Origin of the sequence: Vibrio sp. 10N.261.55.F4 (genome assembly GCF_041470465.1) — a bacterium.
GTDB classification, from domain to species: Bacteria; Pseudomonadota; Gammaproteobacteria; order Enterobacterales; family Vibrionaceae; genus Vibrio; species Vibrio crassostreae_C.
The window spans coordinates 57,554-141,711 of sequence record NZ_JBFRMM010000036.1 but is presented as its reverse complement, the minus strand read 5'-3'; the positions used below and the strand labels follow the sequence as shown (position 1 = coordinate 141,711).

The following is an 84,158-nucleotide window of genomic DNA, read 5'->3' as shown; positions in this document are numbered from 1 at the left end:
TAATCTGTTGATGACAATTTGTTGGAGGGATGGCTGAGTGGTCGAAAGCACCGGTCTTGAAAACCGGCAACCGTTAATAGCGGTTCTAGGGTTCAAATCCCTATCCCTCCACCACCATTGAAAAGCCCGCTGAGAAATCAGCGGGCTTTTTTCTTATCTGCGATATACATAAATAAAAGGGGAAGGGCACTGACGTGCTCTTCCCTTTTTTGTATTTAAAACAATGACGACTAGTCCGCTAAATATTTCCCTTCTGCAACTTGCCAGAACGCTCGAATTAGAGGGTTATCTAGCTGTGCTCGCTTACAACATACGCCTAACTCAAATGGCTTGATAGGTTCTATCTTTAAGCGGCTAACTTTATCTCTTACTGGACTGTTGTTTATGACCACATCAGGTGCGATGCCAACTCCACATCCTAGTGCCACCATACTTACAATCGCCTCATGGCCAGAAACTTGCGCGTATATGTTGGGTTTTATCTTCATCTTTTTAAACCATGCATTGGCTCGTTCACGCGCTGTTCCTGCTTCTGGGATGATAAAGGGCACTTCATTCCAGTTTGGTTTATCTGATTGCAGCTGCTGGCTAAAACTACTCACACCGGATGGGATGATGACTGACAGTGGTATATCGCTGATGGTTTCGAACTCTAATCTTGAGGGAAGAATGTCTGGCTTCGCTGAGATAGCAATATCTGCTTCATCATTTAAAATCTTGTCGATGGATTGAGCCGGATCGCCTGTAGAGAGCTTAAATTCAATGTACGGATGAATAGCCCTAAATTCGGTTATGAGTTCAGGTAGGTGACTGTAGCTAGCCGTTACTGAACAAAATATACGGATCTCACCTTTAAGTTCTTGCTCTCCGCCCTTCAGGTGAAGGTTATATTGCTGCCACTCTCCCACGATGCTCAATGCTACAGGCAATAGGTGTTTTCCTGCTGGGGTAAGATCAACACTGCGGTTGTCTCTGATTAGCAGTTCTTGTCCTGTTTCCTCTTCAAGCTTTTGTATCTGACGGCTCAGCGCTGAAGGACTGACGTGCATAGCAGCAGCGGTTTTGCTGAAACTCTTGCTGTCGCATAAATGTATAAATAATTGTAGAGATTTTATGTTCATGTTCTGCGATCGTTTCCATGTTGCATTTATTGCAATAACTAATTGTGAATATATCACTTTCAGCAACGGAGTGTCTGTTTTAGTATGAAGTCATTCGATAGAGAGATATCGACCTTACGGACTTATTTTTAAAGGAGTGCCCTAGAATGGCTAACTATTTCAATACATTAAACCTTCGTGAACAACTAGACCAATTAGGTCGTTGCCGCTTTATGGATCGTGAAGAATTCGCGACAGAAGCTGAATACCTTGAAGGTAAGAAAATCGTAATTGTTGGTTGTGGTGCTCAAGGCCTAAACCAAGGTCTAAATATGCGTGATTCTGGTCTAGACGTATCTTACGCTCTACGCCAAGCGGCAATTGATGAAAAGCGTCAATCATTCAAAAATGCTGATGAAAACGGCTTTGTTGTGGGTAGCTACGAAACGCTAATCCCTCAAGCAGACCTAGTAATCAACCTTACTCCTGATAAGCAACACACAAACGTTGTTGAAACAGTAATGCCTCTAATGAAGCAAGGCGCTGCTCTTGGTTACTCTCACGGCTTCAACGTTGTGGAAGAAGGCATGCAATTACGTGCTGACCTTACTGTAGTAATGGTTGCACCTAAGTGTCCAGGCTCTGAAGTTCGCGAAGAGTACAAACGTGGCTTCGGTGTACCAACACTTATCGCTGTTCACCCAGAAAACGACCCTAAAGGCGAAGGTTGGGATATCGCTAAAGCTTGGGCTGCAGGTACTGGTGGTCATCGTGCAGGTTGCCTAGAGTCTTCTTTCGTAGCAGAAGTTAAATCTGACCTGATGGGTGAGCAAACTATCCTTTGTGGCATGCTACAAGCGGGTTCTATCGTATCTTACGAGAAGATGATTGCTGATGGCATCGAACCTGGCTACGCAGGCAAGCTTCTACAATACGGTTGGGAAACGATTACTGAAGCACTTAAGTTTGGTGGCGTAACTCACATGATGGATCGCCTATCTAACCCGGCTAAAGTTAAAGCGTTTGAGCTTTCTGAAGAGCTTAAAGACCTAATGCGTCCGCTTTACAACAAGCACATGGATGACATCATCTCTGGTCACTTCTCTAGCACAATGATGGCTGACTGGGCGAACGATGACGTGAACCTACTAGGCTGGCGTGAAGAGACAGGCGAAACGGCATTCGAAAACTACCCAGCTTCTGACGTAGAAATCTCAGAGCAAGAGTACTTCGACAACGGTATCCTAATGGTTGCTATGGTTCGTGCAGGTGTTGAGCTAGCATTCGAAGCTATGACTGCATCAGGTATCATCGACGAGTCTGCTTACTACGAATCTCTACATGAGCTTCCACTAATCGCAAACACAGTTGCTCGTAAGCGTCTTTACGAAATGAACGTTGTAATCTCAGATACTGCTGAGTACGGTAACTACCTATTCGCTAACGTAGCAACACCGTTACTACGTGAGAAGTTCATGCCTTCAGTAGCAACTGACGTAATCGGCCGCGGTCTAGGTGAAGCATCTAACCAAGTTGATAACGCTAAGCTAATTGAAGTAAACGAAGCTATCCGTAACCACCCTGTAGAGTACATTGGTGAAGAGCTACGTAGCTACATGAGCGACATGAAGCGTATCGCTGTAGGCGGTTAATTAGTCGCTTAGATACTGATAAATTTGCAGAAAAAGCGAAGCAGTATCACTAACTCCTTACAGGTTTGAGTTATAAATAAGCAACACAACATCTAATAAAAAGGCTTGGTCGCCGTTGACCAAGCCTTTTTGCTTTTAGTAACAAAGTCTTAAAAATCAATCAAATGAACATTGTTTGATCAGTCTTCGTCGACTTTCAGGTCTTGATTGATCCTCAGAAATACAAAAGGGTTGGCGTTTTCACACCAACCCTTTCAGTTTTCTTGCTTTGCGCTTACTTATCGGCAATCTTTGCTTCTAAGTCAGCTAGCTTTTGTTCCATTTCAGTTAGCTTTTGGCGAGTGCGAAGCAGTACTTGTGTTTGAACATCAAACTCTTCACGGCTCACAACGTCTAGCTTGTTTAGTTGGCCTTGGATAACTTGGCGAACTTTTTGATCTACGTCTGAACCAAGCTCTTTTACTGGTTGAGGCATAGAATCGTGGATCTGCTTAGCAATCTGCTCTAGTTTTTTTGGATCAAACATATCAATTAAAACTCCTGAATATTTACCACTATTCTATTTAATCACACTTGAGATGTCGCCTATGGCGTATAAAAAAAGGCCACCGAAGTAGCCTTTTTATTGTTAATACGACTTAGCGATTACTTATTATCAGCTAATTCTCTGTGTGCCGCTTTTGCTTCATCGACGCGAGCTAGCTTTTCTAGGTCTTTGTCTTCTACAAATACAGGTAGAGGTTTGTGTTTTTCAGCCAAGTAGCTGTAAATCACTGGCAGTACAAATAGCGTGAAGATAGTACCAATCGCTAGACCAGCAACGATTACGATACCAATACTAAAGCGCTGAGCTGCACCCGCACCACTTGCGTACATCAGTGGGATTAGACCCGCGATCATCGCAGCTGTTGTCATCAGGATTGGACGAAGACGAACTTTTGCTGCTTCCATCACCGCTTCAATACGAGTCTTGTGGTGATGCAGTTGTTCTTCTTTTGCAACCTCACAGATTAATATACCGTGCTTGGTAATCAGGCCGACCAGCGTGATTAAACCTACTTGTGAGTAGATGTTCATCGTTGCCGCACCCCAAGCTAGAGCAATTAGGGCACCACAGATCGCCAGTGGAACAGATACCATGATAACCAATGGATCTTTCAGAGATTCGAATTGAATCGCTAGTACCAAGAAGATGATAGCCAGTGCTAGACCAAAGGTCGCGTAAAGTGCGCTACCTTCTGTTACGTATTGACGAGCTTCACCCATGTAATCGTGGTTGTAGCCACTTGGAAGCTTATTCGCCGCCGTGTCTTCAAACCATGCAATTGCATCACCCATTGCAGCGCCTGGAGCAGGTACTGCACCAATCGTAGCTGAGTTCAATTGGTTGAAGTGAGGAAGAGAGCGAGGCTCTGCCACAACATCAATCGTAATCAAACTGCCTAGTGGTACAGCATTACCGTCCGCAGCACGTACGTAGTAGTTATTCATCGATTCTGGGTTCAAACGGAATTTACGTTCAACCTGAGGGATAACCTCGTAAGAACGACCATTCAAGTCGATACGGTTTACGTAGCCATCTGACATCATGGTACCTAGCGTGATACCGATATCTTGCATGGTTACGCCGTATGCGCCCGCTTTATCCTTGTCGATGTGTACTTTCATCGTTGCTGAGTCGTAGTTTAGATCGAGATCCGAGTATACGAATAGTGGATTTGTCGCTACATCAGTCAAGATGTCAGTGGTAATTTGGAACAAGCTCTCAAAACTGTTTGGCGTTGTAATAACAAACTGAATTGGAAGACCTGAACCCGCACCTGGTAGTTCTGGCATTTGGAAGGCTGTTACTGCCATTCCAGGTACATCTTTCACCAAACCACCAACCCGGTTTGCTACCTCAGATTGGCTTGCTTCACGCTCACTCCAAGGAACCATAGATGCAATACCAAACGCTTGGTTTGCATTAGGAACACCTGTGAACACCTGCGCGTAAGCTACTTCTGGCTGATCAGACAGAATCTTGTTTACGTCGTTCATGGTATTTTGCATGAAGTCTAAGTTCGCATTAGATGGTGCCGTACCCATCAGCATGATTACACCTTTATCTTCTGAAGGTGCTAATTCACTAGGGATGAACTTAAACAGCATCGGCAAGCTTGCAAATACGATGATCGCAAAACCAATGAATACTGGGCGGTGGTTCATTACCGCACCAAGCATACGCTCGTAACGGTTAGTCATGCCATCCAAAACGCTATGAACTTTCTGCTCAAATTTGCTCGGCTCAGCGTGAGCTTTTAGCATTTTTGAACACATCATTGGCGACAGCGTAAGTGCCACGATACCCGATACAAATACAGAACCGGCTAGGGTTAATGCGAACTCTTTAAATAGCGAGCCCGTGATACCGCCCATCATCGCGATTGGAGCGTATACCGCACCTAGCGTGAGTGTCATTGCGATAACAGGGACCGCAATTTCACGAGTACCGATGATCGCAGCGCGGAAAGGGGACTCCCCGAGCTTGATATGCCTGTCGACGTTCTCAAGTACTACGATCGCATCATCAACCACCAGACCGATGGCGAGTACCATTGCCAGTAGCGTCATCAGGTTCCAAGAGAAGCCCATTGCCTGCATTACCATTGCTACACCAATCAACGACAGTGGGATAGTAACTATAGGGATCAGTACCGCTCGGAATGAACCTAAGAACAATGTGATTACGATTAATACGATTAATGCCGCTTCAAGAATTGTCTTGATAACTTCTTGAATTGACTCGTTAATCGCAATGGTTGAATCGTACATTACGTTCATTGAGATGTTGCTTGGAAGGTTCTTCTCTAGCTGAGGAAGAAGCTCAAGTACATCTGCAGCGATGTTGATTGGGTTCGCACTTGGTGCCGCATTAATTGCTGCAACAACCGCCTCCTGACCGTTCGCACTTGCACGATAAACGTCGTGGCTTTTCTCTAGAGAAACCTTAGCGATGTCAGACAGACGGATAATCTCACCTTCACCACTTCTAACGACTAAGTTCTCTAACTCTTCAGTGTTTGATACTTGTGTATCGGCACTGCCGTTATAAAGAACGAATTCGCCAGTAGCTTGACCTGTCGCTGACTGGTAGTTGTTGGCATTCAATACCGACATAACATCAGTAGCAGTTAGGTTAACAGCTGCCATTTTTGATGGATCTAGCCATACGCGCAGTGCGTATTTCATACCACCATAAAGGTCGACTTTAGATACACCATTTACCGTGAATAGTTGCGGGTTGATTACACGCTCTAGGTAGTCGGTAATTTGGCTCGACACCAACTCATCACTGGTAAAACCAATGTAGAGTACAGCTGTCGTTGAACCGGTAGACATGGTTACGGTTGGATCTTCGGCTTCTTTAGGAAGCTGAGAACGCACCGAGTTAGTCTTGGCCAGTATGTCAGACAGCGCCGCATTCGGGTCGGTGTTCAACTTCATGTTCACGGTAATAGTAGAACTACCGAGCACAGAAGAAGAAGTCATATAGTCGATGTTATCCGCTTGAGCCACAGCCTGTTCGAGGGGCTGGGTGATAAAGCCTTGGATAAGATCGGCACTTGCACCGTAGTAACTCGTGGTTACGGTTACGACGGTATTCGTCATTTCAGGGTATTCACGCACCTGCATTTTGAAGATTGCTTGTAAGCCAAGCAGCGCAATCAAAAAGCTGATGGATACCGCTAGAACTGGACGTTTAATAAAAACATCAGTAAAGCGCATTGTGCCTCCAGTTACAGCTTAGGTGTTTCAGATGGTGGAGTGATTGCATCACTTTCAACAACCTTAACTTTGGCACCGTTACTTAGACGTACTTGGCCAGAAGTTACAACCGTATCGCCGGCTTTAACGCCTTCAAGGATGTGTGCAATATCAGCTGTACGTTCACCTACTTTTACAACATGTTGAGTAACGCGTTGAACGCCGTCTTCTTCAGTTAGGATATAAACATTGTCGCCGTATAGAGTGAAAGTAATCGCTGTTTGAGGCAGAGTTACTTGGTTCTCTAATTTAGGCAGAATGATGTTAGCGCGAGCGAACATACCGCTACGAAGCTTGCCATCATTGTTTGGAATGTCTGCTTGAACTTGAATAAGACCACTTTGCACGCTTACTGCAGGTTCAATTGCGCTGATAGAGCCCTCAAATGGGATTTCAGGGTAAGCGTCAACGAAGATATCAACTGCTTGACCCACACTGATGCGAGAGATGTCAGTCTGAGAAACCGTGAAGCGTAGGCGCATAACACTGGTGTCTTCCAGGCGAACAATATCAGTACCTGATTGTAGGTATTGGCCTAGGTAAACATTGCGGATACCAACGGTACCATCGAATGGTGCGCGAATTTCGCGACGATCGATAGACGCTTTTAGACTTTCAATATCAGCTGAAAGAGAGAAGTAGTTAGCTTCTGCTTCATCGTACGCTTCTTTAGAAATAGAGCCTTTCTTGAATAGACCTTGGTAACGCTTGTATTTTGCTTTCGCAGCAGGCAAACGAGCTTCAGAACTCTTAAGGTTGGCTTTCTCTACGTCAGAATCAAGACGTACCAGTTGCTGACCACTCTTAACATCAGTACCCGATTCGAAAGAAATTTGGTCAATAACACCGCTGGTTTCGTTCGCTAGTGTCACACCTTGATTTGGTTCGATGAAGCCGATAGCTTCAATTACGGGAACCCAGTCGATCGGCTGAACTTCAGTTACCGTTACTGGAAACTCGGGTTCAGGGCGGTTGGCCATATACTCAGCAATTTTTTGTTGTTTGAACATGTTAAACCCAATAACGCTGCCGAAAAGTAGTACAGCGATGAGTAACATGAAGAAAGTCCACTTTTTCATTATGGTCAAAACTCCGATCTAGTGTTTAATTATTGCGTCCCAACTGGCTTCGATTGCAGATTCTAGTTCTGCCTCATCAAGTTGGTAAAATCCTAAAGAATGCTTGCGTGCTAGAGAAACACTAGCCGCCAAGCTCAATCCACCTAATACTTCATTGTTAAGTGGTTTAAACAATCCTTGTTCTTTCCCCTCATTAAATAGCAGCTCAACTTGGGCAAACATCTTACGTTCTAGTTCCCTGAAGTTTAGGCTATTTGTGATGGGTAGAGAGTCATACTGAACCCGATTTTTTATTGCGGCTAAATTCGTTCCTGCTAAGTTCCATATGTTCAACCACATAGTACGGTAGCGTTGTTTAATTGGATCCGAATCATTAACCCCTTGTTGAACAGCATCAGCTACTCTTTGAGTCACGAGCATTCGAACATCTTCTATCAAATGCTCTTTATCATCGAAGTAGCGATAGATAGTGCCTGCAGCCACTCCCGCTTCTTTGGCTAATTTTTGCATTGAAAGGCCTTGGAAACCGACCTCTGCAATTAGCTTTTCAGCTGCAGAAAGTATTTGCTGGCGTTTATCCCGAGGTGCATGAGTTGTCATATTTCAACCACCAATGAATGAACGTTCATTCATTATAGCCTAATAACCACACACATGTGCAACAAAGTTTTACATAATCAGCGTAAAAATCTTGTATAAGAGAACGTAGCATTCGTGCTGTTGCAGCATTATTATAGGCGCGCAATTGAATTCGCCCCTCTAGACCAAACTGAGAATCAAATGAAACTGAACCCAAGACAAGATGAAGCCGTGAAATATGTTTCGGGCCCCTGCTTAGTATTAGCGGGCGCTGGATCCGGTAAAACACGTGTTATCACCAATAAAATTGCTTATCTGGTTCAGGAATGTGGCTATAAGGCGCGTAATATTGCGGCGGTGACCTTTACTAATAAAGCGGCACGCGAGATGAAAGAGCGTGTTGGGCAAACTCTAGGTAAGGGCGAATCGAAAGGGCTGATTGTTTCGACTTTTCATACCATGGGCTTAACCATCATTCGCCGTGAATACAAAGCGCTGGGTTTGAAAGCGGGTTTCTCTTTGTTTGATGACCAAGACCAGTTAGCTTTGTTAAAAGAGTTAACAGAGAGACAGATCGATGGTGATAAGGATTTGCTACGCGCTTTAATGAGCACCATTTCGAATTGGAAAAATGACATGCTGACGCCAGATCAGGCGAAAGCACGTGCTCAAGGCGAACAAGAGCAGTTGTTTGCATTCTGTTTTGAGATGTACCAGAAACAGATGAAGGCATACAACGCACTCGATTTTGATGATCTGATCGCGATGCCTGTATTACTACTGAAAACCAATCAAGAGGTGCGTGAGCGCTGGCAGTCGCGTATCCGCTATTTACTGGTCGATGAATACCAAGATACCAACACCAGCCAATATGAGTTGGTTCGTTTACTGGTGGGAGAGCGTGGTCGCTTGACAGTAGTAGGTGACGATGACCAATCTATCTATTCATGGCGTGGTGCAAAACCGCAAAACTTGGTGTTGCTGGGTGAGGACTATCCGAATCTTCGTTTGATCAAACTCGAGCAAAACTATCGTTCAACCAGTCGAATCTTACGTGCGGCGAACATCTTGATCGCCAACAACCCACACGTTTATGAAAAGTCACTGTTCTCAGAGATCCCAGACGGTGAAAAGCTCAAGGTACTGAATGCTAAGAATGAAGAGCATGAAGCAGAGCGTATTACCGGCGAGATCATCGCCCACAAGTTTTTGAACCGTACTGAGTACAAAGATTACGCGGTGCTTTACCGTGGTAACCACCAATCGCGCTTAATTGAAAAAGCGCTGATGCAGAACCGCGTGCCCTACAAGATCTCTGGCGGAACCTCTTTCTTCGCTAGAGCCGAAATTAAAGACATCATGGCTTACCTACGAGTGTTGGTGAACCCTGATGATGACAACGCCTTCCTGCGTATTGTAAACACGCCTCGCCGAGAGATTGGTCCGGTGACGCTTGAGAAGTTAGGCAGCTACGCCAATATGCGTGGCAAGAGCTTGTTTGAAGCCAGCTTTGAGATGGGCTTAGAGCAGACACTGACGGGGCGTGGTTTAGAAAATTTGCGCCGCTTCGGTGACTGGATTGTTCGTATCTCAGACAATGCCGAGCGTGGTAATACGGTTGAAGCCGTTCGTTCTTTGGTTCGTGACATCAACTACGAAGATTGGTTGTACGAAACCTCAGCGAGCCCGAAAGCCGCTGAAATGCGAATGAAGAACGTCTCTGATCTGTATAGCTGGATTGTGGCCGATCTTGAGGGTGACAACTACGATAAAGAAGAGAAAACCCTGCGCGAGGTGGTTCAACGTTTAACGCTGCGCGATATGATGGAGCGTGGTGAGGATGATGACGATGCAGATCAAGTCCAATTAATGACATTGCATGCATCGAAAGGTCTAGAGTTCCCATATGTATTCCTGATGGGTGCAGAAGAGGGCATCTTGCCGCACCAAACCAGTGTCGATGAAGGCAACGTAGAAGAAGAACGTCGTCTTATGTATGTGGGGATTACTCGAGCGCAGAAAGAGCTGACTTTTACTAAGTGTCGTGAACGTCGTCAATATGGTGAATTAATAAAGCCAACACAAAGCCGCTTCCTCGATGAGCTGCCGCACGATGATGTGGAGTGGGAAAGCGTTAAGAAGCCTCAATCCGCTGAAGAAAGAATGGAAAAAGGGCAGGCGCACATTGCGAATATTCGAGCGATGTTCAACAAGAAGTAATGCCCTACTTTAATCGCACTATATAGAAGCCAATAAAAAAGGTGACCATGAGGTCACCTTTTCTGAATCTGGCATTTTTAATTACAGACCGGCAATCATGTGCTCGATAGCATCTTTGATTTCGTCGTCTGAACAATCCATACATGAACCTTTCGCTGGCATCGCATTGAAGCCGTTGATTGCGTGGTCAGCTAGAATGTCGCGACCTTGAGCAATGCGAGGACCCCAGTCACCAGCATCACCTGTTTTAGGTGCGCCACTTACGCCAGATGCGTGACAAGCGATACAAAAGGTACCGTAAACTGCTGCGCCATCACGAGGGCCTGTTGGTTCTGCGGCTACTGGCTCGCTGCCGACTAGGTAAACTTGGCCAACTGGTTTGATGCGTTCAGCAATTGCATCGTGCTCCGCTTCGCTTAGGCCTGCAGCCATTGCGCCAGTTGAAAAGGTTAAAACTGCGATGACAACGCTTAAAATTCGACGAGACATATCCATTAAACTCACTTTACATTCCCAAGGTAAGTACATGCTTACCAATTTATAGTGTTGGAAGGGTGTTTTGGCTTTAACCAGCAAAGAGCAACTGTTAAACCAATGTAAATAATGGGTGATTATATCCCGATAAGTTGTTGCAATAAACAACAACTTATAAGCTGTGGCGGGTTGTAGTACTCAAATAAGGGGTTTATCACATATTAACTGTCGAAAAAGAGACCAAACAGAAAAAAAAGTTAAAAAAGTACTAGACGGCATTGGGTGATATACGTATTATTCCACTCCGCCGACAGGGCATGCGCCTGTAGCTCAGCTGGATAGAGCGTTGGCCTCCGGAGCCAAAGGCCGAAGGTTCGAATCCTTTCAGGCGCGCCATCCGGTCTCTTACTTCGGTAAGTGAGAAATTGGCAAAAAGAAATAATGGTGGCTATAGCTCAGTTGGTAGAGCCCTGGATTGTGATTCCGGTGGTCGCGAGTTCGAATCTCGTTAGCCACCCCATTCTTTCTTTACAAAATATCGGTAGCTTCGGCTTCCAGTGTTGATTCATTATTCCCAAGAGTCGATACAAAACTAGTCGGTGAATAGCGCAGCTTGGTAGCGCATCTGGTTTGGGACCAGAGGGTCGGGGGTTCGAATCCCTCTTCACCGACCACTATTTCAATAATCGCTTTTAAGCGGTTATATAAAAAATTAGTGGTGGCTATAGCTCAGTTGGTAGAGCCCTGGATTGTGATTCCGGTGGTCGCGAGTTCGAATCTCGTTAGCCACCCCATTAATTTTGGTAGCTTCTTTGAAGTTCCCAGTTTGAGAAATCAAACGAAACGTCTCGGTGAATAGCGCAGCTTGGTAGCGCATCTGGTTTGGGACCAGAGGGTCGGGGGTTCGAATCCCTCTTCACCGACCACCTTAAGAAAGCTCATCAGAAATGATGAGCTTTTTTTTCATCTGTAGATCACAGGTTGGAACCCAAGTGGGGTTCGCCTGATGTTCAAAGGATGTCTCTTCACTGACCGCCTTTATGAAAGCTCATCAGAAATGATGAGCTTTTTTTTCATCTGTAGATCACTAGATAGGAACCCAAATGGGTTCGCCTGATGTTCAAAGAATGTCTCTTCACCGCTCACTTAAGAAGCATCATCAGAAATAAGAAGCATCATCAGAAATGATGGGCTTTGTTGCATATGTCGTGTCAGTATTCTTCAATTATTGCTTCTCACAGTGTTGAATTGGTCCAGTTCGACTCGCTCCTCTTTAATAAACTCCTTTTAGAAGCAAGAATCTCACCTTCGATCTCCTCGATTATTACGTCTGTATGGAGGTAGTTCATTTATCAAACGGAAAGATCTATATCTAATTTTATATAAAATAACCACTCAATAATTCGACAAATTAATAGGTCTGGTCTAGAGATTTTTGTGAAAAGTTGAATTTGGCCCTTAATCTGCTCACTAACCCATGTATTTGACAGCTTTCTACGCATTTGGTCGTTCAAAACTCCTCAGATTTATTAAGCCTTTCGTTTCTCTGGTTTTTATTTATCAAAAAAATACAAACGGTTAAATGTATGGTTACTTGGAATGTATCTAGTTGTTTTATTTGTTTAAATTAACAAAGTTAGCGTTTGTTTCCATAGTGTTAATTGTTTTTTGGAATAATTATTTGTTTTTATTGAATGGTAGTGAGATCTGCTTTGAAGCACAGGTTTAACTCTACAAGTAAGCAGTGGTAAGGAGTTTGTGAGTATTTCTTGCCGATAATATAATGTTGATTTTTCTTACCATATGCTCTCTGGGTGAATAGTTATGTGGCACTTTTGCTTGCTAAGCGTTTAATGTCGACTTTTTATCCTATTTTTGTTGCTTTTCTGTGAATTATTTGCCAAATTGTCAACCGTATAAAATATCAGAACAATATTCTGGTAAGAATGGATTCAATTTTGCAGACAGGGCAGAAAGCTGCCAAAGCAGTAGAGGTCTGGTAATGTCACTTTTAGAAGTAAAAAATCTTCGTATCGAATACCCATCTCGTCATGGAGTTCACGCCGCAGTTAAATCACTTTCGTTCAACATTGAACGTGGTGAGATTGTTGGTGTTGTAGGCGAGTCTGGTGCAGGTAAATCAACAGTAGGTAATGCTGTGATCGATTTGCTGAGCCCTCCTGGCCGCATTGCTAGCGGCGAGGTATTTCTGGATGGCGAAAAAGTCTCTGGTTTATCTCCTGAACAGATGCGTTCTGTTCGCGGCTCAAAGATTGGTTTTATCTTCCAAGACCCAATGACTTCTCTTAACCCTCTATTCACAGTAGAACAGCAGTTAAAAGAGACGATTCATGCCAACATGAAGGTTTCGGATCAAGAAGCCTACCAGCGCTCATTAGACTTGATGAACCAAGTGGGTATCCCACAACCAGAAAACCGTTTAAAGCAGTACCCTCACCAATTCTCTGGCGGTATGCGTCAGCGTGTGGTTATCGCGATCGCATTGGCAGGTGAACCTGACCTAATCATCGCAGATGAACCAACAACAGCACTGGATGTTTCTATCCAAGACCAGATCTTGGGTTTGATTCGCGACCTATGTATTAAGAAGAACGTAGGTTGCATGTTGGTCACGCACGACATGGGCGTGGTATCTAACGTTACCGACCGCGTAGCCGTTATGTATCGTGGTGACTTAGTTGAGTTTGGCCCAACAGCGAAAGTTCTGGGTACTCCTGAGCACCCATATACACACAGTCTTATCTCTGCGGTTCCTCGTTCGGATCGCAAACTCGATCGTTTCCCTCTTGTTAGCTACATCGAAGAAGCACAAGAGATGGAACCATTGGATGTGAAGAACCACTGGTTAGGTCAAAGCCAAGATCACCGTGATTACACTGGCCCTCTGTTGAACGTTGAGAACGTAAACTTACGCTTTACTACCAAAGATTCTTTCTTTGAGAGCCGTCGTGAGTACGTTCAAGCATCAAACAACGTGAGCTTTGAAGTGCATGAAGGTGAGACGTTTGGTTTAGTAGGTGAATCAGGTTCAGGTAAATCAACGATTGCTCGTGTGATTGCTGGCTTGTACGCACCAAACTCAGGCAAGGTAACGTTTGAAGGCGTTGATCTTACTGGTCTGAAATCTGAAAAAGAACGTCGCCCTATGCGTCGTCAAATGCAGATGGTTTTCCAAAACCCTTACACATCAATGAACCCTCGAATGAAGATATTCGACATCATTGCTGAACCTATCCGATTCCATAAGCTTACTCGCAACGAAAATGAAACTCGTCAGATCGTGAACGACCTGCTAGAGCACGTGGGTTTAGGCAAAATGGCTGGGGTGAAGTACCCACACGAATTCTCAGGTGGTCAACGTCAGCGTATTTCTATCGCTCGCGCTTTGGCGACTCGCCCACGTCTTTTGATTTGTGATGAACCAACATCGGCACTGGACGTGTCGGTACAGGCTCAGATTCTTAACCTACTAAAAGACTTACAAGACGAGCTAAACCTAACCATGCTGTTCATCAGTCACGATCTACCGGTTATTCGCCAAATGTGTGACCGTGTTGGTGTGATGCAGATGGGGACATTATTGGAGGTTGCGCCAACGGAGCAGCTGTTCCAATCACCTCAGCATGAATACAGCAAACAACTGATTTCTTTAATGCCTGAATTTACAGGCTTAAGAGAAGAAAAAGCAGTGGCACAAGCCGCGGTATAAAAATCAGCAGGCTGGAGTTTAGCTTGCTAACAACAATAAACAGACGCAAATACAACAACTAGGGATCTGGATTCCCGCATGAAGGAGTTATGCAATGAAAACCATGAAAAGCAAATTAGCAGTAGCTTTAATGGCAGCTGGCCTAAGCTTTAGTGCAGCAGCAGCAGATATTACCGTTGGCTACGCAGCTGACCCAGTATCACTTGACCCGCACGAGCAGCTGTCTGGTGGCACACTGCAAATGTCTCACATGGTGTTTGACCCTCTAGTACGTTTCACTCAAGAGATGGATTTTGAAGGCCGCCTAGCATCTAGCTGGGAGCGTGTTGATGAAACGACTTTCCGCTTCAACCTACGTAAAGGTGTGAAATTCCACTCTGGTAACGAACTGACTGCTGATGATGTTGTGTGGACTTTTGAACGTCTACAAGCTTCTCCAGACTTTAAGTCTATCTTCACGCCATACGAAAAAATGGTAAAAGTGGATGACTACACAGTTGAGCTAGTATCAAAAGCGGCTTACCCACTAGTACTACAAACAGCAACTTACATCTTCCCAATGGACAGCAAGTTCTACTCTGGCCAAACAGCGGAAGGTAAAGACAAGTCTGAGCTAGTTAAGCACGGTAACTCGTTTGCTTCGACTAACGTTTCAGGTACTGGCCCATTCATCGTAACTCAACGTGAGCAAGGCGTTAAAGTAACGTTCGAGCGTTTCAACGATTACTGGGACACAGAAACTGAAGGCAACGTAGACAAGCTAACACTTGTGCCAATCAAAGAAGACGCAACACGTGTTGCAGCACTTCTTTCTGGTGACGTAGATATGATTCACCCAGTAGCACCAAACGATCACAAGCGTGTTAAAAACGCTAAGAACATCGATCTAGTAACGCTACCTGGTACTCGTATTATCACGTTCCAAATGAACCAAAACAGCAACGAAGCTCTTAAAGATGTTCGCGTTCGTCAGGCGATTGTTCACGCAATCAACAACGAAGGTATCGTTAAGAAGATCATGAAAGGCTTCGCAACAGCCGCTGGTCAGCAAAGCCCAACAGGCTACGCGGGTCACAACGAAGACCTAGTTCCTCGTTACGATCTGAAAAAAGCGAAAGAGCTGATGAAAGAAGCGGGCTACGAAGATGGCTTTACGCTAACTATGATGGCACCAAACAACCGTTACGTGAACGATGCGAAAGTAGCGCAAGCGTCTGCGGCAATGCTATCTAAGATTGGTATCAAAGTTGATCTTAAGACTATGCCTAAAGCACAGTACTGGCCTGAGTTTGACCTATGTTCAGCAGATATGATGATGATCGGCTGGCACTCAGATACAGAAGATTCAGCTAACTTCAACGAGTTCCTAACTATGACTCGTAACGAAGAAACTGGCCGTGGTCAATACAACTGTTCTGGTTACTCAAACCCAGAAATGGATGCGATCGTAGAAGCTTCTAACACTGAAACTGACCCAGTTAAGCGTTCTGAAATGCTGAAAGGCGTTGAAGCAACACTTTACAACGACGCAGCATTCGTACCGCTACACTGGCAAAGTGAAGCGTGGGGCGCGAAGTCTAATGTAGGTGCAGCAGACGTAGTAAACCCAATGGTTATGCCTTACTTCGGCGACCTAGTTGTAAAATAATCTAGCTTGCTAGAATCGAGAGCCTGAAGCTTTTCAGGCTCTCAAATTATTAAGAAATAGATTTAAGTTTCGGTATTTGGTCTTCCTTCAGTCTGGCTAAATACCTTTTTTAAGACTGAATTTTGTTATCTAGTCGCGGATTTCGACTAGATAGTCATGGATAGATAAGGGGCAAGGAATGGTTACGTTTCTGGTCAAGCGCCTGTTTCAGGCACTGATAGTGATGTTTGTGATCAGTTTGGTGGCGTTTGCCATTCAGGATAACCTGGGCGACCCGTTGCGTGAGTTAGTCGGTCAATCTGTTTCAGAATCGGAGCGTCAAGCGCTGCGTGATGAACTCGGCTTAAATGATCCCTTCATTACAAAATACACTCGCTTTGTGGGCGCAGCTCTACAAGGTGATCTTGGTACTTCATATTTCTTTAAACGCCCTGCTGTGGACGTAATCTTAGACAAATTGGTCGCGACGCTTGAACTTGTGTTTGGCGCTTCTTTGATCATCGTTTGTCTGTCGATTCCACTCGGCGTTTATTCTGCAATACACCCAAAAAGCTTCTTCACCAAACTGGTGATGGCGGGCAGTAGTATCGGTATCTCGGTACCTGTTTTCTTAACCGCAATCATGCTGATGTATGTGTTCTCTATTGAACTCGGTTGGCTGCCGTCATTCGGACGTGGTGATACCGCAAACTGGTTTGGTTGGGAGTCTGGCTTCTTAACGCTCGATGGTCTTGCGCACTTAGTGCTGCCGAGTATTGCTCTGGCATCTATCATGCTGCCGCTATTCATTCGTCTAGTACGTTCTGAAATGCTCGAGGTTCTTAGCTCTGAATACATCAAGTTTGGTAAAGCAAAAGGCCTCGCGCTGAACAAGATTTACTACCAACACGCTTTGAAGAACACAATGCTACCTGTACTAACGGTAGGTGGTGTTCAAATCGGTACGATGGTGGCATACACCATTCTGACTGAAACTGTATTCCAGTGGCCGGGTACCGGCTTCCTATTCCTTGAAGCGATTAACCGAGTGGATACACCACTGATTACCGCATACGTTATCTTCGTTGGCCTGATCTTCGTAGTAACTAACACCATTGTTGACCTGCTATACGGCATCATTAACCCAACAGTGAACATCACAGGGAAAGGAGCATAATCATGGAACAAACTACAACAGCTCCATCTCGTTGGGAGCGATTTAAGCAGTCAGATATTCTGTACTACTTCTTACGTGACAAAGTGGCAATGTTCAGCTTTGCTGTTTTCACTGCTTTCTTGGTGATGGCACTCGCGGCACCGATTTTAGCGCCAACAGACCCGTATGACGTGACGTCTATCGACATCATGGACTCTGAGCTACCACCGTCTTGGATGGAAGATGGCGAAGAGCGTTTCCTATTGGGTACCGATGAGCAGGGTCGTGACATCTTATCTACGATGCTTTACGGCTCGCGTCTGTCATTGACGATCGGTTTCCTAGCGGTAGGTCTTCAGCTGACTCTCGGTATCATCATTGGCTTGTCTGCAGGTTACTTCGGTGGTCGTATTGATAGCTTCCTGATGCGTTTTGCCGATGTTCAGCTTTCGTTCTCAACCATGATGGTTGCGATCATTGTCTCGGCCATCTTTAAGGCGAGTTTCGGTAGTGACTTCTACGCGCAATATGCCGTTGTTATGCTGGTGGTGATCATCGGTATTGCCGAATGGCCGCAGTACGCTCGAACGATTCGTGCATCGGTATTGGCAGAGAAGAAGAAAGAGTACGTAGAAGCGGCACGTGTGATGGGCTTTAGAGCGCCTCGCATCATGTTCCGCCATATTCTGCCTAACTGTTTATCGCCAATTTTGGTTATCTCTACGGTACAGGTGGCAAATGCCATCATGTCAGAAGCGGCACTTTCTTTCCTAGGTTTAGGCCTTCCGGTAGACCAACCGTCACTCGGTGCCCTGATCAGTACTGGTTTTAACTACATTTTCTCAGGAGCATGGTGGATCACGGCATTCCCAGGTGTGCTTTTGGTAACATTAGTTCTAGTTATTAACCTACTAGGCGACTGGTTACGTGACGTGTTTAACCCTAAAATTTATAAAGGGTGATAGCGCGGTTTGATTTTTAGAAAAAAAAGTCACTAAACTAAGAGCCGTAAGCAATTACGGCTCTTTTTTTGCTTAATGGATCTGGAACTTAGTATCATTGATACTGTCAATAATACTTAAAATGGAATTCATGTTTTATCGACATTGATTCGGTAATAATTAACCCGTAAGGGTTTAAGTGGTGGTTATGAAATTGACAATGAATGCTGTATGTCGTGCTGTGATGAGAAATTATCGTATGGGGCTTATCGCTGCATCCCTTTTGGTATCGAGCCAAGTTAGTGCAGAATCGGTTCTATGTGATGCTACTCAGGCAAGCACCAATCAATTACCACAGCTAGAGCAATCATGTCCGATCGGTAAGGGCGTGTGGGGCAGTAAAGCACCAAAACGTCATTCAGATAACGAACTGTTTTGGGTTCAATGTGGCCTGCTGAACAAGCCTTTGTCACTGAGCCGAGCAAAGCCTCTGTATGAGAAGATCTCGACCAACGTTTGGATGAAGCCGGAAGGCGGAGACTACCGTTGCTTAATCGGACCTTATTCTACCTTCTCTGATGCGAGAAAAGACCTAGCTCAGGTGCGTAAGGTTTCTGGTTACGGTGAAGCCTTTATTCGTATGGTCGATAAGTCGAAAACCTCATCACAGCCTATTGTGGCAAAACCAGCAGAGCCAAAAGCGGTGACGCACAAGGCTCCTGCAAAAGTAGAAGCTAAGCCTGCACCGAAACCTGTGGCTACTAAGCAAGTGGCGGCGGTAGCGAGCGCTGCAGCAATTCAGACGCTACCAAGCGGTAACGCGAATTCAGACAACGATTTGGAAATCGAAATCCGTGTGACAGCCAATGTTGCGGGTAGCCAATATGCGATTCCTTACCTTCTAGACCATCAGCAGCAGTTCTATATGGAGCAAGGTAAGCCTTGGAGCCGCCTAGATTACGATAGCGCTGAATTGGTGTGTAATCAGGTCAACATGAAGCTGATGAGTGAGAAGCAATGGCAAAGCATCTTGAGCTCAAAGGTTATGGAAAAACAGAACTGGCCAATGCATCTCCCTTATTGGGGCGCAGATAAGAAAGGTCTGTTTACCAACGGTAACGTCAACCAGTTGAAAGGTTCTTCATTGCTTAATGTGATGTGCGTTAAGTAACGACGACCGTTACCAAACCAAATAAGCCTCAGCCATTGCTGGGGCTTTGTTGTTTATACGCCTCTCTTTTTCGACATCGGTTCGACTTTTAGACACTCGTTCTTCAAGACGAATTTGATTAAAAATCGTTAAAAATTGTTCAAATAGCGCGGCTGATGCGTAGAAAACCATAACTCAAGCAATAAGGTGATTGAGATTATGAGTTTAAAAAAACGATTAGAAGACGTGGCTCCACGCTTTGAAGCCGGTGGTAAGTACGAAAAGCTCTACCCAGTGTATGAAGCTTTCGCGACAATATTCTATACACCCGGAAACGTAAACCGCGGCATAACCCATGTTCGTGACAGCATTGACCTAAAGCGCATTATGATTTTGGTGTGGTTGGCGACCTTCCCGGCAATGTTCTGGGGAATGTATAACGTCGGACACCAAAGCGTTCTCGCACTCACATCCAGTTATCAATTAAATGAACTTGCCTCGGTTATCGAGAGTAGCTGGCGTCTGTCGTGGGCATTTGGTGATGCGCAGTCATTGATGGCAAGTGGCTGGGCAAGTCAGATGTTGCTTGGTGCACTCTATTTCCTACCCGTTTATGCCACGGTGTTTGTAGTAGGTGGCGTCTGGGAGGTACTGTTTGCTGTCGTTCGTAAGCACGAAGTTAATGAAGGTTTTTTTGTTAGCTCTGTGCTGTTTGCACTCATCCTCCCGCCAACCATCCCGCTTTGGCAAGCCGCGTTAGGTATCACCTTTGGTATTGTTGTCGCCAAAGAGTTATTCGGCGGCACAGGGCGAAATTTCCTTAACCCAGCCCTTGCAGGACGCGCGTTCCTTTACTTTGCCTATCCCGCCAACATGTCCGGTGGGTTGGTATGGGTTGCTGCTGACGGCTATTCAGGCGCGACCCCACTGAGCCAATGGTATGAGGGGGGCAGCCCGTCACTAATCAATAATATGACTGGCGAGGCGATCACCTGGATGGATGCCTTTATCGGTAATATTCCAGGTTCGATGGGTGAGGTGTCGTCACTGCTTATCATGCTGACGGGGTTGATTTTGATTGTGATGAAGATAGCGTCTTGGCGCATTGTCGCCGGTGTGATTGTTGGGCTTGTGGCGACCTCGAGTTTACTGAACTGGATAGGGTCGGATACTAACTCGATGTTTTCTATGCCGTTTTACTGGCACTTTGTGTTGGGTGGTGTAGCGTTTGGTACCTTCTTCATGGCGACAGACCCAGTATCTGCCGCGTTTACCAATCAGAGTAAATGGGCCTATGGGATTTTGATCGGCGTGATGACGGTCGGCATCCGAGTGCTTAATCCAGCCTACCCAGAGGGCATTATGCTGGCTATCTTGTTCGCCAACCTGTTCGCTCCGCTATTCGACTTTGTAGTGAAAGAGCAGAACATTAAACGAAGACTTAAACGGACATCGCGCTAATCTAGGTGATTAAAAGTGAAAGTGACTCCCATAAGAAAGGCTTGCATTGATGCAAGCCTTTCAATTTTTATCGCGATTGATTTGAGGTTGATTTAACTCCACTTCAAATCAATCTCGAAAGGCTGTGTGCTACCACAATGCTCACCGCACATCTCGTCGTAGGCGCTGTTATGAACCAGCATTGCTGATGCTACGCCTTGGTCACTAAAATGATCGCGTGCTTGGTTTACACTCAAAAACTTCATAGGATGCTGGTGGTCATCTTTAATTAATTGCTTTTGCTCGCCAACGATTTGGTAAGCCAAGTAAATCCCGCCTTCAAATGATTCGATTAGTAGATTCATCACAAACTCCATTGCTGATCTAGATAGGTGGATATTTGTGTTACGTCGAATCGAGAACCAAGGTTCAAAGCGGGCATAAAAAAAGCAGGCACAAGGCCTGCTTCTAAAGAGAGCTCAACTAAGACGTTGATTATCTCATCGTAACAAACTCTTCGCTGCCCGTTGGGTGAATCGCCACAACAGAGTCGAAGTCTGCTTTGGTTGCGCCCATCTTCATTGCAACGCCGAAGCCTTGAATCATCTCATCAACCGTGAAACCGATGCCGTGTAGGCCAACGACAGTCTCTTCTTCGCCAGCACATACTAGCTTCATCTTACAAGGTTGACGGTGCTTGGTTACTGCTGTGTACATCGCAGTGAAGCCAGATGTGTAAACCTTGATGTTGTCTTTGCCGTACTTCTCTTCAGCTTCTTGAGTCGTTAGACCAATCGTGCCGATAGGTGGGTGGCTGAATACAACAGTAGGCACTAGCTTGTAGTCCATTTTCGCGTTAGTTTGACCGTTGAATAGACGCTCAGAAAGCTGACGACCTGCTTTAACCGCTACAGGAGTTAGCTCGATACCGCCTTCCATGATGTCGCCAACACAGTAGATGCCAGGAACGTTAGTTGCTTGGAACTCGTCTACTTTGATGTAGCCACGGTCGTTAGTTGCAACGCCAGTTGATGCTAGGTTGATAGCGTCAGTTGCTGGGTGGCGACCGATAGCCCAGATTAGGTGGTCAACGTTTTGAGTGTTGCCGTTCTCTAGGTGTAGAGTCAGTGTGCCATCCGCTTCTTTCACAACTTCTTTAGGCACTGAGTGCGTGTGAAGTGTTGGACCTTCTGCTTCCATTACTTCTACTAGCGTTTCGATGATCATTGGATCGAAGCTACGTAGTGGAGATTCTTTACGACAGAACAAGTGTGTTTCTGTGCCTAGTGCGCTTAGTACACCTGCGATCTCAACTGCGATGTAGCCAGCACCGATAACCGCAACGCGTTTTGGTTGCTCCATTAGGTCGAAGAAGCCATTTGAGTCGATACCGTGCTCTGCGCCAGGGATGTTTGGAATGGTTGGACGACCACCTACTGCGATAAGGATGTGATCAGCGGTGTAGTGTTCACCGTTAACTTCAACTGTCTTTTCATCAACGAACTTAGCAAAGCCTTTGATTACGTTTACTTTGTTGTTACCTAGTACGCGGTCGTAAGATTGGTGGATACGACCAATGTACGCTTGGCGGTTTTCTATTAATTTGCTCCAGTTGAAGCCTTTTACGTCAACGTCGAAGCCGTAATCTTCAGAGTATAGGTTGATCGCTTCAGCAACTTGAGCGCCGTGCCACATTACCTTTTTAGGAACACAACCAACGTTTACACAAGTACCACCAAGGTCTTGAGCTTCGATAAGTGCAACCTTTGCACCGTGCATTGCTGCGCGGTTTGCTGATGCGATGCCGCCTGAACCGCCGCCGATACAGATGTAATCAAAATGAGTCGCCATTACTTTCTCCATTTATTGAAGGCTGTGGGTACAGTGAGCGCACTGAACACCTACGTCCTATAGATTCTTAAATTGTATAATTATTATATTGAGGGCAGATCGGTTGAACTCAATCTCCCTGTTTAAAATTTATTCGTGTACGTCACAATCTGCTTAATATTTGTCAGAGCATGACGTTAAGTTCGAGATTACTCGGGTACGATCCACTCTACTTTGAAGTGACCGGTCGCCGGCGCAATTGCTTCCTTCAAGAATGGAAGAATCTCTTTCATTTGGCTTTCTAGCTTCCAAGGCGGGTTAATCACGATCATGCCTGATGCCGTCATGCCACGCTCGTTGGTGTCTGGTGATACGCCAAGTTCGATTTGTAGAATCTTGTTGATGCCTAAGCCTTCGAGACCTTCGATCATATCTTCGATATCACAGCGATTTACTACCGGGTACCAAATTGCGTAGATACCGGTTGCCCAGCGCTTGTGGCTTTGAGCGATTGCAGTCACGACATCACGGTACTCTTTTGCCAGCTCGTAAGGCGGGTCGATCAGTACTAAACCACGACGTTCTTTTGGTGGCAGGCTGCCCTTTAAGCGCTTAAAACCATCTTCTTTGTAGATAGATACCTGACGATCACGGTGGAACTCTTGCTCAAGCAGCGGGTGATCGGCTGGGTGAAGCTCAGTCAGTACCATGCGGTCTTGGTCACGCAGGTGTGCACGTGCAACACGTGGAGAACCCGGGTAGTAACGCAGTTTCTCGCCATTATTGAGAATGGAAATAGACTCAAGGTAGCTTTGAATGTCTTCAGGAAGGTCTGTTTGCTCCCACACACGAGCAATACCTTGCTTGTATTCACCGGTTTTTTCAGACCATTCATGCGTTAAGTCGTAACGACCTACACCAGAGTGAGTGTCATGATAAACAAAAGGCTTATCCTTTTGTTTCAAAGAATTAAGAATAAGGCTCTGTACGATATGCTTTACTACGTCGGCATGGTTACCTGCGTGGAAGCTGTGGCGATAACTTAACAAATTAAACTCTCGTAACACTCTCGAATTAGAGTGTGGTTAGTGTAGGTGGGGTTAATCAGACTATTATAACCCTCAATGGACCATAAATTCTCGAACAATTCAGGAACAGTCGCTAGCAATATGCAGTTAGTTATTGGTTCTACTATTGAAATTTGCCTTGTTGGGCACTATTTAATAACTATTCGCAGGTGATTTTTTAGGGCGAACTTTAGCCTGATGACTGTAAGACGACCTCATTACAAAAAAGACGAAAGTCTCTAAAGCCAAAGGAATGTTTATATGTCTAATCCGCTATTAACCTTCACGGACTTACCTCCGTTTTCACAGATCAAGCCAGAGCACGTAAAGCCTGCAGTTGAGCAAGTGATTGAAGCGTGTCGCAACAAGATAGAACAAGTACTTGAAGGTAATACTTCACCAAGCTGGGACAACCTAGTTGCTCCAATTGAAGAAGTGGATGATCGTTTAGGTCGCATTTGGTCACCTGTAAGCCATATGAACTCTGTCGTGAACAGTGACGAACTGCGTGAAGCGTATGAGAGCTGCTTACCTGTGCTATCTGAATACGGCACTTGGGTTGGCCAACACAAAGGCTTGTTCGAAGCGTATAAAGCGATCAAGGCGAGTGAAGCATTCTCTGCACTGAACCGAGCTCAACAAAAAACTATTACCGACGCACTGCGCGACTTTGAATTGTCGGGCATTGGCTTACCTGCAGATGAACAGCATCGTTACGGCGAGATCAGCAAGCGCCAGTCTGAGTTAGGCTCTCAATTCTCAAATAACGTGCTTGATGCAACCATGGGTTGGAGCAAGCAGATCACAGACGTAGCTGAGCTGGCAGGTATGCCTGAATCAGCACTGGCGGCAGCTCAAGCGGCGGCTGAGTCTAAAGAGCAAGAAGGCTACCTACTGACTTTAGATATCCCATCATACCTACCTGTGATGACCTACTGTGATAACCAAGAACTGCGTAAAGAGCTTTATGAAGCGTACGTAACGCGCGCTTCAGATCGCGGTCCAAACGCAGGTAAGTGGGACAACACTGAGATCATCACCGAGCAACTTAAGCTGCGCCACGAGATCGCGCGCATGCTTGGTTTCAGTACTTACAGCGAAAAATCACTGTCGACTAAGATGGCAGAAACGCCAGACCAAGTGCTTGGCTTCCTAAACGACCTAGCAGTAAAAGCCAAACCGCAAGGTGAGCGAGAAGTTGAAGAGCTACGCCAGTTTGCTGAGAAAGAATTTGGTGTCTCTGAGCTAAACCTGTGGGACATCGCTTACTACAGTGAGAAACAAAAACAGAAACTGTTCGAGATCTCTGATGAAGAGCTTCGTCCTTACTTCCCAGAATCTAATGTGGTTTCAGGTCTGTTTGAGGTACTGAACCGCGTGTTTGGTATGTCGGTAACAGAGCGTCAAGGCGTAGACACTTGGCATGAGTCAGTGCGTTTCTTTGATATCTTTGATGCGACTGGAACACTGCGTGGTAGCTTCTACCTAGATCTATACGCACGTGAACACAAACGTGGTGGCGCTTGGATGGATGACTGTCGTGGTCGTCGCATTACCGAATCTGGCGAGCTACAGACCCCGGTTGCTTACCTAACGTGTAACTTCAATAAGCCAGTTGGTGATAAGCCAGCACTGTTTACTCACGATGAAGTGGTGACCTTGTTCCACGAGTTTGGCCACGGTATCCACCACATGCTAACGCAAGTAGAAGCGGGCGCAGTTGCGGGTATCAATGGTGTGCCTTGGGATGCGGTTGAGCTACCAAGTCAGTTCCTAGAAAACTGGTGTTGGGAAGAAGAAGCGCTGTCGTTCATCTCTGGTCACTTCGAAACGGGTGAAGCGCTACCAAAAGAGATGCTAGAGAAGATGCTAGCGGCGAAGAACTTCCAATCTGCGATGTTTATCCTGCGTCAGCTAGAGCTTGGTTTGTTCGATTTCACGCTACACACAGAATACGACCCTGAAGTGGGTGCTCGCGTACTAGAAACGCTAGCGGATGTTAAGTCTAAGGTGTCGGTACTGCCAAGCCTAGATTGGAACCGTTTCTCACACAGCTTTGGTCACATCTTTGCTGGTGGTTACAGCGCGGGCTACTACAGCTACCTGTGGGCAGAAGTGCTATCGGCAGATGCGTTCTCAGCATTTGAAGAAGAGGGTATCTTCAACACTGAAACGGGTAATCGCTTCCTGAACAACATCCTTGAAATGGGTGGCAGTGAAGAGCCAATGGAGCTGTTCAAACGCTTCCGTGGTCGTGAGCCACAAATCGACGCAATGCTGCGCCACGCGGGAATCAACGCATAATCACGGTAACTATCTAGTTTATTGCGAAAAGAGCCTCTAGTTAGAGGCTCTTTTTTTGTCTGTGCGTTATGCCAAGCAAGGCGAATCAATGTTATGGATTCACATTGCGGTTGATAGGGTTCTGCAATGAAATCAGTGTCTCTGTCGACTGAACTTCATCGATCGCTTGCAGCTTATCGATCAATACAAACTGCAGCTCTTCTATCGACTTACACATCAGCTTTACAAAGATATTGTAAGCACCAGTGGTGTAGTACGCCTCAACCACTTCGTCTAAGGCATTCAGCTTAGCGATCGCCGAGTGGTAATCTTTGGCAGCATTAAGGTTGATGCCAATAAAGCAACACACGTCGTAACCCAGTTTTTTGGTGTTTACCACAACTTCCGTTCGCTCGATAATGTCTGCCGATCTCATCTTTTCGATGCGAACGTGAATCGTCGCAGGGCTGACATCGAACTGCTTTGCCATTTCAGCGTAAGGAGTTCGTGCATCTTCCATCAAGGTTTTGAGAATGGCACGGTCTAGATCATCTAGACGAGCTGTGGTTGTGGACATGCATAATCCTTAGGTTGAATGAAAAACATACCGGCTTGAGTACACATCATAGCCAAGGGTGATAATATTAGCAGTAACTATAGGGTTAGGGTGAATTCAGTGCGATTTTCGTTATTTTTTATTGTGATGTGTTGGAGTGTTTTTGCTTCAGCTCAGGCAAAAGATGTGTTGGTTATTCACTCTTATCATCAAGGCTTTTTCTGGACAGATGATTTCCATAAAGGACTATCTGATGAGCTCGATCGCGATGGGTTATCTTACCGGGTTGTTTATCTCGATACCAAGCGAACTCAAAACGCTGAATACTTAGAGCGAATTTATCAGCTATACCGCACTAAGCTGTCGCATGAAGAGTTTGCCGCTGTAGTCGTCAGTGATAATAACGCCCTCAATCTGATGAAACGCTTAGCGCCCGAACTCAATGGCACACCCGTTATTTTTGGTGGCATCAACAATTTTTCTCCGCAAATGATTGAAGGCTTGCGCGCAACCGGTATCACTGAAGATATTGATATGGCGAGCAATATTGAGCTGATCAATCGACTTCAATCGACGGTTAAAAAAGTTTACGTGGTTACCGATCACTCGGTAACGGGTGAAGCTATTCGCGCTCAAGTGGATTTATTTCTACAAAAACGCCCTGAGTTTTCTGGGATGGTGGAGCAATATACGCCTGATTCTTATCAAGAACTGATGACGTTCGCGCAACGCGCTGATCTAACTAAAAGCTTGTTGTTCTGGGCCTACTACCGCGACATCAATGGTCGGGTCAGCAGCAAAGAAGACTGGCGTCAGCTCAACAAAAAAACTCAGATGCCATTGTATATTGTGCATGATTTAGGACTTGGGTTTGGTGCGATTGGTGGCGTGATCCACAGTGGAGAAACGCAAGGTCGAGACACGGGGCGCGTGCTGTTGAGCGTGCTGAACAATCCTAAGGCTCCATTGCCATTGGTGGTTGCTGGCGCGCCAGAAATCAAACTCGATTACCAACAGATCTCACGTTGGGATTTGGGTGCAGAGAATGAAGCCTCAGTAACCTTCCTCAATAAGCCGAAGTCATTCTTAATGCGCTATCGCGATGAAATTCGCACCATCGGTTTAATGTTCTTGAGCATGTCGTGTGTTATCGCGGTGTTGGTGTATTACCTTAACCGTCTGAAGAAGAGCGAACGTGCAAGTCGCCAAAGCCAACGACTGTTGGAGTCGATATTTGATCAGAGCCTGCAATTTATGGGCATCATTGATAAGGGTGGCGTGCTGCTGTCGAGTAACAGCAAGTTACATGAGCTGCTTTATAATCAAGGCTATAAACTGGGAACGCCGCTGCAACAACACCAACATTGGGAAAGTTCTGCGCGAGAAGTGCTAGCCGAATATTTCATCGCAAAAAGTGAGCACCCAGCCTTACGATTTGAAGCCGAGGTGTGGTGTCGAGATCGCGGTGCGATGGTGTTGGATATTTCATTGAAGCCGATGCCGGGCAGTGAAGACGAAGACATTCAGTTTCTCTTTGAGGCGCGCGACGTGACCTCACGTAAGCTTGCTGAGAATAAGCTGTTCCAACGTGAAGCAAACTTGAAGCTGTATTACGACAAACAGCCGGTGATGATGATTACGCTCGATGGCAATAATCGCATTCAACAAGTGAACCAGTTTGCCGAAGAGCTTTTGGGATACCCTCTCGATCAGTTGTTGGGCCATCGCCCTAGAGAATTCTATGTTGATGAGAACGCGATGATTCCTCGTCATATCTTGCTGCAACCTCAGCATAAGATTCGTGGTGTGTGGCGTCGTGATATCGAATATCGCCATGCCGACGGCAGCAAGAGCTGGATTCGTGAAAATATCCGCCCGTTGGTGGAGTCTGATCAGCTGTTGATTGTGGGTGAAGACATCACCGAAACGCACGAGCTTTCTGAAAAGCTAGAGTATCAGGCTCGCTATGACCTACTGACTGACACCTTTAACCGCAACCACTTTGAGCAAGAGCTGCAAAAGGCGCTGAAAGAGGTTGAGAGCCACATGCGAACTCACGCAATGTTGTTCCTAGATTTGGATCAGCTGAAAGTGCTGAACGATACCGCAGGACATGAAGCGGGTGATGCTGCGATCTTGTTTAGCGCCAAACTGCTAGAAGACGTACTGCCTTACAATGCGGTGTTAGCGCGAATGGGTGGTGATGAGTTTGCTGTGCTGATGAAAGACTGTACTGAACGAGATGCGGTGAATGTGTGTCGCAGTATTATCTCGATGATGAGTGAGAATCCATTCTTGTGGGATGATATTCGACTCAACCTGACGTGCTCTATCGGTATTCGATTGATCGACCATACAGCAGCTTCACCACAGATGGTGCACGCTCAGGCGGATGCAGCTTGTCATGCCGCTAAAGAAGAAGGTCGCAATCGCTATCATCTTTACCATCAAGATGATGAAGACCTGCGTCGTCGCCATCTTGAGATGGAGTGCGTTAACCTAGTGCATGAGGCCTTGGCTAACGATCGCTTAGAGTTGTTTGCGCAGCGAATTCTTGGCCTAGATGAAGACAGCGATAAAATGCACTTTGAAATCTTGGTCCGCATCAAGAACATCCAAGGGGAATACATCTCCCCGGGGATCTTCATGCCAGCCTCAGAGCGTTATAACATCGCGCATTTGATTGACCGCCAAGTCGTCAGTCAAACCTTGGGTTGGTTGGAGCAACGCCCTGAGGTTATTGAGGAACTGGGGATGTGTTCAATCAATCTTTCCGGTCACTCGATGGGTAACCGTGAGTTTGTCGAATTTTTGATAGATAGCCTGAGCGATTCATCGATACCGTGTCATAAGATTTGTTTAGAGATCACCGAAACAGCGGCCATGAGTAACATGAAGCAGGCGATCAAGTTCTTCACTCGAATCAAAGAGCTTGGCTGCATGATTGCATTGGATGATTTTGGCTCAGGGCTATCGTCATTTGGCTATCTGAAAAAGCTGCCTGTCGATATTGTGAAGATCGATGGCTTGTTTGTACGTGATATTGATGTGAATGAGATGGACCATGTGATGGTTCGCTCGATCAATGATCTTGCCAAGCAGATGGGCAAGCACACCGTGGCTGAGTTCGTTGAAAATACCCAGATTATCGACAAGCTTATCGAACTGGGTGTGAACTACGCGCAGGGCTACATCATAGGGCGACCTAAGCCACTCGCAGAGCTTGTTGAAGAGTTAAGACAAGAGCGAGAGACAGAGCCATTGGTTTAGGTAAGCCGACTTTAGCTGGGAATACTTTTCACCGCTAATATGTATTGTTGAGGCAATCAGGTAAACTGGTTGCCTCTTTTGTTTTGAATACTACTGTCTGTTGGAGACGACCTTGCAACTACAACTGATTTGCGAAGATGCTACCCAAATCGATCATTTGAATGACTTGGCGACCCGTTGGAATTTATCTCATGATGAAAACAGCGAATTTGCCTTGGTGCTGACTGATGAGCGTCTTGAGTTACGCAAAGTGGACGAGCCCAAGTTAGGAGCTATCTTTGTTGATTTAGTGGGCGGTGCGGTTGGTCACAGACGTAAGTTTGGTGGTGGCAAAGGTCAGGCGATCGCCAAGGCGGCAGGTTTAAACAAAGGGGCTACGCCAACCATTCTTGATGGTACTGCAGGCTTAGGTCGCGATGCGTTTGTATTGGCTTCTCTAGGTTGCAAGGTGCAAATGGTAGAGCGTCACCCTGTAGTAGCAGCTTTGCTGGATGATGGCTTACAACGTGCCCAGCAAGACCCAGACATCGGCGGTTGGGTAAGCGAGCGTATGAAGTTGATTCACGCTTCAAGCCATGATGCGCTAGATAAGCTTAGTAATGATCCTAACTTCGAGCAGCCAGATGTGGTGTATCTTGATCCAATGTACCCGCACCCTGAGAACAAAAAGAAATCGGCTCTGGTTAAAAAAGAGATGCGCGTATTCCAATCTTTGGTGGGTGCCGATCTGGATGCTGATGGTCTATTTGAGCCGGCGATGAAATTGGCATCGAAGCGAGTTGTGGTTAAAAGACCGGATTACGCTGCTTGGTTAGACGAACAAAAACCGAGCATGGCGATTGAAACCAAAAAGAACCGTTTTGACGTCTATGTGAAAGCATCAATGACTTAATTGAAGCATCAATAACTTAGATACACGCTAAGAAAATTTCCCGTCATAAATACGATAAATTGCCATTTAACACTTGCGATAGTCGCGTTACGGATGTATATCTAACTAAGAATCATTATTATTCTTAGCTGGAGTTGAAGCATGGCTAAACGCTTTTGTAAGTTAAACCGTCGAGATATTACCGAACACTTGGGCGAGATCCACAGCTTAGTGACTGAACCTAAGTTCGTGTGTCGTTCTTGCGCGCGTTCTTCGGCGGATCAAGCGAATCTATGCAAACCCACCGCAATTCCACCTCTTGGTTGTCAAAACAAACCCGTTGAAGAGAAAGTCGCATGCGGCCTGCTAGCGGAAACATTACCTGCACCAGAACTGTCGCTTGCGGAAATCAACGAGGCAATTGAACCGAGCGTACAAATGTTCGATCCAGCCGCCGCTGATATGGCCCCTGAGCTTGCCAAAAAAGAAGCCGAACAGAAAAAAGCCAAGCTGAAAAAACTGATGGCGAAGGCGAGCGGTGATGAGAAAGCTGAACTCAAACAAGCGAAGAAAGCGGCTAAGAAACAAGAGAAGTACAATAAGAAACTGGCGAAGATGATTAAGAAGCAGCAAAAGCTGTTTAAGAAAAGTCAGAAGCTGGAAAGTGAATTGGAACGAATCAACCTACAACTTGATGATGTTGCCTTCACTGAAAGCAAGACTCAGGTAGTGAGCCACAATCAAATCCACTGAAGTTGATTTGAATGGTTTATTGCTACAGCGATGATTTAAAAAGAGCGACCTTAGGTCGCTCTTTTGCTTTTTGGGGTTATCCGAGCTGACTCATGTAGCTCGTTCAAATCAGCTAAGCGTTGCTTGCGGATCTTGCTACGCGCTTCTTCACCCACGTCTCATTGACGAATAAAGAGAATAAGATAACGGCGCCACCAATAGACAAGCGAACCAAATCGACATCTCTGTTCCAAATCAGGATATTCACCACCAGACCAGCAGGAACCAAGGCATTGTTCATCACTGCCAGCGCGCCAGCATTCACCATGCACGCGCCTTTATTCCACATAAAGTAACCCAGCCCCGACGCAATCAAGCCAAGGTAGATCAGGATTCCCCATTGAAGTGTGGTGGTGGGCAGTTTCTCTGGGTTGCCTAGTAGCATGAAAGCCACTGACGCGACACATAGCGCCCCTAAGTAGAAGTAACCAAATACGGTTCGCTGAGGCAACTCGGTCGATTCCTTCTCCATCACCACCTTGTAGCCCACCTGACCAATAGCAAAGCACAGGTTCGCGCCTTGCACGACGAGGAAGCCGACTAAAAAGTTTTCGTTAATACCTGCGAACTTAATGAATACCGCGCCCAATACCGCAATTGCCGCTGTCACTAGGTACCACGGAGAGAATTGCCCTTTGAGGAAGTCATAAATAAGCGTGACGTAAATTGGGGTAAAAACGGTAAACAAAAGGACTTCAGGAACGGATAGCAGCAAGAAAGACTGATAGTAGAAGCAGTACATTAAGCCAAGCTGGATGCCACCAATGGCCATCAATTTAGCGATCAGCTTACGCGAGACGCCACGGAACTTAAGGAAAGGAAGAAACACGATACCGGCAAGGGCAACACGCATCAGTACAGAGAACCAAGCATCAACCTGACCAGCAAGGTAAACGCCGATCAGGCTAAAGGAGAAGGCCCATAGGAGGGTAACACCAGCTAAATAGCTCATAGTAAAACTTCGTTAATAAGATATGAGCTGTATGTTACCTAACCTTAAATCATTAGTCTTCTGAATCTCTTAGAGGCACGACCAGCATATCAACCGGAGAGGCGTTGATCAGTTGGCGTGTTGAAGAGAGCAGCTTGCTCCAAAAGTCTTGATGGTGACCGCAAACCACGAGATCAACATTGAACTCGTTGATGGTGTCACACAGCTCATGACTCAAATCACCACTGCCTACTAGGGTATGGGTGATCGGGTATTGGGCGTGCTCCGCAAAATTTTGCAGCTGAATACGAGACGCTTCCATCGCGTTGTGCTGGGTTTCGGCCATGTTGATATCAATCAGGCCGGTATACAGCTCTGCGTAGTTAATATCGATATGGATAAAAGAGACTTTGGCTTCCAATGGCTTAGCCAATGCTACCGCTTTATCCACAATTAATTTGCTGTCTTCTGATAAATCGACCGCGACCAAAATATGTTTGTAACTCATATCGCTACCTCCTTTATTCATTGTCTGATTTAAGATTAGCACTATGCGATGGCTTTTTTTGCTGAAGTGATCTCATATCCACTGTCTTGCGTAATGACAGCTCGAAATATTGGTTAACTAATGGCCTGCGAGATATTCATTAAATAGTGATATAGTAGAGAAAATTGAGGATGTAATTAGGAGTCTTAAATGCTGTCAAAAACTATGGTTGAGCAACTGAATGATCAAATTAACCTAGAATTTTTCTCATCCAATCTATACTTACAAATGAGTGCTTGGTGTGAAGACAAAGGATTTGAAGGTGCAGCAGAGTTTCTGCGTGTTCATGCAGTAGAAGAAATGGAACATATGCAGCGTCTTTTCACTTACGTAAGTGAAACCGGTGCAATGCCAATTCTAGGTGCGATTGAAGCGCCAAAACATGAATTTGATAGCCTTGGTGCTGTGTTCCGTGAAACTTATGAACATGAGCAAATGATTACTCAAAAGATCAACAAACTGGCTCACGTTGCTTTCAGCACACAAGATTACTCAACCTTTAACTTCCTGCAATGGTACGTTGCAGAGCAACACGAAGAAGAGAAGTTGTTTAAAGGTGTATTGGATAAGCTAGAGCTTGTTGGTGAAGACGGTAAAGCACTGTTCTTTATTGATAAAGACCTAGCGCAATTGGCAAAAGATGGTTCATCTTCAATTATGGAAGCTCCTGCCGTTTAGGTAGTACGGGAAAGACACTGATTATCTTTTTCTTTTGAGTTTTCTTATGAAGATGTAGGGAGGAAAGGATGATCAGCGGCGACACTATTCTATTTGCACTAATGGTTGTGACTTGCGTGAACTGGGCGCGATATTTTACTGCGCTAAGAACACTCATTTATATAATGCGAGAAGCACATCCTCTACTTTATCAACAAGTAGACGGAGGTGGATTCTTCACAACTCATGGCAATATGACCAAGCAGGTTCGCTTGTTTAGTTACATCAAAAGCAAAGAGTACCACCATCATCACGACGAAGTGTTTATGTCGAAGTGTGATCGCGTAAGACAGTTGTTTATACTTTCTTCCGCTCTGCTGGGTGTAACGTTGCTGTCTTCTTTCATCGTCTAAGTTATTTAGTACGTGTGAAGTAGAGTTTAGGTTTTGGTGTAAAGCTTCGGTTGTTGGTTCGCTAAGCCAAGTAGTGGTTTTGCTGCTGTCTGCAAATTGTACAATTGAACATCAATTGCAAAGTTTAAAATTGCCGCTAGAATAGCGAGCAATTAGTAAGGATGTGCTGTTTATGCACATCCTTTTTTATTGATGGCATTTCGAGAACAGGGCGTACTCGAGGTGCAAAAGTGAAGAAAGCAGAACCCCAATGAGTGAAAAGTTTGATGTAATCGTAATTGGTGCGGGCGCCGCGGGCTTAATGTGTGCTGCGGAAGCGGGTAAACGTGGCCGACGAGTGCTGGTGGTTGATCATGCAAAGAAACCAGGCAGAAAAATTTTAATCTCAGGTGGCGGCCGTTGTAACTTCACTAACTATGATGTTTCAGCCAACAACTTCCTATGTAACAACCCTCACTTCGTGAAGTCAGCCTTATCTCAATACACCAACTGGGATTTTATCTCGATGGTGAGCAAGTACGGTATTGAGTTCGAAGAGCGTGACCACGGCCAATTGTTCTGTGTGAATGACCACACTGCAAAAGACATCGTGAGCATGTTGCTTGAAGAGTGTAAGCAAGCGAAAGTTGAACAGCGCTACCGTTGTGATGTTCACTCCATCGAAAAAACAGACGCTGGCTTTAAGATGCACCTTAATACCGACGAAGTTGAGTGTGACTCACTGGTTGTGGCGACGGGCGGTTTATCGATGCCGAAACTAGGCGCGACGCCATTTGGCTATAAGATTGCCGAGCAGTTTGGTTTGTCTGTGATGCCGACTACTGCGGGTTTGGTGCCATTTACTCTGCATAAAGAAGACAAAGAAGCCTTTGCTGAGCTTTCAGGAATCGCGATTCCTGCCGAGATCACCGCGCAAGACGGCACCTTATTCAAAGAAGCGTTGCTGTTTACGCACCGCGGTCTATCTGGTCCTTCTGTACTGCAAATCTCTTCGTTCTGGAAAGCGGGTCAATCGGTTTCGATTAATCTAGTACCAGAAGTGGACGTTGCTGAACTACTTGAAAACTCTCGAGAGAAACACCCAAATCAGAGCCTGAAAAACACCTTGGCGAAAGCACTGCCGAAGCGTTTTGTTGAAGTGTTGATTGACCGCAAAGAGCTGGAAGACAAGCCGCTCAAGCAGTTCAATGAAAAACAGCTGAATGACATCGTAGAGCATCTAGAAAACTGGAAAATCGCGCCAAACGGCACCGAAGGTTACCGTACTGCCGAAGTAACTCTAGGTGGCGTGGACACCAATCACCTATCTTCAAAAACCATGGAATGTAAGAGCGTGTCTGGCCTCTATTTCATTGGTGAAGTGATGGACGTAACCGGTTGGTTAGGCGGCTATAATTTCCAATGGTGTTGGAGTTCTGGCTTTGCAGCAGGTCAGTGGGTTTAAGAGTGACAGACAACAGGTTTGTCTCTTAATAGTGACAGCCACTAATTATCCCTCGAGAGTAGCTATTTTGCATTCTTACATTTAGTTTCTTTGGTGACTAAATTTCAACTTTCAAACCAAAACTCAATTTGTAATCGTCTTTATTGGGCTCTGAGTTGTTAGAGCCTAGTTTGGATAACATATATGCTTCACGGTTAATTTAACTTTCAAATCTAAACCCGCAATAATTTCCTATCTAACGCTAAACTGTTAACGCACCTCACATCTCATGGAACACTGAACAACCATAAGCATCAGTAAAGTCCAACTCCTTAGTCACTTCGCACTCTAAATTGGAAGGGCACAGAACGGTTGTAAAACTTTCTGCTTGATATGATTTTTAATGAGAAGCCACACACATTGTAGCAACCCATGACGCTGAACTGACTCTATCGCTTTGTGTGAATCTTATATTGTGAGTCTTCTTATTGATGTTTCGTAATCGATAACTTTGTGCAAAGAAAATACTTAAGGTGGTGTCAGTCTTATGGATGTGAGTTATCGACAACTTAAAGCGTTTATTACTCTTGCTGAAACTAAAAGTTTTACAGCCGCGGCTGAACAAATACACATTACGCAATCTGCATTGAGCCAAATGATGCAAAAACTTGCGGTACAAACTGCCTCAGAACTTATTGAGAAAAGAGGCCGAAAAATACTGCTAACTGAAACTGGTCGTACGTTCTATCAAGAAGCTTTGTTCATTGTTAACCGTTTGGATAAGTGGGAGTTGGAAAATAAAGCTCGTCAGCAAGGCTACCATCGAACGCTGGTTATCTCGTCTTTGTATTCAATGTGTTCTTCATTGGTTCCGAAAACCATCAGTGAGCTGAAAAGAACGCACCCATCTTTTTCGTTTCGGTTAATTGAGGAGCGAGTTAATGATATCCATAATTCAGTTCTAGAAGGACGTGCGGATATAGGTATTGGTACTCCCCCTAATAACTCGGAACTAAATTTTGAACTGCTGTTTCGTGATCACTTATGCTTTACCTGTAATAAGGCTCATCACTTGAGTGCAGAGAGTGAGGTTAACTGGAAGCAGGCTCATCAGTATGCTTCTATTGGTATCAGTCCAGGAAATAGTTTAAGAACACTTGCTGACCAGGCATTTATGCGAGCAGGTCTTACCTATGATCCTGAAATTAGTGCGTCACACACTTCAACATTGCTTGGTATGATCGATAGCGGTTTAGGTTCTGCTATTTTATCCTCAACCATCGCTTCATTACATGCTCATGAGAACTTGAGATTTATCCCAATAGTAAAACCAATTCAATATCGTTCAATTGGGCTAATTACAAGAAAAGAAACTCACCGACAGATCATCGATGAGTTTAATCTAATGCTCAGAAAGCAAGTCAGTCTCAAACTGTAGTTTACGCGGTCTACATAGGTCCAACAGGTAGACCTAGCATAGTGTAGGTCAAGAATACAGCTCCCCAGATTGTAAATAGAAAGAATGCATATGGGACCATCATAGCTAGAAATGTACCGAATTTTACGTTGGGGTTATATTTGGCTATCAACGCTAATACCATCGGCACGTAAGGGTTTGTTGGAGATATAATATTGGTTGTTGAGTCTGCGATTCGGTAAGCCATCTGAGTATATTCAGGTGATATATCCAGTAGCATGAATAGTGGAATAAAGACTGGGGCCATGATTGCCCATTGAGCCGAACCACTGAAAACAATCAGGTTCATGAACCCTGCAAGTATCATAAACATGGCTAACATTAATAGCTTTGGCACTTCAACCTGAGCGAGCATTTCAGCGCCATTCACAGCGAAAAATATAGCCAAGTTAGACCAATTAAACCAAGCAATAAATTGGGCAATAACAAAAACTAAGACGATGTAACCCCCAATACCATGCAATGACTTCGCCATCAGATCGGGCACATCACTCGCTTTCTTTATCTCTCCGGCTTTTACACCGTAAACCACGGCATTCATAATGAAAAACGCCATAATTATTGGGATTATGCCAGTAAGGAAGGGAGATGGAACTAAGCCGCCATCGGCGTTTTTCAATGGCGAATCACTTGGAAGTAGTAGCGCCACCATTCCTAGGATAAAAACAATTGATGCGTACCCAGACCATTTTAAAGCTCGTTTTTGAATGTCGGTGACACTATATTTCTCAGGGTTTTCAGTGCTCAGTGGAGACTCTTCGGCAGAGCGTTTTGTTTGCTTATCAAATCGCGGTTCTATGTATTTGTCTGTTATAAGTGTTCCAAGTATGACCAAGAGAGGTACCGAAAGAAGCATGAAGTACCAGTTAGCCGCGGGGCTAACTTCTACAGGTTCAACAATGCGGGCAGCTTCTGTTGAAATACCGGAGAGTAAAACATCCGTTCCTGCGATAAATACGTTGGCAGTAAAGCCTGCGGCCACAGCAACAAAGCCAGCAGCAATTCCTACGACAGGGTTTCGATTGGTCGCAGAGAAAATGATGCCAGCTAAAGGAGGCACTAAGATAAACGCCGCATCAGATGCTAAGTTACCGATGATCCCGGTTAGAAATATAGAGGCAGTTACGAAATTTTTGGGTGCGTTTAAAAGCGATTGTTTAATTGCTGAGTCTGCTAATCCTACTTCTTGAACAAGCCCTACCGCGAGCATCATGCAAAGTACCAAACCAAGAGGTTTAAACGCGATAAAATTTGATACAGCTGAATTTAGAATGTACACAAACCCTTCGCCACTGAGCAGGTTCTTTACTTTGATTTCATCTCCGCTCAAAGGGTGCGCTATATTCCCACCAAAAGTCGACACTATCCAAGACAAGAATATGACCGCTAAGCATAAGGTAATAAACATATAGAATGGATGGGGTATTCGGTCACCAAACTTCTCAATACGATCAATTATGCTGACTTTCTGAGGGAGTTGTTTTTGATCTAGTAAACCTGACATTTCACACTCCTGTGATTATTGAGGGTCACCGTGACCCCTGTGCTAATTTTTATGAGCTAGTTTTGTTGAAGTAGAGAGATGAAGTATGCGGCTCCGGTCGGTAACACTCGATCATTGAAATCGTAGTTCTTGTGGTGCAAGCCTATCGTTTCTCCATTGATGGTTAATCCGTTGCCGATGAACCCATAACATCCCGGTACTTGGTCTAGAAAAAAAGAAAAGTCTTCGCTGGCTAATAAAGCCTCACATGTTGCGTTAACCTGATCATTACCAACGACTGAAGAGGCGGCTTTCACTGCTGTCTCGACTTCGGGGAAGCTGTTGACGGTGGGTGGGTGAGATATTGGACCTAGGGAGAATTGTGCGGTCATGTCGAAAGCCATGGCAGTGTGAGAAACCAAAGTATCAAGTTGAGAGACCAAGCGGTCTCGCACATTTTGGGAGAGAGTTCTGAAGGTGCCACTCATTTGAGCGGTATCAGCGATAGCGTTAGTTGTCTCACCGCAATGTAACTGTGTGACTGAAACGACAAGCGGTTCAAACGGGCTATAAGTTCGACTAACTAAGCCTTGTATACCTTGATAGATATGGGTCGCAACTAATAAAGGATCTTGAGTGTTTTGTGGTAGGCCCGCATGCCCACTTTTGCCATTAATCTGAATAAAGAGACGATCGGAACTTGCCATGATCGGTCCTTCTTTGAATGCGAAATGCCCTTCTGGTATTCCTGGCATGTTATGAAGTGCGTAACATGCATCTAATGGATAGCACTCAAGTAAGCCATCCTGAAGCATTTTTTGCGCGCCACCAACGCCTTCTTCAGCGGGTTGAAAAATGAGTACGGCTTTACCATTAAATTGACGGTTTTTTGCGAGGTATTTTGCTGCATATAGCAGCATTGTGGTATGTCCATCATGCCCACATGCGTGCATTTTTCCGGCCTGACAAGAACGGTGAGAAAAGTTGTTTTCTTCGTGGATCGGCAATGCGTCCAGATCGGCTCTTAAACCTAAAGTTTTTCCGTCACCGAGTTCCCCTTGGATAACCGCAACAACGCCTGTTCCTCCAAAGCGAGAGTCTATTTGTTCAACGCCATATTCCTTGAGCTTGGCGATTACCATACTTTGTGTGTTGTGCTCTTCAAAACCCAGTTCTGGGTGTTGATGAATATTTCGTCTAATTTCTACCATTTCTGGTAGCCACTCTTCTAGTTCTTGTAATAGGGACACGTCACTTCCTTAGGTAACATTTTCATAACATATAATCATGACGGTGTCGTATTACCTAGTTGGATGCGTAATAGTCTTATTAGTAAAACTTATAGCAATCTATATCGAACTTTTTGATGTGGTGTTTTTGAATATCGGAGGTGTTGGGGTTATTCGCTGAAAATGACTTCAGTGAAATATTAGGGAACTAACATGACTCTAGAGGTAGATGCTTAATAATTAAAATAAAAATGGCGAGTCATAGGACTCGCCATTTTTGTATTCAAAGCTTGTTATCGTTGATAATTCGGGAAGTCGCGTAGTGCGATAATCCTAATCTTTCTGGGCATTAACTTTCAGGGCTGAGGTTGTTTTTCTTCTTTCCCCATTTGATCTGCTGGATAACAAGGCCGGTAATGATCAGTACCAAGCCAAACAGGGTCGCTGGGTGAATCTCTTCGCCGATAATAGTGGAAAGTAGCATCAACGAGATAAACGGTGACGCAAAAATCAGATTGCTGATACGCGCTGTGTTGTTGGTCAGCTTCAGTGCTGATAGCCATAAGACAAAGGTAATGCCCATCTCAAACAGGCCTACGTAAGTCACAGCCATCCAACCTTTTGCTGTGATTTGGCTAAAGCTCTCGCCTTCGTAAATGGTTAAACCGATCGCGAAGGGCAATGCCACTAAGAAACCAAGCAATACGCCAATCACAGGGTCAGCCTTGTTTTTGGTGTTTAGAATCCAGTATCCCGCCCAAAGCAAGGTTGAAAGTAGCGCCAGAGCCACACCAAGTGGACTATCGAACTGCATTCCTAGCACATCGCCTTTGGTGGCAATGACCACCACACCCGCATAACTGAAGGTACAAGCAATCCAATCTTGCTTACGAATCTTTTGTCCGAGAAAAACCGCCGCCATCAAGGTTAGCGTAATTGCCCAACTGTAGTTGATGGCCTGCGCTTGAGATGCTGGCAATAGGTCGTATGCTTTGAATAGAATCAGGTAGTAGGCCAGTGGATTGACCAAGCCGAGCAGCAGGTAATACCAAGGGTTTGAAAGGAACGTAGTACTCAGCTGAGAGAGCTTACCTTGAAAGGCGCAGACTGCGATCAGCGCAATCGACGACACAATACTGGCAATGGTCAGCATTTGAATCGGTGAAAACTCAGCAAGGGTCAGCTTAAAAGCAGTAGCGACCGTTGACCACAGCAGTACTGCGGAAAGGCCAAAGCCCAAGGCACGACGTTCGTTCATGGCAACTCATTCTAATTTGATGGGACAGAATACGGAGCGCCTAGTCTATCTGTCGAATTTTAATACGGCAAACTGGACATTTATCCAGTATCAAAATACCATTTAATGAGTTATTTCAAATTAGGCTAAATCATTATCATGCAATGGATTATCGAACATCAGGCAACGCTTATTGCTGCAATTTCTGGCGCGCTCGTCAGCGGCGGTGTCGTGGGTTGGTGGATTAAACAGAAGCTCTCTTTTCAGCAGCGATTGCTCGAGCAGCAGCTAGAGTCCGATCGTTTGTTGCATGAATCTCAGCAAGCTCAGCTCAAAGCATCACTCGCAGAGGCGCAACAAGAGCTCGATGAGTTAGATGATGACCGAGACAAAGCGGCATTCGAGCTCAAGCAGGCGCACGGTAAGGTGATGGCTGCAATGGAAAAACTGCGCTACTTTGAGGCGGTAAAGCAAGAGCGCCAGCAGTACGCTGATGAGATCAATGTGCTTAAAGATCATAAGTCTGAATTAGAAGCCGAGCTGCGCGAGCAAGAAGCAAGGCATGACCAAGAAAACCTCGCCAATAGCGAAAAGCTGCAGTTGCTAGAGCAAGCTGAATCACGACTTAAGCAGCAGTTTGAATTGTTAGCGAACCAACTGTTTGAAACCAAAACCGCCAAGGTCGATCAGCAGAATAAGCAGAGCCTAGAAGGTTTGTTGTCTCCACTAAGAGAGCAGTTGGAAGGCTTTAAGAAACAAGTGAACGACAGCTTCAGCCAAGAAGCCAAAGAGCGTCATACTTTGGTGCATGAGCTTAAAAACCTGCAGCGTCTTAATGAGAGTATGACGCGTGAAGCGGTGAACCTGACTCAAGCGCTAAAGGGTGACAACAAACAACAAGGTAACTGGGGCGAGGTGGTGCTGGCTCGCGTGCTTGCTGAATCAGGACTGCGCGAAGGCCACGAATACCAAACGCAAGTGAACCTGCAAAACGATGCGGGCAAGCGTTATCAACCGGATGTGATTGTGCATCTGCCACAAGACAAGCAAGTGGTGGTCGATTCAAAAATGGCGCTGGTGGCATTTGAACGCTATTTCAATGCCGAAACCGATCAGCAACGCGATGCTGCATTGCGCGATCACTTGGTGTCACTGCGAGCGCACATCAAAGGCTTGAGCCAGAAAGATTATCATCAGCTCAAAGGCATACAGAGTCTGGATTACGTGTTGATGTTTATCCCGGTTGAACCAGCATTCCAAGTGGCGATTCAGGCGGATCCTAGCTTGGTGAAAGATGCGATGGAGCAAAACATCATCTTGGTCAGCCCAACCACTTTGCTGGTGGCACTGCGTACAATTGATAACCTGTGGCGTAACGACAGACAGAACCAGAACGCACAGGTTATCGCAGAACGTGCGAGCAAGCTTTACGACAAGCTGCGCCTGTTTGTTGATGATATGGAAGGCCTTGGCAGCTCACTTGATAGAGCAAACCAAAGTTATCAAGGGGCGATGAATAAGCTAGTCACAGGGCGAGGCAACGTGATTCGTCAGGCCGAAAGCTTCAAGCAATTGGGTGTTGAAGTGAAGAAACCGATCTCGATTGGTTTGGCCGAAATGGCGCAAAATGAGGCTTTTTCAGAAAATGCCTCCTTAGTAGAAAGACAACCCGCTGAGGATAAAGTAAACTAATCGGCCGCAGCGCCTCTAAACACGGAGCGTGCTGTCGATGAGAACTTACCATGGTAGATAACAGCATTATGGACACAAGCGTGCAGACAAATTCAGCAGTAGAGTCAGAAACCACACACTTTGGTTTCGAAACAGTCGCGAAAGACGAAAAAGTCGCGAAAGTAGCAGAGGTATTTCACTCTGTAGCCGCTAAATACGACATCATGAATGACTTAATGTCGGGTGGTGTTCACCGCTTGTGGAAGCGATTCACGATTGATTGCAGTGGCGTTCGCCCTGGTCAGCGTATCCTAGATCTTGGTGGTGGTACTGGCGACCTTACTGCGAAATTCTCGCGTATCGTTGGTGAAAAAGGCCATGTGGTTCTTGCTGATATCAACAACTCAATGCTGAATGTTGGCCGCGATAAGCTGCGTGATAGCGGTATTGTTGGCAACGTACATTACGTTCAAGCCAATGCTGAAGAGCTGCCTTTCCCAGATAACTACTTCGATTGCATTACCATCAGCTTCTGTCTGCGTAATGTTACCGATAAAGACCAAGCGCTGCGTTCAATGTACCGTGTGCTGAAGCCGGGCGGTCGTCTGTTGGTTCTTGAGTTTTCTAAGCCAGTACTTGAGCCTCTATCAAAGGTTTACGATGCCTACTCTTTCCACCTGTTGCCAAAAATGGGTGAGCTGATTGCCAACGACGCAGACAGCTATCGTTACCTTGCAGAATCAATCCGCATGCACCCTAACCAAGAAACCTTGGAAGGCATGATGCAAGAAGCGGGTTTTGAAAATACGAAATACTTCAACCTAACGGGCGGCATTGTTGCGCTGCACCGTGGTTACAAGTTCTAGTCGAACTTGGTAGCAGGCTCGTAGGGCGTGCTAAAAATAAGAATAAAGACAGAACGGATAGGTTAAGGCTTATCCGTTTTCAAAGGTAAGGACAGTCATGCCATTTGATCCATTGGTAACCGCGGTTATTGAAACCTCTTTAAATACTTTCGTGAACGATGATCCAGCCTTGGTTCGTCGTTTGTCTCGTTTAAAGGGGCAGATCATTCAAGTTAATTTGAAAGAGTTGAATAAAACACTCACTTTCGTTTTCAGCCAACAGATCGATGTGTTGTCGGAATACGAAGGGCAGCCTGATTGCTACCTATCTTTGAACCTATCGGTACTGCCTGAACTGCGTGAGCAATCGAACATCACCAAGCTGATCAAGCAAGATAAGTTGATCTTAGAGGGTGATATTCAACTGGCTCAGAAATTTGCTCAACTGATGACAGACTGCAAGCCTGATTTGGAAGAGTGGTTATCGCGTGTGACGGGTGATGTGGTTGCGCATACCTTGGTGCAAGGCGTTAAAAACGTCGGTGGCTTTGTAGCAAAACAGGCGACTAAGCATCAAAACCATGTTGCTCAAGTTCTGACTGAAGAGTGGAAGATCGCACCAGCACCGTTAGAAGTCGCGCATTTTTGCGACCAAGTTGATGACGTAAAAAGCTCTGCTGCTCGTCTTGAAGCTAAGTTGAACGCTCTGTTGGAGAAAGCATGACCCCAGCAGAACTGAAACGTCTTTATCATATTATCAAGGTACAGTTGGAATATGGCCTTGATGAGTTGATGCCGGAACACCAACTGACTAAAGCCCCTTTGTTGGCGCGAAAGTCACTGTTTTGGCTCAAGAACAAGCATCAAGATAAAGAGTTGGGTCATCGCTTGCGCCTTGCGCTGCAAGAACTTGGTCCAGTGTGGATCAAGTTTGGACAGATGATGTCGACACGTCGTGATCTGTTCCCTCCTCATATCGCCGATCAGTTGGCGTTGTTGCAAGACCAAGTTGCGCCGTTTGATGGTCAATTGGCGAAGCAAGATATGGAAAAGGCGTTGGGTGGCAGTTTAGACAACTGGTTTACCGACTTTGATATCGAGCCACTGGCTTCTGCTTCTATTGCTCAGGTGCATACCGCAAAGCTTAAAGAGAGCGGTCGCGAGATTGTTCTGAAGGTCATTCGACCTGATATTCGCCCGGTGATTGACGCAGATCTAAAACTGATGCACCGAATGGCGCGTATAGTCGCTAAGTCGCTTCCTGAAGCACGTCGTTTGAAACCGGTTGAAGTGGTTCACGAGTACGAGAAAACGTTACTTGATGAACTCGACCTGCGCCGTGAGGCGGCCAATGCCATTCAACTGCGACGTAATTTTGAAGGCAGTGAAGAGCTGTATGTTCCAGAGGTTATCCCTGATCTAAGCAGCGAAACCCTGATGGTGTCAGAGCGAATCTATGGTATTCAAGTCTCCGATATTGAGACGCTAGAAGCCAACGGCACCAACATGAAATTGCTCGCGGAACGCGGTGTGACGGTATTCTTCACCCAAGTATTCCGAGATAGCTTTTTCCATGCAGACATGCACCCGGGCAACGTATTTGTTAACCCAGAGAATCCAGATAACCCTCAGTGGATTGGTTTGGATTGTGGCATTGTTGGTACGCTCAATAGCGAAGATAAGCGCTATTTAGCAGAGAACTTGTTGGCTTTCTTCAATCGAGATTATCGTAAAGTTGCTGAGCTACACGTTGATTCGGGGTGGGTGCCACACGACACTAACGTCAATGATTTTGAGTTCGCGATCCGTATGGTGTGTGAGCCAATCTTTGCAAAACCACTTGGCGAGATCTCATTTGGCCATGTGTTGCTAAACTTATTTAATACAGCAAGACGTTTCAACATGGAGGTTCAACCTCAGTTGGTGCTTCTGCAAAAGACCTTGTTGTATGTCGAAGGCCTAGGCCGTCAGCTGTATCCGCAACTTGATTTGTGGGCAACGGCGAAGCCTTTCCTTGAAACCTGGATGATGAATCAGGTGGGGCCGCAAGCTGTGATCAACGCAGTAAAAGAGCGTGCGCCATTCTGGGCAGAAAAACTGCCAGAGCTGCCAGAGCTACTTTATGACAGCTTGCGCCAAGGTAAAGCGATGAACCACAGAATGGATCAGCTTTATCAAGGTTACCGAGATAGTAAGCGTCAGCAAGCAACTGGAAAGTTTTTGTTTGGCGTTGGAGCCACTTTAGTCGTATGCTCCGCAATATTAGTTTCAAGCCCTTATGAGCAGCTATCTATGGGCTGTGGCATCGCAGGTGTCACATTTTGGTTGCTTAGTTGGCGAGCTTACCGTCGTTAGACAGTAGACTCTCTTAATATTTTTATGTGTAGACAGACCCGAGGACAATGACAATGGGTGGTATCAGTATTTGGCAACTTCTAATCATTGCTGTAATTGTAATTTTGCTATTCGGAACAAAGAAACTGCGCGGTATGGGTGGTGACTTAGGTTCAGCGGTTAAAGGCTTCAAAAAAGCGATGAGCGATGAAGACAAGCCTGCAGATAAGAAAGATGCAGACTTCGAACCAAAGAATATTGAACAGCAGAAGACAGAAGCTCACGCTGAAACAACTGCTGAAACAAAGAAAGACAAAGAGCAGGCGTAAATCGTGTTTGATATCGGTTTTTGGGAACTGGTATTAATATCTGTCGTTGGGTTAGTGGTTTTAGGGCCTGAGCGTTTGCCCGTGGCGATTCGCAGTATTTCCAAGTTTGTTGGACAAGCGAAAAGCATGGCAAACAGTGTGAAAGATGAACTTTCTCATGAGCTTAAGGTGCAAGAGCTGCAAGAAAACCTACGCAAGGCGGAAAAAATGGGTATGGAAGATTTATCTCCAGACCTTAAAGCGTCAGTCGATGAACTCAAGCAGGCCGCTGCTGAGGTTCAACGTCCGTATGCTAAGCCTGAGTCTGATAAGCCAAGTGAGACTAAACCTAGTGTCATGGAAACTGTGGAATCTGAAACCATTCAGGTCAACAGTGAAGCTTCAGCACCGTCAGATAAGAAAGCCGAATAGTCTCGCAAGGAGGAGTCGCCGGATACTTGATTCGCTAGATGTTTAAATAGATATCTATTCAAGTAAATAACTATTCAAGTGGATACCAATTCAACTGGATAGATACACGCGCGGCTCCTTTTCGATCTTCCTGTTTAAGAGGTTTGACATGTCTTCGACTGAGCAGACACAGCCTTTAATTAGCCACCTTCTAGAACTACGTAATCGCCTACTACGTGCGATTGTCGCGGTGCTAGTGATATTTGTCGGGCTAATTTATTTTGCTAATGATATTTATGAATTCGTATCAGCACCTTTGGTAGATCGTCTACCGGAAGGGGCGACGATGATCGCAACCGATGTTGCATCGCCATTTTTCACACCGCTGAAATTAACCTTGATCGCGTCTATATTCCTCGCGGTTCCGTTTATTTTGTATCAGGTGTGGGCTTTTGTTGCTCCGGGTTTATACAAGCATGAAAAACGCTTGATCATGCCGCTATTGGCTTCAAGTTCATTGCTGTTTTACTGTGGTGTGGCGTTCGCTTACTTCATTGTATTCCCTTTGGTATTTGGCTTTTTTACGGCCATATCATTAGGGGGAGTAGAGTTCGCAACCGACATCTCAAGCTATCTTGATTTTGTACTCGCGCTGTTCTTTGCTTTTGGTATTGCCTTTGAAGTGCCTGTTGCGATTATCTTGTTGTGTTGGACGGGTGCAACAACGCCTCAATCTCTGTCTGAAAAGCGTCCTTACATTGTGGTGGGTGCTTTCATCATCGGTATGATGCTGACACCACCAGATATGATCTCGCAAACACTGTTGGCGATTCCAATGTGTATTCTGTTTGAGATTGGTCTGTTCTTCGCACGTTTTTATACGCGTAAGCCAGATGCGGATGAAGAGGAAGAAGCTGAATCTTGATTCGGGATGCTTCAGTAAAAATTACATAATAAAAAAGCGGCCTAGGGCCGCTTTTTTATTATGTCTGTTTATCGAATCTTTAACTGATAGCCACAGTTCTGACATATATAGAGCTCTTTGATGCCCAAAATTTTATGCCATAGGGTTCGATGTTGACGTTGTAAGTGTTGTGAATGGTCACACATAATCAACTATCTCCATATGCAGGTGGTTGATACTATACATGTCACTTAGCTTTCTCAAATAAATTCAGGAAAAATCCGTAATAATTACTTATTAATAGATTTGTCATAAATTAAACAATGCCTTAGCATTTTTGGTGGTTATGTTTTCGACTTCTTCAAGGGTAATTCCGCGTAATTCGGCGATGCGTTTTGCTACTAATTCTGTGTAGGCTGGTTCATTGCGTTTACCGCGATTCGGTGTTGGTGCCAAGTATGGGCAATCTGTCTCTAGAATGACGTAATCCATATCGAGATGTGGGATCACCTTGTCCATCCCAGAGTTCTTAAAGGTCGAAACGCCGCCTAAACCTAAATGAAAGCCTAGCTCGTTGATCGCTTGAGCTTCCTCTAAGCTGCTACCAAAGCAGTGGAATACCCCGCGTAAGCTGCCATCTTGTTCTTTACGAAGTAGGGCAAGTGTCTCTTCAATGGAATCACGAGTGTGGATCACCACAGGTAGATCAAGCTCTTTTGCCCACTGCAGTTGAGTCACAAACGCCATCTCTTGTTCAGCCTTGAAGGTTTTATCCCAGTACAAGTCGATACCAATCTCACCCACGGCGATAAAGTCATGCTTATCAAACCAAGCTCGAATGGTTTTGAGGGTTTGCTCGATATTCGCATCCACATAACAAGGGTGTAAGCCCATCATTGAACGGCACACATCAGGAAACTGCGCTTCCGTTGCTAACATTGGTTCGATAGATTCTAAATCGATGTTCGGCAATAGAATGGTATCAATCCCTTGAGCCAGTGCGCGCTGCACAACTTGTTCGCGGTCTTCATCGAATTCACTAGCGTAAATATGAGCATGGGTGTCGATCATTGTTTTGTCCTGAAAGCGGTCTTTACTGAGTTGTCATGAGTATACGGCAGTGTGAGGAGAAGGGCATTTTTTGCCATTTATCCCTATTTTTGAGTGGGTTTCATATTTTACTGCTAGCGTCCTGAGCCATCAGTGATATGCTTTTGCCTGTATTTAGCACTTTTCATATCTAAGTATTTCGGTGCTTAGACTAGGCAAGGAGAATCTAGTGTCTGTTTCAATTCAAGGTCAATTCCCAGGTCGCCGTATGCGCCGTATGCGTAAGCACGACTTTAGCCGTCGCCTAATGGCAGAAAATCAATTGTCTGTGGATGATCTAATCTACCCAATGTTTATCCTGATGGGTAAAGACCGCCGCGAGCCTGTCGAGTCAATGCCAGGTGTTGAACGCTTGTCGATCGACTACATGCTTGAGGAAGCAGATTACCTGTCAAAGCTGGGTGTTCCTGCGATTGCTCTATTTCCAGTCGTGAACCAAGATGCTAAAAGTTTATGCGCAGCTGAAGCTCATAACTCAGAAGGTTTGGTGCAGCGCGCTGTACGTTTACTAAAAGAGCATGTGCCAAACATTGGCGTTATTACTGACGTAGCACTAGACCCGTTCACCACTCACGGCCAAGACGGCATCATCGATGAAGATGGTTACGTGATGAATGACGAGACGACTGAAGTCTTGATCAAGCAAGCATTATCACACGCTGAAGCGGGTGCTGACGTAGTTGCCCCATCGGATATGATGGATGGTCGCATTGGTAAGATCCGTGAAGCGTTAGAAGAAGCGGGCCATATTCATACTCAGATTATGGCGTACTCTGCAAAATATGCATCGTGCTACTACGGCCCATTCCGTGATGCAGTTGGCAGTGCTTCGAACCTGAAAGGTGGTAACAAGAAGAACTACCAGATGGATCCAGCCAACAGCGATGAAGCGATTCATGAAGTCGCGATGGATCTTAATGAAGGTGCGGACATGGTGATGGTGAAACCAGGCATGCCTTACCTTGATATTGTTCGTCGTGTTAAGCACGAACTGCAAGCGCCTACGTTTGCTTACCAAGTATCTGGTGAATACGCGATGCACAAAGCGGCGATTCAAAACGGCTGGCTGAAAGAGCGCGAAACCGTCATGGAATCACTGTTGTGCTTTAAGCGTGCTGGCGCTGATGGCATTCTTACTTACTTCGCTAAAGATGTCGCAGAGTGGCTTGCTGAAGATAACGCACAAGCTGCTGAGCATTTAAAAGAAAAGTAACCGTGTAGATCTCACTTAAGTGATCAGTAAAGGGTTGGCCATTGTGCCAGCCCTTTCGTTTATAAGGATGAATAAGATGTCAGTTGTCGTACGTGAAGGTTCTTTAGAAGAAGTGGTGTCTGTGGTCGAGCAGATCTCTGAGTTCGCTAAAAAAGAGAGCGTCTCTTCTCTTTCAGAGCGGCTAGCAGGGAAAAAGAACCTTATTTTAGTGGCTGAAGAAGCTGGCGTGCTGCTCGGTTTTAAGATCGGCTATGAATTGGGTCAAGATACTTTTTACAGCTGGTTTGGTGGCGTGTCACCGCTCGCGAGGAACAAAGGCGTTGCACAGGCGCAATTAGACGCTCAGGAACAGTGGGCGAAAGAGCAGGGCTACAGACAGTTAAAGGTTAAGTCTCGTAACCAGTTCCCTGCAATGTTGCGTCTGTTATTGAGAAACGGTTACCTAATCGAAAAATTTGAAGAAAAAGAAGACATTAATGACCATAGAATCCATTTTTTGAAGCAAATTTAAGCACTGCTGTTAACGGTTTATAAATTAAATGAGATTTATTATCATTTAAGTGTTGACTATTAAATGAGAATCATTATTATTAACTTCGTCTTAGGGAATAAGGAAATGTTCACAAGGATGTTAAGTACTCAAGTATCTACTTGGTTACCCAACAGAATTCTCGCGAACTTGTACTAAGTTCTTTTTGACACGACATTGCTCACATTGCTCACATTGCTTCCAGTGTAATTTATAGCTTTTAGGTAAAGCTGTGGTATTCAATTTGAATGGCTTTACCGGTTTTTGCTAGGCGACATCTTCGGGTGTCGCTTTTTTTATACCTACCATTTCAACAAGATGCATATTTAGTGGCACGTATTTTTATGAATAAAACGCCATCAGCATTCTTTTCCACAACGCAAGATCGAGAAAAGATCGTTGATCATCTGTTCGATCTGTAAAATTATTCTTTATTTTCAGTTGTTTATTGGTATTTTTTGAGTTGTTCACCTTAGTTCTCAACAGGGTGGATAAATAATATAAACAGAGTTATCCACAGAACGCTTGCGTCTAAGAACAAAAAATAACAACAAATCGATTATAACGAACACAACCGAGTGAACGGATACAGATCGACAACGTGGAATCCAACCAACAGACGTGGCATTCTTAACAGATAATTTCTGTACTTACTGGATACACAAACATTATGGCTCGTATTCCTGATAATCCATTGATTCTGATCGATGGCTCTTCTTACCTATATCGCGCGTTCCATGCTTACCCTGGCACAATGAGCAATGGTGATATCCCAACTAACGCTGTTTACGGTGTAGTTAACATGCTGCGCAGCATGATGCGTCAATTTGCTTCTGATCGTATTGCGGTAATTTTTGATGCGAAAGGAAAGACGTTCCGTGATGACATGTACCCAGAGTACAAGGCTAATCGTCCACCTATGCCGGATGATCTACGTTGTCAGATCGAACCTTTGCACAACGTGATTCGCGCAATGGGTCTACCACTTATCTCGATCCCAGGCGTTGAAGCGGATGATGTGATTGGCACGCTAGCTTCTCAAGCATCTAAAGCGGGCATGCCGGTTTTGATCAGTACTGGCGATAAAGATATGGCGCAGCTGGTTGATGACAACGTTACTTTGATCAACACCATGACCAACGTGGTTATGGATCGCGAAGGCGTGATAGAGAAGTTTGGCATCCCACCTGAGCTGATTATCGACTACCTTGCACTGATGGGCGATAAAGTGGATAACATTCCTGGCGTTCCAGGTGTTGGTGACAAAACAGCAACTGCTCTACTACAAGGCATTGGTAGCATCGAAAAGCTGTATCAAAACCTGGATGATATTGCCGCTCTTGGCTTCCGTGGTTCAAAAACCATGGCTAAGAAGCTGATTGATAATAAAGACAACGCTGAGATGTCTTACGAGCTTGCAACGATCAAACTGGACGTCGAGTTAGAAGAGACACCTGAGTCGCTTGTAAAAGCACAACCAAATACGGATGAGCTGATTAAGCTATACGGTCAACTGGTCTTCAAATCTTGGTTGAACGAGCTACTTGAAGGCGGCAGCGGTGTGGTTGAGGCGGATGAGAAGTCGGGTGCAGTGCGTAGCAGCGAGGCATCAACTACATCTACTGTAGAAATGAACACCTCTGCAGTGACGATTGATCGCAGCAACTACGAAACCATCCTCGATGAAGCGTCATTCAATGTTTGGCTAGAGAAACTGAAAGCGGCTGAAGTATTTGCTTTCGATACTGAAACCGACAGCCTAGATTACATGGTGGCGAACCTCGTTGGCCTGTCATTCGCGACTGAAGAAGGCGTTGCCGCGTACGTGCCGGTTGCCCATGATTACCTAGATGCACCTCAGCAGCTGGATCGCGATTGGGTACTTGAACAGCTTAAGCCGATTCTTGAAGATGATGCACAAGCGAAAGTAGGTCAGAACCTTAAGTTCGATATGAGTGTGCTAGCGCGCTACGGTATCGAGATGAAAGGCATCAAACACGACACCATGTTGGCGTCTTACGTTTTCAATAGCGTAGGTGGCAAGCATGATATGGACAGCCTAGCGCTGCGTTTCCTTCAGCACAGCTGCATCTCATTTGAGCAAATCGCAGGTAAAGGTAAGAAGCAGCTTACTTTCAACCAGATTGAGCTGGGTGAGGCGTCTCCATACGCGGCAGAAGATGCTGACGTGACTTTACGTCTTCATAACCGTTTGATGGAAAATATTGAGCAAGATGAAAAGCTAAAAGCCATCTATGAAGAAATCGAAGTACCCCTGATCCCTGTAATGTCTCGCATTGAGCGTACTGGTGTATTCATCGATGACATGCTGCTGGGCGCTCAATCGCAAGAGATTGCGGTTCGTCTGGATGAGTTAGAACAGAAAGCCTATGAGATTGCAGAGCAAGAGTTCAACATGAACTCGCCAAAACAGCTGCAAGCGATCTTGTTTGAGAAAATGGGTTTGCCAGTTATTAAGAAAACGCCATCAGGTGCACCTTCAACCAACGAAGAAGTGCTGCAAGAACTGGCTCTTGATTACCCGCTACCTAAGCTGATCATTGAGTATCGTGGTCTTGCGAAACTCAAGTCTACCTACACAGATAAACTGCCGAAGATGATCAACGCTGAAACGGGTCGTGTTCATACGTCTTATCACCAAGCGGTGACAGCAACGGGTCGTTTGTCTTCAACAGATCCAAACCTACAGAACATCCCAATTCGTAATGAAGAAGGTCGTCGTATCCGCCAAGCATTCGTTGCACAACATGGCTGGAAGATTCTAGCGGTCGATTACTCTCAAATTGAATTGCGTATCATGGCGCACCTGTCGGGTGATAAAGCGCTTCTGGAAGCATTCCAACAAGGCAAAGATATTCACGCGGCAACGGCTGCTGAGATCATTGGTGTTGATATTGAGCAGGTAACGACTGAGCAGCGTCGTCGTGCTAAAGCCGTTAACTTCGGTCTTATCTACGGTATGAGTGCTTTTGGTTTGGCTAAGCAACTGGGTATTCCTCGTGGGGAAGCACAGCACTACATGGACACTTACTTTGAACGTTACCCTGGCGTAATGCAGTATATGGAAGACACACGCAGCGCGGCTTCAGAGCAAGGCTTCGTTGAAACCATTTACGGCCGTCGTTTGCACCTTCCTGAAATTCAATCTCGTAATGGTATGCGTCGTAAAGCGGCTGAACGCGCAGCGATCAACGCGCCAATGCAAGGTACAGCGGCAGATATCATCAAGAAAGCGATGTTGTTAGTCGATGAGTGGATTCAAGCCGAAGGCGATGGTCGTGTGAAGCTATTGATGCAAGTACACGATGAATTGGTGTTTGAAGTGGAAGAGTCAGCTTTAGCCGAAATTGAAAGTAAAGTACAACAATTGATGGAATCCGCGGCAGAACTAGAAGTGCCGCTTGTGGCGGAAGCTGGCCACGGTGATAACTGGGATCAAGCCCACTAATCAGTTTTTGACCTTATTAAGCAAATTAGTATGAGCCAGTGCACAAACACTGGCTTTTTTTTGTCTCAAATAAAGATAAGCTGTGAAAAGAACTTAGATGTTTTAATAAAACATTCATGAAAAAAAACTACAAAAATTGTTTTCATTTCTGAGCAATTGTTGTACATTAAATCTTGTAGGGTACAGAGGTAAGATGTTCTATCTTTCAGACCTTTTGTTTCACGTTATTGGATTAGGCTGATTCAGCCGCCCCAGTCAGTATTTGACTGGGGCGTTTTTTCTTGTGCGAAAGAAAAATATTTCCAACCTACCATTCCCCCGTAAAACCTCTCATTTTTAGTGCCTTTTATTACACTTTCTCAAGCACAGTGATAAGCCCCTGATTTGCCTTAGATCTGGAATTCGATCAGCTTTTGGTAATTTAAATCCGTCTCTAAGTCGATTGTTTTATCACTTGAAATAACTTTTATTTTACAAGTTATCGATAAAGGATTGATGGCTCACGCCTTATTTATCAGTGTATTGAGTCGGTGAATGCTCAATGTAATCCATGATTTTCTGTTGCTTCTCGGTGCTGTATTTCAGTGCTTCGGCGGTGATCTGGATGGATTGTGCCATCGAAGAGATATTGTTGGTCGCTTTTACCAAGGTTTGCTGCATGGGTTTCAGGATAAGCAGATAGATAGCGGTCAAAGCGATAATAATGACGGCGATAACGGCCGCTAACGCAATGATGATCTTGGTCTGAACATCATCCAACAGCATTTGACTGGTTTGTTTAAAGGCGAGTCGAGATTGGTCTAAGGCTTGTGGTAGTTGATTGAGTGATGTCTTGGTGGAGCTCGCAAGCTTATTGATGCTTTCAACGGTTTGATTGAGGGCTTGTTGCTGGTCGTCGCTTAGGTTGGGGTTGTTGACTATCGCCTGCAAAGATTGCGATATCACCTCAAGAGACTCACTCGCATCTTGGGCGTACTTTTCCATGCCATCGAGGTCTAAGGTCATATCGACATTGATCAGTGGGGCTTGTTCTTGTTCTTGTTCTGCTTCAGAGGCAAACCCTGTCAGTGAGACCAACATAAGTGCAATGATGGCCAATGGTGTTTTCCACATGAGTATTCCTTTCTCATTGTTCTGATTATTTAGATGTGTCTTTTAGTATGGTTCACTTCTATTGGTTTTAGTGGCTAAATCCGATTTTTAACACTAAAAACTTAGGCTTAACTCACTCATTTTTGGGCAAAAAAATACCCCACCTATATAAGGAGGGGCATTGATAAGGCTAAATCACGTGTTGTAAGTGCTCTAACCTATAGCGATAAGTAGAGGAACTACTCTGAGTCGTTGTGCTCTTCGTCTGCTAACTCATCAATGATTTGATCAGCAAGCGCAGGCGCAAACCACTCATCCATCTTGGCACGCAGTTGGTCAACGCCGATGCCCTTCATTGAAGAGAAGACATCAACCGCAACATCACCACCGAAAGATTTTGCATCGTTACGGATTTTCAGTAGCTGTGCTTTACGCGCACCACTTTTCAGTTTGTCTGCTTTTGTTAACAAAACCTGTACTGGGATGCGGCTATCGATAGCCCAGTAGATCATTTGTTGGTCAAGGTCTTTCATTGGGTGACGGATATCCATCAATACCACTAAACCTTTCAGGCTTTCACGTCGTTGTAGGTATTCACCTAGCGACTTCTGCCATTTTTTCTTCATCTCAAGTGGTACTTGAGCAAAGCCATATCCAGGTAAATCGACGATATGACAACCGTCCGTTACCTTAAATAGGTTGATTAGCTGAGTTCGACCGGGTGTTTTACTGGTTTTCGCCAAGCTTTTTTGGTTTGTAACGCGATTTAGCGCGCTAGATTTACCAGCATTGGAGCGTCCTGCAAACGCAATTTCGATCCCTTCGTCTTCTGGTAAATGACGAATATCAGGTGCACTGGTAATGAAATGCGTGTTTTGATAATGAATTTTTACGCTCACTGTTAACTCCATCTCGACTTTGTGTAGTCGATTGATTACTTTTTTGTGAATTTGTGTAAAATAACCGTGCTCGGCATAAGGTCGCCTATTGTACCATGAGTGGCAACATAGAGTGGTACTGGAAGCTTGATAATTATAATGGAATGTCATGAAGAAATTAGCGCTAATTTTGAGTCTTTTAGCCAGCTGCTCAGTATGGGCTCAAGGTAGTATTGAAGCTGGTAAAGCCAAATCACAAACATGTGTTGCCTGCCACGGTGCTGACGGCAACAGCCTGATCACTCAGTACCCTAAGCTGGCTGGTCAACATGAGAAGTATCTAGAGAAGCAGTTAAAAGAGCTTAAGCTAGGTATGACAAGTGGTGGTAAGCAAGGTCGTTACGAACCTGTAATGGGTGCAATGGCGATGCCTTTATCTGAAGAAGATATGGCTGACCTAGCGGCATACTACGCCTCTCTACCTATCTCTAGTAACTCTACTCCTGAAAATGTAGTAGATGAAGGTAAGGTTCTTTACACAGCGGGTAACGCAGAACGCGGCGTAACGGCGTGTATTGCTTGTCATGGCCCTCGTGGTAATGGTACCGAACTTTCTGGTTTCCCTAAGATTTCAGGTCAGCACGCAGATTACATCAAGGCTCAACTTGAAAAATTCCGCGATGGTGACCGTAATAACGACATGAATGCGATGATGCGTGATGTAGCTAAAAAGTTAACAGACGCTGATATTGATACCTTATCGAAGTACGTTGGTGGTTTACACTAATTTGTCGGTTTCTTGCTCTTAGCCAGAGTAAAGGAATGTACGTTCGAGCGAGATTGAAGAGACGCCCCGATCAGTAATGGTCGGGGCGTTTTCTTTTGTATTGGTTTTATTAATGCGTTTTGTGTTTATGTCTGATTTATCAATGTGTGATCGATTTGTGTACAAAAGTGTGAAGTCGCACTCTTGTAGTCTTTTTGTAACACGGTAAAGTAACCGCCATCAGCTAGGAGCTGACTTAGATATGGATGATCATCTAGTCTAACGGTATAGACAGAAATGGATCAGGCTAGGACAGCCCAGCAACAAGGTGTTAGAAAAGGATAGCCAAAACTCATCAGGACGATGAACAACAAACAAATTTGGCATGGAAAGCACCAATAACAAATGGAGATTTGTGTACCAAGTTGAGTATGCAAATTTTGGCCGATATAGGCAGATTTAGAGAGCGATAGGTTTTCCTATCGCTTTTTTTATTGATTTGATGAAAAAACACCCAATACCTCTCCACTATAAACTCAGTTTCTGGTATGTTTCGCATCCCTGTTTAAGGATGTGCTATGTATACTTGTCCCTTATGCCATCACCAAGGCGTGAATCACTATTTTGAAGACAAACGCAGAGCCTATCTGCAGTGTCAGCAATGTGAACTGGTATTTGTTAAACCTGAACAAAGGTTAGAAGCAAAAGAAGAAAAAGCACACTATGATCTCCATGAGAACGATCCTAGTGATGCAGGCTATCGCCGCTTTTTATCTCGCATCGCGGATCCACTAACAGACAAAATTTCATCTAACTCACACGGGTTGGATTTTGGTTGTGGCCCAGGCCCTACGCTATCTATTATGTTAGAAGAAGCCGGACACACCATGGAGTTGTACGATATCTATTACCACCCAGAACCCTCTGTGTTGGAAAAAACGTATGACTTTATGACTGCCACGGAGGTGATAGAGCATCTTTACCACCCAGACAAAGTGTGGCAGCAATGGTTGAATTTAGTTAAACCCAAGGGCTGGATTGGTCTTATGACTAAACTAGTAATAGACGTAGACGCGTTTGCTGGTTGGCACTACAAGAATGACCCGACACATGTCGTCTTCTTTAGTCGTCAAACATTCCAGTTTTTGGCAGAGCGGGATAAGCTCGAACTAGAATTTTTTGGAAATGATGTAATTTTACTGAGGAAAGTGCAGTAATGGGTCGTAGTAAGAAATCAAGAAAGCCGGGAGCACTTGGCGCTCCGGAGCCTATGGTTACTCGTAACCGTAGTGAATCTGATGTTGAAGGTCGTGAACGTAAGCGTGTTAAAAAGCGTAAAGGCCTTAAGTCTGGCAGCCGTCACTCAGATGGTAGCGAAGCAAAACAGCGTAAAGCTGCACAAGCTCGTGATCCACGTTTAGGCAGCAAGAAAAAAATTCCGCTGATCGTTGAACCAGCGAAAAAGCCGACTAAACAAGAGCGCAAGCTATCTAACGAACAAGAGTTAGAGATGCTTGAGAATGACGCTCAACTGAACACACTCCTAGATCGTATCGAAAATGGTGAAAACCTAGGTGCTGGTCTACAGAAGTTTGTTGATGAGAAACTTGATCGTATCGAACACCTAATGGGACGCTTAGGTCTACTAGAGCCAGAAGACGATGAAGAAGAGATCTTCGAAGAAGCACCGGTTGCCTCTAAGAAGAAAGCGAGCTCTGACGAAGACTTGCTATCTCAATTCGAAGATTTCGATTTAGACAGCTTTAAAGGTTAATAGCCAGTGAACGTAACCTTATTAGCAATTGCTGGTGGAATTATCATTCTCGGCTTGGGCTCTTACGCAGGTTACCTTCTACTTCAAGTGAAGAAGCAGACGGAGTTGCAAAAGCAGCATCAAGCACTAGCCATTGAAAAACGTAACGCGACGATTTACGACAACGTAAATACTTTGTGCTTAGCGGGTATTCAAGGCCAGTGTGACTTACCTGAGATCAGTATCCGAGTGTGTATCATTATGGATAACGTTCAGGGTGATGAGCGTGTCGATTTTGATTCTGAGTATCCTGCTCTTTCTGAGCTGTACCATATCGTAAAAGATATGGCTCGCGGAGACGGAAGGCAGGAACTGACGAAGAAAGAGCGCATGCAGCAGAATCTCACACGCCATAAGGCGGAGACTCGCTTGAATGATGCGGTCATTGAAGATTTGAAAAGGTTGCAGGAGAAGGTTAAGCCTCTCAATAACCAAGTCAACATTCAGATGATCTAGTCACTAAGACTTTTAAATATAGAGGCTTGTTTAACATTCCGTTTTTAGACGCGCTGCTTTTAATACCTATGCATTTAAGACTTTTCATCTTAAATGCATCTTGTTTTTAAGTCGCCTTATCTTTTAATAGACAATGTTAAATGAGCCTTCTTACCTTTTGCGTCTCGTTAATCCCGACGCTTTGTTAGTGATCAAGCTAGCAGTTCTGAGTTTTTGTCTAAAAAATTGATTTTGTCTTGGAACGACCTTACAGGTCGTGTGGCAAAATAACCCGTCTATATTTTAATGTATGTAAAATGATTTGAGAGACCTTAGGTTCTCGCGGATCTAAATTGGAAATACCGCTATGTCGAGCAAGCCAGTAACAACGAATCAGCAAATCGTTTGGGATCAAGAGATCTTAAACAAGTACAACTATTCGGGACCTCGTTACACCTCATACCCAACTGCGTTGGAGTTTCATGAAGCGTTTACCGTCGCTGATTACGACATGGCGTGTACTCAATATCCTGAGCGTCCACTCTCTCTTTACGTGCATATCCCGTTCTGCCACAAGCTTTGTTACTACTGTGGTTGTAATAAAGTCATTACTCGTCACTCGCATAAAGCGGATGAGTACCTTGATGTGATTGAACATGAAATCCGCCAACGCGCCTCTTTATTGAATGGCCGTGAAGTGACGCAATTGCACTTCGGTGGTGGTACGCCAACGTTCTTGACCAAAACACAAATCACTCGTTTGATGAGTATTTTGCGTGAAGAGTTTAACTTCACCGCTGACGCTGAAATCAGTATTGAAGTTGACCCGCGTGAGATTGAGCTAGACGTACTTGACCACCTGCGTAACGAAGGCTTCAACCGCCTGAGCATTGGCGTGCAAGACTTCAATAAAGAAGTGCAGAAACTGGTTAACCGTGAGCAAGATGAAGAGTTCATCATTGCGATGGTTAAACGAGCGAAAGAGCTAGGCTTCCGTTCAACTAATCTGGATTTGATCTACGGCCTACCAAAGCAGACTCAAGCTTTGTTCGCTGAAACATTGAAGCAAGTGTTAGAAATGAAGCCGGGCCGTTTATCGGTATTTAACTACGCACACATGCCTCAGCTGTTTGCGGCGCAGCGTAAGATTAAAGACGAAGATCTACCTGAAGCGAAAGAGAAAATGGCTATCTTGCAAGATACCATCGAGACGCTAACGGGAGCGGGTTACCAGTTCATTGGTATGGATCACTTCGCACTACCTGAAGATGAGCTAGCCGTAGCACAGCGTGAAGGTATTCTGCATCGTAACTTCCAAGGCTACACCACCCAAGGTGAAGCTGACTTAATTGGTTTCGGTGTTTCTGCGATTTCTATGGTTGGTGATGCTTACGCACAAAATCAGAAAGAGCTGAAGAAGTACTACGCTCAGGTGAATGACCTGCGTCATGCACTTTGGAAAGGTGTTGCTCTAGACAGTGACGACCTTCTACGTCGTGAAGTGATCAAGCAGCTGATTTGTAACTTCAAGCTTGATAAAACAATGATCGAATCTGAGTTCTCGGTTAACTTTAATCGCTACTTCAAAGAAGATTTAGAGCTTCTACAAACTTTTATCAACGATGAGTTGGTTGAAGTGGATGACAAAGAAATCCGCGTGACTTTGCGTGGCCGTTTGCTGATCCGTAACATCTGTATGTGTTTTGATAAATACCTACGTGCCAAGGCTCGCCAACAGCAATTCTCTCGCGTTATCTAATCGCTCGATAGAGAATAGAACAATAAAAAATGCCAGCATCATGCTGGCATTTTTGTATCTGACTCATTCGATTTCTGCCTGGTTTAGGTGAGACTCTCAGTGGTATTTTGTTTGACCTTGGCACTTTGCTTGGAGTTGATGAGGTCGGTAGGCCATTGGTCAAACGGAACTGGGCGACTGTATAAGAAGCCTTGAGCAAGCGGGCACTGCAGCTGCTTGAGAAGTTCAGCCTGTTGCTGTGTTTCAACGCCCTCTGCCACCAAGCTTACTTTGAAGCCCTTAGTGATGTTAACGATGGCCGCGACGATGGAGCTATCTAGGTTCTCTTTATCAAGTTTGCTGACAAAGCTGCGGTCGATCTTAAGGCAGTCGAATGGCAGTTTGTGTAAGTAAGCCAGTGACGAATAGCCGGTACCAAAGTCATCAATCGCAATTGATATCCCTAGTGCTTTTAGAGTCAGCATGTTATCGATGATGGTCGGGTCGTTGTCGACGATGCGTGATTCGGTGATCTCTAGTGTCAGGTTGCTTGCTGGCAGATTTGTGTCTCGCAACGTGCCTTTTACTTGTTCCACAAAGCCACTTTCACTCAGTTGATCGACCGACAGGTTGACGTGAATCGAGAAGTCCTTGCTCCATTTTCCTGACTCAATCGCGATGGCTGTATCTCGACACGACTTATGCAGAATTTGTTTTCCGATATCGTCAATGAGCCCGCTCTCTTCCGCGAGAGGAATGAACTCGAGTGGCGAGATCACCCCTTCATCCGTTATCCAGCGAGCTAAAGCTTCTGCTCCTATGGTCGAGCCAGATTCCAGATCAATAATAGGCTGATAAAACGGTTCGAACTGTTGAAGCTCAATCGCTCGGTTCATCCGCGCTAACATCTTGGTGCGATGTCTCGATGCTTTGCCCATTTCAAGGCTATAAATACAGACACTGGTTTTGTCTTGTTTCGCATTGCTCAATGCAATGCTGCTGCTGCGTAGCAGGAGTGTAATGTCGTGAAGATTCGAGACATTCACTATCCCCATCGATACCTTAATCACCACGCTTTCCGATTCCATTGAAAATGGGGAAGCGAAGGTTTGAAGTAAGCGGTTAGTCAGCAGCTGAACATCATCGCTTTGCGTTACGTTTGGCGCGTAGATGGCAAACTCATCACCACCAGTGCGAGCTAGTAGGTATTCGGATGGCAGTGTGCCTCTTAAACGAGCGGCCGCAATGATAAGTAGCTGGTCGCCATTGTAATGACCTAGGCTGTCATTGATGTCTCGGAAGCGATCAATACCAATCAAATACAGTGTGCCTTTTTCGTTGTCGGGGTGTTTCTTGGCAGCGTCAATAAAGCCTTCACGGCTGTATAGCTTGGTTAATGAGTCATAGGTAAGTTGAGACTGTAATGCATGAAACGAAGCCTTTAAGTTGTTGGTCATTTCATTGAATGACTCGACCAACATGCTGGTTTCATATATATGCCCTGTTTTTGGCATGCTCGCGTCCCAATCGCCCTTAGCAAGGCGTTTTGCCGCATCCGCTGTCGAGGTGATGGGTTGGGTTGCGCGATTAAAGGCAATTAATCCTGCAATGACCCCAATGCAGCTCAGTGCTAGCCCAAGCAACCAACTGTTTCTTTGATTTTCTGGCAATTCACCGAGCAGATTGCTTTCAGGGATCGACACCCCAATAAACCACGTGAGCCCGTGCTCATCTTCGTATGGGGTGATTTGGTTGAAGTAGCGTTCGTTGTCTAGGCTAAAACTAAAGCGCTGCTCGCCCAAATTCTCGATTAGGTGGAATTGCTCTACGTAGCTAGCACTCTCACGTATGACTGGATTAGCACTCTCTGTTGCTAGTTTGCGTTGCCCTTTGTTGGTTTGTCCTGTGCCCCATGAAACGACACTGCCTCCGCCTGAGTGCGCGACCAAGCGTTGCTGCTTATCGATGATGTAAACAGAGGCATCCGTTCTATCTTTGAGCTTTCTGAGAAACGCATTGAAGGTATTGATTTTGATGTCGCTGACTACGACGGCTTTGAATTCATTATCATCATAGATAGGCGCTAGAGCAGATAAGGTGATTTCTTGACGTTCGTCAGCATTGGCATAAATTGGTGACCATAACGGTTTTTTCTGTGTCGCAATGGGTGTGTACCAAGGACGGATTCTAGGATCGTAACCTGAAATCACCGATCGAATGTCTTCGCTGATCTTGCTGCCACGGTAAATGACCAGCTGATCGCTAGTACGCTCGTCTTGTACCATCAAGGTATAGCCGTTGTTAGCTTCTTTACGAAAACCGACATAGTTACCATCTTCAGAACCAAAGCCGATCACATCGAGTTGAGGTATAGCAGTGAAATGGTCTGAAAACGTATAAAGAATGTAGTCTTGGACCTTGCTAAGGTTTCCCGCTTGGTAAAGGTGGTGGTAGCCGATGTTATGGCTGAGCGAGAGGTTCGCGTGAAATGGCTTTTCTAAAAAGTTGGACAGGCTTTGATGAACATGGTCAGTAAGTGATGTTAGTTGGCGTGCACTAACATCACTCACCATCTCTTTGTAGCTTTGCTTTTGAGTGAAAACCATTACGCTCATAGTGAACAGAAAAATCATCACGAATGGCAGAACCACAGCAGTTCTCAAGGTAATTTGTGTTTTCAAAGACATCTTTAGCTACAACTTTAGTGGATGGCATACTTTAATTGTACCGACACTATTCAAACCAAGCGACCTTTTTTGGTTAAAAAAGTAGCTGCATCGAGAGTCATATAAGGTCTAGTACAGTTCTTTTAGTTTACGAGTTAGGGTGTTTCTTCCCCAACCTAAAACCTTGGCTGCATCCTGTTTATGACCATTGGTATGGTTGAGTGCAGCCTCTAGCAGTATACGTTCAAACTCTGGCAGCGCATAAGTTAGTAGCTCTTTTTCTCCTGAATCAAGCGCACATTTTGCCCAATTAGCCAGCAGTTGTTGCCAGTTGTCTCCTGTCCCTGAGGTCGTCACCACTTTTTCTTCCAACAGTTCTGGAGGCAAGTCTGAAGGGAGTATTTCACTGCCGCTCGCCATGACTGTGAGCCAACGACAGATGTTCTCAAGCTGACGTACGTTACCCGGCCAATTTAGCTGATTGAGCTTCATGATGGTCTCTGAGTGCAGTGTCTTCACTTCTACACCAAGCTCTTCAGCGGCGGATGCTAGGAAGTGGTGAGTCAGCTTTTCAATGTCCTGTTTACGTTCGCGAAGTGCCGGGATATGGATTCGGATAACGTTGAGTCGGTGGAAAAGGTCTTCACGGAAGTCGCCTTCATGCACTAAGCGCTCAAGATCTTGGTGGGTTGCGGCAACGATACGAACGTCAACCTTAACCGCAGAGTGTCCACCCACACGATAAAATTGGCCATCAGAAAGTACACGCAACAAGCGAGTTTGGATATCGAGTGGCATGTCACCGATCTCATCCAGAAATAGGGTGCCGCCGTTGGCTTGTTCAAAGCGTCCTTGGCGAACGCTGTTAGCACCGGTAAAGGCACCTTTTTCGTGGCCAAACAGTTCAGACTCGATCAGATCTTTGGGGATTGCTGCCATGTTCAAGGCAATGAAGGGCTTCTTAGCTCTTGGGCTGTGACGATGCAGAGCGTGAGCGACCAATTCTTTACCGGTACCCGATTCACCATTGATCAGCACGGATATGGATGAGCGAGACAAACGGCCAATCGCTCGGAAAACCTCCTGCATTGCCGGTGCTTCACCGATGATTTCTGGCGCGTTGGTGTCTTCAGCGACCTCACTGGCTTGTTCGCGTTTCTGCTCTTGGCTGTGCGCGATCGCTCGTTCGACTAGAGTCAGTGTTTCATCAATATCGAACGGCTTTGGAAGATATTCAAAGGCGCCTTTTTGATAAGCATTCACCGCCGCATCAAGGTCTGAGTGCGCGGTCATAATGATCACGGGCAGGTCGGGAGAGCGTTGATGAACCTGATGCAACAGCTCAATCCCGTCAATGCCGGGCATGCGAATGTCAGACACCAATACGTCCGGTGTCTCGCGCTCAAGCGCAAGCAACACGCTCTCAGCATCAGCAAATGTTTCACACTTAATATCCGCAGATGAAAGTGTTTTCTCTACTACCCAGCGGATAGAGCTGTCGTCATCGACGACCCAAACGTATCCCTTACTCATAATTCAATTCCTTTGCAGCCAAATCTATTGTGATAATCATTGTTGTTTTTATGATGTCTTAATCTTTGTGTTACCGAGCTAAGCCTTTCATCTCGCTGTCCAATAGCGAGGTTCTTATGACCTAAATCGGTAGATAAATCGTGAATGTGGTGTTGCCTGGCCAGCTTTCAACATCAATTTTCCCATTGTGTTGATCGATCAGGTTTTGAGAAATCGATAGCCCCAGCCCTGTTCCACCTTCTCGTCCGCTGACCATTGGGTAAAACAGCGTGTCTTTTAAATCATCGGGGATGCCCGGACCGTTATCGCTGATCTCAATACGAGCTGCGAGTTTGTGTCGCTGCCCGTGAATATTTGCTTGATGCACCGTTCTGGTGCGAATGGTGATTTTGCCAGAATCTTGAGTCTTTAGAATCTGCGCTGCATTGCTCACGATATTGAGCATCGCTTGTTCAACCTGTGCCGAATCCATCAAGATGTCCGGTAGGCTCGGGTCGTAATCCCTTTCGATGGCGAGCGTTGAACCCGATTCGAGCTCTACGAGCTGCCTGACTTTCTCAAGTATCTGGTGAAGGTTCTCTTCTGATTTAGTCCCCGGCTTCTGTGGGCCAAGCAGACGGTCGACTAATGCTCTTAAGCGGTCGGCTTGCTCAATAATGATCTGCGTATATTCATTAAGAGACTGATCAGGAAGCATTTTCCCAAGTAACTGCGCCGCACCTCTTAAGCCACCGAGTGGATTTTTGATCTCATGTGCTAACCCGCGTACCAGCAACTTAGCCGCTTGTTGTTGTGCATGTTGGTTGAGCTCTTGGCTAAGGCGTCTTTGCTGGTCTATCTTGCGCATCTCAACCAATAACAGCGTCTCTCGCTGCCAAGATATTGGGCTAACCGTGACTTCAAGCATCAGTGGGCGGTTATCAACAACGAAGGTAACGTCACTGTCGGTAATGCTCTGGCCACTTTGTAGCGGTTGCGTCAGAAGCGCCAAATCAAGTGAAGCGTGTTGGATAAGTTGGCTCAGTGGATGATCAACGATGCGTCGTGCGCTCTGTGAAAAGAGCTGCTCAGCCGCCGGATTTGCGTATCGGACATACAATTGCTCATCGAGCATTAATGTCGAAGTCACCATATTGTCGAGAATGGCGCTGGAAAGATGGTGTGTATCTATGCTGTCGCTTTTGGCTGATCGATTCACTATTTCGTCCTTGAACTGGTGTTTTTCTCACTGCACCAAATTGGTGCGTGGCTAAGTTCAAGTATGGCGCATATCAACCAGAAGCTAAAGATAATTCATTAGAGTCGCTGAAAGCTGCTTCGATTAGGTGAAAAGTAGAGGTTATTTGGCCTCTTTTAACACATTGGCCTACTTGAGCGTCGCTCGATGTAAATACACGGTGACTGGACTAGTAGATGCAATAAGCTTGCCGCTTCTATGTGCTTGAATTGCAATGGTGTGAGTACCTCGATCGATACCTTTTAATTCCCAAATAGGCTGGGTCTGTGGGGCGCCATATCGACGGCCATCAAGCATCAATTGTAATTGCTCCCCAATACCAAGTTTTCGGTTGAGCTCTATCTGAATCGGGATTAAGCCGCGATTACTACGAATGGTTTGATCATGAACTGGAGTCAACATGGTGAGGGCTAATTGAGTAGGAACCTCGCGCTTTGTGGTTTCGGTTTCTGCCTGAGTTTTGGCTGGCGTTGCCGTTTTAGTTGTAGAGGAAGCAGCAGCGTCAACCGGAGTTGAGGCCTCAAATTTAGGGGCGGGTGCTGAAGCTTGCACATCTGGCAGGCGAAGAGCCTCGGCATCTTGAGCGCTAGGGTTATCACTAAAGTGGAGCACGCCATCTTCATCTATCCAGGTATACACCGTTTGAGCAGAGCACGAGAGCGCGACTGTTAACCCGATTAGGAACAGTATTTTTTTCATATCTTTAGCCTCTTTTCACCGCTAGGTGATTTCACGTTTGGCGTTGGTTTTATTGTATTTAGCGCGACAGCCTCTGAGGGCTTTTGTCTAAGGTATGGTACGAGGAAGCGGGGGGAGGGAGAATATAAAAAAGGCCCGCCTGCGAGGCGAGCCTAATATTTAGTCAGCGATTCTTACAAGGTTGCAGTAAGAAATGGCTTATCTCTACAGGAGATTAAACTGAGTAGTACAGTTCAAACTCAAGTGGGTGTGTAGCCATGTTCACGCGTTGTACGTCGTCAGATTTCAGAGTGATGTAAGAATCGATGAAATCGTCAGAGAATACGCCGCCAGCTGTTAGGAACTCACGGTCTTCGCTAAGCGCTGCTAGAGCTTCTTGTAGAGATTCTGCAACTGTTGGGATTTCAGCTGCTTCTTCTGCAGGAAGGTCGTATAGATCTTTATCCATAGCTTCGCCTGGGTGAATCTTGTTCTTGATGCCGTCAAGGCCAGCCATAAGCATTGCTGAGTAGCATAGGTATGGGTTAGCTGCTGGGTCACCAAAACGTAGCTCGATACGACGTGCTTTAGGGCTTGGTACTACTGGGATACGGATAGAAGCAGAACGGTTACGTGCTGAGTAAGCAAGCATTACAGGTGCTTCGAAACCAGGTACAAGACGCTTGTACGAGTTAGTTGATGGGTTAGCAAACGCGTTGATTGCACGAGCGTGCTTGATTACACCACCGATGTAGTAAAGAGCCATTTCAGATAGGCCGCCGTACTTATCACCAGCAAACAGGTTAACGCCGTCTTTTGCTAGAGATTGGTGAACGTGCATACCAGAACCGTTGTCACCAACTAGTGGCTTAGGCATGAATGTCGCTGTTTTACCAAATGCGTGAGCAACGTTGTGTACAACGTACTTGTAGATTTGAGTTTCATCAGCTTTCGCTGTTAGCGTGTTGAAGCGAGTAGCGATTTCGTTTTGACCCGCAGTTGCTACTTCATGGTGGTGAGCTTCAACAACTAGGCCCATCTCTTCCATTACTAGACACATTGCTGAACGGATGTCTTGAGATGAATCTACTGGAGCTACTGGGAAGTAACCGCCTTTAACGCCAGGACGGTGACCTTTGTTACCGCCTTCGAAGTCAGAACCTGTGTTCCAAGCTGCTTCTACGTCATCGATCTTGAAGAAAGAACCAGACATGTCGTTTGAGAACTTAACGTCGTCAAATAGGAAGAATTCTGGCTCTGGACCAACTAGAACTGTGTCTGCGATACCTGTAGAACGTAGGTACTCTTCAGAACGTTTAGCGATAGAGCGTGGGTCACGGTCGTAGCCTTGCATTGTTGCAGGCTCAAGGATGTCACAACGGATGTTTAGTGTTGCGTCTTCTGTGAATGGGTCCAGTACAGCAGATGCTGCGTCTGGCATCATTACCATGTCAGATTCGTTAATGCCTTTCCAACCAGCTACTGAAGAGCCGTCAAACATTTTGCCTTCTTCGAAGAAGTCTGCATCAACTTGGTGAGAAGGAATAGAGATATGCTGCTCTTTACCTTTTGTATCAGTAAAACGTAAGTCGATAAATTTAACTTCGTTCTCTTGGATCAGGGATAGTACATTTTCTACTGACATCTTGGATAACCTCCAGTGTTATTAATTCGGTATTAGCTCGATTCGGTTGAAACTAGCATTGATTAATGTCTATAAGTGCATTAATCGATGCTGATTTATCTATAGCCAAAAACGTGCCAAAAAAATTATTCCATTAATTTCAATGATTTACTTGTTTTTCGGTTTTGCTTAATTTGGTTTTTGCACCAAAATGATCTCCGGGCGCACCTTATTGGTGCAATTGTTTGTCTGTGCACCAATATGAGACATAAGCGAGCACCATTCAGCAATGAATTGCCTAAGTTGTCAATCCACTTTTGTTATTTTGCGGGAGATTTGGTTCGCCACTCGCAGGTGATACTTTTTTAGAGTCCTACGAATTGGGCTGTTCAACACTGTACTGAATCAAAGTTAAGCGGATATGAATCGCTAATAAAGAAAAAAGCCCCGGTTCAGATCACATATTTCTGGGTTTTTGTCTAGAATCTGGTATATTATTGACCGTTTTTTAAATCAAGCTAGCGGTTATTATCCAAACTTTTGAGATAAGTGACGGCTACTTTTATGAGTGAATCGAGAATCCATGTCTACTCCACAGATTGATAAGTTAAGAAATATCGCGATCATCGCGCACGTTGACCACGGTAAAACGACTTTGGTTGATAAACTGCTACAACAGTCAGGCACTCTTGAGTCTCGTGGTGAAGCTGAAGAGCGTGTCATGGATTCGAATGACATCGAAAAAGAGCGTGGCATTACCATTCTTGCTAAGAACACAGCAATCAACTGGAATGATTACCGCATCAACATCGTAGATACTCCGGGACACGCGGACTTCGGTGGTGAAGTTGAGCGTATCATGTCTATGGTTGACTCTGTTCTGCTTATCGTTGACGCAGTTGATGGCCCAATGCCTCAAACTCGTTTCGTAACGCAAAAAGCATTCGCACACGGTCTTAAGCCAATCGTTGTAATCAACAAGATTGACCGCCCAGGCGCTCGTCCTGATTGGGTTATGGATCAAGTATTCGACCTTTTCGACAACCTAGGTGCTACTGATGAGCAACTAGACTTCACAGTTGTTTACGCTTCAGCTCTGAACGGTTGGGCAACAATGACTGAAGGCGAAACTGGCGAGAACATGGAACCATTGTTCCAAGCTGTTGTTGATACAGTAGACGCGCCTGCAGTTGACCTTGACGGTCCACTACAAATGCAAATTTCGCAACTTGATTACAGCTCTTACGTAGGTGTTATCGGTGTTGCTCGTGTTACTCGTGGTTCTGTTAAACCAAACCAACAAGTAACTATCGTAAATGCAGAAGGCAAAAAACGTAACGGTAAAGTAGGTACAGTTCTTGGTTACCTAGGTCTTGACCGTCACGAAGTTGAGCAAGCTAACGCTGGCGACATCATTGCAATCACTGGTCTTGGTGAGCTGAAAATTTCAGACACTATCTGTGACGTAAACAATGTTGAAGCAATGACTCCGCTTTCTGTTGATGAACCAACAGTAACAATGACGTTCCAAGTAAACACTTCTCCGTTCGCGGGTAAAGAAGGTAAGTTCGTTACTTCACGTAACATCCTTGAGCGTCTAGAGAAAGAACTAGTACACAACGTTGCACTACGTGTTGAAGAAACTGATAACCCAGATCGTTTCCGTGTTTCAGGTCGTGGTGAACTTCACCTATCTATCCTGATCGAAAACATGCGTCGTGAAGGTTTCGAGCTAGCTGTATCTCGTCCAGAAGTTATCATCAAGAAAGATGAAGATGGCAACCTAACTGAACCGTTTGAAACTGTGACTATCGACGTGCTTGAAGAGCACCAAGGTGGCATCATGGAAAACATCGGTCTACGTAAAGGTGAGCTAACTGATATGTCTCCAGATGGCAAAGGCCGTGTTCGCATGGACTTCATGATGCCTTCTCGTGGTCTTATCGGTTTCCAAACTGAGTTCCTAACTCTAACGTCTGGTTCTGGTCTTCTTTACCACTCATTTGATCACTACGGTCCTCACAAAGGCGGCGTAATCGGTCAACGTAACAACGGTGTTCTAATCTCGAACGCAACTGGTAAAGCTCTGACTTACGCACTATTCAACCTACAAGAACGTGGTCGTCTATTTGCTGAGCACGCGGATGAAGTATACGAAGGTCAAATCATCGGTATTCACAACCGTTCAAACGACCTAACAGTAAACTGTCTGAAAGGTAAGCAGCTAACGAACGTTCGTGCATCTGGTACTGATGAAGCACAGGTTCTTTCGCCACCTATCCGTCACACTCTAGAGCAAGCTCTTGAGTTCATCGACGAAGACGAACTAGTAGAAGTAACGCCAGTAAGCATTCGTATCCGTAAGAAGCTTCTTACTGAAAACGAACGTAAGCGTGCAGCACGTCCAGCTAAGGCTTAATTGCCAGCTGACTAGCTTCTAGCTAACAAGCAATACGTTTTAGAATAAGTAAGAAAGCCCCGAGTAGCCTAGCTGCTCGGGGCTTTTGTTTTTTAGTTTGTTTAGATACGGTTAAACGAGATTTCGTCATCCTCAAGAGGGAGGAACGACCGAGTTGGGGATCTAGCTTTTGATACCTAAGTAACGCTCAACGAATTGAAGCCGTTCTTCGACTGGCATAAACGGCACTTCAACCACCTCATAGCCAAGTTCTTGGTAGACTCTTTCTAAAGCGTGGTGAATCTCTAGCGCTTCCTCAAACGGATAAGGTCTCACATCATCTTGTACATAAATTGAAGCCTCAGGGCGACAGAACAAGGCTTGTGAGTGGTAGCCTTTGCTTGCTTCTCGGTAGGCCGCATCTATCTCTAGGTTAGCCTGAGCCAAATAGCCACAAATGTCTGGAATAGCGCGATCGAGAAAGGCAATCGGATGTTGATTGGCTTGGTCTTTTTGCTCGCTCATCACACCTAAACAAAGCTCAGCAAAGCCGGGAAGGTCTACCCAAGGCAAGATACCGTTTTCAAGCTGACTTTGCTGTTCTATTAACTGGCGAGAGGACTCTGCGAAGGTGGGGTAACTCGCACCAGCCAACGCATTTATCAGTGTGGTTTTTCCGGCACCAGGGCCGCCAGTTATAATGATTGGGTTCATACGGGCTTATCTTTATTTGTGCCTACGGGCGTTATTTCTGGTTTAGTTGAGCAAGGAACTTATCCGATTCGGCGATCGCAGCATTCATCTGTTCTATTGCGTAGGCGATGTCTTTTTCTAAGCTCATAAACTCACCTTGCAGCGAGTCGACAGCGCTCGCATTGAGGTTGTGCTTCAAGTAAAGCGTGTTGTCGCGAAGGGTATTGAGCACTGGGTCCATTTTCTTCTCGGCGCGCTTCATTGCTGACAGCATCGTTTGGTAAGACAATTTAGTTTCACGAAGCTTTTGCTCGCTCGAGCGGCGCAGTGAATCACTGGTGTAGAGATCTAACTCACTCTGCCACTCTTCAAACAGCGCATCCGACACATCTTCAATCGCAGCAATGCGGTCACTGACATTTTGCGCGGCTTTCTCGCTGTCTTGGTATTTATCGTTGATTTGGTTGTACATGTCTTCAAGGTCGCCGCCACTGAAATTAGTCAGGCTACTCAAGGCTTCAAGTGCGCTGGTAAACTCTTCCTGAGCATCCTGCTGTGACTCTTTAGCGTCTTCCACTCTATCAACCATAATGTCACGCTTGTGATAGCCCACTTGCTCCATTGCGGAGTAATAAGCTGATTGGCATCCAGTAAGAGTAAAAATAGAGAGGACTATAACTATTAAATAAGGCATCCTAGTTTCCTATAGTTAAATAATATCAATCGTAGTAAATAACTGCCCAACCTAGCTTGTTAAAATGCTCGATAACGGCGTTAGAATTTTTGATTGTAGAATAACTACTTATCAAAAAATCTGCCTTGTTCTCAAGCCTTTTTCCTGCGCTATTTTTGAACATTTACTTACTGTGATTAATATGTCGGAATATTAATTAGGACTATGAACGAGTTACAAGGGAGTTACAAGTTGAAGATAAAAAAGGTCGCCACACTCAGTATTCAGTTTTCTCGCTATCTTTTGGCGCGAATGACGCACGATAGAGTCAACGTGAATGCGGGCTACTTGGCGTACATTACTTTGCTCTCGATCGTACCGATGTTGACGGTTCTGCTCTCTATCTTGTCATCATTTTCCATCTTTGCTGATGTTGGTATCGTGATTCAAAACTTCGTTATTATCAACTTTGTTCCAGCGTCAGGAGATGCGGTGCACGGTGCCTTGCTCGAGTTTGTTGCCAACACGGGTAAGATGACGGCGGTCGGTAGTGTGTTCTTGTTCATTGCGGCACTGATGTTGATCTCGAATATCGATAAGAACCTAAACTACATCTGGCGTGTTAATGAGAAGCGACGTGCGGTATTGTCGTTCTCAATGTACTGGATGGTGCTAACACTTGGGCCGATCTTGGTTGGGGCGAGTATTGCTGCCACTTCGTATGTGACATCGCTCAGTCTGCTACAAAATGAAGTCGTATCTGGCGCCTTTAATACCGTAATTCGCAAACTGCCTTTGATTCTCTCTTTCTTTGCGTTTTTCGGTCTGTACCTGTTGGTTCCCAACAAAAAGATACACTTTTCTCATGCGGCTGCAGGTTCTCTAGTGGCGGCTCTGTTGTTCGAACTCAGTAAGAAAGGCTTCGCGGCCTACATTACTCAATTCCCTTCTTACCAGTTGATTTATGGCGCATTGGCGGCGATTCCCATTCTTTTTGTCTGGGTTTATTTGTGCTGGTTGATTGTGCTGGTGGGTGCTGAGGTGACCGCTGCATTGGGTGAGCAGGAACAGTGGAGTGACTCGAAAGAAATGGTACACTCTTCGGATAACGACAAAATCACAGAGCAAGGAAACAACAGTGATAGCACTGATCCAGAGAGTAAGTGAAGCTGCCGTCCGTGTTGATGGCGAAGTAGTTGGTGAGATTGAACAAGGCTTATTAGTTTTGTTAGGCGTAGAAAAAGGTGACGACGAAGCCAAAGCCAAACGTTTGATGGAACGAGTGACCACTTATCGTGTCTTTGGAGACGAAGACGATAAAATGAACCTCAACGTGAAGCAAGTAGAAGGTAAGGTATTAGTGGTGTCTCAATTCACTCTGCCGGCCGATACCAAGAAAGGGACTCGAGCAGGGTTCTCTCGTGGTGCTCACCCAGAAGATGCTGAGCGTCTTTATAACTATTTCTCTGACCAGTGTGAATCAGTGTTACCAACGGAACGTGGCCGATTCGCAGCCGACATGAAAGTGTCTTTGGTTAATGATGGCCCAGTGACATTCTGGCTGCAGGTTTAGGCTTAAAGGAATAAGCATGTTTAAACTCATAACACCAACCACCGAAAATCAGCTAAACAAGTATTACCATTTTCGTTGGCAGATGCTCCGTGAACCTTGGCGAATGCCGGTAGGTTCTGAGCGCGATGAATATGACCCAATGAGTCACCATCGCATGATTGTTGATGGTCGTGGTCGCCCGATGGCGATTGGTCGTCTGTATATCACCCCAGATCTGGAAGGTCAGATCCGCTATATGGCGGTGAAGAAATCTCGCCAAAGTAAAGGCATGGGTTCGTTGATTCTAGTCGCACTTGAGTCATTGGCTCGCCAAGAGGGTGCTAAGCGCTTGGTGTGTAATGCACGTGAAGATGCGATCTCATTCTATGAGAAGAATGAATTTGAACGTCGCGGTGAGATTAACGATCAACGTGGCCCTGTGCGTCACCAACAGATGGTTAAGCATCTTGACCCAATGGCAGACGTTCTGCGTAAGCCTGAGTGGTGTAATGAGCTTCAGCAGCGCTGGGAACATCAGATCCCGATCAGTGACAAGATGGGCATCAAGATCAACCAATACACGGGTTACCAATTTGAGTGTAGTGCTCAGCTGAATCCCAATTTGAACCCGCATAATACCATGTTTGCAGGCTCTGCCTTTACCTTAGCGACCTTAACTGGTTGGGGGATGACTTGGTTATTGATGAAAGAACGCGGGCTGACCGGTGATATCGTGCTGGCAGACAGTAATATTCGTTATCGTCACCCGGTTGAGCAAAACCCTGTTGCCTCTACTTCATTGGATGGGATCAGTGGTGACTTGGACCGCCTTGCGTCAGGAAGAAAGGCACGTATCATCATTCACGTGACCATTCATAGCGGCGATGTGGAAGCGGTAGAGTTTACGGGAACCTATATGCTGATCCCTGACTACAAAAAGCGATTATCAACAGACTCCAACGTAAACGTATAGCTGACACTGGCTAACAGATACAGATTAAAGATACAAGGCGCTACTCCTGTGGAGTGGCGTTTTTTTGTTGGCAGTCGTTAATCTCCGAATACTCAGCTTGGGTGAGCTTTCCTGAGATTTGATGACATGGGTCCGATAGGGTAATCGAGAGGGTGTGTTGCTCGGCTTTAAGCAAGTCGAGTTCTCCAGAAGCCTCGCCATTGAGCGTTTGAACCCTTTGTTCGCCTTGCTCTGCTGCTGACGCACCAATAATGTGCATCGGTTCGAGAGTGAAGCGCCCACGGTCAAAATGCGCATTAAGCTCTGGAATTTCAAACACGTTATCAGTCGATGTTTCAGAAAGCTTGTCATTAAAGGTCATCACACCCTGGCGAACGCTGCCAGTGAGTTGCCCTGTGGTTGAGTAACCGAGCATCAGTGAGTCGCCATATAAACCTGCGGCTTGAAATTCAAACTCGCCATAGCCGGTTGCATCGAGTGGTAATTCAAGTCGCTGCAGCATAGGCGCAATGGGTAACCCATCGGCAGAAATATCTAAGCTCCATGGCTTGCTGATTTGGTTAAAATCGAGCGTTGCATTGGCTTCAATGTAGCCATTCCTGAGTGGTGCAAACAGACGAGTCAGCGTCCATTTTCCTTGTTCGCTATTCATCTCAACCACAGGCTGTGCGCTGAGAATATTTTGGTAGCTGGCATCATTGGCGCTCGCCATCAGCTTCCCTTGCCACAAGCCCAGTTTTCTATCTTGCAGCAGTTGAACTTGATGCCCCTCGACATGTAATCCAGAGACCTGCCAGTAAGGCGTTTGTGCTAGTTGGATAAGTTGGCTGCGTTCTATATTAAGTCGGTTAATCTCGACGTTCTGGAGCTGTGTGAGCCAAGGCAATAGGCGAGCGGCCGGTAGAGGGCTATCTTGGTTTTCGGTAATCCACTTGATGCCTTGCAGGTCGAGCTGCGCCAATTGAATGCTGCTAGGGGCTACTTCGCCATTGAGCTGAACAGTGCCCTGCAGGAATTGAGTATAGAAATCCTCAATCAGAATCCGGTTTGCTTCTAGGTTGAGCTTGAGGCTTGGCTCGATGAACATGTCATCATCAATGGTCACTCCTTCTGCCTGTAGAGAAAAAATGGCTTTCTGTTGTTTCCAGATTTCAAAAGGCAGTTGGATATTTTCTAATGAGGCATCAAAGGCAGCGAGGTGGCCATCTTGCCACTCTACGTCGCTACGCAGAATATCTAAGCTATTGATGTGATTAATCTTAATGCCTGCAACATCCCACTCTTTGCTTAGTAGGTTTTGGGTCTGTTTCTGATTGAGTCGTAAGCCATCGACGGTCACATTCACCAACGACCAATCTTGTTGATATTGTTCAGCTTGCCCAGAAATCTTGGCGCCACGCCAGTCAAACGAAGCACCATAAAGGGTGCTGTCGCTAGGTTTTAAGTCTAGGTCAATCAACAGATTATCGAATGCCTCACCTTGCCAATACAGTTGTGAGGCAGAGAGTTGGGTTTTTCCATAAGGTAGCAGCGAGTTATCGTTGTTCCACGTTGGGGCGGAGATCTGTAGGTCGATGCCTCGCGCATTAAACTCTGGCGTCGAAAAGTCGAGATTGTTGATGGCCAGCTGGTGGAGCTTGATGTGTGGCTGGGTAAATAAAGATGTCAGTGTTTTTAGATCGTCTGCCTCTAATTGTAGGCCGCTGATCAAAACAGATTCAAAGACCAGTTTGGCCTCTGTCATCGAGCTGGGGCTGAACCAAAGATCGATCTTGTCGATATACAGAGGTGTTTGCTTTTCTGGTTGGCTTTGGGTAATGCCCATTAAGGTGATGTGATAAGGCGCCTGATACTCAACATCTTCAATGAATACAGGTTGTTCAATCGTATGTTTGATAAAAAAGTTGGCAACATCCGCACGGTATTGGGTCTGCAGGCTTAATAGCAGCGCTGCGATAGTTGCAACGGCGATAGCCAACACAATGCCGAACACCATGAATACCTTTTTCATTCCCTGAAAGCCTTAAATTTCAATAGTCTTAAAACAGAGTGGAACAAAAAGGGTCAAGCATCAACAAAAAAGCCCCTCAAAAGAGGGGCTTGCTACAAAAATATCATTTTAAATTGGGCGTTTGCTTTTGGCTAAGCCCGAGCAGATGGTTGGATTAGTCCAGTTGAGGACCAGCTGCAACCAGTGACTTACCTTCAGCGTTGTCTGTGTACTTATCAAAGTTGTTGATGAAGCGCTCGGCTAGATCTTTCGCTTTGCTTTCCCATTGTAGAGGGTCAGTGTACGTATCGCGTGGGTCAAGGATCGCTGGGTCAACATCGTGCAGCGCTAGTGGCACTTCTAGGTTAAACATAGGGATAACCTTAGTTTCAGCGTTGTCGATTGAGCCATCTAGGATAGCGTCGATGATGCCTCGCGTATCTTGGATAGAGATACGTTTACCAGTACCGTTCCAACCTGTGTTCACTAGGTAAGCTTCAGCGCCAGCTGCTTCCATACGCTTCACAAGCACTTCAGCGTACTGAGTTGGGTGGAGAGTTAAGAATGCCGCACCAAATGCAGCAGAGAACGTTGGCGTTGGCTCAGTAATACCACGCTCAGTGCCCGCTAGTTTTGCAGTGAAGCCAGATAGGAAGTGGTACTTCGTTTGCTCTGGAGTCAGTTTAGAAACGGGTGGCAGTACACCGAATGCATCAGCAGTCAGGAAGATAACCTTTTGAGCGTGACCGGCTTTTGATACTGGTTTAACGATGTTATCGATGTGGTGAATCGGGTAAGAAACACGAGTGTTCTCAGTTTTTGAACCGTCATCAAAATCGATAGAACCATCACCACGAACTGTTACGTTTTCTAGTAGTGCATCACGACGGATTGCATTGTAGATTTCAGGTTCTGCTTCTTTAGATAGACGAATCGTCTTCGCGTAACAACCACCTTCGAAGTTGAAGATACCATCGTCATCCCAACCGTGCTCATCATCACCGATTAGCTCACGCTTAGGATCGGTTGAAAGCGTAGTTTTACCTGTACCAGATAGACCGAAGAAGATGGCTACATCGCCTTTCTCGCCGACGTTTGCACTACAGTGCATTGAAGCAATGCCTTGCAGAGGAAGCAGGTAGTTCATCATTGCGAACATGCCTTTCTTCATCTCACCGCCGTACCAAGTACCACCGATGATTTGAACGCGCTCTGTTAGGTTGAAAGCAACGAAGTTTTCAGAGTTTAGACCCTGCTTTTCCCAGTTAGGGTTAGTTGTTTTAGCACCGTTCATTACCACGAAATCAGGTTCGAACGTTGCTAGCTCTTCGTCAGTTGGACGAATGAACATGTTCTTAACGAAGTGCGCTTGCCACGCTACTTCAGTGATAATACGCACGCTTAAGCGCGTATCAGGGTTAGCACCACAATAACCGTCGATGACAAACAGGCGCTTGCCAGATAGCTGAGTTGTCACAAGCTCTTTCAGCTCATTCCATACTTCAGTTGTAATCGGTTTGTTGTCATTTTTGCCTTGATCTGACCACCACATGGTATCGCGGGTCGTGTCATCTTTAACAATGTACTTATCTTTTGGTGAGCGGCCAGTAAAGATACCAGTGTCTACCGCAACAGAGCCTAGTTCCGTTACTACGCCTTTTTCGTAGCCTTCCAAACCTGGCAGTGTTTCTTCAACGAATAACTGCTCGTAGCTAGGATTACGAAGAACTTCAGTAACGCCAGTCAGTCCGTGCTTAGTTAGATCAATTTGTGCAGCCTTTGTATGTTCCATAACGGTCATAGGTGCTCCTTGTAGGATATTTTGTAGGATATTTTGTAGGGATTTTGTATTAATTTTTTATTGTTATCTGCTCACCATGCTAGCAACGAGACTCGGGGGAAACAGGGATATAGCTCAAAAAATATCCATATTAGCCATGGGGTTTTAAGCGTCTCGTCACATATTGGCCCGACTAGTCTATCCTGTACGCAAACCTTTGCGCTAGGGGCGAGAACATTATTAATTGATTAAAATTAAGCGGTGATTTTATTACGAGATGTTACGGAGTTTGCGCTATTTTGATCACAAAAAAGGCCAGCTGAGGGCTGACCTTTTTGGGGTAAATTACGTGTTTTTGGTACGCCGTAAATTAATGAACCGTATTGCTGCCTTTATCTGCTGCTTCTGCGTACAGTGCATCAACATCATTCTTGTCGAACGAGTAGTTTGTGCCACAGTAATCGCAGTGTAGACCAACGCTTCCTTCGGTGCTTAGGATGTCGTAGATCTCTTCTTGAGCAACAGTAATGATTGCTGCTGCACTTCGATCGCGTGAACAGCCACAGAAGAACTCAACCGGTTGTGGTGTGAATAGCTGTACTTTCTCTTGGTTGTACAAACGGTAAAGCAGTTCGTTCGCTTCTAGAGTGAATAGCTCTTCGTTTTTCACGGTGTCTGTTAGTTGCTCTAGGTGCTCGAAGTCGTCTGGAGTACCGGTGCCGTCAGGCATTACTTGTAGCAACATACCTGCAGCGTGTGCTTTGCCTTCATGCTCGCCAGTGCGCAGCCATAGACGAGTCTTAAGCTGTTCAGAGTTAGCGAAGTAGCCTTCAAGCACTTGTGCAAGCGTGTCACCTTCAAGACCAACGATACCTTGGTAACGCTCACCTTTCTTAGGATCGATAGTGATCACTAGATGACCTTTACCCATTAGGGCGTGTAGACCTGCGTCGTCTGCGATATCGCCTTCAAAGCGAGCAACACCACGGATCTTCTGATCGTGATCGCCATTGATAACTGCTAGAGATACTGGGCCGTCACCTTGCAGCTGCATCGTGATAGAACCTTCAAACTTTAGGGTCGCCGTTAGTAGCGTCGTTGAAACCAGTAGCTCACCCAACAGCTTTTGTACTGGAGCTGGGTATTCCTTGCTAGAAATAATCTGTTGGTACGCTTCGTCCATCTGTACCAATTCACCACGTACTGATAGGTCTTCAAATAGGTAGCGATTTAAAACATTACTTGTAGACATTGGGTCTGCCATTTGGCTATTCCTTCTAGCTTATTGAGTCTTGAACTTGATGATGTCACGACGTTGCTTTTTATCTGGGCGACGTTCTGGTGCTGGGCTATGAGCATTTAGCTTGCGCTGTTGTGCAAACTCTTCTCTTTTTGCCAAGCTTTCGGTGGTTTCTTCATAGAGGGTTTGAGCGATCGGGGCTCCACCACGATGGGCTGAGATTTTCTCGATCGTTACCGTCTTTTCTTCATTACCTTGGCGCAGTGTAATCACAGCCCCAAGTTCGACAATTTTACTTGGCTTGCTGCGCTGACCATTATAGTGGACTTTGCCACCATCGACCATGTTGCGAGCAATAGACCGGGTTTTGTAAAAACGAGCTGCCCACAACCATTTATCGAGTCTGACAGCTTCATTAGTCGTTTTCATATAGGACAGTGCCTTTTCAGTTAGAAATGAATGCGGTTTAACTGTAACGAACAGTGCGCAACATGTTTTTGATGATGCTTATCACATTAAGTAGAAGCTTAAAGTGGAGGCGGTTGGCATTTTTTTCAAGTCATAATACAAAATAGCCATGTTATGCCGATTTATCGATTTGCTATGATATAGTTCAGGATCTTATTGCTTAAATAAGCTTGGTATCGAACGAATGAATAAAAAAGCTGAAAGTTTAATGATTTGCAGCGTTTGTCGTCATGAAAAGGGACTAGGAAAGTGAACTTTTTAGAGCTCAAAAATCGCGTAGGGAATTCTCCTATGTTGAGCCGCTTATTAGAGAATGGATTTGTACTTCAGCAGAAACTAAGCTTAGCGACCTGTTGTGTATTGATTGCAGCTTCCGCATGGATCTTAGGGCAGCTTGCATGGTTTATCGAACCTGCTGAGCAAACTATCGCGCCTTGGACAGCAACGGCTTCATCGTCTTCAGCACCTCAATCGACCCTTGATATCTCTTCTTTGCAGCAGAGCAACATGTTTGGTGCTTACAACCCAAGCACGCCCGCTGTGGTTGAACAGCAAGTTATCCAAGATGCGCCTAAGACGCGATTAAACCTCGTTTTAGTGGGTGCAGTCGCGAGCTCGAATCCAAAACTGAGCTTAGCGGTGATCGCCAATCGCGGCACGCAAGCGACCTACGGAATTAATGAAGAGATTGAAGGCACTCGAGCCAAGTTAAAAGCGGTATTAATCGACCGCGTTATCATTGATAACTCAGGACGAGACGAAACCTTGATGCTTGAAGGTATTGAGTACAAGCGTTTAGCGGTATCAGCACCTGCGCCACCTCGTACCACTTCTTCTGTTCGTGGCAATAACCCCGCTTCCGAAGAAGAGAAGCTAGACGAAATTAAAGCGAAGATAATGCAAGATCCACAACAAATCTTCCAATATGTTCGACTGTCTCAGGTGAAGCGTGACGATAAAGTGATTGGTTATCGTGTGAGCCCTGGCAAAGATTCAGAACTTTTTAACTCTGTTGGGCTCCAAAACGGAGATATTGCTACTCAGTTAAATGGGCAAGACCTGACAGACCCCGCAGCGATGGGCAACATATTCCGTTCTATCTCAGAGCTGACAGAGCTAAACCTCGTCGTCGAGAGAGATGGTCAACAACATGAAGTGTTTATTGAATTTTAAAACTTTGCGTCTAACGAAGGACGAAAGTGTAGGAGAAGTACGTGAAGCATTGGTTTAAGAAAAGTGCATGGTTATTGGCAGGAAGCTTAATCTGCACACCCGCAGCCATCGCGAGTGATTTTAGTGCCAGCTTTAAAGGCACTGATATTCAAGAGTTTATTAATATTGTTGGTCGTAACCTAGAGAAGACGATCATCGTTGACCCTTCGGTGCGCGGAAAAATCGATGTACGCAGCTACGACGTACTCAATGAAGAGCAATATTACAGCTTCTTCCTAAACGTATTGGAAGTGTATGGCTACGCGGTTGTCGAAATGGACTCAGGTGTTCTTAAGATCATCAAGGCCAAAGATTCGAAAACATCGGCAATTCCAGTCGTTGGAGACAGTGACACGATCAAAGGCGACAATGTGGTGACACGTGTTGTGACGGTTCGTAATGTCTCGGTACGTGAACTTTCTCCTCTGCTTCGTCAACTAAACGACAATGCAGGCGCGGGTAACGTTGTGCACTACGACCCAGCCAACATCATCCTTATTACAGGCCGAGCGGCGGTAGTAAACCGTTTAGCTGAAATCATCAAGCGTGTTGACCAAGCGGGTGATAAAGAGATTGAAGTCGTTGAGCTAAAGAATGCTTCTGCGGCAGAAATGGTACGTATCGTTGATGCGTTAAGCAAAACCACTGATGCGAAAAACACACCTGCATTTCTACAACCTAAATTAGTTGCCGATGAACGTACCAATGCGATTCTTATCTCAGGTGACCCTAAGGTACGTAGCCGTTTAAGAAGGTTGATTGAACAGCTTGATGTGGAAATGGCAACCAAGGGCAACAACCAAGTAATTTACCTTAAATACGCCAAAGCAGAAGATTTAGTCGATGTGCTGAAAGGCGTGTCGGACAACCTGCAATCAGAAAAGCAATCTTCAACCAAAGGCAGCTCATCGCAACGTAACCAAGTGATGATCTCCGCTCACAGTGATACCAACTCGTTGGTGATTACCGCACAACCGGACATCATGAATGCGCTTCAAGATGTGATCGCACAGTTGGATATTCGTCGTGCTCAAGTATTGATTGAAGCCCTAATTGTCGAGATGGCAGAGGGTGATGGCATTAACCTTGGTGTGCAATGGGGTAACCTTGATACTGGTGCTGTGATTCAGTATGGCAACACAGGTGCGTCAATCGGTGGCGTAATGGTTGGTTTAGAAGAAGCGAAAGACACTGAAACGACCACCGCAGTCTATGATGATAATGGCGCCTTTTTGCGTAATGAAACGACCACAGAATCCGGTGACTACTCAACGTTAGCTTCTGCTCTTTCTGGCGTTAATGGCGCGGCAATGAGCGTAGTGATGGGTGACTGGACTGCCTTGATCAGTGCAGTAGCGACCGATTCAAATTCAAATATCCTATCTTCTCCAAGTATCACCGTGATGGATAACGGCGAAGCGTCGTTCATTGTGGGCGAAGAGGTGCCTGTTTTAACTGGCTCGACCGCAGGCTCAAGTAACGATAACCCATTCCAAACGGTTGAACGTAAAGAAGTGGGTATCAAGCTAAAAGTCGTGCCACAAATCAATGAAGGTGACTCAGTTCAGCTGCAAATAGAACAAGAAGTATCGAACGTATTAGGCGCAAACGGGGCAGTAGATGTTCGTTTTGCTAAGCGTCAGCTAAATACGTCAGTGATTGTTCAAGACGGTCAAATGCTGGTGCTGGGTGGCTTGATTGACGAGCGAGCGCTGGAAAGTGAATCTAAGGTGCCGTTCTTGGGCGATATCCCTGTTCTAGGACACCTGTTCAAATCAACCAGTACTCAGGTTGAGAAAAAGAACCTAATGGTCTTCATCAAACCAACCATTATTCGTGATGGTATGACAGCCGATGGTATCACGCAGCGTAAATACAACTTCATCCGTGCTGAGCAGTTGTACAAGGCTGAGCAAGGACTGAAATTAATGGCAGACGATAACATCCCGGTATTGCCTAAATTTGGCGAAAGCATGAATTACCCGGCTGAACTTCAAGCCTTCATTGATCAGATGGAAACAGAATAATGGCTGAATTGGTAGGGGCGGCACGTACTTATCAGCGCTTGCCGTTTAGCTTTGCGAATCGCTATAAGATGGTGTTGGAGTATCAACATCCAGAGCGCGCACCGATACTTTATTATGTTGAGCCACTGAAATCGGCGGCGATCATTGAAGTGAGTCGTGTTGTGAAAAATGGTTTCACGCCACAAGCGATTACTCTCGATGAGTTTGATAAAAAACTGACCGATGCTTATCAGCGTGACTCGTCGGAAGCTCGTCAGCTCATGGAAGACATTGGTGCTGATAGTGATGATTTCTTCTCACTAGCGGAAGAACTGCCTCAAGACGAAGACTTACTTGAATCAGAAGATGATGCACCAATCATCAAGTTAATCAATGCGATGCTGGGTGAGGCGATCAAAGAGGGTGCTTCGGATATACACATCGAAACCTTTGAAAAGTCACTTTGTATCCGTTTCCGAGTTGATGGTGTGCTGCGTGATGTTCTAGCGCCAAGCCGTAAACTGGCTCCGCTGCTCGTGTCACGTGTAAAGGTTATGGCTAAATTGGATATTGCGGAAAAACGCGTGCCACAAGATGGTCGTATTTCTTTGCGTATTGGTGGCCGAGCGGTTGATGTTCGTGTTTCAACCATGCCTTCTTCGCACGGTGAGCGTGTGGTAATGCGTCTGTTGGACAAAAACGCCACTCGTCTAGACTTGCACAGTTTAGGTATGACAGCAGAAAACCATGAAAACTTCCGTAAGCTGATTCAGCGCCCACATGGCATTATCTTGGTGACTGGCCCGACAGGCTCAGGTAAATCAACGACCTTGTACGCTGGCCTGCAAGAGCTTAACAGCAACGAACGCAACATCCTTACCGTTGAAGACCCAATTGA

The 84,158-nt window shown here is 45.5% G+C and carries 67 protein-coding genes and 6 tRNA genes (1 of these 73 cut by a window edge); 44 read left to right on the top strand and 29 right to left on the bottom strand.

Translation table 11 applies throughout. From position 1 onward, the window contains the following. The first annotated feature begins 23 nt into the window (after positions 1–23). Positions 24–114, top strand: a tRNA-Ser gene (locus tag AB4249_RS17355). A gap of 116 nt (positions 115–230) precedes the next feature. Here the strand turns inward: AB4249_RS17355 and ilvY are convergent. Beyond that, on the bottom strand, positions 231–1,121 hold the full coding sequence (ilvY, locus tag AB4249_RS17350) for an HTH-type transcriptional activator IlvY (RefSeq protein WP_017061966.1): 891 nt from the start codon (positions 1,119–1,121) through the stop codon (positions 231–233). Between the two features lie 146 nt (positions 1,122–1,267). Between ilvY and ilvC the strand changes: the two genes are divergently transcribed. Beyond that, complete coding sequence (ilvC, locus tag AB4249_RS17345; RefSeq protein WP_017055697.1) at positions 1,268–2,752, top strand: ketol-acid reductoisomerase; 1,485 nt, start codon at positions 1,268–1,270, stop codon at positions 2,750–2,752. A gap of 274 nt (positions 2,753–3,026) precedes the next feature. On the opposite strand, the gene ubiK is transcribed toward ilvC, so the two are convergent. The 4 genes from ubiK to AB4249_RS17325 form a co-directional block, all read right to left on the bottom strand. Beyond that, positions 3,027–3,278, bottom strand: coding sequence for a ubiquinone biosynthesis accessory factor UbiK (gene ubiK, locus AB4249_RS17340; protein WP_009848085.1), 252 nt, complete (start codon positions 3,276–3,278; stop codon positions 3,027–3,029). A gap of 119 nt (positions 3,279–3,397) precedes the next feature. Beyond that, positions 3,398–6,520, bottom strand: a complete 3,123-nt coding sequence (locus AB4249_RS17335; RefSeq protein WP_048661258.1) for a multidrug efflux RND transporter permease subunit — start codon at positions 6,518–6,520, stop codon at positions 3,398–3,400. A gap of 11 nt (positions 6,521–6,531) precedes the next feature. Continuing rightward, the gene (locus AB4249_RS17330) at positions 6,532–7,638 is read right to left on the bottom strand and encodes an efflux RND transporter periplasmic adaptor subunit (RefSeq protein WP_102332571.1); all 1,107 of its coding nucleotides are present in this window, start codon (positions 7,636–7,638) and stop codon (positions 6,532–6,534) included. An 18-nt stretch (positions 7,639–7,656) separates the two neighbouring features. Beyond that, positions 7,657–8,238: a TetR/AcrR family transcriptional regulator gene (locus AB4249_RS17325; protein WP_017061961.1), complete on the bottom strand. Its 582-nt coding sequence runs from the start codon at positions 8,236–8,238 to the stop codon at positions 7,657–7,659. Between the two features lie 180 nt (positions 8,239–8,418). Here AB4249_RS17325 and rep point away from each other — a divergent pair, with 180 nt between their 5' ends. Next, entirely contained in the window at positions 8,419–10,437 is a 2,019-nt protein-coding gene (gene rep / locus AB4249_RS17320; RefSeq protein ID WP_017061960.1) for a DNA helicase Rep, read from the top strand. 81 nt (positions 10,438–10,518) lie between these two features. Here the strand turns inward: rep and AB4249_RS17315 are convergent, their stop codons facing one another. Further along, positions 10,519–10,932: a cytochrome c5 family protein gene (locus AB4249_RS17315; protein WP_017063036.1), complete on the bottom strand. Its 414-nt coding sequence runs from the start codon at positions 10,930–10,932 to the stop codon at positions 10,519–10,521. Positions 10,933–11,230: 298 nt separating this feature from the next. Between AB4249_RS17315 and AB4249_RS17310 the strand changes: the two genes are divergently transcribed. From AB4249_RS17310 to AB4249_RS17260, 11 genes are all read left to right on the top strand, one after another. After that, positions 11,231–11,307: transfer RNA gene (locus AB4249_RS17310), tRNA-Arg, on the top strand. Positions 11,308–11,355: 48 nt separating this feature from the next. Then, positions 11,356–11,431: transfer RNA gene (locus AB4249_RS17305), tRNA-His, on the top strand. A 77-nt stretch (positions 11,432–11,508) separates the two neighbouring features. After that, positions 11,509–11,585 (top strand) — tRNA-Pro (locus AB4249_RS17300). 44 nt (positions 11,586–11,629) lie between these two features. Then, positions 11,630–11,705 (top strand) — tRNA-His (locus tag AB4249_RS17295). 55 nt (positions 11,706–11,760) lie between these two features. Beyond that, positions 11,761–11,837 (top strand) — tRNA-Pro (locus AB4249_RS17290). A gap of 1,076 nt (positions 11,838–12,913) precedes the next feature. Then, on the top strand, positions 12,914–14,641 hold the full coding sequence (locus AB4249_RS17285) for an ABC transporter ATP-binding protein (protein ID WP_017060132.1): 1,728 nt from the start codon (positions 12,914–12,916) through the stop codon (positions 14,639–14,641). A gap of 94 nt (positions 14,642–14,735) precedes the next feature. Beyond that, positions 14,736–16,289 carry an ABC transporter substrate-binding protein gene (locus AB4249_RS17280; RefSeq protein ID WP_017631993.1) on the top strand — a complete coding sequence of 518 codons (1,554 nt, stop codon included), beginning with the start codon at positions 14,736–14,738 and terminating at the stop codon, positions 16,287–16,289. Positions 16,290–16,467: 178 nt separating this feature from the next. Continuing rightward, a complete protein-coding gene (locus AB4249_RS17275) occupies positions 16,468–17,445 on the top strand; it encodes an ABC transporter permease (protein WP_048612413.1) in 978 nt (325 codons plus the stop codon). A gap of 2 nt (positions 17,446–17,447) precedes the next feature. Next, the gene (locus AB4249_RS17270; protein ID WP_372104136.1) at positions 17,448–18,386 is read left to right on the top strand and encodes an ABC transporter permease; all 939 of its coding nucleotides are present in this window, start codon (positions 17,448–17,450) and stop codon (positions 18,384–18,386) included. Positions 18,387–18,573: 187 nt separating this feature from the next. Next, positions 18,574–19,536 carry an SPOR domain-containing protein gene (locus tag AB4249_RS17265; RefSeq protein WP_372104133.1) on the top strand — a complete coding sequence of 321 codons (963 nt, stop codon included), beginning with the start codon at positions 18,574–18,576 and terminating at the stop codon, positions 19,534–19,536. Positions 19,537–19,734: 198 nt separating this feature from the next. Continuing rightward, positions 19,735–20,976, top strand: a complete 1,242-nt coding sequence (locus tag AB4249_RS17260; RefSeq protein ID WP_372104130.1) for an NADH:ubiquinone reductase (Na(+)-transporting) subunit B — start codon at positions 19,735–19,737, stop codon at positions 20,974–20,976. A 92-nt stretch (positions 20,977–21,068) separates the two neighbouring features. Here AB4249_RS17260 and AB4249_RS17255 read toward each other — a convergent pair whose 3' ends face one another. From AB4249_RS17255 to AB4249_RS17245, 3 genes are all read right to left on the bottom strand, one after another. Continuing rightward, positions 21,069–21,320: a DUF6482 family protein gene (locus AB4249_RS17255; protein ID WP_102332574.1), complete on the bottom strand. Its 252-nt coding sequence runs from the start codon at positions 21,318–21,320 to the stop codon at positions 21,069–21,071. A 130-nt stretch (positions 21,321–21,450) separates the two neighbouring features. Continuing rightward, positions 21,451–22,806 carry a glutathione-disulfide reductase gene (gorA, locus tag AB4249_RS17250; RefSeq protein ID WP_372104127.1) on the bottom strand — a complete coding sequence of 452 codons (1,356 nt, stop codon included), beginning with the start codon at positions 22,804–22,806 and terminating at the stop codon, positions 21,451–21,453. A 188-nt stretch (positions 22,807–22,994) separates the two neighbouring features. Then, positions 22,995–23,834 (bottom strand): 23S rRNA (adenine(2030)-N(6))-methyltransferase RlmJ, encoded by an 840-nt coding sequence (locus AB4249_RS17245; RefSeq protein WP_017060143.1) that lies wholly within the window; start codon positions 23,832–23,834, stop codon positions 22,995–22,997. 279 nt (positions 23,835–24,113) lie between these two features. On the opposite strand from AB4249_RS17245, the gene prlC reads away from it, so the two are divergent. Further along, entirely contained in the window at positions 24,114–26,156 is a 2,043-nt protein-coding gene (gene prlC, locus AB4249_RS17240) for an oligopeptidase A (RefSeq protein ID WP_017071475.1), read from the top strand. 91 nt (positions 26,157–26,247) lie between these two features. On the opposite strand, the gene asnC is transcribed toward prlC, so the two are convergent. Beyond that, entirely contained in the window at positions 26,248–26,712 is a 465-nt protein-coding gene (gene asnC / locus AB4249_RS17235; protein WP_008218581.1) for a transcriptional regulator AsnC, read from the bottom strand. A 126-nt stretch (positions 26,713–26,838) separates the two neighbouring features. Here asnC and AB4249_RS17230 point away from each other — a divergent pair, with 126 nt between their 5' ends. The 3 genes from AB4249_RS17230 (at position 26,839) to AB4249_RS17220 (ending at position 31,585) form a co-directional block, all read left to right on the top strand. After that, positions 26,839–29,961: an EAL domain-containing protein gene (locus tag AB4249_RS17230; RefSeq protein ID WP_372104141.1), complete on the top strand. Its 3,123-nt coding sequence runs from the start codon at positions 26,839–26,841 to the stop codon at positions 29,959–29,961. Between the two features lie 112 nt (positions 29,962–30,073). Continuing rightward, positions 30,074–30,853 carry a class I SAM-dependent methyltransferase gene (locus AB4249_RS17225; RefSeq protein WP_372101184.1) on the top strand — a complete coding sequence of 260 codons (780 nt, stop codon included), beginning with the start codon at positions 30,074–30,076 and terminating at the stop codon, positions 30,851–30,853. A 141-nt stretch (positions 30,854–30,994) separates the two neighbouring features. Further along, positions 30,995–31,585 carry a hypothetical protein gene (locus AB4249_RS17220; protein ID WP_372101186.1) on the top strand — a complete coding sequence of 197 codons (591 nt, stop codon included), beginning with the start codon at positions 30,995–30,997 and terminating at the stop codon, positions 31,583–31,585. A gap of 112 nt (positions 31,586–31,697) precedes the next feature. On the opposite strand, the gene AB4249_RS17215 is transcribed toward AB4249_RS17220, so the two are convergent. Beyond that, the gene (locus AB4249_RS17215) at positions 31,698–32,576 is read right to left on the bottom strand and encodes a carboxylate/amino acid/amine transporter (protein WP_372101188.1); all 879 of its coding nucleotides are present in this window, start codon (positions 32,574–32,576) and stop codon (positions 31,698–31,700) included. A gap of 52 nt (positions 32,577–32,628) precedes the next feature. Then, entirely contained in the window at positions 32,629–33,063 is a 435-nt protein-coding gene (gene uspA / locus AB4249_RS17210) for a universal stress protein UspA (protein WP_017060149.1), read from the bottom strand. A 189-nt stretch (positions 33,064–33,252) separates the two neighbouring features. On the opposite strand from uspA, the gene ftnA reads away from it, so the two are divergent. The 4 genes from ftnA to AB4249_RS17190 all read left to right on the top strand — a co-directional run bounded on the left by ftnA (position 33,253) and on the right by AB4249_RS17190 (position 37,033). Further along, complete coding sequence (ftnA, locus tag AB4249_RS17205) at positions 33,253–33,780, top strand: non-heme ferritin (RefSeq protein WP_004735556.1); 528 nt, start codon at positions 33,253–33,255, stop codon at positions 33,778–33,780. A gap of 68 nt (positions 33,781–33,848) precedes the next feature. Then, positions 33,849–34,172, top strand: a complete 324-nt coding sequence (uspB, locus tag AB4249_RS17200; RefSeq protein ID WP_004735557.1) for a universal stress protein UspB — start codon at positions 33,849–33,851, stop codon at positions 34,170–34,172. A gap of 250 nt (positions 34,173–34,422) precedes the next feature. Then, on the top strand, positions 34,423–35,616 hold the full coding sequence (locus AB4249_RS17195) for an NAD(P)/FAD-dependent oxidoreductase (RefSeq protein ID WP_065682015.1): 1,194 nt from the start codon (positions 34,423–34,425) through the stop codon (positions 35,614–35,616). Positions 35,617–36,142: 526 nt separating this feature from the next. Further along, positions 36,143–37,033, top strand: a complete 891-nt coding sequence (locus AB4249_RS17190) for a LysR family transcriptional regulator (RefSeq protein WP_017079352.1) — start codon at positions 36,143–36,145, stop codon at positions 37,031–37,033. A gap of 10 nt (positions 37,034–37,043) precedes the next feature. Here AB4249_RS17190 and AB4249_RS17185 read toward each other — a convergent pair whose 3' ends face one another. The 3 genes from AB4249_RS17185 to AB4249_RS17175 all read right to left on the bottom strand — a co-directional run bounded on the left by AB4249_RS17185 (position 37,044) and on the right by AB4249_RS17175 (position 41,042). Beyond that, positions 37,044–38,576 (bottom strand): AbgT family transporter, encoded by a 1,533-nt coding sequence (locus AB4249_RS17185; protein WP_102332585.1) that lies wholly within the window; start codon positions 38,574–38,576, stop codon positions 37,044–37,046. A 56-nt stretch (positions 38,577–38,632) separates the two neighbouring features. Next, positions 38,633–39,805 (bottom strand): amidohydrolase, encoded by a 1,173-nt coding sequence (locus tag AB4249_RS17180; protein WP_017079350.1) that lies wholly within the window; start codon positions 39,803–39,805, stop codon positions 38,633–38,635. Positions 39,806–40,133: 328 nt separating this feature from the next. Next, positions 40,134–41,042: a DMT family transporter gene (locus AB4249_RS17175; RefSeq protein WP_372104124.1), complete on the bottom strand. Its 909-nt coding sequence runs from the start codon at positions 41,040–41,042 to the stop codon at positions 40,134–40,136. A 138-nt stretch (positions 41,043–41,180) separates the two neighbouring features. Between AB4249_RS17175 and rmuC the strand changes: the two genes are divergently transcribed. The 7 genes from rmuC to tatC all read left to right on the top strand — a co-directional run bounded on the left by rmuC (position 41,181) and on the right by tatC (position 47,515). Continuing rightward, complete coding sequence (gene rmuC / locus AB4249_RS17170; protein WP_017063049.1) at positions 41,181–42,713, top strand: DNA recombination protein RmuC; 1,533 nt, start codon at positions 41,181–41,183, stop codon at positions 42,711–42,713. A 65-nt stretch (positions 42,714–42,778) separates the two neighbouring features. Next, positions 42,779–43,558 carry a bifunctional demethylmenaquinone methyltransferase/2-methoxy-6-polyprenyl-1,4-benzoquinol methylase UbiE gene (ubiE, locus tag AB4249_RS17165; protein ID WP_026012235.1) on the top strand — a complete coding sequence of 260 codons (780 nt, stop codon included), beginning with the start codon at positions 42,779–42,781 and terminating at the stop codon, positions 43,556–43,558. Positions 43,559–43,655: 97 nt separating this feature from the next. Continuing rightward, positions 43,656–44,261, top strand: a complete 606-nt coding sequence (locus tag AB4249_RS17160; RefSeq protein ID WP_017063051.1) for an SCP2 domain-containing protein — start codon at positions 43,656–43,658, stop codon at positions 44,259–44,261. Further along, complete coding sequence (ubiB, locus tag AB4249_RS17155; RefSeq protein WP_017065813.1) at positions 44,258–45,892, top strand: ubiquinone biosynthesis regulatory protein kinase UbiB; 1,635 nt, start codon at positions 44,258–44,260, stop codon at positions 45,890–45,892. Before AB4249_RS17160 ends, ubiB begins: the two co-directional genes overlap by 4 nt. Positions 45,893–45,945: 53 nt before the next feature. Further along, positions 45,946–46,200, top strand: coding sequence for a Sec-independent protein translocase subunit TatA (gene tatA, locus AB4249_RS17150; RefSeq protein ID WP_017060154.1), 255 nt, complete (start codon positions 45,946–45,948; stop codon positions 46,198–46,200). A 3-nt stretch (positions 46,201–46,203) separates the two neighbouring features. Beyond that, positions 46,204–46,611 (top strand): Sec-independent protein translocase protein TatB, encoded by a 408-nt coding sequence (gene tatB, locus AB4249_RS17145; protein WP_017060155.1) that lies wholly within the window; start codon positions 46,204–46,206, stop codon positions 46,609–46,611. A 148-nt stretch (positions 46,612–46,759) separates the two neighbouring features. Then, complete coding sequence (gene tatC, locus AB4249_RS17140; RefSeq protein WP_017060156.1) at positions 46,760–47,515, top strand: twin-arginine translocase subunit TatC; 756 nt, start codon at positions 46,760–46,762, stop codon at positions 47,513–47,515. Positions 47,516–47,803: 288 nt separating this feature from the next. Here tatC and AB4249_RS17135 read toward each other — a convergent pair whose 3' ends face one another. Further along, on the bottom strand, positions 47,804–48,565 hold the full coding sequence (locus AB4249_RS17135; RefSeq protein ID WP_017063053.1) for a TatD family hydrolase: 762 nt from the start codon (positions 48,563–48,565) through the stop codon (positions 47,804–47,806). A gap of 208 nt (positions 48,566–48,773) precedes the next feature. Here AB4249_RS17135 and hemB point away from each other — a divergent pair, with 208 nt between their 5' ends. The 3 genes from hemB to polA all read left to right on the top strand — a co-directional run bounded on the left by hemB (position 48,774) and on the right by polA (position 53,815). Continuing rightward, entirely contained in the window at positions 48,774–49,817 is a 1,044-nt protein-coding gene (hemB, locus tag AB4249_RS17130; RefSeq protein ID WP_017060158.1) for a porphobilinogen synthase, read from the top strand. 76 nt (positions 49,818–49,893) lie between these two features. Continuing rightward, entirely contained in the window at positions 49,894–50,328 is a 435-nt protein-coding gene (locus AB4249_RS17125; RefSeq protein ID WP_372104122.1) for a GNAT family N-acetyltransferase, read from the top strand. Positions 50,329–51,016: 688 nt separating this feature from the next. Next, on the top strand, positions 51,017–53,815 hold the full coding sequence (gene polA, locus AB4249_RS17120; RefSeq protein WP_372104119.1) for a DNA polymerase I: 2,799 nt from the start codon (positions 51,017–51,019) through the stop codon (positions 53,813–53,815). 507 nt (positions 53,816–54,322) lie between these two features. Here the strand turns inward: polA and AB4249_RS17115 are convergent. Both AB4249_RS17115 and yihA read right to left on the bottom strand, forming a co-directional pair. Continuing rightward, positions 54,323–54,928 (bottom strand): GTP-binding protein, encoded by a 606-nt coding sequence (locus tag AB4249_RS17115; protein WP_372104116.1) that lies wholly within the window; start codon positions 54,926–54,928, stop codon positions 54,323–54,325. Positions 54,929–55,146: 218 nt separating this feature from the next. Beyond that, positions 55,147–55,806 carry a ribosome biogenesis GTP-binding protein YihA/YsxC gene (yihA, locus tag AB4249_RS17110; protein ID WP_017060162.1) on the bottom strand — a complete coding sequence of 220 codons (660 nt, stop codon included), beginning with the start codon at positions 55,804–55,806 and terminating at the stop codon, positions 55,147–55,149. A gap of 148 nt (positions 55,807–55,954) precedes the next feature. Here yihA and AB4249_RS17105 point away from each other — a divergent pair, with 148 nt between their 5' ends. From AB4249_RS17105 to hemN, 5 genes are all read left to right on the top strand, one after another. Continuing rightward, positions 55,955–56,572 (top strand): cytochrome c, encoded by a 618-nt coding sequence (locus AB4249_RS17105; protein WP_012602993.1) that lies wholly within the window; start codon positions 55,955–55,957, stop codon positions 56,570–56,572. Positions 56,573–57,129: 557 nt separating this feature from the next. Further along, on the top strand, positions 57,130–57,768 hold the full coding sequence (locus AB4249_RS17100; protein WP_010433503.1) for a class I SAM-dependent methyltransferase: 639 nt from the start codon (positions 57,130–57,132) through the stop codon (positions 57,766–57,768). Further along, complete coding sequence (yihI, locus tag AB4249_RS17095) at positions 57,768–58,325, top strand: Der GTPase-activating protein YihI (protein WP_017060163.1); 558 nt, start codon at positions 57,768–57,770, stop codon at positions 58,323–58,325. The genes AB4249_RS17100 and yihI overlap by 1 nt, the downstream gene beginning before the upstream one ends. A 6-nt stretch (positions 58,326–58,331) precedes the next feature. Further along, on the top strand, positions 58,332–58,820 hold the full coding sequence (locus AB4249_RS17090) for a DUF2489 domain-containing protein (protein WP_372104113.1): 489 nt from the start codon (positions 58,332–58,334) through the stop codon (positions 58,818–58,820). Positions 58,821–59,166: 346 nt separating this feature from the next. Then, positions 59,167–60,558: an oxygen-independent coproporphyrinogen III oxidase gene (gene hemN, locus AB4249_RS17085; RefSeq protein WP_017065810.1), complete on the top strand. Its 1,392-nt coding sequence runs from the start codon at positions 59,167–59,169 to the stop codon at positions 60,556–60,558. A gap of 83 nt (positions 60,559–60,641) precedes the next feature. On the opposite strand, the gene AB4249_RS17080 is transcribed toward hemN, so the two are convergent. The 5 genes from AB4249_RS17080 to glnA form a co-directional block, all read right to left on the bottom strand. After that, entirely contained in the window at positions 60,642–63,224 is a 2,583-nt protein-coding gene (locus AB4249_RS17080; RefSeq protein ID WP_372104110.1) for an EAL domain-containing protein, read from the bottom strand. A 108-nt stretch (positions 63,225–63,332) separates the two neighbouring features. Then, a complete protein-coding gene (gene glnG / locus AB4249_RS17075) occupies positions 63,333–64,736 on the bottom strand; it encodes a nitrogen regulation protein NR(I) (protein ID WP_372104107.1) in 1,404 nt (467 codons plus the stop codon). Between the two features lie 121 nt (positions 64,737–64,857). Continuing rightward, a complete protein-coding gene (gene glnL, locus AB4249_RS17070; protein ID WP_019826501.1) occupies positions 64,858–65,934 on the bottom strand; it encodes a nitrogen regulation protein NR(II) in 1,077 nt (358 codons plus the stop codon). Between the two features lie 168 nt (positions 65,935–66,102). Beyond that, a complete protein-coding gene (locus AB4249_RS17065) occupies positions 66,103–66,672 on the bottom strand; it encodes a DUF4124 domain-containing protein (RefSeq protein WP_372104104.1) in 570 nt (189 codons plus the stop codon). Positions 66,673–66,886: 214 nt separating this feature from the next. Beyond that, positions 66,887–68,296, bottom strand: a complete 1,410-nt coding sequence (glnA, locus tag AB4249_RS17060; RefSeq protein WP_017059221.1) for a glutamate--ammonia ligase — start codon at positions 68,294–68,296, stop codon at positions 66,887–66,889. Between the two features lie 562 nt (positions 68,297–68,858). Between glnA and typA the strand changes: the two genes are divergently transcribed. Next, complete coding sequence (gene typA, locus AB4249_RS17055; protein ID WP_017059220.1) at positions 68,859–70,694, top strand: translational GTPase TypA; 1,836 nt, start codon at positions 68,859–68,861, stop codon at positions 70,692–70,694. 162 nt (positions 70,695–70,856) lie between these two features. On the opposite strand, the gene AB4249_RS17050 is transcribed toward typA, so the two are convergent. Together AB4249_RS17050 and AB4249_RS17045 are read right to left on the bottom strand one after the other, a co-directional pair. Then, complete coding sequence (locus AB4249_RS17050; protein WP_017063061.1) at positions 70,857–71,387, bottom strand: AAA family ATPase; 531 nt, start codon at positions 71,385–71,387, stop codon at positions 70,857–70,859. A gap of 31 nt (positions 71,388–71,418) precedes the next feature. Continuing rightward, positions 71,419–72,060, bottom strand: a complete 642-nt coding sequence (locus AB4249_RS17045) for a DUF2959 domain-containing protein (protein ID WP_372058868.1) — start codon at positions 72,058–72,060, stop codon at positions 71,419–71,421. A 204-nt stretch (positions 72,061–72,264) separates the two neighbouring features. Between AB4249_RS17045 and AB4249_RS17040 the strand changes: the two genes are divergently transcribed. From AB4249_RS17040 to AB4249_RS17030, 3 genes are read left to right on the top strand one after another with little or no spacing between them, the layout of a single operon-like run. Then, complete coding sequence (locus AB4249_RS17040) at positions 72,265–73,206, top strand: virulence factor BrkB family protein (RefSeq protein WP_229648024.1); 942 nt, start codon at positions 72,265–72,267, stop codon at positions 73,204–73,206. Beyond that, positions 73,178–73,612 carry a D-aminoacyl-tRNA deacylase gene (gene dtd, locus AB4249_RS17035; protein WP_004735590.1) on the top strand — a complete coding sequence of 145 codons (435 nt, stop codon included), beginning with the start codon at positions 73,178–73,180 and terminating at the stop codon, positions 73,610–73,612. The genes AB4249_RS17040 and dtd overlap by 29 nt, the downstream gene beginning before the upstream one ends. A 16-nt stretch (positions 73,613–73,628) precedes the next feature. After that, positions 73,629–74,564, top strand: a complete 936-nt coding sequence (locus AB4249_RS17030; protein WP_017065806.1) for a bifunctional GNAT family N-acetyltransferase/hotdog fold thioesterase — start codon at positions 73,629–73,631, stop codon at positions 74,562–74,564. A 40-nt stretch (positions 74,565–74,604) separates the two neighbouring features. Here AB4249_RS17030 and AB4249_RS17025 read toward each other — a convergent pair whose 3' ends face one another. The 4 genes from AB4249_RS17025 to hslR form a co-directional block, all read right to left on the bottom strand. Continuing rightward, on the bottom strand, positions 74,605–76,575 hold the full coding sequence (locus AB4249_RS17025) for an AsmA family protein (RefSeq protein ID WP_372104102.1): 1,971 nt from the start codon (positions 76,573–76,575) through the stop codon (positions 74,605–74,607). A gap of 154 nt (positions 76,576–76,729) precedes the next feature. Continuing rightward, positions 76,730–78,355 carry a phosphoenolpyruvate carboxykinase (ATP) gene (pckA, locus tag AB4249_RS17020; protein ID WP_017062492.1) on the bottom strand — a complete coding sequence of 542 codons (1,626 nt, stop codon included), beginning with the start codon at positions 78,353–78,355 and terminating at the stop codon, positions 76,730–76,732. Between the two features lie 349 nt (positions 78,356–78,704). Beyond that, on the bottom strand, positions 78,705–79,598 hold the full coding sequence (gene hslO, locus AB4249_RS17015) for an Hsp33 family molecular chaperone HslO (protein ID WP_017063067.1): 894 nt from the start codon (positions 79,596–79,598) through the stop codon (positions 78,705–78,707). 18 nt (positions 79,599–79,616) lie between these two features. Beyond that, positions 79,617–80,003, bottom strand: coding sequence for a ribosome-associated heat shock protein Hsp15 (hslR, locus tag AB4249_RS17010; protein ID WP_017067336.1), 387 nt, complete (start codon positions 80,001–80,003; stop codon positions 79,617–79,619). A gap of 330 nt (positions 80,004–80,333) precedes the next feature. Here hslR and gspC point away from each other — a divergent pair, with 330 nt between their 5' ends. The 3 genes in view from gspC to gspE are tightly spaced (at most 41 nt apart) and all read left to right on the top strand, a layout consistent with a single transcriptional unit that may run on beyond the window. After that, on the top strand, positions 80,334–81,215 hold the full coding sequence (gene gspC, locus AB4249_RS17005) for a type II secretion system protein GspC (protein ID WP_136979216.1): 882 nt from the start codon (positions 80,334–80,336) through the stop codon (positions 81,213–81,215). 41 nt (positions 81,216–81,256) lie between these two features. Beyond that, the gene (gene gspD, locus AB4249_RS17000; RefSeq protein WP_102332599.1) at positions 81,257–83,281 is read left to right on the top strand and encodes a type II secretion system secretin GspD; all 2,025 of its coding nucleotides are present in this window, start codon (positions 81,257–81,259) and stop codon (positions 83,279–83,281) included. Continuing rightward, positions 83,281–84,158 carry the 5' portion of a type II secretion system ATPase GspE gene (gene gspE, locus AB4249_RS16995; protein ID WP_065585034.1) on the top strand. The gene runs 625 nt beyond the window's last position, so the window shows 878 of its 1,503 coding nt (coding positions 1–878); it begins with the start codon at positions 83,281–83,283; the stop codon falls past the right edge of the window. The genes gspD and gspE overlap by 1 nt, the downstream gene beginning before the upstream one ends.

Coding starts and splice junctions, on each gene's coding strand:
- ilvY (WP_017061966.1), bottom strand. CDS start 1,121: ATGAACATAAAATCTCTACAATTATTTATACATTTATGCGACAGCAAG.
- ilvC (WP_017055697.1), top strand. CDS start 1,268: ATGGCTAACTATTTCAATACATTAAACCTTCGTGAACAACTAGACCAA.
- ubiK (WP_009848085.1), bottom strand. CDS start 3,278: ATGTTTGATCCAAAAAAACTAGAGCAGATTGCTAAGCAGATCCACGAT.
- AB4249_RS17335 (WP_048661258.1), bottom strand. CDS start 6,520: ATGCGCTTTACTGATGTTTTTATTAAACGTCCAGTTCTAGCGGTATCC.
- AB4249_RS17330 (WP_102332571.1), bottom strand. CDS start 7,638: ATGAAAAAGTGGACTTTCTTCATGTTACTCATCGCTGTACTACTTTTC.
- AB4249_RS17325 (WP_017061961.1), bottom strand. CDS start 8,238: ATGACAACTCATGCACCTCGGGATAAACGCCAGCAAATACTTTCTGCA.
- rep (WP_017061960.1), top strand. CDS start 8,419: ATGAAACTGAACCCAAGACAAGATGAAGCCGTGAAATATGTTTCGGGC.
- AB4249_RS17315 (WP_017063036.1), bottom strand. CDS start 10,932: ATGGATATGTCTCGTCGAATTTTAAGCGTTGTCATCGCAGTTTTAACC.
- AB4249_RS17285 (WP_017060132.1), top strand. CDS start 12,914: ATGTCACTTTTAGAAGTAAAAAATCTTCGTATCGAATACCCATCTCGT.
- AB4249_RS17280 (WP_017631993.1), top strand. CDS start 14,736: ATGAAAACCATGAAAAGCAAATTAGCAGTAGCTTTAATGGCAGCTGGC.
- AB4249_RS17275 (WP_048612413.1), top strand. CDS start 16,468: ATGGTTACGTTTCTGGTCAAGCGCCTGTTTCAGGCACTGATAGTGATG.
- AB4249_RS17270 (WP_372104136.1), top strand. CDS start 17,448: ATGGAACAAACTACAACAGCTCCATCTCGTTGGGAGCGATTTAAGCAG.
- AB4249_RS17265 (WP_372104133.1), top strand. CDS start 18,574: ATGAAATTGACAATGAATGCTGTATGTCGTGCTGTGATGAGAAATTAT.
- AB4249_RS17260 (WP_372104130.1), top strand. CDS start 19,735: ATGAGTTTAAAAAAACGATTAGAAGACGTGGCTCCACGCTTTGAAGCC.
- AB4249_RS17255 (WP_102332574.1), bottom strand. CDS start 21,320: ATGAATCTACTAATCGAATCATTTGAAGGCGGGATTTACTTGGCTTAC.
- gorA (WP_372104127.1), bottom strand. CDS start 22,806: ATGGCGACTCATTTTGATTACATCTGTATCGGCGGCGGTTCAGGCGGC.
- prlC (WP_017071475.1), top strand. CDS start 24,114: ATGTCTAATCCGCTATTAACCTTCACGGACTTACCTCCGTTTTCACAG.
- asnC (WP_008218581.1), bottom strand. CDS start 26,712: ATGTCCACAACCACAGCTCGTCTAGATGATCTAGACCGTGCCATTCTC.
- AB4249_RS17230 (WP_372104141.1), top strand. CDS start 26,839: ATGTGTTGGAGTGTTTTTGCTTCAGCTCAGGCAAAAGATGTGTTGGTT.
- AB4249_RS17220 (WP_372101186.1), top strand. CDS start 30,995: ATGGCTAAACGCTTTTGTAAGTTAAACCGTCGAGATATTACCGAACAC.
- AB4249_RS17215 (WP_372101188.1), bottom strand. CDS start 32,576: ATGAGCTATTTAGCTGGTGTTACCCTCCTATGGGCCTTCTCCTTTAGC.
- uspA (WP_017060149.1), bottom strand. CDS start 33,063: ATGAGTTACAAACATATTTTGGTCGCGGTCGATTTATCAGAAGACAGC.
- ftnA (WP_004735556.1), top strand. CDS start 33,253: ATGCTGTCAAAAACTATGGTTGAGCAACTGAATGATCAAATTAACCTA.
- uspB (WP_004735557.1), top strand. CDS start 33,849: ATGATCAGCGGCGACACTATTCTATTTGCACTAATGGTTGTGACTTGC.
- AB4249_RS17195 (WP_065682015.1), top strand. CDS start 34,423: ATGAGTGAAAAGTTTGATGTAATCGTAATTGGTGCGGGCGCCGCGGGC.
- AB4249_RS17190 (WP_017079352.1), top strand. CDS start 36,143: ATGGATGTGAGTTATCGACAACTTAAAGCGTTTATTACTCTTGCTGAA.
- AB4249_RS17185 (WP_102332585.1), bottom strand. CDS start 38,576: ATGTCAGGTTTACTAGATCAAAAACAACTCCCTCAGAAAGTCAGCATA.
- AB4249_RS17175 (WP_372104124.1), bottom strand. CDS start 41,042: ATGAACGAACGTCGTGCCTTGGGCTTTGGCCTTTCCGCAGTACTGCTG.
- rmuC (WP_017063049.1), top strand. CDS start 41,181: ATGCAATGGATTATCGAACATCAGGCAACGCTTATTGCTGCAATTTCT.
- AB4249_RS17160 (WP_017063051.1), top strand. CDS start 43,656: ATGCCATTTGATCCATTGGTAACCGCGGTTATTGAAACCTCTTTAAAT.
- ubiB (WP_017065813.1), top strand. CDS start 44,258: ATGACCCCAGCAGAACTGAAACGTCTTTATCATATTATCAAGGTACAG.
- tatA (WP_017060154.1), top strand. CDS start 45,946: ATGGGTGGTATCAGTATTTGGCAACTTCTAATCATTGCTGTAATTGTA.
- tatC (WP_017060156.1), top strand. CDS start 46,760: ATGTCTTCGACTGAGCAGACACAGCCTTTAATTAGCCACCTTCTAGAA.
- AB4249_RS17135 (WP_017063053.1), bottom strand. CDS start 48,565: ATGATCGACACCCATGCTCATATTTACGCTAGTGAATTCGATGAAGAC.
- AB4249_RS17125 (WP_372104122.1), top strand. CDS start 49,894: ATGTCAGTTGTCGTACGTGAAGGTTCTTTAGAAGAAGTGGTGTCTGTG.
- polA (WP_372104119.1), top strand. CDS start 51,017: ATGGCTCGTATTCCTGATAATCCATTGATTCTGATCGATGGCTCTTCT.
- AB4249_RS17115 (WP_372104116.1), bottom strand. CDS start 54,928: ATGTGGAAAACACCATTGGCCATCATTGCACTTATGTTGGTCTCACTG.
- AB4249_RS17105 (WP_012602993.1), top strand. CDS start 55,955: ATGAAGAAATTAGCGCTAATTTTGAGTCTTTTAGCCAGCTGCTCAGTA.
- AB4249_RS17100 (WP_010433503.1), top strand. CDS start 57,130: ATGTATACTTGTCCCTTATGCCATCACCAAGGCGTGAATCACTATTTT.
- yihI (WP_017060163.1), top strand. CDS start 57,768: ATGGGTCGTAGTAAGAAATCAAGAAAGCCGGGAGCACTTGGCGCTCCG.
- hemN (WP_017065810.1), top strand. CDS start 59,167: ATGTCGAGCAAGCCAGTAACAACGAATCAGCAAATCGTTTGGGATCAA.
- AB4249_RS17080 (WP_372104110.1), bottom strand. CDS start 63,224: ATGTCTTTGAAAACACAAATTACCTTGAGAACTGCTGTGGTTCTGCCA.
- glnG (WP_372104107.1), bottom strand. CDS start 64,736: ATGAGTAAGGGATACGTTTGGGTCGTCGATGACGACAGCTCTATCCGC.
- AB4249_RS17065 (WP_372104104.1), bottom strand. CDS start 66,672: ATGAAAAAAATACTGTTCCTAATCGGGTTAACAGTCGCGCTCTCGTGC.
- glnA (WP_017059221.1), bottom strand. CDS start 68,296: ATGTCAGTAGAAAATGTACTATCCCTGATCCAAGAGAACGAAGTTAAA.
- typA (WP_017059220.1), top strand. CDS start 68,859: ATGTCTACTCCACAGATTGATAAGTTAAGAAATATCGCGATCATCGCG.
- AB4249_RS17050 (WP_017063061.1), bottom strand. CDS start 71,387: ATGAACCCAATCATTATAACTGGCGGCCCTGGTGCCGGAAAAACCACA.
- AB4249_RS17045 (WP_372058868.1), bottom strand. CDS start 72,060: ATGCCTTATTTAATAGTTATAGTCCTCTCTATTTTTACTCTTACTGGA.
- AB4249_RS17040 (WP_229648024.1), top strand. CDS start 72,265: ATGAACGAGTTACAAGGGAGTTACAAGTTGAAGATAAAAAAGGTCGCC.
- AB4249_RS17030 (WP_017065806.1), top strand. CDS start 73,629: ATGTTTAAACTCATAACACCAACCACCGAAAATCAGCTAAACAAGTAT.
- AB4249_RS17025 (WP_372104102.1), bottom strand. CDS start 76,575: ATGAAAAAGGTATTCATGGTGTTCGGCATTGTGTTGGCTATCGCCGTT.
- pckA (WP_017062492.1), bottom strand. CDS start 78,355: ATGACCGTTATGGAACATACAAAGGCTGCACAAATTGATCTAACTAAG.
- hslO (WP_017063067.1), bottom strand. CDS start 79,598: ATGGCAGACCCAATGTCTACAAGTAATGTTTTAAATCGCTACCTATTT.
- hslR (WP_017067336.1), bottom strand. CDS start 80,003: ATGAAAACGACTAATGAAGCTGTCAGACTCGATAAATGGTTGTGGGCA.
- gspC (WP_136979216.1), top strand. CDS start 80,334: ATGTTGAGCCGCTTATTAGAGAATGGATTTGTACTTCAGCAGAAACTA.